Source organism: Modestobacter sp. NPDC049651, from assembly GCF_040659695.1.
Classification (GTDB): domain Bacteria; phylum Actinomycetota; class Actinomycetes; order Mycobacteriales; family Geodermatophilaceae; genus Modestobacter.
Genome location: NZ_JBFAOG010000004.1, coordinates 114073 through 225608, shown reverse-complemented (window position 1 = coordinate 225608; position 111536 = coordinate 114073). Strand labels below are relative to the sequence as shown.

Below are 111536 nucleotides of genomic sequence, written 5' to 3'. Positions count from 1 at the left end.
GGGTGAGCCGCCCGGCCGCGACGAGGCCGGCGAGCGTGCCGTGGCAGAACAGCAGCGCGGTGAAGACGGCGGCGTCGCTGCTGTGCGCCGGGTCGGCGGCGCGGCCGAGGTCGGCGCGGACCAGGCCGCGCACGGCCTCCTGCAGGGCGTCGGCGGTGGCGAACCGCGCGCCGGCGAGCGGCCGGTCGCGGGTGGCGAGGTCGAAGCGGTCGGCCGGGTCGGGGACGGCGGCCTCGACCAGCGCGGTCAGGTCGCCGCCGGCCGCGTAGGCGTCGGCGAACTCCGCCCACGGCAGCGCCGTCCGCTCGGGATGGGCGCGGAACAGCTCGGTGTAGTGCGCCCAGCCGAGCTCCCGGGCGATCACCGGGGCGAGGTCCGCGCGCAGGTCGAGCGGGCGGTGCCCGAACTGCTCGGTCAGCGCCTCGGGGGTGAAGAAGCGCAGCGGCACCGGCGGCCCCGGCCACACGTAGCCGAGCTTGGCCCGGTAGGGCACGCCGCGGCGGGAACCGACGTGCAGCACCGGCTCCTGCCCCGAGGGCAGGTACCGCAGCCCGCCGCCGGCCGGCTCGAAGCGGCCGCCCCGGCCGCTGGTGAGCAGCACCATGAGGTCGACGAAGGCCAGGCCTGCGCCGCGCACCAGCACCGGCTCCCCGGGCGCGAGCTGCGACAGGTCGAGGTCGGCGGTGTACCCGGTCGGCACGTAGTGCGCCCCGGCGGCCGCGGCCCGGACCTGCACGGCCCGCTCCGCGGGGGTGGCGTGCGCGTCGAGGTGCCCCTGGGCCAGCACGGCGGCATCCGCGGTGAGCAGCCGGCCGTCGGCCAGCTCGACGGCGACGCCGTCCGGGCGCACCCGGACGTCGACCGCCCGCTGGGCGTGCAGGTGGACGTCGGCCCACGGGCGGGCGGTGTCGACCAGCCGGCCGAGCACCCACCCGAGGTAGGCGCTGACCAGCGGCCGGGAGGGGAAGCTCGTGGGCGTCGCCCGCCGGGCCTCCTCCCCCACCGGGTCGCCGGCCGGCAGCTCGCGGCCGACGGCCTCGATCCACTGCCAGAGGGTGGTGCTCATCCCGACCGGCCCGTCGACGGTGACCGAGGCGTCGGGCAGCACGGTGACGTCGGCGGCGAGCGAGTTGGCCCACAGCAGCGACGGCTGCGCGGCGCGCCAGACGCGGCCGCCGCCCGGCGGGTGCGGGTCGACCAGGTGCACCTGGAGGCGATGGCCGTCGCTGAGCTCGGCGGCGTTGGCGACCAGCCGCTCCAGCAGGCCGATCGCGGTGGGGCCGGCACCGACGAGGACGACGGCGGGGCCGGGGTGGGCGGGGTGCGGCGCAGGGACGTGCGGGGCAGGGACGTGCTGGGACACGGGAGCTCCGGGAGGACGGGTCAGCGGGAGGTCGGGGGCTCCTCCGGCCGACACTGCGCGCTCGCCGTGCGGAGCAGGTCGACGTGCCGCCGGGAGACCAGCGCGGTGCCGGGCACGGGCGGTCCTCCTCCTGGTCGTCGGTCTGCGGTCCTGAACGGGCAACCGGCCGTCCGGGCGGGGTTGTTCCCGCCGGCGGCGCGTCCGGTGCCGGATATGTCTACCAAGACGATCGGGATTGACGGAAGCCGGGTCGTGCCCCTAGTGTCCCGGCCCAGGTCCTGAGTGCCAGCGCGAAGCCCCGGTTTGCTGGCCGGCAACCCTCCCTGCGACGGGGTGCCCCGGGTGACGACCCGGCGGCACGCGACCCGCGTGCCGCAAGCGCAGCCGCCCCCGTGGGGGCACGAACGAGGAGCCAGTCCCGTGGGAGATCGAAGCACGCGCCGCCTGCGCGCCGTGTCGCTCCTGCTGGTCGACCGTCCCGTGGTCGACCTGCACCGCACCTGCAGCGCTCTCTGTCGCTGACGCGCGCGCTCCCCTCCCCCTCCTCCCCAGCACGCCACCGGACGCCGCAGCGGCGTCCGGTGGCGTGCGCCCGCACCCTGGAGTCGTCTCCGCATGTCCGCACCCCCGCCTGCCCTCGATCTGCGGGCAGTCACCGTCGCCCCCGACGACCCGCTCGCCGCGCCGCTGTTCGCGGAGCTCGCCGCCGAGTACGACGCCCGCTACGGCGACCTCTTCGGCGGCGCCGGCGAGGAGCTCACCCGCTACCCGGCCGCGGAGTTCCTGCCGCCGGACGGCGAGCTGGTGCTGCTCCTCGAGGACGGCGCCCCGGTGGCCGGCGGCGCCTACCGCCGGCACCCGGACCCCGGCACCGCGGAGGTGAAGCGGATGTGGACCGCGGCCGCCCACCGCCGCCGCGGCCTGGCCCGCCGGGTCCTCACCGAGCTGGAGGACCGCGCCGCCGCCCGCGGCTACGCCCGGATGTACCTCACCACCGGCCCCCGGCAGCCCGAGGCGGTGGCGCTGTACCTGGCCGCCGGGTGGACGCCGCTGTTCGACCCCGCCGTGCCCCGCCCCACCGACAGCGAGCAGCTGCGCGCCCTGCCCGTCGCGCAGCGGCTGTACGCCTTCGAGAAGCCCCTCCGAGGAGACGCATCGTGACCACGCTCGAGACCCGGCCCGCGGCCGGCACCGCGGCACCGCCGCCCGGCACGCCGTACGACCGGCTGAGGGTCGTGCCGGCCCGCCACCCCGGCCGCTGGGTCGCCACCGCCGTCGTCGCCGTGCTGCTGGCGATGGTCGCGCACTCCCTGGTGACCAACCCGCGGTGGGAGTGGGACGTCGTCACCGCCTACCTCACCGAGACGTCGATCGTGAAGGGCGTCGTCACCACCATCGAGCTGACCCTGGTCACCGCGGTCATCGGGTTCGCGCTCGGCACGGTGCTGGCGCTGATGCGGCTGTCGCGCTCGCCGCTGCTGCAGGCGGTCAGCTGGGGCTACACCTGGGTGTTCCGCTCGGTGCCGCTGATCCTGCAGCTGCTGCTCTGGTACAACCTCGCCTACCTCTACAAGACCCTGGACTTCGGCATCCCGTTCGGGCCGTCGTTCGGGTCGGTGCAGACGCTGGACCTGATCGGCAAGTTCGGCGCCGCCGTGCTGGGGCTGGGGCTGCACCAGGCCGCCTACTCCGCGGAGATCGTGCGGGCCGGCATCCTCTCGGTCGACCAGGGGCAGCTCGAGGCGGCCGCCTCGCTGGGCATCCCGAAGCGCCGGCAGACCACCCGGATCGTGCTGCCGCAGGCGATGCGCACCATCGTGCCGACCGCGGTCAACGAGGTGATCGGCCTGTTCAAGGGCACCTCGATCGTCTACGTGCTGGCGCTGGGCGAGCTGTTCTACACCGTCAGCGTCATCTACGGCCGCACCCAGCGGGTGCTGCCGATGCTGCTGGTCGCCGCGATCTGGTACGTCGTCCTGACCACGGTCGTCACGGTCGTCCAGTACTACGTGGAGCGGCACTACTCCCGGGGTGCGGTGCGGGTGCTGCCCCCGACACCGCTGCAGCGGCTGCGGGGCAACCTCACCGCGGGCCTCACCCGGGTGCGCTCCCTGCGGGAGGTGTCCCGGTGACCGCGGCCCTGGGGTCGGCCCCCGGCCGGGTCGAGGTGCACGGCGTGCACAAGAGCTACGGCGGCGTCGTGGTGCTGCACGGGGTCGACCTGGTCGTCGAGCCGGGCACCGTCACCGTCGTCCTCGGCCCGTCGGGCTCGGGGAAGTCGACGCTGCTGCGCAGCATCAACCACCTGGAGAAGGTCGACCGCGGGTTCGTCGCGCTGGACGGCGAGCTGGTCGGGTACCGCCGCAAGGGCGACGCCCTGCACGAGCTCAAGGAGCGGGACCTGCTGCGGCAGCGCACCGCCTTCGGGTTCGTCTTCCAGGCGTTCAACCTGTTCCCGCACCTCACCGCGCTGGAGAACGTCGTCGAGGCGCCGGTCTCGGCGCAGGGCCGGTCGCGCGCCGAGGTGCAGGTCGAGGCCCGGGAGCTGCTGGCCCGGGTGGGGCTGGCCGACAAGGCCGACGCCCACCCGCGGCAGCTGTCCGGCGGGCAGCAGCAGCGGGTGGCGATCGCCCGCGCGATGGCCATGCGGCCCAAGGTGCTGCTGTTCGACGAGCCCACCTCGGCGCTGGACCCCGAGCTCGTCGGCGAGGTGCTGCGGGTGATCGAGGACCTCGCCTCCACCGGCACCACGATGGTCGTGGTCACCCACGAGATCGGGTTCGCCCGCCGCGTCGCCGACCAGGTCGTCTTCATGGACGGCGGCCGGGTCGTCGAGCAGGGGCCGCCCGAGCAGGTGCTCGACGACCCGCAGCACGACCGCACCCGCGCCTTCCTCGCCCGCGTCCTGTAACCGCCCCGCACCCCTTCCGGACGTGCGCCGCTGCGCCGTCCGTCGATGACACCTGCCCTGACGAGGAGAACGATGTCCGTCCGCACCCGCAGAGCCCCGCTCGTCGCCGTCCTGACCGCCGTCTCCGCCCTGGCGCTGAGCGCCTGCAGCAGCTCGAACGAGATCGAGGAGAAGGCCGCCATCGAGGCCGGCGGCCAGCCGCTCACGGTGGACACCGGCCCCGAGCAGCAGCGCATCCACACCGACGCCGACCCGGACGCCGAGGCGCTGGTGCCCGACGCGGTCAAGGCCGACGGCGTGCTGACCGTGGCGACCACCCCGTTCAGCGCCCCGCTGGACTTCTACGCCGACGACAACGCGACGCCCATCGGCAACGAGACCGACATCGCCCAGCTCGTCGCCGACGCCCTCGGACTCGAGCTGCAGCTGGTGCCCACGGCCTGGGAGAACTGGCCGCTGGCCACCCGGTCCGGCCAGGTCGAGGTGACCGTCTCCAACGTCACCGTCACCGAGGCGCGCAAGGAGCTGTTCGACTTCAGCTCCTACCGGGTCGACGACCTCGGCTTCCTCGCCCAGGCCGGCTCGAAGCTGCACATCACGAAGCCGGAGGACGTCGCCGGGCTGACCGTCGCCGTCGCCTCCGGCACCAACCAGGAGAAGATCCTGCTCGCCTGGGACCAGGCGAACCAGGCCAAGGGGCTCGAGCCGGTCGACGTCCAGTACTTCCAGAACGACGGCGACACCACCCTCGCCCTGCAGTCCGGCCGGATCGACGTCTCCTTCGGCCCGAACGCCACCGCCGCCTACAAGGCAGCGACCTCGCCGGACGACTTCGAGGTGGTCGGCACGGTGAACGGCGGCTGGCCGCGCACCGCGCAGATCGCCGTCGCCACCGCCAAGGGCAACGGCCTGGCGCCCGCCGTCACCGCGGCCCTGAACGCGGCCATCGCCGACGGCAGCTACGCGGAGGTGCTCGACCGCTGGGGTCTGTCCAGCGAGGCCGTCGAGAAGTCCGAGACCAACCCCGCCGGCCTCCCGGCGTCCTGACCCTCCGTCCGAGAAGGAAGACCCCACCCCGTGTCCCGCACCCGCACCGCCCTCGCCGTCCTCCCGCTCGCCGGCGCGCTGCTGCTCTCCGCGTGCAGCAGCTCCGCCGAGATCGAGGCCGACCAGCAGACGAAGTCCAGCAATGCCGGCGCCACCAAGGCGCTCGTCGTCGACACCAGCCCGGAGCAGAAGGGACGGGTGCACACCAAGGAGGACGCCGCCGCAGCGGAGCTCGTCCCGCCGTCGATCGCCGCCGACGGCAAGCTGACCATCGCCGTCGCGGGACTCGGTGCGCCGCCGCTGGGCTTCCTGGCCAGCGACAACTCCACCGTCGTCGGCAGCGAGGTCGACATCGCCTCGCTGGTCGCCGATTCGCTCGGGCTCCAGCTCGAGGTGCAGAACATGTCCTGGGAGCAGTGGCCGCTGGCCCTGCAGAGCGGCGGCGTCGAGGCCGTGTTCTCCAACGTCGGTGTCAACAAGGCCCGGTTGGAGCTGTTCGACTTCGCCACCTACCGGCAGGGCGTCATGGCCTTCACCACGGCCCCGGACAGCACGCTCACCTTCAAGGAGGCCAAGGACATCGCCGGGCACACCATCGCGGTCGCCTCGGGGACCAACCAGGAGCGCATCCTGCTCGACTGGAACGAGCAGAACGAGGCGGCGGGGCTGGAGCCGGCGCAGCTGCAGTACTTCGCCAACGACGCCGACGTGCAGCTGGCCCTGCAGTCCGGCCGGATCGAGGGGTACCTCGCACCGAACCCGAGCGCCGTGTACCAGGAGTCGCTCGGCAAGGTGCGGATCGCCGGCACGGTCAACGCCGGCTGGCCGAACACCACCTACGTCGCGGCCACCTCGCTCAAGGGCAACGGCCTGGTCGACGCGTTCGAGGCGGCGCTGCAGCACACCTTCGACGACGGGTCGTACCGGAAGACGCTCGAGCGGTGGGGGCTGTCCGGCGAGGCGGTCGACAAGCCGGAGATCAACCCGCAGGTGGCGTCCTGACCGGGTAGCGCGTGGGCAGGTGCCGCTACCGCCGTTGCGGGTGGCCGACCTCGCGCTCGGCGTGCCGGCCGACGCGGCGCCGTTCGCGCTGGGCGCGCACGCGGTCGGGAGCGGCTCGGCCACCGGCTGACGCCGGCCCGCTGGTGCACGACGGCCCGCTTAGATGTCCTGACGTCCCGGTCGGCCGGGCCGTCCCGAGTTGTCCACAGGCCGCATCTCCGATGGTCAGCTGCCCGACAGGCCAATAGAATCGAACATATGTTCGATCCTCTGGCCACCGACCTCGCACCCGGTCCTGCGTACGCGGACGCGGCTGCCCGGCTGCTCACCGCCACGGGGGCCGCGTGGTTCGTCGCGGCCGGCGGACGGGTCGAGACGGCGGACGGGGAGCCGAGCTGGTTCCTCGACTGGGATGACGGCGGCGAGGGCACTGCCGCGGCGGACGAGGAACTCGTGGCCGTCTCCACCGGCCTCCGGAGCTCGCTGGAGACCGGCGCGGGCCTGCTCGACGAGGTGCGGCACGAGGAGCGGGTGGTCGCCGCCGCACAGGCACGGCAGGCGCGGGCCGTCGCGCGGTTCTGCCGGTCCCGCCCCGCCACGGCCGACCGGCCCGACGAGGAGGTCGGCGCTGCTGCGGCGGCCACCCGGGCCGCCCGGCACCCAGCACTGCTGCCGGTGAGCGAGTGGGCCGTCGACGAGCTCTCCACCGCGCTGTCGGTCACCTCCGCGCGGGCAGAGCGGCTGATGGTGCAGTCGCTGCTGCTGACCGACCGGCTGCCCGCGACGCTCACCGCGCTTGAAGCCGGGGCGCTGACCTGGGACCACGTCGCGGTGCTCTGCGAGGTGCTCGGCCCGCTGTCCGACGACGTCCGCGGCGACGCCGAGACCCGGGTGCTGCGCCGGCTCGGCACCAAGACGCCCACCCAGCTGCGGGCCGCGGCCCACCGGGTGGTGCAGCGGCTGGACGGCCAGGCGATCACCCGCCGGGTGGAGGCTGCGCTGCGCGAGCGAGGGGTGCAGGTGCACCCGACCGGCGACGGACTCGGCACGCTGTCGCTGACCAACTTGCCGCTGCCGGTGCTGCGCGCCGTGCAGGACGCGCTGCGGCAGTACGCCGACGCGGCGAAGGTCCCCGGCGACGAACGCACCCGGCAGCAGCGGATGGTCGACTGCATGGTCGGCTTGGTGCTTCGGCCGGGCGAGCACGGCCTGTCGCCGGTGCAGGCGCAGCTGACGATCATCGCGACGGTGCGCACCCTGCTGGGTGGCGACGACCCGGGCGAGGTCGGCGGCGACGTCGTCCCCGCGGCGGTGGTGCGTGCGCTGGCCCGCACCTTCGGCCTGCTGCCGGTCGAGGACGACGAGCTCACCGCGACCCCGCCCGCCGCGCCGGAACCCGCTCCCCCCACCGAGCCGGACGCACCCACCGAGCCACCCGCCCAGCCCAAGGCCGAGCGCGTCGATGCCGAGCGCGTGGACGCCGAGCGCGTGGACGCCGAGCGCGTGGATGCCGAGCGCGTGGATGCCGACGCCGGCCGTGCGGTCCCGGGCGACACCTCGGCGACCGCACTGCGCGACCTGCTGTGGATGCGCACGCTGTCGGGCACCGCGCTCGCGGAGCGGCCGCACGTCGCCCTGGTCGACGAGCTGACCGGGCAGCTGCTGGCGCTCACCGACGCGACCGCGCTGCGCGCCGGGCGGGCGCTCGGCCCACCACCGCCCACCGACGCCTACGAACCCACCGCGGAGCTCACCCGGCACCTCCGGCAGCGCGACCGGCGCTGCCGCTTCCCGGGCTGCCGCCGGCCCGGGCGGCGGTGCGACCAGCACCACCTGGTGCGCTGGCCGGAGGGCAGCACGTCGGCGGAGAACATGTGCTGCCTGTGCCGGCACCACCACCGGCTCGTGCACCAGGCGCCCGGCTGGCAGCTGCACGCCCTGACCGGCGGTGCGCTCCGGTTCACCACTCCGACCGGCGAGGTGCTGATCAGCTCCCCGCCGGGACCGGACGACGACGACCCGACGGTCCACCGGCTCGGGTCTCCGCCGACCGGTCCACCGGCCGATGACCCGCCGCCGTTCTGACCGGCAGCGTTCTGACCACCCGCGCAGCTGCCGGCCGCGCCGCGCCCGGCCCGGGTCGCGGAACCCGGGCCGGACCGACGGCGCCCACGGCGGAGGGTCAGCCGACCGGCTTCTTCTCCCCGGCCCCGATGGCGATCGGCAGCCGGTTCTCCGCCGGCGGCAGCGGGCAGGTGGCGAACTCCGTGTAGGCGCACGGCAGGTTGGTGGCCCGGTTGAAGTCCACCGTGACGGTGCCGTCGGCGGCCGGCGGGGCGACGACCAGCGCGCGGTTCGCCGCGTACGTGGTCACCCCCGACGTCGCGTCGGTGAACAGGATGAACAGGCTGCCCGCCGCGGTCGGTCCGTTGAACGCGGTCAGCGAGAACGGCTGCCCGTCGAGCTCGAACTCCACCCGCCCGAGGGCGTCGTACACGTGCTGCAGCCCCTCGACGACCGCGCCCACCGTCGTCGGCCGCGGCTCGTCGAAGGGCACGTACCGCCCGGTGACCGCCCACCGCGGGTCGGCCGGGTAGGCCGGGGTGCCCGGGTACTCGACGCGCACCGGGTACGAGGGGTGCCGCGGCCGGACGACGTCCGACCCACCGCGCTTCGCCACCTCGATCACCGCGTCGCCGAACCCGGCGTTCACGCCGCCGCGCTCCGGGATGACCCCGAACGAGTGCTCACCGGTCACGGTGCGGCCCTCGACGACGAGCGACTCCCCCTCGGCCAGCCGCACCACGGGCCCGCCGGGGCCGGTCCACCACTCCCCCGGCGCACCGTCGATCCGCTGCGGCTGGTCGGTCAGCCAGTGCAGCCCGGTGATCGCCAGGAAGCCGTGCCCGTCGGCGCGCACCCGCTCGTGCTGCTCGTGCCACTCCGCCCACTCGGCGGCGAAGGTGTCGGTGTCCAGGACGGTCATGCGCTGTCTCCTCGGTCGCTGTCTGTGGGGGTGTCCGCGACGGTCAGGCCGGGAGGGCCGACCGGTTCCAGGTGCTCGTGTACTCCAGGCCGCTGCGGCGGAACAGCTGCGTCACCGGGCAGCGCCGCTCGGTCTCGGCCGCGAGACGCTCGAACGTCGCCTCGTCGGCGTCGGTCTCCACCGACACGGTCACGGTCACCGCGTCGAAGTTCGCATCGCCGTCGGCCCCGCGCACCATGACGGCGGTGTCCAGGTCGCCGCGCACGTCGAACGACCACGCCCCCAGCGCGACGCCCAGCTCCTTCGCCACCACGCTGCCGGTGACCTGGTTGCACGAGCTCAGCGCGGCCAGCACGTAGGACAGCGGGCTCGGCGACGCGTCGCGGCCGCCGAACGCCGGGTAGGTGTCGACCTCGAACGTGTGCCCGGCGTCGCCGCCGACGACGACGCGCTGCAGCACGCCGGTGCCCGACGCGGTGTGGGTGAACGGGACGACGCTGGCCTTGGGCCGGACGGTGGTCACGCGGGTGCCCCTCTGCTCGGAAGACGGATGTGCTCGGAAGACGGGTGGGTCACGCGTGCTGGGCCGGGCCGCAGCCGGCACCGCGCTGGGCGCCGGCCACCAGCGGCCGCGGGTCGTCCACCGGCTGCCAACGCCCGGCCACCTGCGCGTACTCCGCCCGCGGACCCCGGGTGAGGTAGGTCGCAACAGCCTCCAGCAGCCGGTCGACGTCCGCGCTCGTGGTGCCCACACCGACGCTCGCCCGCAGCGCCCCCTCCGGGACGCCGAGCCGCGCCAGCAGCGGGTGCGCGCAGAACCGGCCGTCGCGGACCCCGATCCCGTGCTCGGCCGACAGGTACGCGGCCACCAGCCCCGGGTCCGCGCCCTCGACGGTGAAGCTGACGACGCCGGTCGGTTCCCCGGAGTCCGCCCAGATGCGCAGCACCCGCACCTCCGGAAGCTCGCGCAGCCCGTCGACCAGCCGCTCGCGCAGCACCCGCTCGTGCTCGACCAGCGCGCCGTCGGGCAGCGCGGCCAGCGCGTCGCACGCCGCGGCGAGCGCCACCGCACCCAGCACGTTCGGCGAGCCGCCCTCGTGCCGGTGCGGCGCCGCCACCCAGCGGGTCTCCTCCACCGTCACCTCGGCGACCGCCCCGCCACCGGCCAGGTACGCGGGGGCGGCGTCCAGCCAGTCCCGCCGGCCGACCAGGGCGCCGGTGCCGAACGGCGCGTACAGCTTGTGCCCGGACAGCGCGACGTAGTCGGCGCCGGTCGCGGCCAGCGAGAACCGCCGGTGCGGCAGCAGCTGCGCGCCGTCGACGACCACCCGGGCGCCCGCCGCGTGGGCCAGCTCCACGACGTCCTCGACCGGCAGCGCCTCGCCGGTGACGTTCGAGGCCCCGGTGACCGCGACCAGCGCGTACGGCGCGGCGGCGAGCTCGGCGCCCAGCAGCCGCAGCGTGTCCGCGACCGTCGGCGCCGCGGGCAGCACGGTCACCGGCCCCCGCCGCCGCTGCCACGGCAGCAGGTCCGCGTGGTGCTCGACGTCCAGCACGAGCACCGCCGCCCCGTCGGGCACGCAGCCGGCCAGCAGGTTGAGCGCGTCGGTCGTGTGCCGGGTGAGGACGGCGACGTCGTCCGCGCGGGCGCCGACGAAGCCGGCCACCGTCGCGCGGGCGTCCTCGTACGCGGCCGTCGACAGCTGGGACAGCCACCCGGCGCCGCGGTGCACGCTGGCGTACCGCGGCAGCGCCTCGGTGACGGCAGCAGCGACCACCTCGAGCGCCCGCGAGCTCGCGGCGCCGTCCAGGTCGGCGTAGGTGGTCTCGCCCCCGGTCACCAGCGGCACGCGGGTGGCGGCCCCCACCAGGGGCAGCAGCGGCGCGGCGACGGCGACCGGGGCGGGACAGAGGAGTGCAGCGGACACAGCGGTGCTCCAGACGGGTCGGGGACCCGGGGCACGGGTCCGCGCTTGCGGCTGCGGGGTCGCAGCCGCCCGGTCGTCACCCGGGGCACCCCATCGCGGAGGAGGGTTGCCGGCCAGCAAGCCGGGGCTTCGCGCTGGCACTCGTGACCTGCCGACAGACTGGCACGGGGAGGCGACAGCCGTCAATTCCCATCATCTTGGTGCGGATATCGTGTCGCCGATCCCGCGCCGTCCCCAGGAGGTACCTGCATGAGCACCGTCGTCGTGGTGGGCAACCCCAAGCCCGCCTCGCGCACGAGAGCCGCGGCCGAGGCGGTCGCCGAACGGCTCACCGGCGCGCCCGCCGACCGGGTGGTCGACGTCGTCGACCTCGGTGCCGGGCTGCTCGGCTGGGGCGACCCGGCCGTCGCCGACGCGGTGACCGCCGTCCGGGAGGCGTCGGTCGCGGTCGTCGCGAGCCCGACCTACAAGGCCACCTACACCGGCCTGCTCAAGCTCTTCCTCGACCAGATCGGCACCGGCGACCTGGCCGGCGTGGTCGCCGTCCCGGTGATGCTCGGCGGCGGTCCGACCCACGCCCTCGCGCCGGAGCTGCTGCTCAAGCCGGTGCTGGTCGAGCTCGGCGCCACCACGCCCACCCGCGGGCTCTACCTGCAGGACAAGGCGTGGGACGCGCCCGGCCCGCTCGACGACTGGGTCGCGGTCGCCGCTCCGCAGGTCGCGGCCGCCCGCACCGCCTTCGGCCGGGGCTGACCCCGCCGGCCCGGGAACTCGGTGTCCCGGGCCGGCCGGCGGTCAGCGCGCGGCGTCCCGGGTCGCGGCCTGCGGCGCGACGCTGTTCGGCCGGATGTCGACGGTGTCGGCGACGACGTTCGGACGGCGCGGCTCCGGGGTCCCGGCCGGCGCGAGCTGCTGCAGCGCGGCGTCGAGCTGCTCGGTCAGCGCCCGCAGCAGCGACTGCACCCGGTCCCGCTGCGCCAGCAGCTCACCGACCTCCGCGCGCACCTCGGCCAGCCGCTGCTCGGCGACCGCCTGGGCGGCGTCGCGCTCCTCCTGCGCCCGGCGCCGGGCGTCGGCGAGCTCCTGGTCGCGCCGCTGGGCGGCCTCGGCGTCGCGCCGGGCCCGATCGGCGGCGGCGTCCCGCTCCCGCTGCACCGCGTCGACGCCGGCCTGCTCGAGCAGCGCGGCCGCCTCGGCGCGCAGCCGCTCGGCCTCGCCCAGCAGCCGCTCGCACTCGGCGTTCGTGCGGGCCTCCTGGTCGCGGGCGGCCCGCAGCACCCGCTCGCCCTCGGCGTGCGCCTCGGCGACCACCCGGTCGGCGTCCTCGGCCGCCCGCTGGGCGATCTCCGCTGCCTCGTCGGCGGCCAGCTGCAGGATCTGGCCGATCCGCTCGCTGACCCGGCCGAGGTGCTGCGCGTCGGTCGAGTGCGCCAGCTTGCGGCGGGCGGCCGACAGCTCGGCGCTCGCGCTGCCCAGCCGGGCCGCCAGGTCGTCGTTCTCCCGCCGCACGGCCTGCAGCTCGGTCTCCGCCCAGGAGACGTAGTTGTCGACCTGCAGCCGGTCGTAGCCGCGCAGCTGGTCGCGGAACAGCGGGCCCGGTTCGAGCATCGTCTCCAGGTCGCCGGACAGGTTCGGGCGCCGCAGGCCCCGCCCCCGCCGGGCCGCCGAGCGCGCGGCCTCCGCCGCCGGCGCACTGTCCTCCGCTGGCTTGCCGGCCACCGGCACCACCTCCTGTTCCCGACGCTTGCAGCCGGGCTCCGGACACGCCCGCCGCGACGCGCACCCGGCGGCGCGACACGGCCGCGACACGACGACAGCGCCGCGGCGTCGTCACGCGCCGTGGCTCGCCGCTCACGCGGCGCTCCCGGTGCTCCGACCCCGACCGCGACCATGATCGAACACCGCTCCCCACGGGCACCCGGCCGGGGTTCAGCCGCCGTCCGGACCGGGGTGCGCCAGGTCCGGCGGCAGCGGCACGCCGGGGTCGTGCACCAGCGGCGCCTCCCCGTCGGCGACCGCGGCCCGGGCGTCGGTGAGCCCGAAGCGGCTGCGCACCCGGCCGAGGAAGTCCGGCGGCGCCAGCCGCACGAGCCGGGAGCGCTGCCGGGCGCCGTAGACGGTCACCCAGTCGCCCGGTTCGAGCACGCCGCGCAGCTGCCCGTCGACGCTCACCGCCACCTGCCCGGAGCGGCCCAGCACCAGCACGCTGATCCGGTGCCGCACCGACAGCACCAGGCTGCGGTCGAACACCATGTGCGGCGCGACCGGGGTGAACACCAGCGCGTCCAGGTCCGGGGAGAGCACCGGCCCGCCCGCGGCGAAGCTGTAGGCGGTCGAGCCGGTCGCCGAGGAGACCACCAGCGCGTCCGCGGAGTAGGAGGCGAACAGCCGGCCGTCGACGTAGAGGGCGAGGCTCGCCTGCCGGTCGCGGGCCAGCTTCTCGAAGACGACGTCGTTGAGCGCCAGCACGTCCAGCGGCACCCCCCAGCCGACCTCCTCGGCCACCTCGGTGCGCGGCCGCGGCGGGGGCAGCGCCGGCCCCCGGCCGTAGCGGAACAGCGCCTCCAGCCCCGGCGGGATGGCCAGCGGCCGGTCGGCCCGCATGGTCAGCGTCATCCGCTCGTCGACGACGACGGCGCCGTCGAGCACCGCCTGCAGCGCCTCCTCGACCCGGTCGGCCCGCACCTCGGTGAGGAAGCCGACCCTCCCGACGTCCACCCCGAGCACCAGCGCCCCGGCCGCCGCGGCCACCCGCGCACCGCGCAGGAACGTGCCGTCGCCGCCGACGGTGACCACCAGGTCGGGGTTGCCCGCCCGCTCGGCCTCCTCGTGGGCCGACCGCCGCTCCGCCCCCTCGCCCCACACGTCGATGTCGGCGCAGCCCAGCCCCTGCGCGGCGGCCCACTCCCGCACCCGGGCGGCGGCGTCCCGGGCCGCGGGCTTGCCGCCGTGCACGACCAGGCCGATGCGTTGGATGCCCACCCGGCCAGTCTGGCCGGGTCCGCCGTCCAGCGCGCGCGGATGATCGTCGCGACCTAGCGTGACCCGGTGGACCTGTTCCGGACGAAGTCCGTCGAGACCATCCGCGCGGACAGCGAGGGCGAGAGCAGCGAGAGCGGCGCCGTCGGCGCACTGCGCAAACGGCTGAGCGCCCGGCACCTCATCGGCTTCGGCATCGGCGTGGTGATCGGCACCGGCATCTTCACCCTCACCGGGGTCCAGGCGAAGAACACCGCCGGCCCGGCCGTCGTGATCTCCTTCGCCATCGCCGGCGTCGTCGCCCTGCTCGCCGCGCTGTGCTACGCGGAGCTGGCCTCGGCCGTGCCGACGGCGGGCAGCGCGTACTCCTACGCCTACGCGACCACGGGCGAGCTGCTGGCCTGGATCATCGGCTGGGACCTGTTCCTGGAGTTCGCGCTGGGCGCCGCCGTGGTCGCCCGCGGCTGGTCGGCGTACCTGGGCAACCTGCTGGACCTCCCCACCTCGCTGTTCGGCGAGGACGCCGGGTTCAACCTCGGCGCGGTGTCCATCGTGGTCGTGCTGACCGTCATCGCCGTGCTGGGGATCCGCGAGTCGGCCCGGGTGGCCGGCGTGCTGGTCATCGTCAAGGTCGCGATCTGCGTGTTCGTCATCGTCGCCGGCGCCTGGTACGTCCGCGGCGCCAACCTCACGCCGTTCATCCCGGCCAGCCAGGGCGCGCAGGACGCCTCGGGCCTCAAGCAGACCCTCATCCAGGCGGTGGCCGGCATCGACCCGACCACCTTCGGCATCGGCGGGGTGCTCACCGCGGCCGCGGTCGTCTTCTTCTCCTACACCGGCTTCGAGGCGGTGGCGAACCTGTCGGAGGAGACCCGCAAGCCCTCCCGCGACCTGCCGCTGGGCCTGCTCGGCACCCTCGGGCTGGCCACCGCGCTGTACATCGGCGTCTCGCTCGTGGTCGTCGGGATGGTCCACTACGACAAGATCGACGAGGGCGCGCCGATCGCCGACGCCTTCGACCAGGTGGGCCTCGGCTGGGGCTCCACGCTGGTGTCGATCGCCGCCGTCGCCGGGCTGACCTCGGTGATCCTGGTCGACCTGGTCACCGTCAGCCGGATCGGCTTCGCCATGGGCCGCGACGGGCTGCTGCCCCAGTCGATCGCGAAGGTGCACCCGCGCACCGGCACCCCGGTCCGGATGACGCTGCTGTACGCCGCGGTGGTGCTGGTGATGGCCGCGTTGGTGAAGCTCGACGTGCTCGCCGACCTGGTCAGCATCGGCACCCTGTTCGCCTTCGTGCTGGTGTCGATCGCCGTCCCGGTGCTGCGGCACACCCGCCCGGACATGCCGCGGTCCTTCCGCGTCCCGCTGTCCCCGGTCGTGCCGGTCCTGTCCGCGGTGGCCTGCCTGTACCTGATGGCCAACCTCGAGCTGGAGACCTGGTGGCGGTTCCTCGCCTGGCTGGTGCTCGGGCTGGTCATCTACGCCGGCTACGGCTACCGGCACTCCCGGGCCCGGCTCGCGGCGCGCGAGGGCGGCGCCCGCCCGGCTGAGGCGACCAGCGGGAGCTGAGGCACGATCCTGCGCATGGCCTTCGACGCGGCGAGCGACCGCTACGACTCCATGACCTACCGGCGGACCGGGCGCAGCGGGCTGGACCTGCCGGCGGTCAGCCTGGGGCTCTGGCACAACTTCGGGGACGACGTCCCGTTCGACCGGCAGCGGGAGATCCTGCGCCGGGCCTTCGACCTGGGCATCACCCACTTCGACCTGGCGAACAACTACGGCCCGCCCTACGGCTCCGCGGAGACCAACTTCGGCCGGCACCTGCGCGACGACTTCCGCCCGTACCGCGACGAGCTGGTCATCTCCAGCAAGGCCGGCTACGACATGTGGCCGGGCCCGTACGGCTCCGGCGGTGGCTCCCGGAAGTACCTGCTGGCCAGCCTCGACCAGTCGCTGCAGCGGATGGGGCTGGAGTACGTCGACGTCTTCTACAGCCACCGGTACGACGCGACGACGCCGCTGGAGGAGACGATGGGCGCGCTGGACGCCGCCGTCCGCTCCGGCAAGGCGCTCTACGCCGGCATCTCCAGCTACTCGCCGGAGGCCACCCGGGAGGCCGCGCGCATCCTCGCCGACCTCGGGACGCCGCTGTTCATCCACCAGCCCTCGTACTCGATGCTCAACCGCTGGATCGAGACCGAGGGCCTGCTCGACACCCTCGCCGAGGTGGGCGCCGGCTGCATCGCGTTCTCGCCGCTGGCGCAGGGGATGCTCACCGAGAAGTACCTCGGCGGCGTGCCGGAGGGCTCCCGGGCCAGCCAGGACAAGTCGCTGGACCCCGGCATGATCACCGACCAGTACCTCACCCACGTGCGGGCGCTCAAGGAGATCGCCGACGGCCGCGGGCAGACCCTCGCCCAGCTCGCGCTGGCCTGGGCGCTCCGCGACCAGCGGGTGACGTCGGTGCTGGTCGGCGCCAGCAGCGTCGGCCAGCTCGAGCAGAACGTGGCCGCGCTGGACCGGCTGGACTTCTCCGCCGAGGAGCTGGCCGCGATCGACCAGCACGCCGTCGACGCCGGCATCGACATCTGGCAGTCGTTCCGCACCGCGTGACGTGCTCCCCGGGGCGGGCCGCCGCCCGCCCCGGGGTCACCGTCACTCGTTCGCGGAGCCGGCGCTGTCGCCCTGGCGCTGCTCGCTGCTGGGCCTCCCGACCCAGACGGTCTTGGCGTTCATGAACGCCCGCATGCCGAGCTCGGTGAGCTCCCGCCCGTACCCGCTCTGCTTCACCCCGCCGAACGGCAGGTCCGGGTAGCTGGTGGTCATCCCGTTGATGAACGCCATGCCCGACTGGACGTCGCGGACGAACTGCGCCCGCTCGTCCTCGTCCTCGCTCCACAGGTTCGAGCCGAGCCCGTACGGGTGGCTGTTCGCGATCTCGAGGGCCTCGTCCAGGCTGTCGACGACCCACAGCGCGGCGACCGGCCCGAAGACCTCCTCGGCGTACAGCTTCATCTCCGGCGTGATGCCGGTCAGCAGGGTCGGCTCGTAGAACCACCCCGGCCGGTCGACCCGCTTCCCGCCGACGACGACGGTCGCGCCCTTGCCGACGGCGTCGGCCACGTACTCCTCGACGTCCTGCACACCCGACTCCGTGGCCAGCGGCCCGATCTCGGTGCCGGCGTCCATCGGGTCGCCGACGGTGAGCGCGCCGATCTTCTCCGCGAACAGCCGGGTGAACTCCTCGGCGACGTCGCGGTGCACGAAGAACCGCTTGGCCGAGATGCAGCTCTGCCCGTTGTTCTGGTTGCGCGAGGTGACGGCCACCGAGGCGGCTGCCTCCAGGTCCGCCGAGGGCATCACGATGAACGGGTCCGAGCCGCCGAGCTCGAGCACGGTGGGCTTGAGGGCGTCGCCGGCGATCGAGGCCACCGACTGGCCGGCCGGGGCGCTGCCGGTGAGCGTCGCGGCGACGACCCGGTCGTCGCGCAGCACCCGCTCGATGGTGGCCGAGCCGATGAGCAGCGCCTGGAACACGTCGGCGGGGAACCCGGCCCTGCGGAACAGCTCCTCCATGTACAGCGCGGTCTGCGGCACGTTGCTGGCGTGCTTGAGCAACCCGACGTTGCCGGCCATCAGCGCCGGGGCGGCGAAGCGCATCGCCTGCCACAGCGGGAAGTTCCACGGCATGATCGCCAGGACGACGCCCAGCGGCTGGTAGGTGACGTAGGCGTCGACGGCGCCCACGGCCCCGGCGTCCTTGCGCTCCGGCTCGAGGAACGCCGGGCCGTGCTCGGCGTACCAGCGCAGCGCCGCCACGCACTTGGTCGCCTCGGCCTTCGCCGAGGCCAGCGTCTTGCCCATCTCGGTGGTCATCAGCGCGGCGACGTCGTCGACGTCGGCCTCCAGCGCGTCGGCGGCCGCGCGCAGCCAGCCCACCCGCTGCTCCACCGTGGTCCGCCGGTAGCTCTCGAACGCCGTGGCGGCGCGGGCGATCCTCTCCTCCAGCGCCGCGTCGGACAGCGCCTCGAACGTCTGCACCGTCTCACCGGTGGCCGGGTTGGTCGTGGCGATCGCCATGGGGGTCCCCTCCTCGTCGGCGGCCGGCATCCGGGGTCCCCGGGCGGCCGCGTCCCCTCCCCTGCCCGGCCGGTCGGGGCGGCGAAACCGTGATCAGGCAGTCACGACCGGACGGCGGCCCCCAGCACCTGCGGCGCCGCCGGGTTCGGCGGCCGGGTGTCGGGGAAGCGGAACCGCTCCAGCCGGGTCACCGCGAACCCGGCGTCCTCGATCGCCCGCAGCGTCCGCCGCGACACGTGGCAACCGCCGGCCAGCAGCGGCCAGACGGTGCGGTCCAGCAGCCGCTGCGTGCGGGACAGCCCGCCGCCGTCGGCCCGGACGTGCTCCCAGAAGCGCAGCTCCCCGCCCGGCCGCAGCACCCGGCGCACCTCGCGCAGGGCCGCAGCCTGGTCGGCGACGCTGCAGAGCACCAGCGAGGTGACCACGGCGTCGACGGACCCGTCGGCGACCGGCAGGTCCTCGGCGACGCCGTCGACGACGGCCACCGGCACCGGCGCCGTCGCTGCCGCCCGCGCGGCGTGCGCGCGCAGGTGCGTCTCCGGCTCGACCGCGACCACCCGGCCGACGGTCGGCGGGTAGTGCGCGAAGTTCGTGCCGGTGCCCGCGCCCACCTCCAGCACGGTGCCCGACAGCCCGGCCAGCAGCCGGCCGCGGATCTCCGCGGCCCCGCGGTGCTCGAGGCCCGCGGCCATCCGGCTGTACACCCGGGCGAACACCGGGTGCTGGTGGAACGTCGTCGTCGGCGCGGCCACGGCGGGCTCCTCAGCCGCGCGTCGCGTCGAGGCGGTCGAGCAGGTCCCTGGTCCCGGCCCTGCGCCCGGCCGTCGACGGGCCGGCGTCCGCCCGTCCCCTGGTCTCGTCGTCGCGGTGGCTCGGCATGGCCCAGCGGTACCCCGCCAGGGGCGCCGTCAGTCGAGGACGGTCCACCGCCAGGTGCAGGTCAGCGTCGTGCTCTCCCCCGCGGCCAGCTCGGTGGCCGCGCCCAGCCGGGGGGCGTCCGGCGGCCCGGTCTGCGGCTCCAGGCACAGCTCGCCGGGCCGCTCGTCGAACAGCACCCAGTGGTCGGCGGAGGAGTCGACGCGCAGCTCCAGCGCGCCGTCCCAGCGCAGCCCCGGCGCCGTGGCGAAGCCGCGGAAGCAGTCGTCCCAGGGCCCCGGACGGCGGTCGACGAGCTCGCCGGTGGGCAGGCCGTCGGCGCCGCGCACGTACTGCTGCCCGCCCGCCAGCAGCCACTGCGCCGGCGCGCCCCGGGACAGCTGCCGGGCGAACCACGGGTGCCAGCCCACGGTGACCGGCATCGGCTCCTCGGCGGCGACCACCAGCTCGCTGGACAGCCGGTCACCGGCCAGCTGCAGCGTCTGCTCGACCCGGCCGCGGGCCGGCCAGCCGGGGCCGAGGTCGACGCCGACCCGCACCCGGTCGGCCGCCTGCTCCAGCACCTGCCAGGGGCGCTCGCTCACCGTGCCGTGGATGGCGTGCGGCGGCGCGAGCACCGCCAGCTGGTGCACCTGCCCGCCGAGCTCCAGCCGCCCGCCGCCGAGCCGGCCGGCGAACGGCGCCATCACGAAGCTGCCGCCGCTCATGCCGGCCGGCAGGGGCACCTCGGCGGTGGTGAGCAGCTCCAGGCCGGCCACCCGCCAGGAGGTCCAGCGCGCACCCGCGGCGGGGTCGATCTCGAGCTCGGCGCTCCCGGAGCGCAGCAGGACGGTCACCCCGGGATCCTCCCGGAGCCCTCCGTCCCGCCTTCCGCCGGGTGACCAGCCCCTCCCGCGGCGGCCCGCCGGGGCACACACTGTCCGGCACACGGTCGCGCGAGCAAGGGAGCAGCGATGGCCCACCAGGTCGACGGCGGGGTCGGGGGCGGGACCGGCGGGCGCCCGGTGCGGCGTGCGCTGCGCCGGCTGCTGCTCGGCGGCGGGCCGTTGAAGCGCCGGTCCGACCGGGTGGAGATGGTGTCCCGGCTGGCCCTCCTCGCCGTGGTGCTGGTGGCCGTGCCGGTGTCGCTGGCGGTCGGGACGGTCGCGCGCAGCGCGGTCGCCGACGCCGCCCGCGCCCAGGCGGCCGAGCGGCACCAGGTGACCGCCGTGCTGGTCGAGGACACCACCCACGTGACGCTGGGCAGCGCCGGCGACCGGCAGTTCACCCTCGCCCGGTGGACGACGCCCGACGGGCGGACCGTCGAGGACCGGGTGCCCGCGCCGGTCGGCGCGACCGCCGGCCAGGAGGTGACCATCTGGATCGACGCCGACGGCGCCCGCACCCGGGCGCCGCTGAACGGTTCGGAGGTCACCGACCGGGCGCTGGTCCGCGGCGCGCTGGTGTTCCTCTCGGTCACCGCCGTGGCGCTGACCGCGCACGGCGCGGTGTGCCTGGTGCTGGCCCGCCGGCGGGCGCGCCAGTGGGACGCCGGGTGGGCCGCGGTCGAGCCGCAGTGGGCCGACCGGCGCCGGCCGGGCGCCGACTCGCTGGAGCCCTGACGCCGCGCAATCCCTGACCCGCGGGAGCCCTCACCCGCCGGCCCTGCACGTCGGGACCAACGACCCCGGTGTCCCCGGCCACCGGCCGGGGACAGTGGGAGCTGCGGAGAACGGTCGCACACGACCGGTCCCGAGGAGCCCAGGGAGACGTCCGTGCCCCGCACCCCACCCGAGCGCCGGATCGAGGTCCTCGACGAGGCCGAGTGCCGCCGGCTGCTGCGCACCGCCCCCATCGGCCGGATCGCCTACACCGAGGCCGCGCTGCCGGCGATCCAGCCGGTGCACTTCGTGGTGCACGGCGACGAGGTGCTCATCCCGACCCGGCTGACCAGCTCGGTCGCCCTCGCCGTCGCCGGCCGGGGCGCCGTCGTGGCGTTCTCGGCCGACGACGTCGACCCGGTGACCCGGACCGGCTGGGACGTCACCGCCGTCGGCGCCGCCCGGCTGATCACCGACCCGGCCGAGCTGCGGGCGCTGGACCGGCTCGGCGCCCGGCGCTGCGCCCCCGGGGACCCGTGCTACGTCGCCGTCGGGCTGACCGTGCTGCGGGGCCGCCGGGTGCTGCCCGCCCTCAGCGCAGCGGCGGGATGACCCGGTCGGCGGCCAGCCGCTCGAGGAGCTCGACGAACCGGTCCTCGGTGTCCAGGCAGCCGGCGAACCCGGCCTGGCGGATCTTGATCGTCGAGCTGACGTTGTCGAACCCGGACGTGAAGATGAACTGGCCGAAGTCCCAGCCGACCAGGTCCTCGAACGGTGTGGGCACCAGGTCGTGCTCGGCGACCAGCCGCTCCCAGACGTCGCGGCGGCCGGCCATCGCCTCGGCCAGCGGCACCGGCTGGGGCTCGGCGGACTCCATGCCGAACGCCCGCGCGAACGCCGGGAACAGGTGCCGCCACCGCAGCTGGTCGCCGTTGGTCACGTTGAAGACCTCGCCGTCGGCCTGCGGGGCGCTGCCGGCCCACACCGTCGCGTCGGCCAGCAGCTCCGCGTCGGTGACCTGGTACAGCGCGTCGTAGGCGGCCAGGCTGCCGGGGAAGCGCAGCGGCTGGCCCAGCGCCCTGGTGATCGAGGCGTGGACGGCGATCACCATCAGCAGGTTCATCGGGTTGCCGACCGCGTAGCCGATGACGCCCTCCGGGCGCAGCACGGTGAGCCGGGAGCCGCGCTCGGCGGCCACCGCGCGCAGCAGGTCCTCCTGGTCGTAGTAGAAGTTCGGCTGCACGATCCGCGGGTCGCGCTCCTTGGCCGGGGTGTTGAAGAACCCCATGTGCGCGCCGTAGGCCTTGCCGCCCTGGTAGAGGGTGACGTGCTCCAGCGGCGCGCCGGCCGCGGCCAGCCCGTCGAGCGTGTTCCGGAGCAGCGCGACGTTGACCTCCGACAGCTCCGCGGCGGTGGGCCGCTCGGCGTACGCGCCGAACACCAGGTGGGTGACGTCGCCGGCGCCCGCCAGCCCGTCCCGCGCGGCGGCGGCGTCGGACAGGTCGACGGCCAGGTGCTCCCAGCCGGCGTCCCGCGGGGTCCGCCGGCTCACCCCGCGCACCCGCCAGCCGGGCCGGCGGGCGTAGGCGGCGGCCGCGTGGCTGCCGATGACGCCGCCGGCGCCGGTGACCAGCACGCTGCCGTGGCCGGGGGTCGCAGTCGTCTCGCTCACGCCGTCCCTGTGCCCGGCACCGGGACGGCGAACCGTGCGCGGAGCGCCGGCTCAGCGGACCGGACGCAGCCACCACGGGTCGTGCGGCGGCGGCGACGGGGGCCGGGCCGGCCGCCGGGGCGGCTCCGCGCGCGGCGGCTCGGCGGCCCGCTCGCACGCCTCCCGCGAGTGCGCCTCGGAGAGGTAGTGCTGCACCGGGCCGGCGAGGGCGGAGCGGCCGCGGCGGGCCACGTCGTGCCGCGCCTCCCACTCGCACATCGCCTTCTCGGCGGCGGTCATGGCCAGCGGGTCGGGTGCCGGCCGGGCCGGTGTCGCACGGGTCATCTCGGGACCTCCCTGGCGGAGCAGGTGCCTCCATGGTCACCCCGTCGGGCGCGCCGCGGAAGCCCCCTCGGTCAGCTCCCCGCCGGGCCGCCGAGGACGGCGACGGTGGCCCGCACCTCGGCCGCGGTGGCCGGCTCCACCGGCAGCGACGCGAGCAGCGTGGGCACCTCCTCGGGCAGCACGCCCGCCTCCAGCAGCAGCTCCAGCAGCCGGTCCGCCTGCGCGGGCGGCACCGGCAGCGGGAGGCCCGAGCCGCGCAGCGCCGCCTCGGCGAGGAACAGCGCGCCGGCCAGGTCGTCGTGCGCCGGGTCGGCCGCCCGCGGGGCCGGGGCGGCCGCGCGGGTGACCGCCTCGGCGGCGCGCACCAGCGACAGGGGCAGCCCCTCGGCCTCCAGCTCGATCAGCGGCACGGCGCCCAGCGCGGCGAGCACCGCGTGCTCGGCGTCGATGCGCAGCGGCGCCTCCCACTCACCGGCCCGCACCACCGCGACCAGGTCGCGCCCGTCCTCCCCCACCTCGTCGAGCAGCTCCGCCCAGTCGGCGGGCCGGGTGTCCCGGGCCCGCTCCGCGGCCTGCACGCAGGTGTCGAGCACGAACGGTTCCACCACCTCGACGTCGAACCGCTCGGCGTAGACGGTGCCGTCGGGGGTGACGGAGTTGAGCAGGTCCTGGAAGCTGCCCGGGCGGGCGTCGCCGAGCTCCAGCCGGCCCTCCTCCTCGCCGCTGAGCAGCTGCCCGGACGCGGCGCGCACGCCGATCGTCGTCCCGGTCGAGACCACCCGGCCGCGCCGGCGGGTGTGGTGCGGCTGGTCGGACAGGCCCACCGTCCAGGCGCACGTCTCGGCGATCAGGGCCGGACGCCGCTCGCGGAGCACCTCGCGCGCCAGCAACGACATGAAGTCGACGTCGAACACCCCTCCACTGTGCCCCGGCCGGCGGCCGGGGTGCGCGACTGAGCGCCGGCTGTGAGCATTCGGTGCACCGCTCGTCCCCTCACCTGCCCCAGGGAGAGACATGACCAGCACCGCACGCACCCGGCGGCCCGGACGCCGCCGCGCCGTGGTCGTCACCGCGGTCACCGCCGTCCTGCTCGTCCCCGCCGGCGCGGTCTCCGCGCAGCCGGGCGGCTCGTACGGCGGGGACGCCGCCGGTTCCGGCACGCTCCCGCTGCGCGACCTGGACCTCGAGGAGCTGACCATCCCCGAGCTGCAGGAGCGGATGGACGCCGGCACGCTGACCGCCGTCGCGCTGACCCGCGCCTACCTCGACCGCATCGCCGCGGTGGACGACGAGCTGGGCGCCGTGCTCAGCGTCAACCCGGCGGCGGTCGACGACGCCGCGGCGAGCGACCGTGAGCGCCAGCGGCACCGGGCCCGCAGCGCGCTCGAAGGGATCCCGGTGCTGCTGAAGGACAACATCGACACCGCCGACCTGCCCACCACCGCCGGCTCGCGCGCCCTGCTGGGCAGCACGCCGGACGACGCCACGCTCACCCGGCGGCTGCGGGAGGCCGGCGCGATCGTGCTGGGCAAGGCCAACCTCTCGGAGTGGGCCAACTTCCGCGGGAACGACGCCACCAGCGGCTGGAGCGGGGTGGGCGGGCAGACCGCCAACCCCTACGTGCTCGACCGCAACCCGTGCGGCTCCTCCAGCGGCTCCGCGGCCGGGGTCGCGGCCTCGCTGGCCCAGGTGGCCATCGGCACCGAGACCGACGGGTCGATCGTCTGCCCGGCCGGCGCCAACGGCGTGGTGGGCCTCAAGCCCACCCTGGGCGCGGTCAGCCGCACCGGCATCGTGCCGATCTCGGCCGAGCAGGACACCGCCGGACCCATGGCCCGGCACACCGTCGACGCGGCGCTCACCATGCAGGTGATCACCGGTCGCGACCCGGCCGACGCCGCCACGGGCGAGCTGCCCGACGGGCTGGCGCGGGACGTCGCCGAGCTGGACACCCGGGCGCTGCGCGGCGCGCGGGTCGGGGTGTGGCAGCTCAGCGACGCGGAGAGGGCCGCCGTCGACGACCCCACCGAGGCGGTGTTCGCGGCCGCGGTCAAGCAGCTGGAGGCGGCCGGGGCGACCGTCGTCCCGGTGACGCTGCAGTACCAGGAGCAGATCAGCGCGGGCGAGACACCGGCGCTGCTGGCGGAGTTCAAGCGCGACGTGAACGCCTACCTCGCGGCCACCCCCGGCGAGCACCCGCGCGACCTGGCCGGGCTGATCGAGTTCAACCGGCAGGACCCGGTGGAGCTGGCCTACTTCGGGCAGGAGCTGTTCGAGCAGGCCCAGGCGGCGCGCACCCCGGAGGAGGACCCGGCGATCGCGCAGACCCGGACCACCATCCGCGACCTCGCCCGCCGGTCCATCGACGAGGTGCTGGCGCAGGGCCCGGGCGCGGAGGACGACCTGGCCGCCGTCGTCGGGCTGACCAACACCCCGGCCTGGACGACGGCCTACGAGTCGGTCGACGGCCGGGCCGACGTCTTCACCTACAGCACCTCCGGGCCGGCCGCGGTGGCCGGCTACCCCGACGTCACGGTGCCTGCCGGCTTCGCCGGCCCGCGGGGCGCGCTGCCGATCGGCATCTCGTTCTTCGGCACCCGCTGGGCCGACGCCGACGTGCTGGACCTGGCGGCGTCGTTCGAGGCGCAGGCACCGGAGCGGGCGGAGCCGGGCTACCTGCCGACGGTCGGGCCGGACCCGGCGCCGGCCGGCTGACGGGGACCGGGCCGGCGAGGGCGGGTCGGCGGCCGGTCAGAGCCGGCCGCCGACCACCGCCTCCAACGTCGCGCGAGCGCCCAGCGCGTGCAGCGACCCCAGGGCCGCCCGGTAGGCGGTGGTGAACCGCTCGTCGTCGGCCAGGTCGCCGAACAGGTCGCGGTCGGCGAGGAAGGCCAGCGGCTCGTCGCGCTGGCGGCGGGCCGCGGCCATCAGCGCGTCCCGCCGCGGGTCGACGACCTCGAACGGCTGCCCGTGCTCGTCGACCCCCTCGGCGTAGCGCGCCCAGCCGGCCACCACGGCCGCGGACCGGTGCACGTCGCCCCCGGCAGCCAGCTGCGCCCGGACCACCGGCAGCAGGAACCTGGGGATCCGGTCCGAGCTCTCGGCGGCCAGCCGGGCGAGGGTGTCGCGGATGTGCGGGTTGGCGAACCGGCTGATCAGGTCGGCCTTGTACCGGTCGAGGTCGACCCCGGGCACCGGCGCGAGGGTGGGCGTGGCCTCGACGTCCATGTAGCCGCCCAGGAACCCGCGGAACAGCGGGTCCTGGCACACGTCGTGGATGAACTCGTAGCCGGCCAGCAGGCCGAGGTAGGCCATCGCCTGGTGGCTGCCGTTGAGCAGCCGCAGCTTCATCAGCTCGTACGGCTCGACGTCGGCGACCACCTGGACACCGGCGTCCTCCAGCGGCGGGCGGCCGCAGCGGAACGAGTCCTCCAGCACCCACTGGGTGAACGGCTCGGCGACCACCGGCCAGCCGTCCTGCACGCCGAACCGGCGGGACAGCTCCGCGCGGTGCGCGTCGGTGGTGCCCGGGGTGATCCGGTCGACCATCGAGTTCGGGAAGGGCACCTCCCGGCGCACCCACTCCCCCAGCTCCGGGTCGCGCAGCCCGGCGAACGCCGCGAAGCTCCGCCGGGCGACGTCGCCGTTGCCCGGGACGTTGTCGCAGGACATCACCGTGAACGGCGGGACGCCGTCCGCCCGGCGGCGGGCCAGCGCCTCGACGACCAGCCCGAACGACGTCCGCGGTGCCGCGCCCGGCTGCAGGTCCGCGACGATCGCCGGGGCGTCGGCCTGGAACTCCCCGGTCACGGAGTTGACGTTGTAGCCGCCCTCGGTGACCGTCAGCGAGACGATCCGGGTGGCCGGGTCGGCCATCTTCGCGACCACGGCCTCCGGGTCGTCGGGGGCGAGGAGGAACTCGACCACCGAGCCGATGACCCGGGCCTCCTGGTACCCGTCGGCGTGCGCGAGCACCAGCGTGTAGAGGCAGTCCTGCCGGTCCATCACCTCGGCCATCCGCCGGTCGCCGGGCAGCACCCCGACCCCGCAGATGCCCCAGTCCAGCGCCTCGCCGCGGTTCATCAGCCGGTCGAGGTACATCGCCTGGTGGGAGCGGTGGAAGCCGCCGACGCCCAGGTGCACGATGCCGGTGCGCACCCGGCTCCGGTCGTAGGCCGGGACCTGCACGGAGGCGCTGAGCGAGTCGAGGGTCGCCGCGCTGAGCCGGGTCATGCGGCGGTCCCTGCCCCGCGGAGCGCCCGCTCAGTCCTCCAGCAGTGCTCGGCGCAGCTCCACGGCGTCCACCCGGACCTGCTCCAGGATCGGCAGCACCTCGCGGTCGGTCATCCGGCCGAGCGTCAGCTCGGCCATCGGCACGTCCTCGTGGCCGTCGACGGTCATCCGGTGGACGATCTCGAACGACGCCCGCAGCAGCGCGCCCTCGGTCGACTGCAGGTCGTCGAACGCGGTGAGCGGCGCGACCATGGCCGCCGGGAAGCCCCACTGCTCCAGCGCGACGGCGGTCAGCCGCAGCGCGGAGATGCCGTACCGGTGCACCTCGGCCAGCCGGCGACCGGCCGCCGTCGGCGCCTCGGCCTCCAGTTGCGCGTAGCCCTCGGGGTCGTTGTGGAACAGCAGCGCCACGCCCAGCTGGGCGAGCAGGCCGAGGCACAGCGCGTCCTGCGACCGCTGCCCGAACCGCGGGGCCAGGGTCGAGGCGGCCAGCGCCAGCGAGGTGCTGACGTCCCAGAACGACCCGGGCAGCCGCGACTCGTCGTCCAGGTCGGTCAGCGCGACGGTCGCCATCGTGCGCACCGTGGTGAACCCGACGACGGTGACCGCGAACTGCAGCGAGGAGACCCGGCCGCGCATGCCGTAGAACGCCGAGTTGGACAGCTTCATGACCCGGCCGGCCAGGGCGAGGTCCGCGGAGAGGATCCGGGACAGCTCCTTGGCGCTGGCCTCGTCGGAGTTGGCCACCGACACGATCTGCGCGGCCACCGGGCGCTGCGCCGCCATCCGGTCGATGCTGGCGAGCACCCGCTCCAGGTCGAAGGTCGGGGCGGCGGCGAGCGAGGCGGTCACGTGGGCTCCGGGGTCGGGGTTGCCGGGGTGGCAGGGCGGGCCGGGGTCGCGGCGGTGGCGGGGCGGCTGGGCAGCGCGGGCCCGGCCGGGTCGAGCGAGTCGTGCTGGGCGGCGAACCAGTCACCGGTGCTCGCGCCGTCCAGCGGGGCGGCCAGGCCGAACCCCTGCAGGAAGGTGGCCCCGAGCTCGGCGAGCTGCTGGGCCTGCTCGAGGGTCTCGACGCCCTCGGCGACGGTGCACAGGCCCAGGTTGCGGGCCAGCGCGATGACCGCCGAGGTGATCTCGGAGTGGCCGTCGGCGAGCTCGGCGACGAACGAGCGGTCGACCTTGAGGCAGTCGACCGGCAGGTGGCGCAGGTAGGCCAGCGACGAGTAGCCGGTGCCGAAGTCGTCGATCGACACCTGGACGCCGAGGTCGCGCAGCTGGAGCAGCACCTCGCGGGCGGCCGCCGGGTCCGTCATCAGCGCCGACTCGGTGAGCTCGATGGACAGCCGCGCGGGCAGCAGGTCGTGCCGGTGCAGCGCCGAGGCGACCTGGCCGGGGAGGTTGGGGTCCAGCTGCAGCGCGGACACGTTGACGTTGGCGCGCTCCGGGGCGGCCGGGCCGAGCTGCGCGTCCCAGGCGGCCAGCTGCCGGCAGGTCTCGTCGAGCACCAGCAGCCCGAGCCCGCCGACCAGCCCGCTCTCCTCGGCCAGCGGCACGAAGGTGGCCGGGCTGATCGGCCCGCGCTCGGGGTGCACCCAGCGGGCCAGCGACTCCACCGAGACCGCGGTGCCCTCGACGGTGTCGAAGATCGGCTGGTACATCAGCGTGACGTCGCGCCGCTCGATCGCGTCGCGCAGGTCGGCCACCAGCCGCAGCTTGTCCCGGGCCTGCGCGCGGGCGTCCTGGTCCAGCACGGTGATCCGGTTCTTGCCGCCGGCCTTGGCCTGGTACATCGCGATGTCGCAGTCGCGGACGAGCTCCTCGGCGGCGGCGTGCTCGGGGGTCTGCACGGTCACCCCGACGCTGGCCGCCGGCCGGAAGTCGACCCCGCCCAGCCGCACCGGCTGCCGCAGCGCCTCGCCGACCCGCTCGGCCAGCGCGACCGCGTCGGCCTCGTCGACGTGCTCGCAGACGACGACGAACTCGTCACCGCCGAACCGCGCGACCAGGTCACCGGGGCGCACCGTCTCCCGCAGCCGGGCGGCGAGCTCGACGAGCAGCTCGTCGCCGGCGGCGTGGCCGAGGGAGTCGTTGACGACCTTGAAGTTGTCCAGGTCCAGGAAGATGCAGGCCAGGTCGCTGTGCCCGGGCAGGAACCGCGCGGCGACGTACTCGGCCAGCAGCGTGCGGTTGGGCAGGCCGGTGAGCGGGTCGTGGTTGGCCTGGTGGGCCAGCCGCGCCTCGAAGGCCAGCCGCTCGGTGATGTCCTCGATCGTGCCGACGAAGCCGGCGCCGACCCCGGGGGTGAACAGGTGCGAGAAGCGGATGACGGTGGTGCGCACCGCGCCGTCCTCGCGGACCAGCCGGGCCTGCGCCTCCCCCTCGCCCCCGTCGAGCACGACCGCGGCCTGCTCGATGACGGTGTCGAGGTCGTCGGGGTGCACGGTGGTCATCCAGCCGGTGCCCAGCAGCTGCTCGGCCTGCCGCCCGACGAGCGCGCAGAACGCGTCGTTGACGTGGGCGAGCCGCATGCCCTGCTCGGACAGCAGGGTCGGCACCGGCGAGCGCTCGGTCAGCGTGGAGAACCGGCGCTCGTGGGCGTCGGCGGTGGCGCGCAGCGCGCGCTCCTGCTCGTTCGCGGTGCTGATCAGCCGGACCGTCCAGCGCCGCCCGACGGGGGCGGGGACGGCGGAGACGATGCACTCCAGGGTGGCGCCGCTGGCCAGCCGCACCGGCAGGGTCATCCGGACGGCGCGCTCCCGGCGCAGCAGCAGCTTCAGCTCGCTGCGGCCGAGGCTGGGCAGCAGCTGCTCGAACGGCGCCGACCGGAGGTCCTCGAGGCCGTAGCCGAGGAAGTCGACGGCGCGCCCGTTGCTCCAGGTGACCCGCGCAGTGCCCCCGACCCGCTCCACGACCAGGATCGCCGCGGCGTCGCTGACGCTCACCCCGTGGAAGACGGCGTTCACGACCTCCGGCGGCACCGGCTCGTCGCCCTGCACCCGCGACCTCGCTGACACGCTGCTCCGTCCGTGGGTTCCGCTGTCCGCCGTCCGTCCGGGGGATCACCCCGCACGCTCCCGGCTTCGGCGATCCTGACGCCGCGCTGGAGCCGGGGCGACCCTGTCTCCCCCCATCGGGCGGGGCGGTCGTCGCCCGCCCGGACGAGCGGGCACGGTGGGTCACCGGCGGCCGGGGACCCCCGGTTACTGATCGGTAGCCGGTGTGGGATGTTCGGTGTCCCACAGCCGGGACGGCACCGCAGCCGTCCGAGGAAACGAGGTCCGATGCGCTTGCACCTCTCCCCCGAGGACCAGGCGTTCCGCGAGGAGATGCGCACCTTCTTCACCACCCAGGTGCCGCAGTCGATCCGGGACACGGTCGCCGCCCGTCGGGAGCTCACCAAGGAGCAGTTCGTCGAGGCCCAGCGGGTGCTCGACGACGCCGGCCTGGCCGTGCCGCACTGGCCGGTCGAGTGGGGCGGCCGCGACTGGACGCCGCTGCAGCGCCACATCTGGCGCGAGGAGCTGCAGCTGGCCAACGTGCCCGAGCCGCTGGCGTTCAACGCCAGCATGATCGGCCCGGTGCTGGCCGCCTTCGGCACGCAGGAGCAGAAGGAGCGCTTCCTGCCCGCCACGGCGAGGCTGGACATCTGGTGGTGCCAGGGCTTCAGCGAGCCCGACGCGGGCTCGGACCTCGCGTCGCTGCGCACCACCGCGGTCCGTGACGGCGACGACTGGGTGGTCAACGGCCAGAAGACCTGGACGACGCTGGGCCAGTACGCCGACTGGATCTTCTGCCTGGTGCGCACCGATCCCACCGCGGAGAAGAAGCAGCGCGGCATCTCGATGCTGCTGTTCCCGATGGACTCCCCCGGCGTCACGCTGCGGCCCATCGAGCTGCTCGACGGCGGGTTCGAGGTCAACGAGGTGTTCTTCGAGGACGTCCGGGTGCCCGCCGAGAACCTGGTCGGCGAGGAGAACGCCGGCTGGAGCATCGCCAAGTTCCTGCTCGGCAACGAGCGGGTGGGCATCGCCCGGATCGGCTCCACCAAGCGGCTGATCGCCGACGCCAAGGAGCACGCCGCCGCCGTCACCGACGCCGACGGCACCCCGCTGGCCGCCGACCCGTACCTGCGGGCGCGGATCGCGGAGCTGGAGAACGAGGTGCTGGCGCTGGAGCTCACCGCCCTGCGGGTGGTGGCCAACTCCGCCGGTGGCCGGCCGCACCCGGCGTCCTCGGTGCTGAAGCTGCGCGGCTCGGAGCTGCAGCAGGCGGCCACCGAGCTGCTGGTCGACATCGCCGGCCCGCTGTCGCTGGCATCGTTCGCCGACGGCGGTTCCGACGTGCCCGAGTGGGCGCAGGTGAGCGCGGTCGACTACCTGAACCACCGCAAGGTCTCCATCTACGGAGGCTCCAACGAGGTGCAGCGCACCATCATCGCCGGCTCGATCCTGGGGTTGTGATCTCACCGTGGACTTCAGCTACGACGACGAGCAGGCCGCCCTCCGCGACGCGGTGCGCGGGCTGCTGACCCGGGCGTACGGCGACAGCGAGCGCCGCCGGACGACGGTGGCCGCCGACCCGGGCTTCGACGAGAAGACCTGGTCCCAGCTGGCCGAGATGGGCGTGCTGGGGCTGCCCTTCCCCGAGGAGTCCGGCGGCATGGGCGCCGGGCCGGTCGAGGTGGCGATCGTCGCCGAGGAGATCGGCCGGGTGCTCGCGCCCGAGCCGTTCGTCGAGGCGGTCGTGCTGGCCGGCGGGCTGGTGCAGGCGGCCGGCAGCGTGCAGCAGCGCGAGGAGGTGGTCGGCGGCCTCGCCGAGGGCAGCCTGGTACCGGCCTTCGCGCACGCGGAGCCGGGCACCCGCTGGTCGCCGGCGGCCCGCGCGGTCACCGCGACCGAGGACGCCGGCACGTGGCGGCTCTCCGGCGTCAAGGAGCCGGTGCCGAACGGGGCCCGCGCCGACGTCCTGGTGGTGAGCGCCGTGAGCGGGGGCGCGACCCGGCTGTTCGTCGTCCGGGGCGACGCCGAGGGCCTGACCCGCACCGGCTACCGCACCCACGACGGCGGGCGCGCGGCCAAGGTGGAGTTCGCCGGCACCCCGGCCGAGCCGCTCGGGAACGCCGCGGACCACACCGCGGTCGTCGAGCGGGCCCTGGCCGAGGCGCGGATCGCCTACGCGCACGAGGCGGTGGGCGCGATGGAGACGGCGCTGACCACCACCGCGGAGTACCTCAGGACCCGCAAGCAGTTCGGGGTCACGCTGAACAAGTTCCAGGCGCTCACCTTCCGGGCGGCGGACATGTACGTCTCCCTGGAGCTGGCCCGCAGCACGGCGCTGTGGGCGTCGCTGGTGGTCGACGCCGGGGGTGACGTCGTCACCGCCGCCGACCGGGCGCGGCTGCAGACCAGCCGGGCCGGCCGGCACATCGGCAAGGACGCGATCCAGCTGCACGGCGGGATCGGCGTCACCGCCGAGTACAAGGTGGGCCACTACACCAGCCGGCTCACCGCGATCGACCACCTGCTCGGCGACGGCGACTGGGCGCTGGCCCGGCTGGCGGCGTCGGTCGACGCGCACGAGACGGTCGACCCGCTCGCCTGAGCGGGGCCGTGCGGTCCCCTCCGTCGCACGGCGGAGGGGGCCGCACCGCGGACCGGACCGGAGACCGGCCGGACGGTGCACTCTCACAGGACACCCACCGTGTCCCGGGGAGGAGCCCCATGCCGCTGTACGAACACCGGGGTCGACGTCCGCAGGTCGACCCGACCGCCCACGTGGCCCCCACCGCGGTCCTCTGCGGGGACGTGCGGGTCGGTCCGGACGCCCGCGTGCTGTTCGGCGCCGTGCTCACCGCCGAGGACGGCACGGTGGTCGTCGGCCGGCGGACGGTCGTGATGGAGAACGCGCTGGTCCGCGGCCGCGCGCGGCACGGCGTCGTGCTCGGCGACGACGTCCTGGTCGGGCCGCACGCGCACGTCAACGGCGCGCAGGTCGGCGCGGGTTCGTTCCTGGCGACCGGCTGCGCCCTGTTCCCGGGGGCGGTGCTCGAGTCCGCCGTCGAGGTCCGCGTCCACGGCGTGGTGCAGGTCAACACCCGGCTGGCGGCGGGGGCCGTGGTGCCGATCGGCTGGGTGGCCGTGGGCGACCCCGCGCAGCTGCACCCGCCGGCCCAGCACGACGCGATCTGGGCGGTCCAGGAGGGCCTGGACTTCCCCGGGACCGTCTACGGCGTCTCCCGCGACGCCTCGCCCACGGAGCGGATGGCCGGTCAGGCGGCCTGGCTGGCCGCGCACCGCGACGACGTCGAGGTCGACCCGCGGCAGGGGTGAGCGACCGGGGTCGGACGGCGGGGAATGGACCCCGGTCGGGTACGGTTCCAGGTGCCAGTAGTTGCGCTTTCAATCAACGCGACTCGGAAGCCCTGGAGGACGAGATGCAGTTCGGGATCTTCACGGTCAGCGACATCACGACCGACCCGACGACCGGCCGCACGCCGACCGAGGCCGAGCGGATCAAGGCGGTCCTGACCATCGCGAAGCACGCGGAGGAGGTCGGTCTCGACGTCTTCGCCCTCGGTGAGCACCACAACCCGCCGTTCTGGTCGTCGTCGCCGACCACCACGCTGGCCTACGTCGCCGCGCAGACCAGCACGCTGCAGCTGTCGACGTCCACGACGCTGATCACCACCAACGACCCGGTGAAGATCGCCGAGGACTACGCGATGCTGCAGCACCTGGCCGACGGCCGCGTCGACCTGATGATGGGCCGCGGCAACACCGGCCCGGTCTACCCGTGGTTCGGCAAGGACATCCGCGACGGCATCCCGCTGGCGGTGGAGAACTACCAGCTGCTGCGCCGGCTGTGGACCGAGGACGTCGTCGACTGGTCCGGCCAGTTCCGCACCCCGCTGCAGGGCTTCACCTCCACCCCGCGCCCGCTGGACGGCGTCCCGCCGTTCGTGTGGCACGGCTCGATCCGCAGCCCGCAGATCGCCGAGCAGGCCGCCTACTACGGCGACGGCTTCTTCCACAACCACATCTTCTGGCCCAAGGAGCACACCCAGCGGATGGTGGAGTTCTACCGCCGCCGGTTCGAGCACTACGGCCACGGCTCCGCCGACCAGGCCATCGTGGGCCTGGGCGGGCAGGTGTTCATGCGCAGGAACAGCCAGGACGCCGTCAACGAGTTCCGGCCGTACTTCGACTCCGCCCCGGTCTACGGCGGCGGCCCCTCGCTGGAGGACTTCAGCCGGGAGACCCCGCTGACCGTCGGCAGCCCGCAGCAGGTGATCGAGCGGACCCTCGGCTTCCGCGACTACGTCGGTGACTACCAGCGGCAGCTGTTCCTCATCGACCACGCCGGCCTGCCGCTGAAGACCGTCCTCGAGCAGTTGGACATCCTGGGCGAGGAGGTCGTGCCGGTGCTCCGCCGCGAGTTCGCCGCCCTCAAGCCCGCGCACGTGCCCGACGCCCCGACCCACGCCTCCCTCGTCGCCGCCCGCGGCGCGAAGGACGCCACCGTCTACGCCGAGGGCGACGCCGTCACCGGCAGCACCGTCGAGCAGGACCGGGCGGGGGCGCAGGCATGACCACGCGGACCGGCACCACCCGCACGATCGCCGTCGTCAGCGCCGGGCTGAGCAACCCCAGCTCGACCCGGCTGCTGGCCGACCGGTTGACCGCGGCCACGGTCGAGGCGCTGCGGGCCCGCGGCGACGACGCCACCGTCGAGGTGGTCGAGCTGCGCGGGCACGCCCGCGACCTGGCCGACGACCTGACCACCGGCTTCGCCAACGAGCCGCTGCAGGCGGCGATCGACACCGTCGTCGGCGCGGACGCCGTCATCGCGGTGACCCCGGTGTTCAGCGCCTCCTACAGCGGCCTGTTCAAGACGTTCTTCGACGTCGTCGACAAGGACGCGCTGGTCGGGAAGCCCGTGCTGCTGGCCGCCACCGCCGGCACCCAGCGGCACTCGCTGGTCGTGGAGTTCGCGCTCCGGCCGCTGTTCGCCTACCTGCGCGCGGTGCCGGTGCCCACCGGGGTGTTCGCCGCGAGCGAGGACTGGGCCGGCGCGGGCGAGACCGCGCTGGCCGGCCGGGTCACCCGGGCGGCCGGCGAGCTCGCCGACCTGCTGGTCGGCCGCCCGGCGGCCGCCGCGAAGCCGGCCGACCCGTTCGCCGACCCCGAGGTGTCGTTCGAGGAGCTGCTCAGGAACACCTGAGCCTCAGGAGGCGGTCGCCCCGTCGGCGGCCGCCTCCAGCTCGGCGACGACGAGCCGGCGCATGCGCATCATCGCCTGCATCGCCCGCTCGGCCCGGCCGGGGTCGGGGTCGCCGAGCAGCTCGAGCATGCGCACCGGCACGACCTGCCAGGAGACACCGAAGCGGTCGGTGAGCCAGCCGCACGGCCCCTCCTCCCCGCCGTCGGAGAGCGCGGTCCAGTAGTGGTCGACCTCCGCCTGGTCGGCGCAGGAGATCGAGAAGCTGACCGCCTGGGTGAACGGCTGGCCGGGCCCGTGGCGGCCGTTGAGCCCCTGCCACGGCTGCCCGTCCAGCGTCCACTCGACCATCAGCACGGCGCCGTCGCCCTGGCGGTGCACGGCGGTGACCGCCGAGCGGGGGAAGACCGAGGTGTAGAAGGCGGCGGCCTCCTCGGCGCGGGAGTCGAACCACAGGCAGGGCGTCTGGGTGGGCACGGCAGGTCCTCCTGGTCGGGATCGGTGCAGCAGCGACTCCCCCGCGGCCGGGGACTCATCGGCGACCGGGCAGGATCCGGGGCGAGCCGATCCGCAGGAGGACGCCGCATGACCACACCGTCGTGGTTCGCCCCAGCCTGGTTCGACAGGGCCCTGGCCACCGCCCCGGAGCACCGGGACGTCGACGTGGCCGGCACCCGCGTCCACTACCGCGCGTGGGGCGACCCGGAGCTGCCCGGTCTGGTGCTGGTGCACGGCGGCGCCGCGCACTCGGGCTGGTGGGACCACGTCGCGCCGCTGCTGACGGCGCACCGGGTGGTGGCGCTGGACCTCTCCGGGCACGGCGACAGCGACCGCCGGCCCGGGTACGACGTCCGGACGTGGGCCGACGAGGTGGTCGCGGTGGCCGCCGCCGAGGGGCTGGACCGGCCGGTGGTCGTCGGGCACAGCATGGGCGGCTGGGTGGCCGTCTCCACCGGGACGACCCACCCGGACGCCGTCGCTGCGGTGGCCTGGATCGACTCCCCGCTCGCCGCCCGGCCGCCGGAGGAGCAGCCCCCGCGCGAGCGGCGTCCCGCGCGGGTGCACCCGACGCTGGAGGCGGCGATGGCCCGGTTCCGCACCCTGCCGCCGCAGGACGTGCTGCTCCCCTACGTGCGGGAGCACGTGGCCCGGGAGTCGCTGCGCCCGGTCGAGGGCGGCTGGACGTGGAAGTTCGACCCGGAGTTCTTCGGCAACCGCCCGCGGCTGCGCGACCTGCTGCCGCAGCTGCGCTGCCCGGCCGCGCTGTTCAGGTGCGAGCACGGGCTGGTCGACGCCGCGATGGCCGCGGAGATGGCCCGGCTGGTGCCCGGCGGTCTGCCGGTGGTCGACCTGCCCGACGCCGGCCACCACCCGATGCTCGACCAGCCGCTGGCGCTGGTCACCGGGCTGCGCACGCTGCTCGCCGTCTGGCCCGCGCATGGGTGAGGACCGCACCGCTGGACACCACACCGCCGGCCACCACGGCATGGCCGACGCCGGCCGGGACCGGATCGGCGAGCTGGTGCTGGGCGCCTGGGACGCGTTCCTGGACCAGGCCGCGGCCGTCGACCTGGCCGCCCCGACCCGGCTGCCGGGCTGGCGGGCGCAGGAGGTGTGCGTGCACCTGGGCAGCTGGCCCGACCGCACCGCGCTGGTCGACCTCGTCGCGAACGCCCGCGCGGGCGGCACCGGCACCCCCGCCGACCCGGACGCCGCCAACGCCCGGGTCACCGCCGCGCACCGCACCGCCTCCCGCGACGAGGTGCTGGCCGCGCTGACCCGCGCCCGGGCGGCCACCGTCGCCTACCTGCACGACGAGCCGGCCGAACTGGACACCGCGCCGACCCTGTCGACCGTGGGCCGGCTGCCACTGCTCAGCGTCGTCCTCGGCCAGGCGTACGAGCTGGCCGTGCACGGGCTGGACCTGGTGTCCGCCGGCGCCGCCCCTCCCCCGGCACCGGTGCTGCAGGCCGGGCTCGCCGCGCTCGCCGACGTCACCGGCGCGCTCGCCGCCGGGCAGGGCCTCACCGCCGGCGCGACCCTGGCCACCCCGGACGGCGGCTGGGCGTTCGCCGCCGACCGCGACGGGTGGACGGTGCGGCCCGTGCCGGCCGGGCCGGTGCGGGGCACCGCCGTCGAGGCGCCCGCCGACCTGCTGCTGGACGCCGCGTCCGGCCGGACGAACCCGGTGACCGCGCTGGCCCGCCGCCGGCTGAGGGTGCACGAGCTCGGCGGGCTGCTGCAGCTCGCGCCGATCGTCACCGCCGCGCCCGGCATCCCCGGCGGGCCGATCCTGGCGCTGGCGGCCCGCACCCTCGGCGGCGCCGGCGGCCTGCTCGGCAGGGTGCTGCGGGGCTGACCGTCACAGGCAGCGGTCGAGCGCCTGCCAGAACCGGTCGAGGAAGTCGTCGCCGGGCCCCCAGCCCCGGTTGGTGAGCAGCACCCCCACCAGGTCCTGGTCGGGGTCGGCCCAGGCGGTCGTGCCGGTGCCGCCGTCCCAGCCCCACCGGCCGGGCCGCGCCCACGGTTCGCCGGGCTCGACCTGCACGCCGACCTGCAGCCCCCACGACCGGCCGGGGCCGAGGAACCACGCCGCGTCCGCCCGCTGCGGCCCGGTCAGCGCGCCGGTGGTGAGCGCGGCGACCGACCCGGGGCCCAGCAGCGGGCCGCCGCCGTCGGCGAGGGCGCACCAGAACGCGAGCACGTCGGGCGCGCTGGCCACCAGCCCGGCGGCCAGCCCCTCGAACAGCGGCGGGCGCGCCGCCCGCCCGTCGGCCGGGTCGAGCAGCTCGAACCCGGTGCCGGTGGGCAGGTAGGCGGTGGTCAGCCGGGCCGGGTCGGTCGCGGCGAAGCCGGTGGAGCGCAGGCCCAGCGGCCCGGTGACCCGCTCGGCGAGCAGCTCGGCCAGCGGGCGTCCGGCGGCCCGGGCGAGCAGCACCGAGAGGACGTCGGCGCTCAGGTGGTACAGCCACCGCTCGCCGGGCTGGGCGGCCAGCGGCAGCGCGGCCAGCCGGGTGAGGTACTCGTCCGGCGTCAGCTGCGGCGGCATGCCGCCCGGGCCGATCCCGGCGGCCTCGATCGCCCCGGCCAGCGGCGAGCCGTCCCACAGCCCGCCGAAGCCGGGTGTGCTGGTGAGCAGGTGGCGCACGGTGATCGGCCGCGCCGCGGGCACCGTGTCCGTGAGCGGACCGGCCGGGTCGGCGAGCACCCGCGGCTCGGCGAGCTCGGGCAGCCACCGCGCGACGGGGTCGTCGAGGTCCAGCACGCCGTCCTCGGCGAGCGCGAGGGTGAGCACCCCGGCGTAGGGCTTGGAGACCGAGGCCAGCCGGAACAGCGAGTCCGGGCGGACCGGGTCCGGGTCGCCGAACGCGCGGCAGCCCCCGGCGTGCACCTCCGTCCTCCCGCGGTGTCGGACGGCGGCGACGTAGCCGGGGAGCCGCCCGGCCGCGACGTCGGCCAGCAGGCCGGCCCAGACGGTGACGAAGCGGGACGGGTGGTGGACGGACGCGGTCACGGCGCACTCCTCGCTCGGGCGGTCGCGGGAAGGACTCCCGCGACCGCCCGGACTCATCGGCGCGGCCGGGTCACCCCCGGGACGAGGCGGTGCTGCGCTCGACGGTCACGGCCTCGACCGGGGCCTGGGGGCCGTCGGTGCCCAGCCGCCGCTCGAAGCCCGGCGGGATGACGAGGTCGTCACGGGAGAGCTGGTCGATCGAGGGCCGGCCCAGCCCGGTCAGCGCCGAGCCCAGGCCGTCGCGCATCAGGTCCAGCACGTTCTCCACGCCGGCCTGCCCGTTGGCGGCCAGGCCCCACAGGTAGGCGCGGCCGATCATCACCGCCCTGGCGCCGAGCGCGAGGGCCTTCGCCACGTCGGAGCCGCGCCGGATGCCGCCGTCCAGCAGCACCTCGAGCTGGTCGCCGACGGCCTCGGCGATCGCCGGCAGCGCGCGGATCGAGGCCGGGGTGCCGTCGAGGTTGTTGCCGCCGTGGTTGGAGACCGAGATGGCGGTGCAGCCGACGTCCACCGCGCGGCGGGCGTCGTCGACCCGCATGACGCCCTTGAGCATGAACGGCGCGTCCGGCCACTGCTGGCGCAGCCAGGCGACGTCCTCCCAGGTCGGCATGGGCGACTGCATCCACTGCCCGTACGCGCCGAAGAAGGTCGGCGCCGGGTCGCCCGGGGTCGGCACCATGTTCGGCACGGTGAGGTCGGGCAGCTTCTTGGTCTTCGCGAACTCCCACAGCCAGCCGGGCTTGAGCGCGACCTGCGGGGCGTACCGGCGCACCGCCTCGAAGTTGACCTTCTCCGGGATGAACGGGCTGCCCCAGTCGCGGCCGTAGGAGAACGACCAGTCGAGGGTGGCGATGATGCCGGCGGCGCCGGCGCGCCGGGCCCGCTCGACCTTGGCCGCCATCACGTCGCGGTCGCCGACCCAGTAGAGCTGGAAGAAGGTCTTCGGGTTGGCCTCGATGACCTCCTCCATCGGCTTGCTGGCCATCGAGGACAGGCCCATCGCCACCCCGCGGGCGGCGGCCGCGCGGGCGACCGCGACCTCGCCGTCCGGGTGCACCGCCTGCACGCCGGTCGGGCTGATCAGCACCGGGAGGGACACCTCCTGGCCCATGACGGTCGTGGCCATCTGCCGCTCGTTCGCCAGGCCCGCGGTGTGCGGGGCGAAGCCGAGCTCGGCGAAGGCGGCGGTGTTGTCGTCGACGGTCACCCCGCGCTCGGAACCGGCCACCAGGGCGCCGTACACGCCCTTCGGCAGCCGTCGCTTCGCCCGGCGCTGCGCCTCGGCGACCGTCTCGAACCACGCGTTGCCCACCTGGGACCTCCTGCTGCGACCGCCTCCGCGCCTGCCCGCGGTGGCACTGAGTGCCACCGTAGGGTGACGCGCGTCACCGGGCCAGCCTCCCTGCCGGGAGGCGGAAGACCGCAGGTCGGGCGGTGCGGTTCTCAGGCGGTGCGGATCGCCGAGACGTCGAACTCCACCTGGATGCGGTCGCTGACCAGGACACCGCCGGTGTCCAGCTTGGTGTTCCAGGTCAGCGCCCAGTCGCTGCGCTTGAGCGCCAGCGCGCCCTCGAACCCGACCCGCACGTTGCCGAACGGGTCCCTGGCCGAGCCGGTGAGCGTGAAGTCGACCGCCACCGGCTGGGTGGCGTCCTTGATCGTGAGGTCGCCGGTGACCCGGTAGACCTCGTCGTCGACCTGCGCGACGGAGGTGGACCGGAAGGTGATCTCCGGGTAGGTCTCCACGTCGAAGAAGTCCGGCGAGCGGAGGTGCGCGTCCCGGTCGGCGACCCCGGTGTCGATGCTGGCGGCCTTGATCCGCAGCGACACGCTGCTGTTGCCCGGCACGGCGGCGTCCAGGTGCGCCTCACCGGCGAAGTCGGTGAACGCGCCGCGGACGGTGGTGACCATGGCGTGCCGGGCGCGGATGCCGATGCGGGTGTGCGTGACGTCGACGGTGTAGTCACCGCTCACGTCGGGCAGGGCGCTGGTGGCAGCGTCGAAGTCGGTGGCGGCGCCCTCCGGCGCCCGGTGCTTGGCCACGGTCAACGCTCCTCTTCCGAAAGGTCCAACCCGGCAATCCTGCCCGATGCGGCCGCTGCGGTCACCTGGGTGGTCCCCCGGCCCCGCTCCGTGCACGGCTGCGGCCCGGACGGCAACCGCCGTCCGGGCCGCAGCCTGGGTCCGCTCAGTACCAGCCGGTGGACTTCGAGTGGCTCCACGCGCCGCACGGCGAGCCGTACCGGCTGTCGATGTAGATCAGCCCGGCGTCGATCTGCCGGTAGCCGTCGGAGGTCTTGGCGATGCCGGTGCTGGCCCAGGTCGAGTTGAGGAACTGCGGGATGCCGTAGGCGGTGCTGCTGGGGTTCTGCGCGTTGGGGTTCCAGCCGCTCTCCTTGCCCCAGAGGTTCTCGAGGCAGGAGAACTGGGTCTTGTCACCGCCGAGCTTGCCCAGCGCGTAGTCCTGGAACGAGCCACGGGCGGCGGGCGCGGCGGCCGGCGCGGCCTTCGCCGAGGCGGCGGCCTTCGCGTCCGCGGCGGCCTTGGCCTGGGCGGCGGCCTCGGCGTCCGCGGCGGCCTTCGCGTCCGCGGCGGCCTTCGCCTCGGCGGCTGCCTTCGCCTCGGCCTCGGCCTTGGCGCGGGCCTCCTCCTCGGCGCGGGCCTGGGCGTCGCGGGCGGCCTGGTCGGCGGCGGCCTGGGCCTGCACCGCGGCGGACTGGGCGGCCTCGCGCTCGCTGCGGTTGGCGACCTCGTGGCCGAGCCGCTCGCTCAGCCGGCCGTCCTCCAGCGGGGAGCCGACGGCGGACAGCTGGCTGGCGACGCTGACCTGCGGGCTGTCGGTGCCGGCGGTCGCGGTCTGCTCGCCGCCGGCGACGATCGCGACGACGAGCGCGCCCGCCGACGCGGCGGTCAGGTACAGGCCCGGGCGGCGGACCGGGGGGCGGTGCCGGCCGCGGCCGGACCGGGTGCTGCCGGTGGCGACGGGGAGGACGTCGGTGGCGGGCTCGTCGACGGAGAGCGCCGCGTCGTCCGCGGTGCGGTCGGTCAGGGTGGTGCTGGGCATGGGTGGTCTGCTCCGGGGTGCGGGGCCGGTGCGGACGGCGGTGCCTCGCGGGCAGCGTCCAGCGACCGGGGCGTGTCGGTGGGGGTGCGGCGACCGGCGGAGCGGCCCCGGCTCGGCGTCCTGGTCAGGACGGGCGGGGTGCGCGGCCGGTGGCCCGGGTCAGGCGGTGCGTCGCTCCGGGCCGGGCGAGAACGCGGCGGGCGACAGGGCGGACCCGGTCGAGCGGACAGCGGTGTCCTGCGGGGTGCTGCGGGGTGCTGCGATGCGTGCGCGTGGGCGCGCCATGCGGCGGCTCTCCGTTCCTTCCGTGGCCGCCTACCGAGTTAGCTGACGGGTTCGGGCGGGAAGAAGCCCTACCCCTCCGGGCGGGCACGTGGCCCGCGGAGGCGATTCACCCCAGTGCTGCGGTGGGTCCCCGGCTCGCTGCACGCAGCGACTCGGCGGCATCCGGGCGGGCTCCCCCGGGTGGGGGACCAACGTCCGACCGGATGCCCCCAACCTATGCGCCGTTACCCGCGCGTGACAATGCTGAACCTTCAATTTCGTGGTGACGTGCCGAACGTGGTCCCACCCGTCACTCCTGTGCTACCCGGGCGGCGGTCCGGTGGCGCCGGTCACGGCAGCCGGAGGACCGCCGTCCGGCGGACCAGCCCGGCGCCCGCGCCACCCTCGGTGTCCGGGACGTCGTAGGCGGCGACCTCCACCAGGCCCTCCGGCGCGTACGCCCGGCCCGGGTCACCCAGCAGCACGGTCGAGCCGCGGGTCCAGGCCGCGAACAGCCAGGGCAGCACCCGGGCGGTCATGTCCCGGTCGTAGCAGACGTCCCCGGCGAGGACGACCGTGCCCGCCGGCGGCTCGTCGTCCAGCACGTCCCCGGCCACGGTGATGCCGGTGACCCCGTTCACCTCGGCGTTGAGCGGGACGGCGGTGTGCGAGTACGGGTCGACGTCGCTGGCGACCACCGGACCGGAGCCGGCCAGCCGGGCGGCGACGGCGACCAGGCCGCTGCCGGCGCCGAGGTCCAGCACCGGCCGGCCGGCCACCAGGTCGGGGTGGTCGAGCACGTGGCGGGCCAGCGCGACCCCGCCGGGCCACGGCGCGGCCCAGAACGGCGGCGCCTCACCGGCGCCCCCCGCCTCGGTCTCCATCGCCTCCCACAGCGCGACGACGTCGTCGGCCACGTGCAGCTGCACCTCGGGCACGACCGGGGAGCGGTCGAGCCGGGTGTGGGCGCGGATGAAGTCCGGCGGGACGACGCGGGGAGCGGGCACGGGGTCAGTCTCCCGCGCCCGCTCCCGCCGGGGTCAGCGGGCCGCGACCGGCCGGCCGTGGCCGGGGCGGATGACCGTGACCGGGCAGTCGGCGTGGTGCACCAGCTGGTCGCTGACCGAGCCGAGCACCAGCCCGGCGAACCCGCCGCGGCCCCGGGCGCCGACGACGAGCAGGTCGGCACCCACCGAGGCGGACAGCAGGGCGCGGGTGGGCGGCGCGTGCACCGCCCAGGTGTGCACCTCGCAGCCGGGGTCGGCGCCCAGCGCCTCGGTGACGTGCGCGGCGAGCTCCTGCCGCACGGCCTCCTCGTAGTCCGGCAGCGGCGGCACGTAGCCCGGCGCCCAGCTCGCCGGGCGGGGGGCGGTGGTCATCCGCCAGGCGCGGACGACGTGCAGCGCCCACCCGCCGCGGGCGGCCAGACCGGCGGCCCACCGCAGCGCCTCGCGGGCGCAGGCGGAGCCGTCGTGCCCGACCACCACGCCGCCGTCGACCCGCAGCTCGGTGCGGACGCCGGCGGCGGACGGGTCGGGGTCGCCGGCGAGCTCGTCGCGCTCGTCGTCGTCAGGGAGGTCGAACTCGGTCATGCGGGGCTCCTCGGTCGGTGGGGTCGGTCGCACTGGCTCCTGCCCGGGGGACGCGCCGGGCGCCGGGAGCGTTCCCGCCTCAGTCGCGGACGACGTGCACCGCGGCCTCCTCGGCGGAGGCGGCACCGCCGTCGATGCCGTCGTCCTCGGCGTACAGCTCGTCCTCGCGGTCGACCACGCCGTCGTCGCCGGCCTCGGCCAGCCGCCCGGCCCGGTCGCCGCCGACCTCGTCGTCCAGCAGCTCGCCGTCGGTGTCGGAGGCGTCGCCGAGGCCGTCGCCCTCGTCGAGGGCGCCCTCGGGCAGCTCCCGGGCGAGCCGGCCGTCGAGCGGCTCCCCCGCCTCCTCCTCCCGGTCGGTCGTGCCCCAGTCGTTCGAGACCCAGGGCCGGTCGGCCGGCGAGTACCCGGCGGCGTCGTCGTCGGGGTCGCCCTCGAGGGTGTCGGACACCTCGGTCAGGGCCTCGGGGTCGTAGCCGTCGGTGCTGTGGTCCACGGGTCGTCTCCTCGCGTGTCGGGCAGCTGATCTTGGTAGGAGTGTGCTCCCGCGGCCGGGGAGCCGGGAAGGCCGCCCGCGCTGCGCCGTCCGCCGGACTGCACTTCACTGATCACGAACGGCGGCACCGCCGGCGACGACCGTCGACGGGGCACGGCCGCCGAGGGAACGGAGAAGGGACCGATGGAGCACTTCACGATCGCCACCGTCGCCGAGCAGAGCGCCGACTTCCGCCGCGTGCTGTGGACCGGCGAGCACACCCAGCTCGTGATCATGACCATCCCGCCGGGCGGGGAGATCGGCGAGGAGGTGCACGAGGTCGACCAGATCCTGACCTTCGTCAGCGGCACCGCGAAGGCGAAGGTCGGCGGGCAGGAGAAGAAGGTGGCCCAGGGCGACCTCGTCGTCGTGCCCGCCGGCAAGAAGCACAACTTCGTCAACGACGGGGTCAACCCGTTGGTGCTGTACACCGTCTACGGCCCGCCGGAGCACGCCGACAAGGCGGTGCACAAGACCAAGGAGGAGGCCGACGCCCTCGAGGAGGCCGGCAAGGACGAGCCGCCGACCGAGGGCTGACCGGCCCCGGGGAGGCCGTCGGCGAGGATGACCCGGTGATCACGCAGCCCGGCATCTTCGCCCTCGGCACCCCGGAGCACTGCTACCTGGAGCTCGACCTCGAGCCGGAGCGGTCCGGTGAGGACCTCGTGCGCGCCGTCGCGAGCCTCACCGGGCCGCTGTCCTCGACCGGCGGGGTCAACGTCGTCGTCGGCTTCCGGCCCGAGCTCTGGGCGCAGGTGGCCCCGGCCGACTCCCCCGCCGACGCGGCCGGCTTCGACGAGCCGATCGTGGGCGCCGGGCGCTACCGGATGCCGGCCACCCAGCACGACGCCTGGGTGTGGATCGCCGGCGGCGACCGCACCGCCGTGTTCGACAACGCCCGCGAGGTGCTCGCCTCGCTGGCCGGGGTGGCCCGGGTCGGCCGTGAGGTCACCGGCTGGCTGTACCGCCACGACCGCGACCTCACCGGGTTCATCGACGGCACCGAGAACCCGTCGCTGCTGACCGCGCACGAGTCGGCGTCCGTGCCCGACGGGGAGCCGGGGGCCGGCGCCAGCATCGTGCTGTTCCAGGTGTGGCAGCACGACACCGCCGCCTGGGAGAGCCTCGGCCAGCACGGCCAGGAGATGATGATGGGCCGCACCAAGCCCGACAGCGTCGAGCTGCCCGACGACGTCAAGCTGCCCAGCGCGCACGTCGCGCGCACCACGATCGAGGTGGACGGCGAGGAGCGGCAGATCTTCCGCCGCAACGTCGCCTACGGCGGGGTCACCGACCACGGGACGGCGTTCGTCGGCTTCGCCCGCGACCGCTGGCGGATGCACGAGATGCTGCGCCGGATGGCGGGCGCGACCGACGGGATCCGCGACGGGCTGACCGGGTACCTGACGCCGATGAGCGGGGCCTACTACACCTGCCCGGCGGTCGAGGCGCTGGCCCGCTACGCGCCGCCGGACGAGGACTGAACCGTCGCGGCCCTCGGGTAGGAAGGCGTCATGCCGAACCCGACGGTCGCCACGCAGCTGGTCACGATGCTCCGGGACGCCGGGGTGCAACGGATCTACGGAGTCGTCGGCGACAGCCTGAACCCGGTCGTGGACGCCGTCCGGCACACCGAGGGCATCGAGTGGGTGCACGTCAGCAACGAGGAGGGCGGCGCGTTCGCGGCGGCCGCCGAGGCCCAGGTGACCGGCCGGCTGGCCGTGTGCGCCGGGTCGTGCGGACCGGGCAACACCCACCTGCTGCAGGGGCTCTACGACGCGCACCGCAGCGGTGCGCCGGTGCTGGCGATCGCCTCGCACATCCAGTCGCAGGAGATCGGGATGGGCTTCTTCCAGGAGACCCACCCGGAGCGGACGTTCCAGGACTGCTCGTACTGGTGCGAGGTGGTCACGCCGAAGCAGATGCCGCACAACCTGCGGGTGGCGATCCAGACCGCGGTGGGCAAGCGGGGCGTGTCGGTGGTGGTGCTGCCCGGTGACCTGGCGGCCGAGGAGTCCGGCGGGCCGACGGTGGGGACGGCGCTGGTGACCGAGCCGTCGCCGGTGCGGCCGGCGCCGGCACAGGTGCAGGAGCTGGCCGACGCGATCAACGCCGCGCGCACCGTGACGCTGTTCTGCGGCGCGGGCTGCGCGGGGGCGCACGACGAGGTGATGGAGCTGGCCGGGAAGGTGCTGTCGCCGGTCGGGCACGCGCTCGGGGGCAAGGAGGTCATCCAGTACGACAACCCGTACGACGTCGGGATGAACGGGCTGCTGGGCTACGGCGCGGCGCACAAGGCCACGCACGAGGCGGACCTGCTGGTGCTGCTGGGCACCGACTTCCCGTACACGAACTTCCTGCCGCAGCAGCGGACCGCGCAGGTGGACGCCGACGCGGGGCACCTGGGCCGCCGGACACCGCTGGAGGTGGCGGTGCACGGGGACGTCGGCGAGACGATCCGGGCGCTGCTGCCGCTGGTGGCGCAGAAGACCGACCGGCGGTTCCTCGACTCGATGCTGCAGCAGCACGCCGAGGCGCTGGAGAAGGTAGTCGGCGCCTACGCGTCACGGGTGGAGAAGATGCGGCCGATCCACCCGGAGTTCGTCGCGGCCCAGCTCGACGAGCTCGCCGCCGACGACGCGGTGTTCACCGTCGACACGGGGATGTGCAACGTGTGGGCGGCCCGGTACCTGAGCCCCAACGGGCGGCGGCGGGTGATCGGCTCGTTCCGGCACGGGTCGATGGCGAACGCGCTGCCGCACGCGGTGGGCGCGCAGTTCGCCGACCGGGACCGGCAGGTGGTGTCGATGAGCGGCGACGGCGGGCTCGCGATGCTGCTCGGCGAGCTGATCACGGTGCGGCTGCACAAGCTGCCGGTGAAGGTGGTCGTGTTCAACAACCACTCGCTCGGCATGGTGAAACTGGAGATGATGGTCGACGGCATCCCGGACTACGAGACCGACCACGAGCCGACCGACTTCGCCGCGATCGCCGAGGGCGTGGGGATCCCGTCCTACCGGGTCGAGGACCCGGCGCAGGTGCGCAGCACGCTGGAGAAGGGCCTCAGCGCACCGGGGCCGGTGCTGATGGAGTTCGTCACGGACCCCAACGCCCTGTCGATCCCGCCGGCGATCACCGGGGAGCAGATCCGCGGGTTCGCCACCACCGCCACGAAGATGGTGCTCGGCGGTGGGGTCGGCGCGATGATCGACCTGGCCCGGGCGAACCTGCGCAACATCCCCCGGCCCTGAGCGCGCGGCCCACGGTCTCCGCGCTCTGCGAGGCCGGTGAGCACGACCGGTGCCCGCACTGGGCCGGCCTGCGGGGCCGGGGCGCCTGGCGGCTCCGGCCCCGGACGGTAGCTGTCGTCTGTGCTGATCCCTGGCACGGCGGCCACGGCTGCCCGTCGGCCGGTCGGCGGGAGGTGCCGGCGGACGAGCTGCGGAGCCGGTGCACCTGCCCGGGCGTGGAGGCCTTCCGGCGGTCGTCGGAGCGGGTCGCCGCGCGCCGTGACCTCCTGCGCGCGGTGGTCGCCGGGACCGACCTCGCCGACCGATCCGACCCGGTGACCGTGGAGCGGCGACTGGTGGAGGGGTACCGGGCCGTCGGGGAGCAGCCGCCGCCCGGGCTGGCCGCACTGTCGGCCGTGCTGGCCACTCGCTCGCGTGCCCCCGGGACCCGGACCGCACGGCTGTCCTGGCTGGGACTGCGGACGGCCGTGCGCGGGGTCCGGCAGACGTGGGCCCCCGGCGGGGACCACGCCGCGCGGGGCATGCAGCAGGCGACGGCTGCGGTGTGGGTTCTGGCGGTCCTGTTGACGGCCGGTGCCGTCCGGACGACCGGCTGGCCGCGGGTGGTGGTGGCACTGGCCGCGCTGCCGGTCTGGCTGCTCGGCCTGCGGTCCGCGATCGTCACCGCGTGGGTGACCGCCGCCCTGCGGGGTCAGGCCGACCGCAGGGCGCAGTAGCCCCGCTGCTGGGTGGTGCGCCGGTCAGGCGGCGGAGCGGCGCTGGACGGGGTGGCCGTACCAGCTGGTCAGGAGGTGGCTCCTGACCGTGCCCGGGAGGGCGCCCCAGCGGAGCAGGGCGGCGCGGGCGGGCATGGTGCTGGCGGCGGCCAGCTGACCGAGCTCGCGGACCCGCTCCGGGCGGGGCCCGAACGGCCCGCGGTCGGGCATGCCCGCCGCCAGGTGGCTGTCGAAGGCCGCGAGGATGTCGGCCTGGTGCGTGGGGTCGAACCACTGCGGGCTCCGCGGCGAGCCCTGCGCGATCTGCTGCCGGTTCACACCCTGCTCATCGGCAGCGCGGGCCGCCCCCAGCACTCGACCGGCGGCACACCCTCGGCGAACGGCACGCCGGCCACATCTGTCACACGAGTCCCACGGAACCATGGCAGCAACCGCCCCACGGTCCGGGTGCGAGGCAGGCTCGCGCCCGGACCGGCGGTCGGCAGTGTGTCCGGAGGCAGCGGGTCAGAAGGGCGGTGGGTCGTCGTTCGGGTCGGGGACTACCGGTGGCGGTCCGAACTCCGGCTCGGGCGGCGGTGGTGGGTCGGGTGCCCGGACCCGCATGCCCGGTGGCCGGGTGGTGCGGGTGACCCCGCTGGGGGTGGTGACCGTCAGCGTCCCGTCATCGGTCATGGTGAACCGCCAGCCGGGGGCGAAGGTCTTGAGCCGGTGGTGGCTGCGGCACAGGCAGCAGAGGTTGGTGCAGTCGGTGCGTCCGCCGCAGGAGTGGGCGATCACGTGGTCCAGGTCCGCCCAGCCCACGCGTTGACCGCAGGTGAGGAACCGGCAGCGCCGATCGCGGGTGGTGACGAACGCCCGCTGCTTCGCCGTCGGCTGGTAGGCCTCGGTCTCCGGCGGCGGCCCGAGCACCGCGCACCCGCACTCAGTGTTTGGGTGGTCGGGGCAGCCGCGGCGGACCAGCCGCTCCAGCTCGGCGGCGGTCACCGTGGCCAGCAGTTCCCCGTCCGGGCCGGTGATCGCGAAGCTCAGCGACCCGCCCTCCGGTGCGGTCAGCACCAGCGCACCCACGCGGGCCAGCAGCTCCCGCAGGTGGCCGGCGGTGATCAGCAGCCCGTTGATCTCCCCGGGCCGGTCACCCCGGTCTGCCAGGGAGGAGAGGTCGGCGGTGACGGTGATGTGCGGGCACACCTCCGGCGTGCCCTCGGCGCGCAGCCGCCGGAACCACGCCGTGTAGACCTCGGTGCGGATCACCCCGATCGGCCGGGGGTCCCCGTCGCGTTTCGCGGCCTGGGCGAGGTCGTTGATGAACGCGTACTCGATCACCGCCTCATCCGCGGGCAGGTCCACTGCCAGCGTCGCCCGGCCCTCCACCGGTGAGGGGTGGACCCGCACGTCCGCGGCCAGGGCGGCCTTGGCCCGCCGCTCCTCGGCCGCGACCGGGTCCAGTTCGGCCATCAGCTCGGCGGCGCGCTTCTCCAGCCCGGTGGCCGACAGGTCACCGGCCTGCGGCAGCAGCGCGGCCTCCACCCGCCCCGCAACGTCCGGGTGGCGTGCTCGAGCACCTTCGCCAGCACGATCGCCCGCCGCTCATCGAGCTCCCCGCGCTGGAGCAGGGCGTAGGTCGCGGGCAGCCTGTCCCGCCACGTGAGCGCATGCGCGAGCCGGTGCGCCGCGGTGCCGCGGCCCACGTTGAGGACCATCGACAACTCCGCGGTGGCGAACTCGCTGATCCCCTCCGCCACCTCCGGCAGCCACCCGGGCCGGCGGGCACCGGGATGGTCCGGTGGCGGATCCGCTGAGGCGGGCCGCAGCCCGGCCAACTGGAGGACGAGTTCGGCCTCGTAGGCGGTGTCCCGGGCGCGGCGGGCCTGCAACCGCTGCAACTCGGTGGCCACGTCCGCATCCGACAGCCACGACACCGGCAACCGCGACGGCTCGACCGGGTGATCGACCACCCAGTCCACGAGCACACCCTCCAGAGTGCTCGACCCCGCCGCTCGCCTCATGACCGCAACCTACGGACAGGGTCTGACACTTTCGGCTGGTCGAACGGCTGAGACCGGCGACGGGCGACCGCCGAGGGCAGACCGGCAGCGGGCCGGTCAGCGCGGGTCCGGCCCGGCGCGCGAGACCTGTCGGTGCCGCTGGGCAGACTGCAGGCGTGGACCACTCCCCCGAGGCCGCCGTCCTCCGGCTCCGGACCCTGCTCACCGCCGTCCGCGACGCGCTCGCGGCCGGCGTGGCGGTGAGCCGCGCGATCCACGCCGAGCACGGCTGGAACCCGGTCGCCGACCGGCACCTCGACCACCAGCTGGTCCGCCGGGAGGCCATGGAGCGGCTCAAGCCCTGGGACGCCGACCTCGAGGACCCGCACACCGAGCTCGTCCTCGGCCGCCAGCTCGACCTGTTCGAGCCCCCGGTCGACAACCTCGGCCTGCCGATGAGCGGGCTGATCGTCCGCACCGCCGCCGACGTGCTGCGCATCTGGCACTCCGACGACGGCGAGCTCCCGGCGGCCACCACGCACGGCCTGCGCACCTTCTACCGGCAGCCGCCCAGCCGGCAGACCCAGCTCGCCCTCGGCCTGGACGGCGACCTGCCGGTCCGCGACCACCTGGCGCTGCTGTGGGCGGACGGCCGCACCCCGGAGACGCGCGGGCAGCTCGTGCGCCTGGACCTGGTGCGCCCGCGCGGCTTCATCGGCCGGCGCGTGGAGGTCGACTGGCACGTCGACCTGCTGGGCAGGCTGCGCGCCGCCGCCTGAGCCCGTCCCGCGACCCGCCCGGTGCCGAGGCCGCGAGCACCGACCCGCAGAATGGCCGCGTGGCGAAACGCAGGAACGTGGGACCCGAGGACGCACGCTCGTGGCTGCTGGTGAACGGCGCCCGGACCGAGCTGTTCGACACCGCGCACGAGTCGCGGGCCGACCAGATCGTGCTGGACATCGAGGACGCGGTCGACCCCGCGCGCAAGCCCGACGCGCGCGCCGGTGTCGTCGACTGGCTCAGCGGCGGCGAGAAGAAGGCCTGGGTCCGGATCAACGACCACTCGACCCCGTTCTGGGCCGACGACGTGGCCGCGCTGGCGGGCCTTCCCGGCCTGCTCGGCGTGATGCTCGCCAAGACCGAGGCGGCCGAGCACGTCACCGAGACCTTCGACCGGCTCGGCGGCTCCACCCCGGTGCTCGCGCTGGTCGAGTCCGCCCTGGGCATCGAGGAGGCCGTCTCCATCGCCCGCGCCCGCGGCGCGTTCCGGCTGGCCTTCGGCAGTGGTGACTACCGCCGCGACACCGGCACCAGCGCCGACGACCTGGCGATGGCCTACCCCCGCTCGCGCCTGGTCGTGGCCAGCCGCATCGGTGGCCTGCCCGGCCCGATCGACGGCCCGACGGTCAGCAGCAGCCACCCGGTGCTCCGCGAGCAGTCCGCGGTCACCGTGTCGCTGGGCCTCACCGGCAAGCTCTGCCTCGACATGGAGCAGCTCCCGGTGATCAACGAGGTCATCAGCCCGACCCCCTCGGACGTCGCCTGGGCGCGCGACTTCCTCGCCGACTTCGAGGCCCGCGGCCAGGTCATCCGCGACGGCAGCGACCTCCCCCGCCTGGGCCGGGCCCGCAAGATCGAGCGGCTCGCGCTCGCCTTCGGCGTCGAGCCGAGCTAGCTGCCGGGACGGCGGCCCCGGTCCCGGGGCCGCCGTCCCCCCGCCGGGGTCAGCCGGGCGTGCCGACGACGACCGTCGCGTCCCGCTCGTCGTCCCGGTGCACCACCGGTCGCAGCCCCGCCCCGGTCAGCGCCGCCGCGGTGAGCTCCGCCTGGTCCTCGCTCGTCTCCACCAGCACCACCCCGTCCGGCGCCAGCCACCCCGGCGCCGCGGCGGCCACCCGCCGGTGCACGGCCACGCCGTCCGGCCCGCCGTCCAGCGCGACGCGCGCCTCGTGGTCCCGCGCCTCCGGCGGCATCAGCCCGATCGCCGCGGTCGGCACGTAGGGGGCGTTGACCGCCAGCACGCCGACCCGCCCGCGCAGCGCGACCGGCAGCGGCGCGAACAGGTCGCCGCACACCGCCGTCCCCCCTAGCGGATCGACGTTGCGCTGCGCGCAGGCCACCGCCGCCGGGTCGACGTCCGCCGCCCACAGCTCCACCCCGGGCACCGCGGTCGCGACCGCGGCGCCCACCGCGCCGGTCCCGCAGCACAGGTCGACCACCACCGTCCCGGCCCGGGCGTGCGCCGCAGCCAGGGTGGCCAGGAACCCGGTGCGCCGGCGGGGCACGAACACCCCGGGCGCGACCACGATGCGCAGGCCGGCGAACTCCGCCCAGCCCAGCACCTGCTCCAGCGGCTCCCCCGCCACCCGCCGGGCCACCAGCGCGTCCAGCGCGGCACCCGACGCGGCCTCGACGAGGAGCGCGGCCTCCTCCTCGGCGAACACGCAGCCCGCCGCGCGGAGCCGGGAGACCAGGTCAGCGGTGTCGGTCGTCATCGGAGGGCCAGTGTGCCGGAGGCCCGTGCGTTCCGGCCGCGGAAGCGCTTCAATGCCCGCACCCGGGGAGAGGGGGTTCCGTGGACCGCTCGGACGGCTCGTTCCCCGCCTTCGTCACCGAGGCGGCCCCGCAGCTGCGCGCGACCGCGTTCCTGGTCACCGGCCACCGCGGCGACGCCGGCGCCCTGACCACCGCCGCGCTCGCCGCGACGCACCGCCGGTGGCGCCGGCTCACCCCGGCCACGACGGTGCCGGCGGCGCGCGCCGCACTGGTGCACGCCGTCCTCGTGCACTCGGCCACCGACCCCGGCTGGCCGCACCGGAGCGCCGACCTCACCGGTGCCGAGACCGTCGCCTCCGGCGCGGACGACGGGTCCACGGCCTCCGGCTCCGTGGACGGGCTGACCGCCGCGGACGTCGACCACAACGACCTGGACGACGACGACCGCGCCTGGCTGACCGCCCTCACCGGCCTCCCGCTCCGTGCCCGGCTCGCCCTGGTGCTGCGGCTGCACGACGGCCTGGCCGACGACGAGGTCGCCGCGCTGCTGAGCACCGACGAGGACACCGTCGCCGGGCTGGTGCTGGCCGCGGTGCGCGACCTCGGCCCGCTGCTCGCGGACGACCGGCTCCCCGTGCCGTCGCCTGCCGCCGCCGGTGCCGTCGTCGTCCCTGCCGTCGTCGTCCCTGCCGTCGTCGTCCCTGCCGCCGCCGTCGCGGAGGAGGACGGCGACAGCGACCCGTACGCGGTCTACCGGCGGCCGCGATGACCGGCACCGAGCAGCAGGTGGCCGAGCGGCTGCAGGCGCTGGCCGCCCGCGCCGGCGACGGCGACCCGGCTGCGGTCCTCGCCCACGTCGCCGCGGCCGAACGGGACCGCCGGCGCCGGGCCGCCGGCTGGACGGCGGGCGCGGTGGTCGCCGTCCTCGCGGTGCTGGCCGGCGTCGTGGTGGACGGCGTCACCGGCGACCAGCCGCCCGCGGCGGTCGACGACCGGGGCCGGCCGGCCCTCTACGTCCTGCCCCCGCGGGGCGAGGTGGCCGCCGACCAGGAGTTCCGCGTCCGGCTGGCCGCGCGCAGCTGGACCGGGCACGACGCGGCCCGCGACCCGCGGTTCACCGAGCCCGCGGACCGGCGGGTCGTCTACGCCGCCGACGTGCCGGGGAGGCACCGGTGGGCGGTCGTGGTGGGCCGGGTCGGTGGCACCTGGGCCTACGCCTGGTTCGCCGGGCCGGCCGGCGCCGCGCCGGGCGAGCTGGAGCTGGCCGCTCCGGTGGCGTCGCTGGAGCCCAGCGCACCGTTGGCCCTGATGGACGTGACCGCCTCACCCGCCCCGCTGGTGCTGCTCGGCCTGCCGGGTGACCGCGCGGACTGGTCCCCCGGGCTGGACCGCGCCCCCGACGGCCGGCTGGTCCGCAGCCGCACCGGGCTGCCGGTGGTCGACGGCGTGCCCACCGGGGCGGTGCCCGCACCGATCGCGTGGAACTCCGGCGAGGTCCGGCTGCTGCGCGGCGGGAGCGCGACGGTGGTGCAGCTGGTGACCACCGGCGCCCCGCCGGGCCCCGAGGTCGTCTGGGGCGACCACTCCCCCGACCCCGCCGTGCTGGCCGCCTGCCTGGCCTCGCTGGGCATCCGGATGGACCTCGCGCCCGACGGGTCGGTCATCCGGATCGTGACCGGCGGCGACCAGCTCAGCAGCGCCGAGCAGGCCGTCCGGGACGCCGCCGAGGCGCACTGCCAGGCGCTGGCCACCGGCGGTGGCTGACCGCCGGGTACAGCCGGGACGCCCGGTGCGGCAGGCTGGCCGGGTGGACCTCAACTCCGACCTCGGTGAGGGCTTCGGCCAGTGGGCCCTGGGCGACGACGACGCGCTGCTGGGCGTGGTCACCAGCGCGAACGTGGCGTGCGGCTTCCACGCCGGCGACCCGTCGATCCTGCGCCGGGTCTGCGAGCGGGCGGTCGCCGGCGGCGTCGCGATCGGCGCCCAGGTCGGCTACCGCGACCTCGCCGGCTTCGGCCGCCGGTTCATCGACATGGAGCCCGCGGCGCTGACCGACGACGTGCTCTACCAGCTGGGCGCCCTCGACGCGTTCGCCCGGGTGGCCGGCTCCCGGGTGCGCTACGTCAAGCCACACGGCGCGCTCTACAACGCGATCGTGGCGCACGAGGAGCAGGCGGCCGCCGTCGTCCGCGCGGTCGCCGAGTACGACCGCACCCTGCCGGTGCTCGGCCTGCCGGGCTCGGCGTGGCTGCGGCTCGCCGCCGCGGCGGGGCTCACCACGGTCGCCGAGGCGTTCGCCGACCGGGCCTACACCCCGGCCGGCGCACTGGTCTCCCGCCGGCTGCCCGGCGCCGTGCTGCACGACCCCGACGAGATCGCCCGCCGCTGCGTCGCGATGGCGGCCGGCGAGCCGATCCGGGACGTCGACGGCGGCGCGCTGGTGGTCCGGCCGGCGTCGATCTGCGTGCACGGCGACACCCCGGGCGCCGTCGCCATCGCCCGCGCCGTGCGCGACGCGCTCACCGCCGCCGGCCACACCCTCACCTCCTTCGCGGCGTGATGCGGCTGCTGCCCAGCGGGAGCACCGCGCTGCTCGCCGAGGTGGACGACCTCGACCAGGTGCTCGCCCTGCACGCCGCGCTGGAGGCGGACCGGCCGGCCGGGGTCGTCGACGTCGTCCCGGCCGCGCGCACCGTGCTGGTCGTCGTCGACCCCGCGCGCACCACCCTGGCCGCCGTCGCGGCCGCGGTCCGCGCCGTCCGGCCGCGCGCCGGCGACCGCCCGGCCGGTGACCTCGTGGAGGTGCCGGTGCACTACGACGGCCCGGACCTGGCCGAGCTCGCCACCGCGCTGCACCTCGACCCCGCCGAGCTGGTGCGCCGGCACACCGGCGCCGAGTGGACCGTCGCCTTCTGCGGGTTCGCGCCCGGCTTCGGCTACCTAACCCAGGCCGGCGGCGGCTGGGACGTGGCCCGCCGCGCCACCCCCCGCACCCGGGTGCCCGCCGGGTCGGTCGCGCTGGCCGGGGAGTTCAGCGGCGTCTACCCCCGCGAGTCCCCCGGCGGCTGGCAGCTGGTCGGCCGCACCGACCTCGCGGTGTTCGACGTCGACCGCGACCCGGCGGCGCTGCTCCGCCCGGGCACCCGGGTCAGGTTCGTGGCCGCATGAGCCTCACCGTGCTCGCCCCCGGCCCGCTGACCACCGTGCAGGACGACGGCCGCCCCGGGCTCGCCGCGCTCGGCGTCGGCCGCTCCGGCGCCGCCGACCGGGCCGCGCACCGGCTGGCCAACCGGCTGGTCGGCAACCCGCCCGGGGCGGCGACCCTGGAGGTGACGTTCGGCGGCCTCGCCGTCCGGGCCGGCCGCGACCTGCTGGTCGCCACCACCGGCGCCCGCTGCGCCGGGCCGTTCCCGCACGCCGCGCCGACCCTGCTGCGCCGCGGCACCGAGCTGCGGCTGGGCGCCCCGGCGGCCGGGCTGCGCACCCACCTCGCCGTCCGCGGCGGCATCGCCGTCCCGCCCGTGCTCGGCTCCCGCGCCACCGACCTGCTCTCCGGCCTGGGTCCGGCGCCGGTGGCGGCCGGCGACGTGCTGCCGGTCGGGCCGGCGGACGGCGAGCCGCCCGGGGTGGACGTGGCACCGGTGGCCGATCCCCCGGCCGGCGAGGTCACCGTGCCGGTGCTGCCCGGGCCGCGCGCCGACTGGTTCGGCGACGCGGGCCGGGACCTGCTGACCGGCACCGCCTGGACGGTCACCAGCGAGAGCAACCGGGTCGGGCTGCGGCTGGCCGGGCCGGCGCTGCCGCGGCTGCGCACCGGCGAGCTGCCCAGCGAGGGCATGGTGCGCGGCGCGCTGCAGGTGCCCCCGGCGGGCACCCCGGTGCTCTTCCTCGCCGACGGACCGGTCACCGGCGGCTACCCGGTGATCGGCTACGTCACCGACGACGCGGTCGACCGGTGCGCCCAGCTGCGGCCGGGGCAGCCGCTGCGGTTCCGGCGCGCCCCGGACCCGGGTCCGTGATCGAGGAGCTGGGCCGGGCCACCGGCGCGCACGGCGAGGTGGTGCTGCGCCGGCGCACCGACGACGGCGCGTCGCACCTGGAGCTCGTCGTCGACGGGGTCTTCGCGATGGACGACGTCGACACCTCCACCGAGCGCGCGCTGGCCGCCGAGGGGCTGGCCCGCTGCCCCGGCGAGCGGCTGCGGGTGCTGGTCGGCGGGCTCGGGCTGGGCTGGACGGCGGCCACCGCGCTGGCCGACCCGCGGGTGGCCGCGGTCGAGGTGGTGGAGCTGCAGCCGGCGCTGGTCGGCTGGGCCCGCGCCGGCCTGCTGCCCGCGCTGCCGCCCGGCGACGACCGGCTCACCCTCACCACCGCGGACGTCGCGGCGCACCTGGCCGGGCACCCGGGCGGCTACGACGCGGTGCTGCTCGACGTCGACAACGGCCCGGCCTTCCTGGTGCACACCTCGAACGCCGGGCTGTACGAGCCGGCCGGGCTGGCGGCCGCGGTCGGCGCGCTGCGGCCCGGCGGGGTGCTGGCCGTGTGGTCCAGCGACCCGGTGCCCGCGCTCACCGCACGGCTGCGCGAGCTGCCGGGCACGGCCGGGGCCGAGCACCTGGTGCTCCCGGTCGAGCGCGACGGCCGCCGCTACGAGTACGCCATCGCGCTCGCCCGCCGGGCGGGGGTCACCGACGGGGCGGACGCAGCTTCGCCCGGGCGGCGACGACCAGCGGGGCGATGACGATGCCGTCGCGGGCCAGCCGGGCGCGCAGCTGCCGGCGGTGGGTGAGCACGCCGACGAAGCCGATCGCCCAGAACACGTACTGCACCGCGAACGCGGCCCGGAAGGCGCCCAGCGAGTAGTCGGTGGAGCCGCCCGGGGTGAGCGCGTCGAGCACGAAGCCGATGGCCAGCACGGTGCACAGCGAGGCGACGAAACCGCCGATGTTGACCACGCCGCTGGCGCTGCCGGACCGCTCGACCGGGTTCTCGGTGCGGGCGAAGTCGAAGCCGATCATCGAGCCGGGGCCGTTGGTGCCGAGCACCAGCACGAGCACCACCAGCAGCCAGACCGGCGCGCGGCCGGGCCACAGCAGCACGATCGTCCAGGTCGTGGCGGTGAGGCCGAGGATGCCGAACACCAGCGTCGACCGGCGCAGCGGCCACCGGCCGACGAGCCGGCCGAGGAACGGCCCGAAGCCCATGCCGATGACCACCAGCAGGGTGAGCAGCGTGGCCGCCGCGCCGTCCGACAGCCCCTCACCGGTGGTCAGGAACGGGTACCCCCACAGCAGGGCGAACACCGTGCCGGAGAACTGGGTGACCAGGTGGGTGAACAGGCCGATCCGGGTGCCGGGCTCGCGCCAGGTGGCCACCAGGTTGCTCCGCACCTCGGCCAGCGACGCCGGCGCAGCGAGCACCGTGCCCGGCGGGGTGTCGGTCAGCGCGACCAGCACCAGGACGGCGACCAGCACGCCGACCGCGGCGGCGCCGAGGAAGGTCGGCGTCCAGCCCGCGCCGGCGAGCAGCGCGACCAGCGGGTAGGCGGCGACGATCTGCCCCAGCTGGCCGAGGATGCCGGTCAGCTGGGTGATCACCGGCACGGTGCGGCCGGAGAACCACAGCGGCACCAGCCGCAGCACGCTGATGAACGTCATCGCGTCGCCGGCGCCGACCAGCACCCGGGCGACCACCGCGACCGGCACGTCGGTGGCCAGCGCCAGCACCGTCTGCCCGACGGCCATGGTCAGGGCCCCGGCCACGATCATCGCCCGCGAGCCGAACCGGTCCAGCGCCACGCCCACCGGCACCTGCAGCCCGGCGTAGACGGCCAGCTGCAGGACCAGGAACAGCGAGATCGCCGAGGCCCCGGCGGAGAACCGCTCCTGCGCCTCCGTGCCGGCCACACCCAGCGAGGCCCGGTGGAAGATCGCGACCGCGTAGGCGGCCAGGCCGACCGCCCACACCGCGTAGGCCCGGCGCGAGTCGACGGCGGACGGCGCAGCGGCAGAGGTCACGTCTTGCAACGACACCACAGCGGCCGCGCAGCTGCCACACCGGGTCGGTGAGGTCGCTCACCGGCCGGCGAGCACCGCCCAGCCGTGCGGTTCGAGGCGGACGGCGTCCCCGCGCACGGCCGCCGTGCCGGCCAGCACCGCGCCGGCGCCCGGCGCGGGCTGCTCCACGGCGCCGTCGGTCAGGTTGAGCGCGACCAGCAGCCGCTGCCCGTCCGCCTCGCTGGCGTAGGTGAGCTGCCGGTTGTCCCGGTGCAGCACCGTGGTGCGGGCGCGGTGCAGCCAGCGGTGCCGGCGGCGGACCCCGATCAGCTCCTGGTGCAGCCGGAACGTCGGCTCCCCGAACGGCGCCAGCCCCGCGGGCGTGGCCGGGAAGGGCGGGCGGACGGCGTCGTCCCCGCCGGCCCGGTCCTCCTTCACCCCGGTGAACGCCTGCTCGTCGCCGGCGTAGACCGCGGGCGTGCCGCCGACGGTGAACAGCACGGCCAGCGCGTGCGGCAGGTGCCGGACGTCGGTGAGCCGGCTGGCGATCCGGGTGACGTCGTGGTTGCCGACGAACGTGTAGGGCGCGAACCCGTCGCCGCTGTCCCCGCCCCCGAGGAACTCGTCGTGCCGGCCGAGGGCGTGCGCCAGCTCGTGCAGGTTGCCGTCGTTCAGCGAGCTCCAGACCGCCTTCCAGAGCTCGTACTGGGTGACCGCGTCCATCCCCGACTCGGCGACGAGCCGCCGGTAGTCGCCGTGGATGACCTCGCCGACGACGTAGGCGTCCGGGTGCGCGGCGCGCACCCGCGGCAGCACCTGCGCCCAGAACGACGGCGGGACGGCGTAGGCCGCGTCCAGCCGCCAGCCGTCGGCGCCGCGGTCCAGCCAGCGGGTCATCACGTCGGTGACCAGGTCGGCGACCGCCGGGGACGAGTGGTCCAGGGCCACCAGCCGGCCGTGCCCCTCGAAGGTGTCGTACTCCGGCGCACCCTGCGGGCCCGACGGCCAGCGCAGCCGGAACCAGCCGGCGGTCGGCGCACCGGGCCCCTGCTCCAGCACCGCGCGGAACGCCGGGTGGTCGCGGCCCACGTGGTTGAACACGCCGTCCAGCAGCACCCGCAGCCCCCGGTCGTGCGCGGCGGCGACCAGCGCGTCGAAGTCCGCGTCGTCGCCCAGCCGCGGGTCGATGCGGGTGTGGTCGACGGTGTCGTAGCCGTGGGTGCTGCTGGCGAACACCGGCCCGAGCGCCAGCCCGTTGGCGCCGAGCTCGAGCACGTAGTCCAGCCAGTCCAGCAGCTGCGGCAGCCGGTGCCGCACTCCCCCGCCGTCCGGCTGCTCCTCCTCCGCGCCCACGAAGCCCAGCGGGTAGACGTGCCACCAGATCGCGTCCTGCACCCAGCCCGGCTCGGTGTGCTGCGGCATCGGTCTCCCTCGTCGGCGGCTCCGCGCCCGGATGCCCCCGGACCCGCCCACGCTAGGCACCGGCCGGCCACTCCGCTCGCCGGAAGCCGACCGGGTGGTCGTGAGGCTGAGCAACTACCGTGGACGGACGTGACCACGCCGACCCGCACCGCACCGCCCGCGGCCCCTCCCGGCCTGGTCCCCGTGCTGCTCTACCTCGGCTCGCTGGTCGCCGTGATCAGCAGCCTCGGCGCCCCGCTGGTGCCCGCGATCGCCGAGACCAACGACGTCTCGATCACCAGCGCCCAGTGGTCGCTCACCGTGACCCTGGTGGTGGGCGCGGTCGCGACGCCCGTCATCGGCCGGCTCGGTGACGGCCGGCACCGGCGCGCGGTCGTGCTGACGGTGCTGGTCGTCGTGCTGCTGGGCAGCGTGCTTGCCGCCCTCCCGTTCGGGCTGGGCTGGCTGGTGCTCGGCCGCGGCCTGCAGGGGCTCGGGCTGGGGCTGGCACCGCTGGGCATCGCGACCGCGCGCACCGTGCTGCACGGCGAGCAGGCGCGGTCGACCGCCGCGGCGCTGTCGGTGGTCGTGGCCGCGGGGGTCGGCCTGGGCTACCCGCTGACCGGGCTGATCGCCGAGCTCGGCGGGGTGCACGCGGCGTTCTGGTTCGGTGCCGCCGCCACCGCCGTCGCGCTGGTCGCGGCCGTCCTGGTCTACCCGGCGGCGGGCGAGGTCGCGGCCCGGCCGCTGGACGTCCCCGGCGCCGTGCTGCTGGGCGCGGGGCTGGCCACCGGGCTGCTCGCGCTGGGCGAGGGCGAGACCTGGGGCTGGGGATCGGGCCGGGTGCTCGGCCTGGTCGCCGTCGCCGTCGTGGCGCTCGCCGCCTGGGTCTGGTGGCAGCTGCGCACCCCGGCGCCGCTGGTCGACCTGCGGCTGGCCCGCGGCCGGGCGGCGGTCACCGCGCACGTAGGCGCCCTGCTCGTCGGGCTGGCGAACTACCTGATGCTCGCCTCGGTGCCGCAACTGGCGCAGACGCCGGAGTCGACCGGCTACGGGTTCGGCAGCTCGATCGTCGTCGCAGGCCTGGCGCTGCTGCCGTTCTCGCTGGCCAGCTTCCTGTCCAGCCGGCTGGTCCGGCCGCTGGACCGGGCCCGCGGCCCGCAGGCGGTGCTGCTGGCCGGCGCGCTCGTGCTCGCCGCCGGCGACGCGCTGATGGCGCTGTGGCGCGACCAGCTGTGGATGCTGTTCCTCGACACCGCCGTCGCCGGGCTGGGCGTCGGCGCGGTGTTCGCGGCCCTGCCGGGCGTGATCACGGGTGCGGTGCCGGCGTCGGAGACCGGCAGCGCGATGAGCCTGAACCAGGTGTTCCGCTACATCGGGTTCGCGCTGGGCAGCGCGCTGACCGGCACGCTGCTGGAGGCGGCCACCCCGGCCGGCGAGCAGTACGCCACCAACGGTGGCTACCAGGCGATCGGCTTCGTGGCGTGCGGGGCGGCGCTGGTGTTCGCGGTCGTCGCGGCGCTGCTGCCGCCGCGGCGCCGGCCGGCACCGGCGGCGCCCGGTGCGGTCGTCGCGCCGGACGCCGCCCGCCGCTGACCGGTCAGCCGCGCTGCTCCAGCAGGGCCAGCATCTCCGGCAGGTCGAAGAACCGGGCGGTCTCCCGGGCGCTGGGCTGCCCGCCGTCCGGGTCGGCGCCGGCGGCCAGCAGCCGGCGCACCGTCTCCGCCGACTGCTTGAACACCGCGGCCGCCAGCGGCGTCTGCCCCCGGTCGTTGGCCCGGGCGGTGTCCGCCCCGTGCGCCAGCAGGGCGGCCACCGTGTCCGGGTGCCCGTGGTAGGCGGCCAGGACGAGCAGCGTGTCGCCCTTGTCGTTGGTCAGGTTCGGCGGGGCGCCGGCCTCGAGGTAGGCGGTCAGCTCCTCGGTGTGGCCGCCGCGGGCCAGGTCGAAGAGCCGGGCGGCCAGTTCCAGGACGCCGGGCTCGAACCGCTGCTGCTCGCTCACCCGGACCAGCCTAGGAGGACGCTGCCGCGACCCGGTCGGTGAGCGCCAGCACGTGCCGCCAGGCGTCGTCGCAGGCCGCGGCCCACTCGCCGGACGACCGGTCGAAGAACGAGTGCGGCGCCCGGTCGTAGACGACCGCGTCGACGTCGGCGCCCGCGGCGCGCATCCGGTCGGCGAGCGCACGCTGCTCCTCGACCGGGGTGACCACGTCGCCGCCGGCGATGAGCATGACCACCGGCTTCCGGGCCCCGTCGGCGGCGTCGCCGACCAGCACCGGGCGCCCGTAGAAGCCGGCCGACCCGGCGAGGTCCAGGTCGGCCGCCGACTGCCGCCAGGCGTGGCTGCCACCGAAGCAGAAGCCCACGGTCACCACCGGGAGGTCGGCCCGGGTGCGGTCGCGCAGGTACCCGACCGCGGCCGTCGTGTCGGCGTCCACGCCCTCGGCGGTGACCTGCGGGACGTGCGGCTCCCAGTCGAAGTCCTCGGCGCGGGTGCCGGTCTCCGCGAGCCCCGCCGTCCGGCCGAACCAGTCCAGCGCGACCGCCGGCAGCCCCGCCTCGGCGAACCGCTCGGCCAGGGCCACGTAGTAGGGGTGCAGGCCGCGGATGTCGGGCAGCAGCACCACCCCGGCCGAGGCCCGGGCCGCGGGCGCGGCGTAGGCGGCGGAGAACCGGTTGCCGTCGGCCGCGGTCAGCGTCAGGGTCCCGCGTTCGGCCACGTCACCCGGCGGGCGCGGCGGGGCCGGCGGGCGGCTGTCGTGGTCGTGGCACACGGCTCAGGCCTCGTCGGTGTCCGGCAGCGCGCCGGGGTCGCCGCCGAAGACCGCGGCCGCGACCTCGCGGCGGGCGTCGGTGAGCCAGTGGTACTGCCGGTTGGCCTGGTCGATCAGCCGGTCGAACAGGTCCTTGTCGATCCGGGTGTCGACCTCGGCGGCGATCCGGAGGGTCTCGAAGCCGCTGCGCTTGCCGCGGACGGCGGAGGCGAGGAACTCGAACTCGACCAGGTCGCTCAGCGGCGACCGGCTGAGCAGGTGCCCGTTGAGCTTCAGCCGGCTGGCCTTCTCCGCGGCCCAGACCGCCACCTGCTTGTACTGCCGCACCGGCAGGCCGAGGGCCCGGGTCGTGTCGGTGAGCGCGGTCTTCTCCTGGCGCAGCTCGTCGAGCAGCTGGCGCAGCGGCGTCTCGTACCGCGAGCCGCGGTGCGCCCCGATCATCCGGGACACCAGCTCGATGCCCCCCGCAGCCGAGGCGATGTGGTCGTTGCAGTAGACGGCCAGCAGGTCGGGCTTCAGGACACCGGAGCCGGGTCCAGGTACGTCGCTCACGGGGTCTCCTCGCTGTGGGGCGGTCGGGGTCATCATCCCCGGCCGGCGCGCGGGTGACACGTCGAAGATCGACAACCGGCGGTCACCCGATCCGGTGCGACTCGCCCACGTGTCGCGCTGGGTGCACGGATGCATCTCATCTGTGAGATAGCGTCGGGCCACCATGACGCTCACCGAGGAAGCCACCGGTCAGTCCCTCCGCCAGATCGGCGCACTCGTCCGCGACGCCCGCCGCCACCACGGCCTCACCCAGCAGCAGCTCGCCGAGCGCCTGGGCACCAGCCAGAGCGCGATCGCCCGGATCGAGCAGGGCAACCAGAACCTGACGCTCGAGCTGCTGGGCCGGCTGTCGGCCGCGCTGGAGAGCGAGCTGATCACCGTCGGCCGCGGCGGCCCCACCCACCTGCGGGTGCGCGGTGGCACCCCGCTGTCGGGCAGCGTGACGGTCAAGTCGTCGAAGAACGCCGCCGTCGCCCTGCTCTGCGCCTCGCTGCTCAACCGGGGGCGCACCACGCTGCGCAACGTCAGCCGGATCGTCGAGGTCGACCGGATCCTCGACGTGCTGGTCTCGATCGGCGTCTCGGCGACCTGGGACGGGACCGGCCGCGACCTGACGATCGTCGTCCCCGAGCAGCTCGACCTCGCCGCCATCGACGCGGACGCCGCCCGCCGCACCCGCAGCATCATCATGTTCCTGGGCCCGCTGCTGCACCGCGAGGACACCTTCGAGCTGCCCTACGCCGGCGGCTGCAACCTGGGCACCCGCACGGTCGAGCCGCACATGATCGCGCTGCGCCCGTTCGGGCTGGACGTCGAGGCACGGGCCGGCGAGTACCACGCCCGGGTCACCCGCACCGACGGGCGGGACCGCACCATCGTGCTGACCGAGCGCGGCGACACCGTCACCGAGAACGCGCTGCTGGCCGCCGCGCGGCACGACGGCACCACGACGATCCGCAACGCCAGCCCGAACTACATGGTCCAGGACCTCTGCCTGTACCTGGAGAAGCTCGGCGTGGGCATCGAGGGATTCGGGACGACGACGCTGGTGGTCACCGGTCGGCCGGTGCTGGACGCCGACGTCGACTACACGATCTCCGAGGACCCGGTCGAGGCGATGAGCCTGCTGACCGCCGGCATCGTGACGAGCTCGGAGCTGACGGTGCGCCGCGCGCCGATCGAGTTCCTGGAGATCGAGCTGGCGATCCTCGCCGAGATGGGGCTGCGCTACGACCTGTCGCCGGAGTACCCGGCCGACAACGGGCGCACCCGGCTGGTCGACATCACCATCCGCCCCTCGCAGCTGCGAGGGCCGATCGACAAGATCCACCCGATGCCGTTCCCGGGGCTCAACATCGACAACCTGCCGTTCTTCGCGGTCATCGCCGCGACGGCCACCGGCGAGACGGTCATCCACGACTGGGTCTACGACAACCGGGCGATCCACCTGTCCGACCTGACCCGGCTCGGCGCCGACGTCCGGCTGCTGGACCCGCACCGGGTGCTGGTGTCCGGGCCCACCCGCTGGTCGGGCGCGGAGATCGTCTGCCCGCCGGCGCTGCGCCCCGCGGTCTGCATCCTGCTGGCGATGCTGGCGGCCAAGGGGCAGTCGGTGCTGCGCAACGTCGACATCATCGCCCGCGGCTACGAGCAGCTCTACGAGCGGCTGGTGGAGATGGGCGCGCAGATCGAGGTCTTCTCCGACTGACGGGGGCCTAGCTCCGGAGCAGGACGGCGACACCGACGCAGCCGACCGCCCACAGCGCGCTGGCCAGGGTGCCGATGATGAAGCGCTCGGCGGCGACCGGGGCCTTGAGCTCGTTGAACCGCCCCAGGCCCTTGACCGCGATGAGCACCGCCAGGCCCTCCGGCCAGCCGGCGAGCAGCGTCGCGGCGAGCGCCGTGCGCTCCAGCACGCCGATCCAGGCGCCGCCGCGCAGCACCTCCGGGTCCGACGCGCGCCGCCGGGAGGGGCCGCGGTCGGGGTCGGCGGCGCGCAGCACGGCGGTGGTCACCGGCCCCCCGGCGAGCGCGGCGACCGCGACGGCGAGCAGCCGGCCGGCGTCGGCCAGCCCGTCGGCGGGGCGGCCGGCCCGCCAGGCGGCCGCCGCGGCGAGGGCGAGCAGCACCACCAGCAGCACCGCGGGCAGCGGCGAGCGCAGCCGCTCCCCGGCCAGGGTCGCGGACAGGCCGGTGACCACGAGGACCGCGAGCAGCACGACGGCGGCGACGGTCATCCCGCCACCACCCGGGCCAGCAGCCGGGCGGCCACCGGCCGCAGGTCGCGCTCGACCTCCCACATGCCGGCGGCCAGCCGCTGGCCGACCGCCTGCCGGGTGACCCCCAGCTCGGCCGCGGCCTCGGCCTGCGTGCGCCCGGACCCGACCAGCTCGACCGCCTCCCAGGCCTGCGCGCTGCGGCGCTGCACGAACACCCCGAGCGCGGTGAGCACGGCCTGCGCGTCAGCGGCCGTGTCGGGGTCGGCGCCGCGCACCGCCACGCGCACCGACCGGCGCTTGGCCGCCTCGACCGCCTCCCGGGCCCGGACGAACGCCGGCCCCGCTCCCGCACGGGTGCTCGCGGGCAGCGGGGTGGCCACCGGGCCGGCACCCACGCCGACGCTCCAGGCGCCGCCGCGCAGCAGCTGCAGCGCGACGTCGACCACCAGCCGCGGGTCGTCGAGCACGCCCTGGAACTCGTCGCCCGCCGTCCGCTCGAAGCGGCGCAGCACCGGGACGTCCGACAGCTGGTCCAGCACCTCGGCCACCCGGTCGGGGCCGCGGCGGCTGGCCCGCTGGTCGACGGTCAGCACGAAGGGCACCAGGCAAGTCAAGCAGCTTGCAGGAGGAGAAGCAAGGATCAGGCCTTGTCGGGCGTGCCGGCCGGGTCCCGTTCCGGCGGAAAGCCGCCCGTGGCCACCGGCCCCCAGCGCTCCGGGGTGATCCGCAGCAGCGACTTGCCCTGCTTCTGCATGGCCGCCCGGTACTCGTCCCAGTCCGGGTGCTCGCCGCTGATCGAGCGGAAGTAGTCGACCAGCGGCTCGAGCGCCTCGGGCAGGTCGAGCACCTCCGCCACGCCGTCCAGCTGCACCCAGGGACCGTCCCAGTCGTCGGAGAGGAAGCACAGCGACACCCGCGGCTCGCGCCGGGCGTTGGCCACCTTCGCCCGCTGCGGGTAGGTCGAGACGACGACCCGGCCCTCCTGGTCGACCCCGCAGGTCACCGGGGACAGCTGCGGTGCGCCGTCGGACCGGCGGGTCATCAGCACGGCCTTGTGGCGCGGGCGCAGGAAGGCGAGCAGCTCGTCGCGGTCGACGCGGTCGGCGGTGGCGGTCCTCGGCATGCCGGGAACGCTACGGCGGGGCACCGACAGCGGCCGTGCCGGGCGGCCGTTGCGCGGCGAGCAGGTCGACCGGGCCGGGATGTGCTGGGATCGACGCATGCCCGAACAGCCGCCGCCGCGCGAGAACGGCACCACGCCGAGCGACCGGATCGAGAACCGGGCCGACGACGCCACCGACGAGCCCACCGACGGGGACCGCCCCGACGAGCAGGTGGACGACGACCGGATCAGCGCCCCGGGCACGTTGAGCACCAAGGCCCCCGCCCCCGGGCCGGAGCGGTCCGACCGGCTCGCCGGGGCGGTCCGCCGGCTCGCCGTCCTGTCGGTGGAGCTGCTGCTCATCACCGCCGGGGTCTTCGCGATCGGCTTCGTGGCCGGCCGGTTCTGGTCGGTCGTGCTGCCGGTGGTGCTCGGGCTGCTGTTCACCACCGTGCTCTGGCCGCCCACGCGCTTCCTGCGCCGGCACGGCTGGCCGCCGGCGGCGGCCGCCGCGAGCGTCCTGCTGCTGTTCTTCATCGTCATCGGCGGGATCATCGCGGCGATCGCGCCGCAGGTCGTCGGCCAGGCCGAGGAGCTCGGCTCGCAGTTCGCCGGCGGCGTCGGCGAGGTGCAGGACTGGCTCGCCGGTCCGCCGCTGAACATCGAGCAGGACCAGATCAGCAACGCCGTCGACACGCTCGTCGACCGGGTGCAGAACAACGCGACCAACATCGCCACCTACGCCTACTCGACGGCCACGTCGATCGGCAACATCCTGCTCAACCTGGTGCTCGCCCTGGTGCTGGCGTTCTTCTTCCTCAAGGACGGCCCGCGCTGGACGCCGTGGCTGGCGGCGCAGACCGGCCCCAAGGCCGCCCCGCACATCGCCGCGCTGTCGGTGAAGGCCTGGGAGACGCTGTCGGAGTTCATCCGCCAGCAGGCGCTCGTGGGGTTCGTCGACGCCTTCTTCATCGGCATCGGGCTGTGGATCCTCGGCGTCCCGCTGGTGCTTCCGCTGGCGGTGCTGACCTTCTTCGGCGCCTTCATCCCGATCATCGGCGCGGTGGTGGCCGGCATCTTCGCCGTGCTGGTCGCGCTGGTCACCGTCGGGTTCACCAAGGCGCTGATCGTGCTGGGCATCGTGCTGTTCGTGCAGCAGGTCGAGGGCAACGTGCTGCAGCCGATCCTGCAGGGCCGCGGGCTCAACCTGCACGCCGCGGTCGTCATCCTCGCCGTCACCGCCGGCAGCAGCCTGGCCGGCATCATCGGCGCGTTCCTCGCCGTGCCGGTCACCGCGCTGGTCGCGGTGGGCTACCGGTACGCCCGCGACGTCCTGGACGGTCAGCACCCGGAGGTCGCCGCCGATGGCACCAGCCGGGAGCTGGTCGGCGACACCCGCGGCGCGCACCTGGTCGCCGCCCAGGCCACCCCCGAGGACGGCGGCAGCACCGTCCGGGGCCGTTTCCCCCGCCGGAGGGGGAAGCGGGAATGACCGGCGCCCCCGCGGAGCTGTGCTCCCCGTAGACCCGCACCACCAGCAGGAGGGACGTCCACGTGGCGCAGCGACCGGAGGACCTCGTCGAGGTGCTCCCCGAGGCGGAGCCGTTCCTGGTCCGCGAGGCCGGGGTCACCGACCCCGCGGAGCGGCGCGGCCTGGTGCTGGTGCACGACCTCGCCGGTGAGTTCGACGCCGCGCACGCCGGCGCCCTGGCCGGCGCGCACCTGCTGAGCTCGCTGCCGGCGACGCTGATCGCCCGGTTCGACGCCGACAGCCTGGTCGACTACCGGGGACACCGCCCGCGGATGACCTTCTCCGGCGACCGGTACGAGTCGATCACCTCCCCGGAGATCAACCTCTACGCGCTCGAGGACGATGGCGGCGAGCCGTTCCTCCTGCTGCACGGCACCGAGCCGGACTTCGCCTGGGAGCGGTTCACCGCGGCCGTGCGCGAGCTCGCCGACCGGCTGGGCGTGACCTCGGCGGTGCACCTGCACGCCATCCCCATGCCGGTGCCGCACACCCGGCCGGTCACCGTGACCGCGCACGCCACGCGCCGGCAGCTGATCGAGTCCTACCCGGTCTACTGGGCCGAGATGCAGATCCCGGGCAGCGTCGGCGCCCTGCTGGAGCTGCGGCTGGGCGAGGTCGGCATCGACGCGATGGGCGTGGCCGCGCACGTGCCGCACTACCTGGCGCAGGGCACCTACCCAGCCGCGTCGCTCACCCTGCTGGAGCACCTCGAGCGGCTCACCGGCCTGCACGTGCCCACCGAGGTGCTGCGCGAGGCCGCCGAGGCCAACCGCACCGACATCGACGAGCAGATCGGCCGCTCCTCGGAGAACACTGCCGTGGTGGCGCAGCTGGAGGAGCAGTACGACTCCTTCACCAGCGCCCGGGAGAGCACCGGGCTGCTCGGCAGCGCCGGCGAGGTGCCCACCGGCGACGAGCTGGGCGCGGAGCTGGAGCGGTTCCTCGCCGAGCAGGACCGCCGCCGCAACGACTGACCCCGCCTAGACCTGCGGGTCGCCGACGTCCATCCGCTCGACCCGCCCGTCCGGGTCGAGGGTGTAGGTGTGCAGGACGACGGCCTCGCTGAGCAGGTCGCCGTCGTGGTCGCGCACCACCTGGTCGACCAGCACCGCGACCCGCCCGTCCGGCAGCTCGCGCATCAACCGCGGGTGCAGGTCGAGGTCGAGCACCTCCCACTGCTGCCGCCAGTGGGCGCCCACGGCGTCCCGGCCGACCACGCGGCCGCCGGCCATCGCGTCCGGCCAGTCGACCCCGGGCGCGCACTGAGCGCGGAGCGCGTCGACGTCCCGCCGGCGGAACGCCTCGTACAGCGCGGTCAACCGGTCCATGCCGGCAAGCCAAGCAGAACAGCGGGCATGCCGTCGGCGCGTCGTGGCTAGGGGGAGGCCAGCACCGTCCCCGACCCCGAGGAGCACCGATGCTCTCCGACCGCTCACGCCCCGTCATCGAGGCGACGTTGCCGCCCGTGGCCGCGAACATCCGCGAGATCGCGAGCCGCTTCTACAGCCACCTGTTCGGCGAGCACCCCGAGCTCTTCGACGGCGTCTTCAACCGGGGCAACCAGGCGGAGGGCAGCCAGCAGGTCGCGCTCGCCGGCTCGGTGGCCGCGTTCGCCAGCGCGCTGGTGAAGACGCCCGAGCAGCTCCCCGAGCACCTGCTCAGCCGGATCGCGCACAAGCACGCCTCGCTGGGCATCACGCCCGCCCAGTACCAGGTGGTGCACGACCACCTGTTCTGGGCGATCGCCGACGTGCTCGGCGACGCGGTCACCCCGGAGGTGGCCGCCGCCTGGGACGAGGTCTACTGGCTGATGGCGTACGCGCTGATCAACCAGGAGCGCGGGCTGTACAGCGCCCGCGGGGTCCGGCCGGAGACGGTGTGGCGGCGGTGGCGGGTGACCGAGAAGGTGCCCGAGACGCGCGACGTCGTCACCTTCCGGGTCGCCCGGGTCGACGACCGGCTGGTGCGCTCGTCGCTGCCCGGCCAGTACGTGACCGTGCAGGTGCCCACCCCCGACGGGCTGCGCCAGCCGCGCCAGTACAGCCTGACCCGGGCCGACGACGGCGAGCACCGGCAGTTCTCGGTGAAGCGGGTGCGCGGCAACGGCAAGCCGGACGGCGAGGTGTCCCAGCTGCTGCTGGACTCCGTGGCGGTGGGCGACGAGCTCACCCTGTCGCTGCCGTTCGGCGACGTGGTGCTCGACGACTCCGGCCGCCCGGTGGTCTTCGCCAGCGCCGGCATCGGGATCACCCCGATGGCCGGCATGCTGTCGCACCTGGTCGCGGCCGGCTCGCACCTGCCGATCACCCTGCTGCACGCGGACGCCGACGAGGACTCGTTCGCGCTGCGCCGGCAGGTGGTCGACGACGTCCGGCTGCTGGCCAACGGCAGCGTGCACGTCTGGTTCGAGCGCACTGAGCAGTGCAGCCTGCCGGTGGACGGCGTGCACTCCGGGACGATGGACGTCGCGGAGGTCGCCGTCCCCGACGACGCCCTCTGGTACCTCTGCGGCCCGCTGCCGTTCATGAAGGCGGTGCGCGAGCAGCTGCTGGAACGGGGCGTGCACCCCAAGGACGTGCAGTACGAGGTGTTCGGCCCGGACCTCTGGCAGGCCGACCTCATCAGCGAACCGGCGCCCGGCGCCGCCGTTGCGGCCCCGGCCTGACCCCCGGCGTCATTGCCCCGCCCGCAGGGCGCTCCTCCGCTCCTTCCCCGGCGACCGCCGACCGGTGCGTCGAGTTGGGGATAACGGTCGTATCGGTCACCGACCGGTGCACAGCACAGCGGGCCGCGACCGGTCTCCCGGTCGCGGCCCGCTGCTGGTGGTGCTGGAGTCAGCCGACCGTCAAGCGACGGTGACGTGCTCGTTGGGCACGCAGTGGGTCATGTCGAGACCCGCCACGTCCCGCGGCCCGTTCTTGCCGAGGTTGGCCGCGCGCTGCAGCTCCTCCTCGGACAGCGTCTGGGTCTGCAGCGGCTCCAGGCCGCGGACGTCGTCCGCGGTGATGCCCAGGCCCTCGCCGACCCGCTGGCCCCACTCGTCGTCGCACATGAGGAAGTGCCAGACCATCCGCTCCTGGATCTCGCGGTTGCACTGCTCCAGGGCGCCGACCAGGTTGGCCACCAGGTCGTCCTTCTCCCACTGCTCGGACAGCTGGTACCGCTCGCCGGCCTGCTTGTAGTCGTTGGTGCGCGGGATCCGCTTGCGGGTGACCCGGCCGGTGATGACCGGACCCTGCTCGTCGTGGGTCGGGTACTGCGCCTCCCGCAGGCCGCCGAGGATCGACGGCTCGTAGTTCACGTGCGGGTTGCTGCCCTCGGCCCGGTCGACGCCGTAGGCCATCTGGCCGTCGCGCTGGTTGGTGGCGACCCGCGCCTTCGGCGCGTTGACCGGCAGCTGCAGGTAGTTCGGGCCCACCCGGTAGCGCTGGGTGTCCGAGTACGAGAAGGTGCGGCCGACCAGCATCTTGTCGTCGGAGAAGTCCAGGCCGTCGACCAGGACGCCGGTGCCGAAGGCGATCTGCTCGTTCTCGGTGAAGTTGTCCACCGGCATCCGGTTGAGGGTCATCGTGCCGACCTTGCGGACCGGGAAGACGTCCTGCGGCCAGACCTTGGTGTCGTCCAGCGGGTCGAAGTCGAGCTCGGGGTGCTCGTCGTCGCTCATGATCTGGACGTAGAGGTCCCACTGCGGGAAGTCGCCGGCGGCGATCGCGTCGTGCAGGTCCTTGGTGTGCGTGCCGAGGCTCTTCGCCTGCGCGGCGGCGGCGTCGGCGGCGGTCCAGGACTTGACGCCCTGCTTCGGGTACCAGTGGTACTTGACCAGGACGGTCTCGCCCTGCGCGTTGACCCACTTGTAGGTGTTCACGCCGAAGCCCTGCATGTGCCGGTAGTCGGCCGGCGTGCCGCGGGGGCTGAAGACCAGCGAGATCATGTGCATGGCCTCGGGGGTCTGGCTGAAGAAGTCGAACGCCCGCTGCGCGACGCTGGCCTCGAAGGTGACCGGGTCGGGCTTCTGCGAGTGGATGAAGTCGGGGAACTTGATGGCGTCCCGGATGAAGAAGACACCCAGGTTGTTGCCGACGAGGTCCCAGTTGCCGTCCTCGGTGTAGAACTTCACCGCGAAGCCGCGGGGGTCGCGCGCGGACTCGGAGGAGTCGCGCCCACCGGCGACGGTCGAGAAGCGCAGCGCGACGTCGGTGCGCGTGCCCTTCTCCTGGAACAGCTTGGCGCGGGTGTACGTCGCGATCGGCTCGTCACCCACGGTGCCGTCGGCCTCGAAGTACCCGAACGCGGTGATGCCGCGGGCGTGCACGACGCGCTCCGGGATGCGCTCCCGGTCGAAGTGGCTGATCTTCTCGAGGAACTGGTAGTTCTCCAGCGTGGCCGGGCCACGAGCGCCCACCGTGCGCTGGTTCTGGTTGTCGTAGACCGGGTGGCCCTGACGGTTGGTCAGGACCGGGCGGTCGGCCTCGCTGGCCGCGGGGCCCTGCGATGCGACGTCGGTCATGCTCCCACTCCCCTTCCGATTGCTGCTGCTGGTGTTGCGCTGCGGTCCCTGCGCACGACCACCCGGGACTGCCGGCAGTCGGCGCAGATGCCCCAGAAGACGACCTCGGCCTCGTCGACCAGGAAGCCCGCCGTCTCCGACGGGCTCAGGCACGGCGCGGCCCCCACGACGCAGTCGACGTCGGCGACGGCCCCGCACTCCCGGCAGACCAGGTGGTGGTGGTTGTCACCGACCCGCAGCTCGTAGAGCGCCGGCGCACCGGCGGGCTCGATGCGGCGGGCCAGGCCGCCCTCGACCAGCGCGCGGAGCACCCCGTAGACCGCCTGCGGCGAGATCGACGGGTGCACCGCGCGGGCCGCGGTGGCGATGGTGTCGGCGTCCACGTGGGGGTGCTCGGTGAGCACGCCCAGCACGGCGAGCCGGGGCCGCGTCACGCGCAGCCCCGCCGTCCGCAGCCGGTCGTCCCAGGTCGTCCCCATCGGCTACAGCCAACCCTGTTGTCTTGACTCGGTCAAATCAACAGCACTCGTCGTGGGCGTGTCGGCCCGGTGGCCGGGCGGCGTCAGACGGCCGGCAGCGCGGCCCGGCGCCGGGCGCCGACGTCGAACAGGTCGCCGTGCTCGTCGACCCGGCCGAGCACCGCCGCGGTGTCGAACACCAGCGTCGACGGGTCGGCCCCGTCGCGGACGGCGTCCACCTCGGCCCAGGTCAGCGGCGTGGAGACGGTCGCGCCGGCCCGGGCCCGCAGCGAGTAGGGCGCGACGGTGGTCTTCGCCGGGTTGTTCTGGCTCCAGTCGACCAGCACCTTGCCCGGGCGCAGCGCCTTCTCCATCCGCCACACCACCTGGTCGGGGGTCTCGCCGGTGAGCTGCTGGGCGAGGGCCTTGGCGTAGCGGCTGGGGTGCTCGCGGTCGCGGCAGCGGATCGGCGCGTACACCTGCAGGCCCTTGGAGCCCGACGTCTTCACCACCGGGTCCAGCCCGTCGTCGACCAGCCGCTCGCGCAGCCGGTGCGCGACCCGCGCGCACTCGGTCACGCCGGTGCCGGGGCCCGGGTCGAGGTCGAGCACCAGCAGGTCGGGCAGCTCCTGCCGGCCCGACGCGCCGACCCGCCACTGCGGCACGTGCACCTCCAGCGCCGCCATGTTCGCCGACCACACCAGGTCCGGGACGGCCGTGAGCAGCACCATGTCCAGCGTCTCCCGGCCGCGCGACGACCCGGGCGAGGGCACGACGACGTGCTCCACCCACGCCGGCGCGTGCCGGGCGCTGTTCTTCTCGAAGAACGCCTGCCCCTCGACGCCCTCGGGCCAGCGGGTGAACGTGACCGGCCGGCCGGCGACGTGCGGCAGCAGCACCGGCGCGATCCGCACGTAGTACTCGATCACCTGCGCCTTGGTGAACCCGACCTGCGGGAACAGCACCTTGTCCAGGTTCGACACCTCGAGCTGGCGGCCCTCGATGTGCACCCGCTGCCTCACGGCTCCACCACCACGTCCGCCGGCGCGACGTCCTCGCGCAGCCCGCGCCAGGCGGGGTGGCGCAGCCGGCCCTCGCGGGTCCACTCGCCGTACCGCACCTCGCCGACCAGCAGCGGCTCCACCCAGTGCGCGTCCCGGGTGACCTCGCGGGGCAGCGCCGGGGCGCCGGGCGGGGTGACGAACGGGGAGGTGCGCCGCGGGGTGAGCAGCGGCTCGAGGTCGGCCAGCGCCTTCGCGGTGAAGCCGGTGCCCACGTGCCCGGCGAAGACCAGCCGGCCGGCGTCGTCGTGCACGCCGACCAGCAGCGAGCCGATGCCGCCGGCGCGCCGCCCCTCCCCCGGCCGCCAGCCGCCGACCACCACGGCCTGGGTGCGCAGGTTCTTCACCTTGCGCCAGTCCGGACCCCGCCCGCCCGGCCGGTAGGGCGAGTCCAGCCGCTTGGCGACCACGCCCTCCAGGCCGTTCTCCCGGCTCGCGGCCTGCACCTGCGCGCCCACGCCCGGGGTGTCGCCGGGGAACCACGGGGTGGGCACCCAGCGGCCACCCGCGAGGCCGAGCGCGTCCAGCCGGGCCCGCCGCTGCGCGTACGGCAGCCCGAGCAGGCTCTCGCCGTCCCAGGCCAGCAGGTCGAACAGCAGGTAGGTGACCGGCGCGGCCGCGGCCAGCCGGGCCACCTCCGGGCCGGTGCGGTGCATCCGGCCCTGCAGCAGCCCGAAGTCCGGCCGGCCCTGCGCGTCCATCGCCACGACCTCGCCGTCGACGACCGCGTCGTGGGCGGCCAGCACGGCCGGCAGCGCCCCGAGCTCGGGGTAGGTCGCGGTGACGTCGTTGCCGCTGCGCGCCCGCAGCCGCAGCCGCCCGCCGCGCACGTGGGCCAGCGCGCGCACGCCGTCCCACTTGAACTCGTAGCCCCAGCGCAGGTCGTCCGCGCGCGGCAGCTCGCCGATGGCGGCCAGCATCGGCCGGACGTCCTCGGGCACCCCCGGGGCGACCGGGGCACCGCTGACCGGGTCGGGGTCGAGCTTGCGGACGTTCCAGGTGCCGTCGGGCAGCCGGAACAGCACGTAGCGGCCGGTCAGCCGCTGCCCGTCGAAGGCGACGGTCACGTGGTCGTCGGCCCACTTCTCGGTGGCGTAGCGGCCGGCGTCCCAGATGGCCACCTCGCCGCCGCCGTACTCCCCCGCGGTGATCGTGCCGCTGAACCCGGCGTAGTCCAGCGGCTGGTCCTCGGTCGGGACGGCGAGCCGGTTGACGCCCGGCTCCAGCGGCGGCGCCTTGGGCACCGCCCAGCTCTTCAGCACGCCGCCGCGCTCCAGGCGCAGGTCCCAGTGCACCCGCTCGCCGGTGCGGCCGCGGGGCGTGCGGTGCTCCTGGACGACGAACGCGTCGTCGTCCCCGGCCGGCAGCGGCTGCCCGGCCGGCGGCACCGGTTCGGCGGTGCGCGCCGGATCCCGCTTGGCCCGGTAGGTCGCGAGCGGGTCAGCCGGGGCGGGGTGGGCGGGACGGGAGGCGACCACCCCGGGTCAGGCGGTCTTCCGGGCGCGCGAGGTGCGCTTCGCGGGCTTCGCGTCGTCGTCCTCGGCGGCGGCCTTCTCCGCCGGCGCCTTCTTCGCCGCGGCCTTCTTCGCCGGGGCCTTCTTCGCCGGGGCCTTCTTCGCCGGGGCGGCCTTCTTCGCGGCCGCCTTCTTGGCCGGGGCCTTCTTCGCGGTCTCGGCCGGCGCGTCGTCCGTGCCGCCGTCGTCCGCGGCCGCGTCGTCCGTGCTGGTGGCGGGCTCGGCGCTGCCGCCGGCCCGCTCGACGCTGCGGCGCAGCGCGCTCATCAGGTCGACCACGGCACCGCCGCCGGTGTCGGCGACGTCCGGCGCGGCCTGCACCTCGCCGCCGGTCTGCTTGGCCTCCAGCAGCGCCTGCATCGCGTCGCGGTAGTCGTCGGTGAACTGCGCAGGGTCGAAGTCGCCGGCCATCGTGGAGATCAGCGACTCGGCCATCGCCAGCTCCTGCGGGCGCACCGGAACGTCCTCGTCGAGGAAGCCGAAGTCGGGGCGGCGGATCTCGTCGGGCCAGCGCATGGTGTGCAGCACCAGCACCCCGTCGCGCACCCGCAGCGCGGCCAGCGACTCCCGCTGCCGGATGGCGATCTTGGTGATCGCCACCTGGCCGGCGTTCTCCAGCGCGGTGCGCAGCAGCACGTAGGGGCGGGTGGCCACCCCGTCGGGCTCCAGGTAGTAGGTCTTCTCGAAGTGGATCGGGTCGATCTGCTCCTGGTCGACGAACTGGAGCACCTCGATCTCCCGCGTGGTGGTCAGCGGGAGCTCGTCGAAGTCCTCGTCGGTGAGCACCACCAGCTGACCGTCGGGCAGCTCGTAGCCCTTGGCGATGTCGTTGTACTCGACCACCTCGCCGTCCACCGAGCAGGTGCGCTGGTACTTGATCCGACCGCCGTCGGTCCTGTGCACCTGGTGGAACTTGATGTCGTGGTCCTCGGTGGCCGAGTACAGCTTCACGCCGATGCTGACCAGGCCGAAGGAGACCGCGCCCCGCCAGATCGACCGCACGCCTGCCTCCGTCCCGCGGGTGCCCGCGCACCCGACCCCTGTCGTCAAGATCGAGGATAGGGGCGCGGGCCGCCTCCCGGCACGGCGAACGGGCTGCTCAGCGCCCCGGTCCACCCGGAAGGGTCACCGGCGGCAGTGCCCCCTGGCGGGCCGTGGTCGCCCGGTCACGACTCGTCGTCGGACTCCGCCTGCAGCACCCCGTGCTGGATCGCGTCGTAGGCGAACTGCAGCACGTCGGAGCCGGCCACCATCGTCATGGTCAGCGCGGCGAGGCGGGTGGCCCGGGGCGCGGCGACGTAGCCGAACACGAAGCCGGTGCCCACCCACTGGGCCATGCAGAACGGGCAGGTCACCAGCTCGCCGACGGCGTGCTTCCAACCGCCGTGCTCGCGCACCTCCTCGGCGATCTCCGCCTCGCCGGAGGTGCCCTGGTAGGTGGTGAACGGGGCCCGCAGCGGGCTGGTCACCGGGTCCTTGGCGATCCGGCGGGCGGTGCGGAAGGTGGCGACGGTCATCAGCACCGCGTCGCCGAGCGGGATGCGGTCGGGCAGCTGCTTCCCCGACGCGCGGACGGCGGCCGCGGCGGCGCCCACCAGGCCGGTGTAGACGCTCATCGCCCCGAGGTGGCCGGCCACCGGCCGGTCCTCGCCGTGGGCGTACGCCTGCTTCTGGGTGGTCGCCCACCGCCGCACGGGCTCGCCGATGCGCTGGACCTCGTCGGGGATCGCCATGCCCGCCCGCTACCCGCCTCCTCCGCGGGTCATGCCGCGCCGCCGTGCGGGCCGGGTCACGCATGCCTGCCGGGTCCGCGGGTAGGGCCGTGATCACGACACCGGCCACCCGGCCGGCTCTCCCGCCCGAGGGCGGACGTGCGCGAGCACGACAGGACGGAGGCACCACGACATGACCGACCCGGACCAGTCCGCACTGGACAGCACCACCCTCGACCGGGCCGCCCGCGACTCGGCGCTCAACGACGCCGAGTTCCCCGACGACGAGCGCGGCCTCACCGGCACCGAGGAGGACGTCGCCCGCGACACCGTGTCCGAGCCGGAGGGCCAGACCGCCCGGGACGTCGTCCCCGAGGACGACGGCGTGCCCGAGGTGGCGGAGGACGACAGCCCGACCATGCAGCGGGCCGAGGACCCGGAGTTCGCGCCGCTGCCCGGCGACCGCGAGCACTCCACCGTCGACTTCGGCACCACGGCGCGCGAGCAGTCCGAGGGCGAGTCGCTGTCGCAGCGGCTGGCCGAGGAGGTGCCCGACCCGGCGCTCAGCGAGGACGGCGGGACCGGTGAGGGCGTCGTCCGTGCCGCGGAGTCGCACGACCGCACGGTGCCGCAGCTGGACCAGGACGGCGTGTCCGACCGCGCGGACTCCTTCACCGACAGCGTGTCCGACGACGTGGTCGCCACCGGCGAGGCCAACGTGGGCGGGGAGGGGCCGGAGGAGACGGCCATGCACGTCACCGACGGCTGACCCGCCGTTCCGCTCCCCCGCAGGGCGGCACCGGGACCGCCACCCGTCCGGGCGGCGGTCCCGGTGCCGCCCTGCGCTCTGAGTGGTGAGCTGATCATCGCGCGGCTAGGTTGGGCACCACGGTTGAGCAGCCAGCCGTCACCCCTGCCCGCGCCCGGGCAGAGGTGCAGATGACCTCGATCCCTCCGGGGAGCGCGGGGGCCGGACGGGGCACCGCAGTACTCTGTCCAGGCGTTCGCGTTGCCCCCCGGGCATCGCCGCTGAGAGAAGGAGCTGCAGTCCGTGACCTCTTCCGAGTCGCCCGCCGAAGGGACCAACGAGGTGTCGGCCCCGGCCGACCAGAACGAGGCGCCCTTCGACGACGTGATCACGCTGTCGACGTCGATCGACGACGACGGCACGGTCACCGTGACGGTCGTCGGCGAGGTCGACACCTTCACCGCCCCGGTCCTGCGGGCCTCGCTCGACACCCAGCTCGAGCAGTCCCCCTCCGCCCTGGTCATCGACCTGTGCGGCGTGCAGTTCCTGGGGTCGGCGGGTCTGGCCGTGCTGGTCGAGACCCAGAAGTCGGCCCGCGCCCGCGAGGTGGGTCTGCGGCTGATCGCCAACACCCGCGCCGTGACCCGCCCGCTCGAGGTGACCGGTCTCATCGACCTGTTCACCATCGCCGAGACGCGCTGACCCGGGGCCACCCGGCCCCGACCCAGCACCGCCGCTGACGGCGTCCCGCACCCGCGGGGCGCCGTCGGCGGCGTTTCCGCCCCCGGTCGCCGCGCCTACCCGAGGCTGAGCAGCTGGCAGACGCCGCCCTCGACGATCCGCTGCTGCGTGCGGTCGTCCGGCGCCTGCGCCGCCTCGGAGAGGGCCTCGGCGATGTCCTCGCCGTGCTCCCACTTGTCGACCACCCGCGGGTCGACGTAGCTGGCCTTGGCCACCGTCGGGGTGTTGCCCAGCTGCTCCGACACCCGCACGTAGGCCTCCTTGACCACCCGCTTGCGGGCGGTCCTGCTGGCCGGCTTGGGCGACTCGGCCAGCGTCGCGGCCATGAGCACGGTGGCGCTCCAGGTGCGGAAGTCCTTGGCGGTGATCTCGGCGCCGCTGATCTCCTTGAGGTAGGCGTTCACCTCGTCGCTGGAGACGTCGTGCCACTGCCGGTCGGCGCCCTCGCCCACCCAGTAGCCCAGCAGCTCCTCACCGGTGCCGTCGGGCCGCTTCAGCAGCTCCCGGACGACGCTGGCCGTCGGCTTGTCGGTGATCTCCAGCTCGCGCTCGATCGAGCCCTTCGCGGTGTAGGAGAAGAACACCCGCTCGCCGCGCACCCGGACGTGCTCCTTGCGCAGCGTGGCCAGGCCGTAGGTGCCGTTCTCCTCCGCGTACTGCTCGCTGCCGACCCGGAAGGCACCGAGGTCGAGCAGCCGGACGGCGGCGGCGAGCACCCGGTCGCGCCCCAGCCCGCCGCCGTGCAGCGCGTGCACCACCGCGTCGCGGACGTCGGGCAGCTGCTGGGCGATCTCCAGCACCCGCTCGTGCTTGGCGGCGTCCCGCTTCACCCGCCACTGGTCGTGGTAGCGGTACTGGCGGCGGCCCGCGGCGTCGACCCCGGTCGCCTGGATGTGGCCGTTGGGCCAGGGGCAGATCCAGACGTCCTTCCAGGCCGGCGGGATGGCCAGCGCGCGCAGCCGGTCCAGCCGCTCGTCCTTGATCAGCACGCCGTCAGCGTCGTAGTAGGCGAAGGCCCGGCCGGCCCGCCTCCGGGTCCAGCCCGGCGCGTGCACGTCGCTGCGGCGGAGTCTCACGCCTTGCAGGTGGTCACCACCGGCCTCCGTCAAACCCCGCGGTCGCGGGTGTCACCCGGATGCGCGCCCCGGGCGGCCGGGCCCGGCCCGCGGGCGCCGTCCGCAGCCCACCGGCCCCGGCCGCGCGGCGGTCGGGCTACCGTCGTGGTGACCGGCCGGGCCGCTCGCTCCCCCGTGTCCCTCCCGGGGAGGGTGGCGGGTGCGCGAGGATCGACCAGCAGCCTCCCCCCGCGGGAGGCGGAGACGAAGGAGCAGACACCGGATGGCAGACACCACGGGCGCCGCCAACGGCGAGCGGCGCGCCGAGCGGCTGGAGCTGCGGGTGCCGACGTCGCGCACCCAACTGCCGGCCGTCCGCGCGATGGCCGCCGACCTGGCGCTGCGCATGGACTTCGACCTCGACGCGGTGGAGGACCTCCGCCTGGCCGTCGACGAGGCCTGCGCCACCCTGGCGGACGTCGCGCTCGCCGACCACCCGCTCACGGTCGTGTTCGAGGTGGCCCGCGACGGGCTGCGGATCGACGCGTGGGTGGCCACCCCGGCCGGCACCGACGTCCCCCGGGACGGCTTCGGCTGGGCGGTCCTGCACACGCTCGTCGACACCGTCGAGGCCGGCCCCAGCACCCAGGCCACGGTGCCCGCCGGCAACGGCGAGAACACCCCGGTGGCGTGCATCGCCCTGGTGAAGAAGCTGCCCCGCTTCGGCGAGACCGCCGGGGTGGGGGCCGCGGAGGCACCCGACGACGTGTCGGTGGCCCGGTGACCCGGTCGGCCGCGACCGACCAGACGGCCCCCGAGGGCGCCGACGCCCTCGGCCCGGGCACAGCCGCCCGACCCCGCACGCCCGCCGACGACGCGCCCGTCGTGCCGGAGCCGCCGGCGCCGGCCGCCGACGAGGACACGGCGGACCCGGAGACCCGGCCCGCCGACGACGACGCGGAGCCCCCCGCGGACGCCGGGGACCCCGAGGCCGAGGGCGGTGCGGTGGAGACGACCGCGACGGAGCCGGGCACCGCGACGGCCGCGACCCCGCCGGTGTCGGAGAACCGCAGCCGTGCCGAGCGCACGGCGCCGCTGTTCGCCGAGCTGGCCACCCTGGAGAAGGGCGACCCGCGCCGGGAGCGGCTGCGGGAGATCCTGGTCGAGGAGCACCTGCCGCTGGTCCGGCACTTCGCCCGCCGGTTCAGCAACCGCGGCGAGCCGTTCGACGACCTGCTGCAGGTGGGCACGCTCGGCCTGATCGCGGCGATCGACCGGTTCGACCCCTCCCGCGGGGTGGAGTTCCTGTCGTTCGCCGTCCCCACGATCACCGGGGAGATCAAGCGGCACTTCCGCGACCAGGGCTGGTCGGTGCGGGTGCCGCGCCGGCTGCAGGAGCTGCACCTGTCGCTGAACGCGGCGGTCAGCGAGCTGTCGCAGAAGAACGGGCACGCCCCGACGCCGTCGGAGCTGGCCGAGCACCTGGGCATCCCGCGCGCCGAGGTGCTCGAGGGCCTGGCCGTGGCCAACGCCTACCGCAGCAGCTCGCTGGACGAGCGGCTGTCCGGCGAGGAGGACTCCCCCACCCTGGCGGCGACGCTGGGCGAGGAGGACGCCGCGCTGGAGGGCGTGGAGTACCGGGAGTCGCTGCAGCCGCTGCTGGCCACCATCCCGGCCCGCGAGCGGCGGATCCTCATCCTGCGGTTCTTCGGGAACATGACCCAGTCGCAGATCGCCGCGGACATCGGCATCTCGCAGATGCACGTGTCCCGGCTGCTGTCCCAGACGCTGGCCAAGCTCCGCGAGGGCCTGCTCAAGGACTGAGCGCGGTGCGCCTCGGTGGCCCGGGACTCGGCGAGTCCCGGGCCACCGGCGTTCACTCCTCGGTGCGGTTGCGCGGGTCGGCGGCGGGGCCGCTCTCCTGCACGTCCTGCTTCACCTGGCTCAGCGGCGGCGGGGTCGGCACCTGCGGTGCGGTGCCCAGCGCGCCCGCGGGGGCATCGGCGATGCTCGACAGCGCGATCTTCGCCTCCGGCTGCTCGGCGGCCGGCGGCAGCGCCGACTCGAACCACTCGCTGGTGTCGAGGCCGCCGTTGCCGCTGGGCTCGGTCGGCGCCGGCCCGGTGGTCGGGTGCTTGTCGACGTCGAGCCAGGAGCTGCCCTCGCCGTCCGCACCGCCGAGCCGGCTCAGCCCCTCCAGCGCCTTGCTGAACTCGCTGGGGACGATCCACATCTTGTTCGCGTCGCCCTGCGCGATCTTGGGCAGCGTCTGCAGGTACTGGTAGGCCAGCAGGCTCGAGTCGGGCTTGCCGTCGTGGATGGCCTTGAACACCGTCTCGATCGACTTCGCCTGCCCCTGCGCCTGCAGGTACAGCGCCGCCCGCTCACCCTCGGCGCGCAGGATGCGGCTCTGCCGCTCCGCCTCCGCCGACAGGATCGCGGCCTGCTTCTGGCCCTCGGCGGAGAGGATCTGCGCGGCCTTCTGACCCTCGGCCGTGGTGATCGCCGACTGCCGCTGCCCCTCGGCGGTGAGGATGACCGCGCGCTTGTCGCGGTCGGCGCGCATCTGCTTCTCCATGGAGTCCTGGATGGACGGCGGCGGGTCGATCGCCTTGATCTCCACCCGGGCCACCCGCAGCCCCCACGGGCCGGTGGTGCCGTCGAGCACCTCGCGGAGCTGGGCGTTGATGCCGTCGCGGCCGGTGAGCGCGCCCTCGAGGTTCAGCCCGCCGACCACGTTGCGCAGCGTCGTGGTGGTCAGCTGCTCCATGCCGGTGATGTAGTTCGCGATGCCGTAGACGGCCAGCCGCGGGTCGGTGACCTGGAAGTAGACGACGGTGTCGATGCCCACCTGCAGGTTGTCGGCGGTGATCACCGGCTGCGGCGGGAAGGAGATGACCTGCTCGCGGAGGTCGATGGTCGCCCGGACCCGGTCGACGAAGGGCACCAGCAGGGCCAGGCCGGGGCTGAGCGTCCGGCTGTACCGGCCCAGGCGTTCGACCACCTTCGCCTGCGCCTGCGGCACGATGGTGATGCTCTTCGCCAGCACGATGACCACCAGCAGGGCGATCACGATGAGGGCGATCACGGCGGGTTCCACGAGGGCTGCGCTCCGATCGTCGGTGGTGCGGGGAACTGATCCTGCCCGTCCGACGTCCCGGCGTCACCCTTCGTTCCGGTGTTCCCCCTCAGGTGTGGCTGACGTAGGCGATCGGCCCCTGGATCTCCACGATCCGCACCTCGGCGCCCACCTCGTACGCCTCGCCGTCCAGCTGCGTGCGGGCCGACCACTGGTCGTGCCCCATCCGCACCTGCCCGGACGCGTTGTCGACCCGCTCGCAGACGACCGCCGTGCGCCCGACCAGCACGGCGACGCCGTCGATCTGCTCGGGCGTGCGGCGCTCCAGGTGCCGCTTGGCCACCGGCCGGACGAGCAGCAGCAGCGCCGCGGAGACGACGACGAAGGCCAGCAGCTGCAGCGCCACGTTGTCGGTCACGAAGGCGACACCCATGCCGCCCAGCGCCCCGCCGGCGAACATCAGCAGCACGAGGTCGAGGCTGGCGACCTCGCCGGCGGCGAACAGCCCCGCGGCGATCAACCAGAGCAACCAGGCAGCCACGGGGTCGAGTCTGGCACGACGACCGGCGCGGGGCAGGCAGCCGCGAGGGGCGCGTGCCCGCCGTACCCTGGTTCCTCGTGCACGATCTCGCCGCCGGCCGCCTCGCCGTGTGGGCCACCGCGTGGCTCACCGGTCGCTCCTCCTACGACGACGCCCTCGACGCGCTGGCCGACGACAACGCCCACCGGGTCGTCGGGCTGCCGGGCACGACCGAGGCGGTGCCCCTGGGCTGGGCGCTGAGCGCGCTGCGCGGGCTGGGCGAGCGCCGGCTGCGGCTGGTGCTGCCGGTGCCCGGCGACCTGCGCGGGCTGCCCCCGGTGACCGGGCTCGGCGCGCTGGCCCTGGAGTCGGGCCAGGCCGCCGTCGGCGAGCGGGTCGCGCTGGTGCCCGAGCAGCTGGGCCCGGAGGCGGTGTCCTGGACGGCGTTCGACCTCACCGGCCTGCCGCCCGCTCCCCCGCCGGCCGAGGACACCCTGCGCCGGGTCTCCGGCGAGCTCGACCTCGCCGTCGGGGACGCGGCCCGCACGCTGGCGAAGCTCGACCTCGCCCGGTGGAACCCCGAGGTGCCCGCGCTGCTGGCCGGCCTGGCGCGGAAGGTGCCGGCCGTCGGGCTGCCCGACGACCACGACCAGCTGGCGCTGTCGGTGCTCGGCCGGGCGGAGCGGCTGCGGCAGGTGCTGGACCTGGCGATGGCCGACGCCCCGGGCGCCGCGGTCACCAACGCCCAGGCGCTGGCCCGGGACGACGCGCTGCGCCCGCTGGCCACCGCCGTCCGCGAGGCCACCGTCGCCGCCTACAACTGGGTCCCGCGCTGACCGGCTGAGGCCCATCCCCCGTTGACCATGGGCGAGTTGCCGCTGACGCACCGCGCACCGGCGTGTCAGCGGGCAACTCGCCCATGATCAACTCGCGGCGGGGCCGCCGGGCGGGCCGGGCGCTGCACGAAGCAGCAGGACGCCGGGCAGTTGGTGCCCAGCCGGGGCTCACCGCCGGCACGCCGCTCCTCGAGCAGCTCGCGCAGCGCCGTCACGAACGCCGGGTGCGTGCCGGCCGTCGCCGCGCGGGCGAACGCCAGGCCGAGCTCCTCGGCGGTCTCCTCCGCCTCGTTGTCCAGGTCCCAGATGACCTCGAGGTGGTCGCTGACGAACCCGATCGGGAAGACGACGACCGCGCGGGTGCCGTTCTCCGCCAGCGCCCGCAGGTGGTCGTTGACGTCGGGCTCCAGCCACGGCACGGACGGCGGCCCGCTGCGGCTCTGCCACACCAGGTCGAACCCCCGCCCCGGCGCCGCCGCGTCGACGACCAGCTGCGCGGCCGCCGTCAGCTCCGCCTCGTAGGCGTGCCCCTGCGGGCCGGCGACGTCGGCCATCGCGTTCGGGATGCTGTGCGCGGTGGCCACCAGCCGGGCCCCGTCGCGCAGGTCCTCGGGCAACGAGGCCAGCGCGGCGGCAACCGCCTCGGCGTTGGCCTGCACGAACCCGGGCCGGTCGAAGTAGTGCGGCAGCTTCTCCGCGGTCGGGCCGGCCGGGGCCGTGGGGTCGAGCTCCAGCGCGACCCGGGCCCGGGCGACGTCCTCGTGGTACTGCCGGCAGCCGGAGAACGACGCGTAGGCCGAGGTGGCCAGGACGTAGGCGTGCTGCACGCCGTCCTCGGCCATCTGCCGCCAGGCGTCCTCGACGTAGGGCGCCCAGTTGCGGTTGCCCCAGTACACCGGCAGGTCGATGCCCACCGCGGCGAACTCCGCCTCGAGCGCGGCGATCAGCGCCTTGTTCTGGTCGTTGATCGGGCTGACGCCGTCGAAGTGGTGGTAGTGCTCGGCGACGGCCTCCAGCCGCTCCCGCGGGATGCCGCGACCGCGCGTGACGTTCTCCAGGAACGGCATCACGTCGTCGTGGCCCTCGGGGCCGCCGAAGCCGAGCACCAGCAGCGCCTCGCGGCGGCCGGCCGGCGCCGGCGCGGCCGCCGGGGCGACACCGCCGTTGTTGCGGACGGCGAGCGACGGCTCCTGGTCGGGCCGCTGCCCCTCGGGGGTGATCGACGCGCCCTCCGGCAGCGGGTGCCGGGGCCGGGAGAGGTCAGACGCCGACTGCATGGAACCCTCCGTCGACGTGCACGATCTCGCCGGTGGTGGCCGGGAACCACTCGCTGAGCAGCGCCGCGACGGCCTTGCCCGCGGGCTCGGTGTCGGTGACCGACCAGCCCAGCGGCGCGCGGCCCTCCCAGGCCTCCTCGAACTGGGCGCTGCCCGGGATCGACTTCATCGCCATGGTGCGCAGCGGGCCGGCGGCGACCAGGTTCACCCGGACGCCCTCCGGCCCGAGCTCGCGGGCCAGGTAGCGGGAGGTCGACTCCAGCGCGGCCTTCGCGGCACCCATCCAGCCGTAGACCGGCCAGGCGACGCTCGCGTCGAAGGTCAGCCCCACCACCGAGGCGGTGTCGCCGAACAGCGGCCGGCAGGCCTGGGTCAGCGAGGCCAGCGACCAGGTGGACACCTGGAAGGCGGTGGCGGCGTGCTCCCAGGCGACCTCGGTGAACCCGTCACCCATGGCCTCCTGCGGCGCGAAGCCGATGGAGTGCACGACGCCGTCCAGCCGCGCGTCGTCGCCGCCCAGGTGCTCGCGCAGCCGGTCGGCCAGCGTCGAGAGGTGCTCGGTGTTGGTGACGTCGAGCTCGACGACCGGCGCCTCCTGCGGCAGCCGCTTGGCGATCCGCTGGCACAGCGAGAAGGCCCGCCCGAAGTTCGACAGCACGACGGTCGCGCCCTGCTCCTGCGCGATCCGGGCGGCGGAGAAGGCGATCGACGCCTCGGTCAGCACGCCGGCGACGAGGATCTTCTTGCCCTCGAGGATTCCCATGTCTTCAGTACCCCATCCCAAGTCCACCGTCGACCGGGACGACCGCCCCGGTGATGTAGGCCGCGTCGTCGCTGGCCAGGAACCGCACGACCCGGGCGACCTCCTCCGGCTGGGCGTACCGGCCCAGCGGGACCTGCCCGAGGATCTCCTGCTGCCGCGCCTCGGGCAGCTCGGCGGTCATGTCGGTGGCGACGAAGCCCGGCGCCACCACGTTCGCGGTGATGTTGCGGCTGCCGAGCTCCCGGGCGATCGACCGCGAGAGGCCGATCAGCCCGCTCTTGCTGGCCGCGTAGTTGACCTGCCCGGCCGAGCCGGACATGCCGACCACGGAGCTGATGAACACCATCCGGCCGCGCCGCGCGCGCAGCATCTTCGACGCGGCCCGCTTCGCCACCCGGTAGGCGGCGGTGAGGTTGGCGTCGACGACGTCGGTGAACTGCTCCTCGCCCATCCGCAGCAGCAGCCCGTCGCGGGTGATCCCGGCGTTGCTCACCAGCACCTCGACCGGGCCCTGGTGCTCCTCGACCTGGGTGAACGCCCGGTCGACGGCCGCGGCGTCGGTGACGTCGCACTCCACCCCGAACAGCCCGTCGGGCGCGCCGCTGCCGCGGTGCGTGACCGCGACCGAGTCGCCCTGCTCGGCGAACGCCCGGGCGATCGCCAAGCCGATCCCCCGGTTGCCCCCGGTGACCAGCACCGACCTGCCCATGCACGCTCCCTGAGTCGCTGCGTCCCTCGGGGGATGAACCTAGTCGGTGGGCCCGGCTCCCACTTCCCGGGCACCGGGGGCGGCGCTGCCCGCCGGAGGCCGCCGGGCCAGCCGGCGCCAGATCCAGCTGGACGGCGTGCGCCGGCCGGTGACCAGGTACTCCGGCGCCGCGTCGTCGAGCAGGGTCGACCCGAGCGCCCGCTGCACCGGTGCCCGGCCGGCCAGCAGCAGCTGGTCACCCGGCTGCAGCCGGAACCCGTCCGCCGGGGTGAGCGTGCAGTCGCTGCCGCGCAGCACCAGCAGCGGGACGGCGGCCAGCTGCTGGTCCCGGTCGACCGGGCTGCGCAGCAGGTCGCCCAGGCGCAGCTCCCCCCGGGCGAGCCAGCCGGCCAGCGCCGGCGCCTCGCGCTCGTCGAGCACCACCTTCCACAGCGGCTCCAGGCGGGTGCCGCAGGCCGCGGACAGGCGGCGCACCACCTCGGCGGCCCAGGCGTCGTCCTGGTGCAGCATCTCGCGCAGGAACCGCCACAGCAGCGGGGTGCTGAGCTGGGCGTAGACGTCGTGGGCGACCACCTCGGTGGGCACCAGCACCGCGTCGACGTCCATCGCCGTGAACAGCGCGGCGCTGGTGGGCTGGTTCTGCCGGGCCGCCACGAAGAGGCCGGGGTTCACCCGGCGGGCCTCGGCCACCAGCGAGAGGTTGGTCGTGTCGTCGTCGGTGCCGGCGACGAAGCCCACGGCGGCGCCCAGGTCCGCGCGCGCCAGGACGGCGGGGTCGGACGCGTCGCCCACGATCACGCCCGGCTCCCCGTCGTCCCCGTCGCGGTCGATCGACGTCACCTCGAGCCCCTCGGCCCGCAGGTCGGCGGAGAAGTGCCGGCCGAACCGGCCGTGCCCGCAGACCACCCACCGCCCCCGCGCCGGGGCGTCCTGCCGGGGCGGCAGCGCCGCGCCGGGGCCGCTCTCCAGCCAGGACATCAGCTGGTAGGAGGCGGGGGCGCGCAGCGCCAGGCGCAGGTGGTCCCCGAACCGGTCGAACGGGTTGATCACCGTCGGCGAGCCGAAGGCGCTCATCCGGGCGGCCACCGCGCCCGACGTCGTGCGGCTGACCACCGGGAGCTCGGGGCGCAGCAGCGCGGCGGCCATCGTGACCGCCAGGTTGGCCTCGTCGTCGTTGGTCAGCGCCAGCACGCCGGCGCACCACGGGTGGTCCAGCCCCGCCACCACCAGGTTGTGCGGATCGCGGGCGTCGGCGACCAGGCCCGGGACGTCGGCCTGGTGGGTGTTGAGCTCCAGGGCGTCGATCCGGTCCTCGGCGATGTCGACGACGGTGAACCGGCGCCCGAGGGTGTCGAAGGAGTACCCGAGCAGCTCGCCCGTCTGCCCGTACCCGGCGATCAGCAGGAACGGCTCCCGCAGCCGGGCCACCTTGCGGGTGAACGACCGCAACGCCATCGCCCGGCGGAAGGCCCGGTCCTGCAGCAGCGTGAGCAGCGAGCCGATCGCGTACGCCCAGGCGATCACCGTGAGGTAGATCGAGGCGATGACCCAGATCCGCTGCGCCTCGGTGAAGGGGTCCGGGAGCTCGCCGAACCCGATCGTCGTCGCCGTGTAGCTCATCACGTAGAAGGCGTGGAAGAAGCCCATCGGCACCGCCCGGCCGTCGGCGTCCTGCGCCGGCACCAGGGTCAGGCCGAGCACGCTCACCGCGAAGACCAGGACCAGCGTGATCAGCGGCGTGCGCATCCGGCGCAGGACGACGAAGACGGTGCCCGACGCCTGCGGCCGGTCGATCCCCTCCGCCCGCCGTCCGGCCCGCCGGGGCGGCGGCGGGCCGGAGCCCGCGACGACCTGCCGGAAGGCCCGGGTCAGGTTGCCCACGGGCGCGGCTCTCAGCGCCGCTGGAAGGACACGGTCTCGACCACCAGGAGCACCAGGGAGACGAGGTTGGCCAGCAGCGCCCCGCCCGACAGCGACACGACGCTGGCCGTCGCCCCGGCGGTGAGGCCCTCGGTGGAGACGTAGCTGGCGATCACCCAGACGACCGTCGCCCCGATCAGCTGCAGGTCGGCGACCAGGCTGGTCGCCAGGTGGACGGCGCCGATCTGGGTCCGGTCCCCGAACTTCAGCACGGTGGCGATCAGGTTGACCACGACCGCCGCGAACAGCTCGTACTTGTTGTGCAGCACGGGATCGGAGATGTCGCCGATGAAGAAGCCGAAGTTCAGCGTCGCGGCGAGCAGCACGAAGAAGCCGAAGACGACCTTCTCGAGGTTCATGCGGCGAGGACCTCCCCCCGTGCCGGTCGCCAGGTCGCGGACGGTGCCGTCCGTCCGTCGCGGAGCCTAGTGGCGCGCGCCGGCGCGGGGGGCACACTGGGGCAGTGAGCCCTGCCCCGAGCGCCCGCGGCGTCGTCCGGCTGCTGAACACCGCCGGCGGCCGGACGCTCTGCCTGGCCGGCGCGGTCGACGCCGGCGTGGTCGACGCGTTCGTGCAGCGCTACGGCCGCGAGCCGGCCCGGGTGGAGACGATCGACGCCCGCTCGGTCACCTCGCTGTCCGGTGCGGCGCTGGAGCTGGTGCGCGACCACCTCGACGTCGCCGGGCTGCAGGGCCGCGCGGTCACCGTGCGCCGCTCCCCCGCCGTCGACCGGCTGTTCGCCGGCGCGTGACCGCGGGAGCGGGGCGCGGACCGGACGCTGGTCGGGACGACCGGCCGGACGACGAGCGGGACGGCGAGGGCGGCGACCCGGCCTGCTGGCTGTCCCGGGTGTGCCCCGGGTGCGGCCGCATCGCCGACGAGGACCCGCCCACCCGCTGCCGGGCCTGCGGCGCCCCGGTCGGCGCGGACTGACCGCGGCGGTCAGGCACCCACGTAGTCGGCCAGGTGCTGCCCGGTGAGGGTCGACCGGGCGGCGACCAGGTCGGCCGGCGTCCCCTCGAACACGACCCGGCCGCCGTCGTGGCCGGCACCGGGCCCGAGGTCGACGACCCAGTCGGCGTGCGCCATCACCGCCTGGTGGTGCTCGATGACCACCACCGACTTGCCGCCGTCGACCAGCCGGTCGAGCAGGCCGAGCAGGTTCTGCACGTCGGCCAGGTGCAGGCCGGTGGTCGGCTCGTCGAGGACGTAGACGCCACCCTTCTCCGCCATCCGGGTGGCCAGCTTCAGCCGCTGCCGCTCCCCGCCGGAGAGCGTGGTGAGCGGCTGCCCGATGGTCAGGTAGCCCAGGCCCACGTCCGCCAGCCGGGAGAGGACGGCGTGCGCCGCGGGGGTCGCCGCGTCGCCGGCACCGAAGAACGCCTCGGCCTCGGTCACCGGCATGGCGAGCACCTCGCTGATGTCCTTGCCGCCGAGGGTGTGCTCGAGCACCGCGGCCTGGAACCGCCGGCCCTCGCACTCCTCGCAGGTGGCGGCGACGCCGGCCATCATCCCGAGGTCGGTGTAGACGACGCCCGCGCCGTTGCAGACCGGGCAGGCGCCCTCGGAGTTCGGGCTGAACAGCGCCGGCTTCACCCCGTTGGCCTTGGCGAACGCCTTGCGGATCGGCTCGAGCAGGCCGGTGTAGGTGGCCGGGTTGCTGCGCCGGGAGCCCTTGATCCCGGACTGGTCGACGACCACCACGCCGTCCCGGCCGGCGATCGAGCCGCTGACCAGCGAGCTCTTGCCGGAGCCCGCGACCCCGGTGAGCACGACCAGCACCCCGAGCGGGACGTCGACGTCCACGTCCTGCAGGTTGTGCGTGCTCGCGCCGCGCACCTCCAGCACCCCCGACGGCGTGCGCACCGCCGGCTTCAGCCGCGCGCGGTCGTCGAGGTGCCGGCCGGTGAGCGTGCCGCTCGCGCGCAGCCCCGCCACGGTGCCCTCGTAGACGACCTCGCCGCCCCCGGCGCCCGCGCCGGGGCCGAGGTCGACCACGTGGTCGGCGATCGCGATCGTCTCCGGCTTGTGCTCGACGACCAGCACGGTGTTGCCCTTGTCGCGCAGCTGGCGCAGCAGGTCGTTCATCCGGGCGATGTCGTGCGGGTGCAGGCCGATGGTCGGCTCGTCGAAGACGTAGGTGACGTCGGTCAGCGACGAGCCGAGGTGGCGGATCATCTTGGTCCGCTGCGCCTCGCCGCCGGACAGCGTGCCGGCGGGCCGGTCGAGGCTGAGGTAGCCCAGGCCGATGTCCACGAAGGAGTCGAGGGTGTGCCCGAGCGCGGTCAGCAGCGGGGCGACCGACGGCTCCTCGAGCTCCCGCACCCAGGCGGCCAGGTCGCTGATCTGCATGGCGCACGCGTCGGCGATGTTGATGCCGCGGATGCGCGAGGACCGCGCCTCCGGGGCCAGCCGGGTGCCCTCGCAGTCGGGGCAGGTGCGGAAGGTGACCACCCGCTCGACGAAGCGGCGCACGTGCGGCTGCAGCGCGTCGACGTCCTTGCTCAGCATCGACTTCTGGACCTTGGGGATCACGCCCTCGTAGGTCAGGTTGATGCCCTCGACCTTGATCTTGGTCGGCTCGGCGTACAGGAGCTTCTGCAGCTCCGCGGGCGTGAAGTCGCGGATCGGCTTGTCCATCGGCAGGCCTGCGCCGCTGAAGATCCGGCCGTACCAGCCGTCCATGCTGTAGCCGGGCACGGTGAGCGCGCCCTCGCGCAGCGACCTGCTGTCGTCGTAGAGCGCGGTGAGGTCGAAGTCGTTGAGCGCGCCCATGCCCTCGCAGCGCGGGCACATGCCGCCGAGCCGGTTGAAGGTGGCCTTCTCCGCCTTCGTGCGGCCGCCCTTCTCGACGGTGATCGCCCCGCTGGCGCGCACCGACGGCACGTTGAACGAGAAGGCGTTGGGCGGGCCGACGTGCGGCCGGCCGAGCCGGCTGAACAGGATGCGCAGCATGGCGTTGGCGTCGGTCGCGGTGCCGACCGTGGAGCGCGGGTTCGCGCCCATCCGCTCCTGGTCGACGATGATCGCCGTGGTCAGCCCGTCGAGGACGTCGACCTCCGGCCGGGCCAGCGTCGGCATGAAGCCCTGCACGAACGCGCTGTAGGTCTCGTTGATCAGCCGCTGCGACTCGGCGGCGACGGTGTCGAACACCAGCGAGCTCTTCCCCGAGCCGGAGACCCCGGTGAACACCGTGAGCCGCCGCTTGGGCAGCTCGATGCTGACGTCCTTGAGGTTGTTCTCGCGGGCGCCGACCACCCGGATCCGGTCGTGGCCGTCGGCGGGGTGGCTCATCGGACCTCGTTCACGCGGATCAGGGTGCCGGCGGGGTCGCGGAAGGCGCAGTCGCGGACGCCGTAGGGCTGGTCGGCCGGCTCCTGGACCACCTCGGCGCCGGCGGCCTGGACCTGGTCGAAGGTGCCGTCGAGGTCCCCGGTGGCCAGCACCAGCATCGTGTAGGTGCCCTTGGCCATCATCTCGGTGACCAGCCGGCGCTCCTCGTCGGTGACGCCGGGGTCGACCGCCGGCGGGTGCAGCACGATCGACGTCCCGGGCTGCCCGGGCGGGCCGACGGTGATCCAGCGCATCGTGCCCTGCCCGACGTCGAGGCGGACCTCGAAGCCGAGCACGTCCCGGTAGAAGGCCAGCGACTCCTCCGGGTCCAGGTGCGGGAGGAATGTCGAGTGGATGGTGAGGTCGGTGGTCATGGCGATCATGCTCCCGGGGCCGCGGCGAGCCGCGCTTCTCGATTCCTGACCGGTCGGGTCGCCTGCCGGACCAGGCAGGACGGCGGCTCGCCCACCTGCCCGGCCACCTGCCGCCGGTAGACGCTGGGCGGGACCCCGACCAGCTCGGTGAACCGGGTGCTGAAGGTGCCCAGCGACGAGCAGCCGACGGCGAAGCAGACCTCGGTGACGCTGAGGTCGCCGCGGCGCAGCAGCGCCATCGCGCGCTCGATGCGCCGGGTCATCAGGTAGGCGTACGGCGACTCGCCGAACGCGGCCCGGAACTCCCGGCTGAGGTGGCCGGCGGACATGTGCACGCCGCGGGCCAGCGCCTCGACGTCCAGCGGCCGGTCGTGCTCCCGGTCGATCCGGTCCCGCACGCGGCGCAGCCGCGCGAGGTCCGCCAGCCGCTGCTCGGTCGGGGATCTGCCGGTCACGCGTCTGACCGTGCCACAGACCCGCCCGGCGCTGAACCCCTCAGCCGGCGGCGCGGCGGGCGCGGGACGCCTCGGCCAGCACCGCCAGCATCTCCTCGGTGGTGGCCGGGTCGACGCAGGCGTCGGTGACGCTCTTGCCGTACTCCAGCGCCTCCGGGTGCCGGCGGTCGAGGTCCTGCCGCCCGGCGACCAGGAAGCTCTCCACCATCACGCCGCGGACAGCCCGCTCGCCGCCGGCGACCTGACCGGCCAGGTCCCGGACGACGTCGAACTGCCGGCGGTGGTCCTTGCGGCTGTTGCCGTGCGAGGCGTCGACGACGACGACCTCCGGCAGCCCCCGGTCGGCGAGCTTCCGCTTCGTCCCGGCGATGTGCGCGGCCGAGTAGTTGGGACCGTCCGCGGCGCCGCGGAGGATGACGTGGCCGGTGTCGTTGCCCGTCGTCGACAGCTGCGCGGTCACCCCGTGCGCGTCGATGCCGAGGAACTCGTGCGGCGCCCGCGCGGCGACGACGGCCTGGACGGCGACGTCGATGCTGCCCTCCGGCGAGTTCTTGAAGCCGACGACGGAGGAGAACCCGGAGACCCGCTCCCGGGCGGTCTGGTCGGTGACGTTGCGGGCGCCGACGCCGTTGTAGGTGACCAGCCCGTTGACGTACTGCGGGGTCAGCGCGTTCAGCGGCTCGGCGGCGACCGGCACCCCGAGCTCGGTGATGCGGCACATCAGCATCCGGGTGGCGACCAGGCCGACGCTGATCCGGCTGGAGCCGTCGAGGAACGGGTCGTAGGCGAACCCCTTCCAGTCGACCTCGGTGCGCGGCTTCTCGGTGTAGGTGCGCATGAGGATCTCGAGGTCCGCGCCGAACTGCTCGCGCATCCGGGCGAGGAACGCCGCGTACTCCAGCGCCGCCGCCGGGTCGTGCACCGAGCACGGGCCGGTGATCACGGCGAGCCGGTCGTCGGCGCCGGTGACGATGCCGGTCATCGCCCGCCGCCCGGCCGCGGTCGTCGCCACCGAGGCGGCGGTGAGCGGCACCGCGGCCGCGACCGCCGCCGGGGTGACCACCACGCTCAGCCCGGTGATGCGGGCGTTGACCAACCCGGAGAGGTCGACGTCGGGGGCCGGCAGCAGGCCGAGCTGCTCCTGGACGCCGGGCAGCAGCTCGGTGAGCGTGTCGTCGATCTGCGCGTTGACCCGGGTCTGCACCTCGAGCAGCAGGTCGGCCACCCGGGTCGCCTCGGCGAGGAGCTGGTCGGTCGTCATGGGCTCCAGCATGGCGGCGGGCGCGGGCGGTTCCGCGGGCAGGTCCGGTCAGCCCTCGCCGGGCGGGACGATCGGCACACCGAGCCGGACCAGGCGCTCGACGACCTCGTCGCCGCGCGGGGCGTCGGTGACGATCCCCGCCACGGCCGTCAGCGGCAGGACGGCGAACGGCGAGGCGGTGCCGATCTTCTCGGAGCTGGCCAGCACGTAGGTGTCCGCGGCCCGCCGGGACAGCGCCCGCTTCATCGCGGCCTCGTCGGCGTCGCCGGTGGTCAGCCCGCTGTCGGGGTGCACGCCGGTGACACCGAGCAGGAACAGGTCGGCGTTGACCGCCGCGGCGGCCTCGACCGCCGCCGCGCCGCTGGTCACGGCCGAGTGCTTGAACAGCCGGCCGCCCAGCACGTAGACCTCGACGGTGGGGTGCCCGACCAGCGCGGCGGCGACCGTGGGGCTGTGCGTGACGACGGTCGCGGCGAGGTCGCCCGGCAGGGCCTGCGCGACGGCGAGCGCGGTGGTGCCGCCGTCGAGGATCACGGTGGTGCCGGGTTCGACCAGCCGGGCCGCGGCGGCGGCCACCCGGGCCTTGCTGTCGACCGCGACGGTCCGCCGGGTCGCGTAGTCCGCCACCGCCGGGGACGCCGGCACCGCGCCGCCGTAGACGCGCTGGCACAGCCCCGCCGCCGCCATCTCCCGCAGGTCGCGGCGGACGCTGTCCTCGCTCAGGCCCAGCTCGCCGGCGACGTCCTTGGCGATGACCCGGCCGTCGCGGCGCAACCGGTCGAGCAGCAGCTCGCGGCGTTCGGTGACCAGCACGTCGACTCCAATTGCACGTTTCTTCCCGATGTTTCCGAGTTCAGCGTACTGTGCGCCGCATGACCTCGACCACCGACGTCCCGCTGATGGTGCTCATCGCCGGCCCCTACCGCTCCGGCACGGGCGGCGACCCGGCCCGCGCGGCCGCGAACCTGGCCCGCCTCGAGGAGGCCGCCTGGCCGCTGTTCCGGGCCGGGCACGTGCCGGTCATCGGCGAGTGGATCGCCCTGCCGGTGCTGCGCAGCGCCGGCGCCGACCTCGACGACCCGCTGGCCGAGCAGGTGCTCTACCCGACGGCCGAGCGGCTGCTCGCCCGCTGCGACGCGGTGCTGCGGCTGCCCGGGGAGTCGACCGGCGCCGACCAGGACGTCGCGATCGCCCGCGAGCGCGGCCTGCCGGTGTGGTTCCGGCTCGCGGACGTGCCCGGCGTCGTCGCGGACGCGGCGTGACCGCGACCGGCGTCCCGGGGGTCGACGTGCCTGACGCCCGCGGGCGCACCGGGCTGGACCGGGTCGGCCGCGACCTGACCGGCAACCCCGGGGTCCGGGTCCGCGAGGTCGAGGTGCTGGCCGCCGCCTGGCACGTGCTCCGCCGCACGACGATCGAGGTCCGCCGCCGGGACGGCAGCTGGCAGACCCAGCAGCGGGAGACCTACGACCGGGGCAACGGCGCCACCGTGCTGCTGTACGACACCGGCCGGCGGACGGTGCTGCTGGCCCGGCAGTTCCGGTACCCCGTCTACGTCAACGGCCACCCCGACGGGATGCTGCTGGAGACCGCGGCCGGGCTCCTGGACGACGACGACCCGGCGACCGCCATCCGGCGCGAGGCCGCCGAGGAGCTCGGGGTCGTCATCGGTGAGCTGCAGCCGGTGTTCGAGGTCTGGATGAGCCCCGGGTCGGTCACCGAGCGGCTGCACTTCTACGCCGCGCCCTACTCCCCCGCCACGCGGGCGACCGGCGGCGGCGGGCTGGCCGACGAGGGCGAGGACATCGAGGTGTGCGAGCTGCCGTTCGACGACGCGCTGGCCGGGGTGGCCGACGGCCGGATCGCCGACGCCAAGACGGTGCTGCTGCTGCAGTGGGCCGCCCTGCGCGGGCCGTTCTCCGGTCGCTGACGGCTCCCGCCCGCACCCCCTTGCGGCGCGGGGCACGGGCCGCCAGGGTCCGGCGGGACGCTCCCGGCAGATCGGACCGCACATGCGCACGGCGGCGGAGGACTGGCTGAGGTCCCGCGACCCCGGCCTGCGGGCGACCCGGCGCGCCGTCCGCACCGCGATCGTCATGCCCGCGCTGTTCGCGCTCGGCACCGAGGTGGTCGGCGACGCCACCGTGGCGACCTTCGCGGCGTTCGGCTCCTTCGCCCTCCTGCTGTTCGCGGACTTCGGCGGCTCGCTGGCCGACCGGCTGGCCGCCCAGCTGACCCTCACCGCGCTCGGCGGCGTCTTCGTCTGCACCGCCACCGTGGCGTCCCGGTCGGCCTGGTCCGCCGCGACCGCGATGCTCGTCGTCGGCTTCGGGGTGCTGTTCGCCGGCGTCGTCAGCTCGGCGCTGGCCGGGGCGAGCACCTCGGCGCTGCTCGCCTTCGTCCTCCCGGTGACCACCCCCGGCGGGCTGGACACGCTGCCCGACCGGCTGGCCGGCTGGCTGCTGGCCGGCGCGGTGTCCCTCCCCGCGGTCACCCTGCTGTGGCCCGCGCCGGCCACGGACCCGCTCCGCGACGCGGCGGCCGAGGCGTGCCGGCGGCTGTCGGCCCGGCTGACGGCGGAGCCCGCGACCGGGCGGGAGGCGGGGAGCACGGCTGCCGCCGCCGCCCGGGACGCGGACGAGGCGGTCGCCGCCCTGCGCCGGGTGTTCCTGGCGACCCCGTACCGGCCCTCCGGGCTGGGGACCGCCGCGCGCGCCGTCGTCCGGCTGGTCGACGAGGTGCAGTGGCTGGCCGGGGTGCTCGACGACGCCGCCGCGCCGGTCCCGGCCGGGCCGGCGCACCCGGCGGTGGCCCGGGTGGGCAGCGCGGCGGCGGTGCTGCTCGACCACGCCGGCACGGTGCTCGGCGCGCGGGACCAGCCGCAGGACAGCCTGCAGGACCACCTCGACGACCTCGCCCGGGCCCGGCGCGACATGGAGTCGGCGGCGATCCACGAGGTGGCCCGGCGGGCCGGGGGCGCCGCCGGGCTGCCCGCCGCGCTCGAGCCGGCGTTCCGGGCCCAGGAGCTGGCCCGCGCGGTGACGGCGATCGGCGCCGGCGTGGCGGTGGCCGCCGCCGCCGACCAGCGCTCCTGGTGGCGGCGGCTGCTCGGCGGACGGCCGGCGGGGCTGCCCGGTCCGCTGCTGTCGGCGCGGCAGCGGGCGCTCGCGCACCTGGAACCGCACTCGGTGTGGCTGCACAACAGCGTCCGCGGCGCGATCGGCCTCGCGCTCGCGGTGCTGGTCGCCGACCTCAGCGGCGCGCAGCACTCCTTCTGGCTCGTGCTGGGCGCCCTGTCGGTGCTGCGGTCCAACGCGCTGAGCACCGGGCAGAGCGCGCTGCGCGGGCTGCTCGGCACGGTCGCGGGGTTCGTGCTCGGCGGCCTGCTGGTGGTGGCCGTCGGCGCGAGCCTCCCGGTGCTGTGGGCGCTGCTGCCCCTGGCCGTCCTGGTCGCCGGCATCGCGCCGGCGGTGTCGTTCGCCGCCGGGCAGGCCGGCTTCACCGTGACGCTCCTGGTGCTGTTCAACGTCATCGGGCCGGCCGGGTGGCAGGTGGGGCTGGTCCGCGTCGAGGACGTCGCGCTGGGCTGCGCCTGCAGCCTGCTGGTCGGGGGGCTGTTCTGGCCGCGCGGCGCGGGGGCGGCGCTGGCCCGGGCCCTGGCGGAGGCCTACGCCGACGCGGCCGCCGCCCTGCGGTCGGCGACGGAGCAGGACCACGACGGCCGGCCCAGCGGCGGGCCGGCGCTGCGCTCCGCCGCCTCCGCTCGACGGCTGGACGACGCGTTCCGCGAGTTCCTCGCCGAGCGCGGGCCGAAGCGGCTGAGCCTGGCGGAGGTCGCCGCGCTGCTCAACGGGGTCGCCGGGCTCCGGCTCACCGCCGACGCCGTCCGCAGCCTCTGGCGGGACGCCGGAGCGGCCCGGCACCCGCGGGCGGCGCCGCGCGCAGCCGCCGAGGTGGTCGCGGCCACCGAGCGGGTGACGAACTGGTACGCCTCGCTGGCGCAGGCCTTCGCCGGCCCGGGGGTGGTGCCGCGCGCGCTCCCGCCGGACCCGGGGGCCGACGGCCGGCTGGTCGAGGCGCTGACCGCCGACCTGGCGGCCCACGGTGCGCTCGCCGGCGCGCACCCGGTCGCCGACGACCGGGTGCGCGCCGAGGCGGTGCGGCTGGTGTGGACCGGCGACCACGTGGACGCCGCCCGCCGGTTGCAGATCACAGTCGAGCAGCCGGCCCGCACCGCGGCCACCCGCTGACCCGCGCGTCACGCGTGTCACCTGCGCCGACACCCCCGGCCTCCCCGGGGCACGGTCAACATGTGCCGAACCGGACCAGTTCGTCTCGTTCCCCGCTGGCCTCGCCGCGACCCCGCCCTCTCGCTTACGGTCAGTTCCAGCACGGACGCACACGGTCGCCACGGTGGCCCGGACGGCGCCCCGTGGACCACCTTCGAGAGGAACGTCGTGACCCTTCCCCAGCGCTCCCCCGCTGCGACCCTCCCCCGCCAGGCCGGTTACGGCCAGCCGCTCCGCCCCCGGGTCCCCGCCGCCCGCCAGCCCTACCCCGGCACGATGGCCGCGCGCCCACAGGCCCCCCGCCCGGTCCCGGCCCAGGCGCCGCGGCCCGCCGCCGAGCGCCCCGCCCAGGTCACCTTCCTCACCGTGGCCGAGGTCGCCGCGATGATGCGCGTGTCGAAGATGACGGTCTACCGCCTGGTCCACGGCGGCGAGATGGCCGCCGTGCGCGTCGGCCGCTCCTTCCGGGTGCCCGCGCCCGCCGTCCGCGCCTACCTCGCCGACGCCCGCACCGACATCGCCTGACCCGCCCCGCGGGGCGGGCCGACCGGTTCCGACCGGCGGGCAGGTGGCCGCGCGCGGCACGGCGGTCACCCGACGGGCGTTGCCCCGTCACGGAGGGAGGTCCTAGGGTCGCCGGATCCCGTCCGGGAGGAGGCCCCCATGGCCCTGCCCCGAGAGCCTGACCTGCCCCGTGGACCTGCCCTGCCGCGAGAGCCCGCCGTGGCCCGAGGGCCCGCCGCCCCCGAGGTGCGCAAGGGGCTGGCCCTGGTCGTGCTGGCGCTGAGCCAGCTCATGGTCGTGCTGGACCTGAGCATCGTGAACGTGGCGCTGCCCGACATCCAGGTCGAGCTCGACGTCCGCAGCCAGGGCGACCTGTCCTGGATCGTCACCGGCTACACGCTCACCTTCGGCGGGTTCCTGCTGCTCGGCGGCAAGCTCGCCGACCGCATCGGCCGCCGCCGCGTCTTCCTCGGCGGCGCGCTGCTGTTCGCGCTCGCCTCGCTGGTCGGCGGCCTGGCCGGCAGCCTCGGCATGCTGGTCGGCGCCCGGCTGGTGCAGGGCCTCGGCGCGGCGTTCATGGCGCCCGCCGCACTCTCCCTGCTCACCGTCGTCTTCCCCGAGGGCCGGGAGCGCAACCGGGCGCTGGGCCTGTGGGCGGCCATCACCGCCGGCGGTGCGGCCATCGGGCTCATCCTCGGCGGCGTGCTCACCGAGTACGCCAGCTGGCGGTGGGTGCTGTTCGTCAACATCCCGATCGCCGCGGTCGCCATGGCCGGTGCGCTGCGCTTCGTCCCGGAGAGCCGCGACGACCGCGCCCGGGGCTTCGACGTGCCCGGCGCGCTGCTCGCCACCGGCGGCCTCGTCGCGCTGGTGTTCGCCCTGGTCAAGGCCAACGACTACGGCTGGGACTCCACCCGCACGATCGGCGCGCTGGTGCTGGCCGTCGTCCTGCTCGCGGCCTTCTGGGTGCTGCAGCGGCGCCTGACCCACCCGCTGCTGGACCTCCGGCTGTTCCGCTCCCGGTCGCTGCTGGGCGCCGACCTGGGCGCGCTGTTCGTCGGGGCGGGCCTGTTCGCGGTGTTCTTCTTCCTCATCCTCTGGATGCAGCAGGTGCACGGCTGGTCGCCGCTGCGGTCCGGCTTCGCCTACCTGCCGATGACGATCGTCATCGCGATCGGCGCGGGCGTCGCCTCGCAGCTGCTGGGCCGCACCGGGCCGCGGCCGCTGCTGGTCGTCGGCCCCGCCCTGGCGGCCGCCGGCATGCTGCTGCTGGCGCTGCGGCTGGAGCCGGACTCCTCGTACGCCACCGTCGTGCTGCCCTCGCTGCTCGTGCTCGCCTTCGGCATGGGGCTGACGTTCGTCGCGCTGACCAGCTCGGCCGTGGCCGGCGTGCCGCCCGAGCAGGCCGGGGTCGCGAGCGCCCTGCTCAACGCCGGTCAGCAGGTCGGCGGTGCGCTGGGCCTGGCCATCCTGACCGCGGTGAGCACCGCGCGCACCGACGCCGTCGCCCCGCCCGGCCCGCCGGTGACCCCCGCCCACGTCGCGGCGCTGGTCGACGGCTGGGCCTGGGGCTTCGTCGTCGCCGCCGGGTTCCTGGCCGCGGCGGGCGCCGTCGCCGGCAGCCTGGTGCGGGTGTCGGCGGAGGCGGCCGCCGCCGCGGTCGCCGCGGAGACCGGCGCCGCTCCCCCGCCGTCCCCGCCCGACCCGGCCGGGCACGGGCGGCACCGGTCGCGGACCACCACCGCCGGCGGCGCGAACCACCCGCTGGTGCCCGAGCAGCGGACCCGCCACGGGGAGCACGCGGAGGGGCGCCACCGGCGCTGACGGTCCCGCGGGCCGGGCCCGCGGGACCGCCCGGCCGGTCAGCCGGCGGACGACGTCCGGGCCAGGTGCAGCCAGGTGTCGACGACGGTGTCCGGGTTCAGCGACATCGACTCGATGCCCTGCGCGACCAGCCACTCCGCCAGGTCCGGGTGGTCGCTGGGGCCCTGCCCGCAGATGCCCACGTACTTGCCGCGCTCCAGGCACGCCCGGATCGCCATCTCCAGCGCCGCGAGCACCGCGGGGTCGCGCTCGTCGAACCCGCCGGCGACCAGCCCCGAGTCCCGGTCGAGGCCGAGCACCAGCTGGGTCATGTCGTTGGAGCCGATGGAGAAGCCGTCGACGTGCTCGAGGAACTGGCCGGCCAGCAGCGCGTTGGAGGGCAGCTCGCACATCATCACCACCGACAGGTCGTTCTCCCCGCGGCGCAGGCCGTGCTCGGCCAGCAGCGCGACGACGCCCTCGATCTCGGTGACCGTCCGCACGAACGGGATCATGATCTTGACGTTGGTCAGGCCCATCTCGTCGCGCACGTACCGCAGCGCCTCGCACTCCATGGCGAAGCAGTCGGCGAAGTCCGCCGACAGGTACCGGGAGGCGCCCCGGTACCCGATCATGGGGTTCTCCTCGTGCGGCTCGTAGCGCTCCCCGCCGAGCAGGTTGGCGTACTCGTTGCTCTTGAAGTCGCTCATCCGCACGATCACCGGCTCCGGCGCGAACGCGGCGGCGATCGTGGCGACCCCCTCGGCGACCCGCTGCACGAAGAAGTCCCGGGCCGAGGGGTAGGCGGCGATCCGCTCCTCGATCTGCGCGCGCAGCGCCGGCTCCTGGTCGGCGAGCTCCAGCAGCGCGCGGGGGTGGATGCCGATCTGCCGGTTGATGATGAACTCCAGCCGGGCCAGCCCCACGCCGGCGTTCGGCAGCCGGGAGAAGGCGAACGCCTGCTCCGGCGTCCCGACGTTCATCATGATCTTGGTGGGGATCTCCGGCATGGCGTCCAGCTCGGTGTGCGCCACCTCGAACGGCACCTCGCCGGCGTAGACGAGCCCGGTGTCGCCCTCCGCGCAGGACACGGTGACCGGGTCGCCCTCGGCCAGCACCCGGGTGGCGGTGCCGGTGCCCACGACGGCCGGGATGCCGAGCTCCCGGGCGATGATCGCCGCGTGGCAGGTGCGCCCGCCGCGGTTGGTCACGATCGCCGACGCCCGCTTCATGATCGGTTCCCAGTCGGGGTCGGTCATGTCCGCGACCAGCACGTCGCCGGCCCGGAACTGGTCCATCTGGTCGACGTCGGTGAGCACCCGGACGGCGCCCGCGCCGATCTTCTGCCCGATCGCCCGGCCCTCGACCAGCACGTCACCGCTGCCGGTGAGCCGGTACCGCTCGGAGGTGGTGCCGGCGCGGGACTGCACGGTCTCCGGGCGGGCCTGCAGGACCATCAGCCGGCCGGTGCGGCCGTCCTTGCCCCACTCGATGTCCATCGGCCGGCCGTAGTGCTCCTCGATCTTGAGGGCCTGCCGGGCCAGCTCGGTCACCTCGTCGTCGGTGAGCGACAGCAGCCGCCGCTGCGCCGGGTCGACGTCGACGAACTCCGTCGTCCGGCCGACCTCGGTGTGCGACGTGTAGACCATCTTCGTGGCCTTCTCGCCCACGCCCCGCTTGAGGACCGCCGGCCGCCCGGCGCGCAGGGCGGGCTTGTAGACGTAGAACTCGTCCGGGTTGACCGCGCCCTGCACCACGCCCTCGCCCAGCCCGTAGGCGGAGGTGATGAACACGGCGTCCCGGAACCCGGACTCGGTGTCCATGGTGAACATGACGCCGGACGCCCCGACGTCCGAGCGGACCATCCGCTGCACGCCCGCCGACAGCGACACCGACTCGTGGTCGAAGCCGTGGTGCACCCGGTAGGCGATCGCCCGGTCGTTGTAGAGCGACGCGTACACCTCGCGGACCGCCTGCAGCACCGCGTCGATGCCGCGCACGTTGAGGAACGTCTCCTGCTGCCCGGCGAACGAGGCGTCGGGGAGGTCCTCGGCGGTGGCCGAGGAGCGCACCGCGAACGACGCCTCCTCGTCGTCGCCGGCCAGCTGCTCGTAGGCGGCGCGGATGTCGGCCTCCAGCCCCGGCGGGAACGGCTGCTCGACCACCGCGCGGCGGATCTCCCGCCCCGCCGCGGCGAGCGCGCGGACGTCGTCGGTGTCCAGCGCGCGCAGCTGGTCGGCGATCCGGGCGGCCAGGCCGGTGTCGCCGAGGAAGCGCTGGTAGGCGGCGGCGGTGGTGGCGAAGCCGTCCGGGACGGCCACCCCGGCGTCGGCGAGGTGGGAGATCATCTCGCCCAGCGAGGCGTTCTTGCCCCCGACCACCTCGAGGTCGGCCAGCCCCAGGTCGGCGAACCACCGGACGTTGTCCCCGTCGTCGCTGCGGCCGGCCGGTACCTCGGGTGCGGTGTGGGTGCTCATCAGCGGGAGTTCCTTCCTCGGCGGGGATCGGTGTCGGGGCGGCTGCCGCGTCGGCGCCGGGCCAGGGTCTGGATCACCACGGCCGCGATCTCCTCGACGGAGGCCGCCGAGGTGTCGACCGTGGGCAGGTGGTGGGTCTCGTAGATCGCCGTCGCCCGGCGCAGCTCGAACCGGCACTGCTCCTCGGAGGCGTACCGGGAGTCGGGCCGCCGCTCCTGCCGCACCCGGCTGAGCCGGGCCACAGTGGTGGTCAGGCCGAAGCAGCGGTCGGCCAGGTCGCGGACCGGGCCGGGCAGGTCGGTGCTCTGCAGGTCCTCGTCGACCAGCGGGTAGTTGGCGACGAACAGGCCGTGCTGCAGCGCCAGGTACATCGCGGTCGGGGTCTTGCCGCAGCGGGAGGGCGCCAGCAGGACGACGTCGGCGCGGTCCAGCCCGCGGGGGCTCAGCCCGTCGTCGTGCTCGATGGCGAACTCGATCGCCGCCATCCGGTCGTTGTAGCGCCGGACGTCGCCGACCCCGTGCAGCCGGCGGGCCTCGCGCAGCCCGCGGGCGCCCAGCTGCTCCTCGATCCGCTGCATGTGCAGGCCGAAGAAGTCGATGATCGGCGCCTTGGTCCGGAGCAGCTCCTCGCGCACCTCGTCGACGGCGGCGGTGGTGAAGACCAGGGGCGCGACCGGCCCCTCCATCGCGGCGTCGAGCTGGGCCACGACCTCCCGGGCCATCTCGACGGTGGAGATGAACGGGATGAGGGTGCGCTCGAACCGCACGTCGGGGAACTGGATGAGCAGCGCGTTGCCCATCGTCTCCGCGCTGATCCCGGTGCTGTCGGACAGGAAGAACACCGGGACGACGTCGTCCGGCTGCTCCTCGGTCAACGGGCGGCCACGCGGCGGCGGTGCGTCATCGGGGCGACTCCCTGTCCAGGGCGCACGGCGCCGGGTGGATCGAGAGAGTAGCCCACCGAGCCGGACGTATAGAACGTCTACCGCCGATCAGGTGACGCGGAACACGCGCGCGGCGCCCGCTGGAACGGCGGCGCCCGACCGGCGCCACGGAGGCCGGTCCGGTGGCATCGTCGGTCCATGAGCTGGCCTTCCCGCGCCGCCGCTGCCGGGCTCTCCGCGCTCGCCGCCGTGGCCGCCCGCGACCTCCTGCAGCGCGAGCACACGCTGCTGCGGAACTTCCCGCTGATCGGCCACGCCCGGTACCTGCTGGAGTCCGTCGGGCCGGAGCTGCGGCAGTACCTGGTGGCCGGCAACAACGAGGAGCGGCCGTTCACCCGCGACCAGCGCCGGTGGGTCTACGCCTCGGCGAAGTCGGAGAACAACTACTTCGGCTTCGGCACGGACAACGACATCGAGTACACGGCCGGCTACCCGGTCATCAACCACCGCACCTTCGGCCGGACGGTGCCGGCCACCCGCGTCGAGGCCGGGCAGGAGACCCCGCTGCCCAGCGCGAAGGTGCTCGGCGCCGCGCGCGGGCGCCGGTCGGCGTTCCGGCCCGGGTCGGTGGTCAACGTGTCGGCGATGAGCTTCGGCTCGCTGTCCGGCCGCGCGGTCGAGGCGCTCAACCGCGGGGCGGCGCTGGCCGGCTGCCTGCACAACACCGGCGAGGGCGGCGTCTCGGAGCACCACCGGCACGGCGGGGACCTGGTGTTCCAGATCGGGACGGCGTACTTCGGCTGCCGCGACGACCGGGGCCGGTTCGACCTTGCCCGGCTGCGCGACCTGGTGGCCGGGGCGCCCGTGCGGGCGATCGAGGTCAAGCTGAGCCAGGGCGCCAAACCCGGCCTGGGCGGGGTGCTGCCCGCGGCCAAGGTGTCCGCCGAGATCGCGGCGGCCCGCGGCGTGCCCGAGGGGGTGGACTGCATCAGCCCGTCCCGGCACGCGGAGTTCTCCGACACCGACAGCCTGCTCGACTGGGTGGAGCTGCTCGCCGACGAGACCGGGCTGCCGGTGGGCATCAAGTCCGCGGTCGGCGACCTGGGCTTCTGGTCCGAGCTCACCGACCTGATGTCCCGCACCGGCCGGGGCGTGGACTTCGTGACGGTCGACGGCGGCGAGGGCGGCACCGGCGCGGCGCCGCTGATCTTCACCGACTCGGTGTCGCTGCCCTTCCAGCTGGGCTTCGCCCGGGTCTACTCGACGTTCGCCCGGGCCGGCCTGCACGAGGACGTCACGTTCATCGGCGGCGGCAAGCTCGGGCTGCCCGACAACGCCGTCGTCGCGTTCGCGCTGGGCTGCGACATGGTCAACGTGGCCCGGGAGGCGATGCTGGCCATCGGGTGCATCCAGGCGCAGAAGTGCCACACCGACACCTGCCCCACCGGTGTGGCCACGCAGGACCGGTGGCTGGCGCACGGGCTGGACCCGGCGCTGAAGTCGGTGCGCGCGGCGACCTACATCGCGACGCTGCGCCGGGACCTGCGCAAGGTCGCCGAGGCGTGCGGCGTGGAGCACCCCGGGCTGATCGACACCTCGGCGGTGGAGGTGCTGACCGGGCGGACGGCGTCCCGCCCGCTCGCCGAGGTGTACGGCTACGCGCCGGACTGGGGGCTGCCGTCGGCCGCGGACCGGGCCGCGATCGTCGAGCTGATGACCGGCGAGGCACCGCGGGGCGGCAGCGCTCCCCCGTCGCCCACCGCGGTCGGCTGAGCCGGCGCCGGCCAGGTGGCCGCGGCCGCCAGCCGGCGCAGCGGCGGCAGCAGCAGGGCGGCGCGGAGGACGGCGTAGCCGAGCGGCGCGCCCACGGTGTTGGCCAGCAGGTCGTTGACGTCGGCGATGTGCCCGCCGTGCCCGACGAGGGCGTTGACGAGCTGGACCAGCTCCATCGCCAGGCTGAGCAGGAGACCGACCAGCAGCACCCGCCACCAGGAGCGGAGCCGGGCGACGAGCGGCAGCAGCACCCCCAGCGGCAGGAAGACGAGCACGTTCTCCGCCATGTCGCGCGGCTCGGTGCCCGCCAGCGGCGTGAGGTTGAGGAACAGCGACCACGGCGGGCGGGGGCCGGCGGCGGCGAGGGTGATCGGGAAGAGCGTGTTCGCGAGCACGCCGGCGCCGTAGCCGACCAGCACGACGGCCACGAGCGCCCGCAGCACGGTGAGCGACCCCCGCCGGTGCAGCCGCCGGAGCAGGACGGCGAGCGCCACCGCCGCCAGCGGGACGACCACGGGCAGCGCGGTGAGCTCGGTGTGCGACGTCGGCATCCTGGTCCTCGGGTCGGGGGCCCGGCGGGCCGGCGCGCCGGCGGGCCGGCGGGCCGGCGGGCCATCGTGGCACCCCGGACCGGCCGCGGCGGCCAGGCGGCCGTGGACACGCGGCCGCGTCGCTCGGCCCGGGGTCCGCTGCGGCCCGGTCCGACCTGGCCCACCGCCTGCTCACCGGGCCCCCCGGACGCGGTTCCCCGGTCTCCGCGCGTGGCCGGTGGGGCGCACGGGGCAGGTGGGGCCGGGCGGCGCCACCACCGCCGCCGACGTGCGCACGATGGGGACGTGCCCGCCCGACCGGATGCCGTCGCCGCGCTGCCGGTCGCCCCGGGCGTCTACCGCTTCCGGGACGACGCCGGCCGGGTGCTGTACGTCGGCCGGGCCGGGGAGCTGCGCCGCCGGGTGAGCTCCTACTGGGGCGATCTGCGCGACCGCCGGCACCTGCGGCGGATGGTGCTGCGGATCGCCCGGATCGAGGCGCTCGTCTGCGACTCCGCGCACGAGGCCGCGTGGGCGGAGCGGAACCTGCTCGAGCGGTCGATGCCCCCGTGGAACCGGATCGTGGGCGGGCTGGAGGTGCCCGTCGGCATCCGGCTGGACCCGACGCCGGCGGCGCCGCGGCTGGGCCTCGCCTCCGTGCAGCGCCCCGCGCCGGGCGCCCGCCTCTTCGGGCCCTACCTCGGCAGCCGCAAGGTGCGGCTGGCCGTGTCCGGGCTGGAGCGGGTGTACCCGCTGGGGCACGCCGGCCCCGGCCGCACCGCCGGCGAGCGCGAGCTGGCCCGGGCCCGCGGCGGGCAGGACACCCCCGTCGCCCAGCTGGCCGCGGCGGTCGCCGCCGTGCTCGACCGGGAGCCGGATGCGGTCGCCGGTGTGCTCGCGGCGCTGAGCGCCCGGCGGGACGCCGCGGCCGGAGCGCAGGCCTACGAGGCCGCGGCCCGCCTGCAGGAGGAGATCGAGGCGGTCCGGTGGGTGGTCGCACCGCAGCGGATCGCCGCCCTCGACGCACGGGGGGACCAGGACGTCACCGGCTGGACCGGCGGCGTGCTGCTCCGGCTGCGCCTCCGGGACGGCCGGCTGCGGTCGTGGGACCAGGAGGCGTGCACCGAGGACGCGCCCGGCACCCGGGCCCCGGACGGCTGGGGGCCGTTCCTGCGCCGCAACGTGGAGCTCGCGGGCCGGCTCGCCGCCCTGCCCGTCGGCTGATCCCCGGCGCGACCGGACCGGGAACCGGTCAGGAATCGAGAAGCCCGGCCCCGCGGCCGGTCCCTACGCTCGCTGGCGTCCCCGGCCGGGGGCGACACCGCGAGGACGAGGAGTGCCGAGGATGACCACGGGAACCGCAGGGACCGCGTCCGGCTTCAGCGCCGAGGAGCGTGCCGCGATGCGCGAGCGCGCCGCCGAGCTGCGCGCCGAGGGCCGGGGCGGGGCGAAGAAGGCCGACGGCCTGCAGGCGCTGCTCGACGCGGTCGAGAAGATGCCGCCGGAGGACCGCGCGATCGCCGAGCGCCTGCACGTGACGGTGACCGCCGCCGCGCCGGAACTGCTCCCCCGCACCTGGTACGGCATGCCGGCCTACGCGACGGCCGAGGGCAAGGTCGTGCTGTCGCTGAAGCACTCGGCGAAGTTCGGCCAGCGCTACTCGTCGCTGGAGTTCCAGGACACCGCGCACCTGGACGACGGGGTCATGTGGCCCATCGGCTTCGCGCTGACCACCTGGACCCCCGAGGTCGAGGAGCGGGTCACCCGGCTCGTCACCGCCGCGGTCTCCTGACCTCCCGCCCCGCCGTACCCTCGCTGCGCAGCAGGGCGTCAGGAGGGGTGGACCACCGATGACCGAGGCGAGCGGGACGGTCCGGCGGCCGGAGTGGGCGACCGGGGAGCTCGACCTGGCCGGCTACCTGGACCGGATCGGGCACGCGGGCCCGGTCGCGCCGACCGGTGCGGTGCTGGCCGCGCTGCACCGCGCGCACGTGGCCGCCGTCCCGTTCGAGAACGTCGACGTCGTGCTCGGCCGACCGGTCGCGGTCGACCTCGACGGCGTGCAGGCGAAGCTGGTGCACGCCCGCCGGGGCGGCTACTGCTACGAGCACGCCACGCTGTTCGCCGCCGTCCTGGAGGAGGCCGGCTTCGGCGTGCAGCGGCTGCTGGCGCGCGTCGGCGGCGACCGGGTCCGCCCGCGGCCCCGCACCCACATGGCGCTGCACGTGCACGGCGACGACGGCGAGTGGCTGGCCGACGTGGGCTTCGGCAACGCCCTGCTGGCCCCGCTGCCCTGGGGCGACGCGGGCTGGCACCGGCAGGGCGGGTGGTCGTACCGGATGACCGCCGGACCGGAGGACACCTGGCAGGTCGAGCAGCGGACCGGCGACGCGGCCGCGGTGCTGTACCACCTGGTCGACGAGCCGGTGCACGCCTCGGACGTCGTGCTGTCCAACCACTTCACCTCGACCCACCCGGGATCGCCCTTCGTCGGGCAGCTGGTCGCCATCCGCAAGGACGACGACTCGTTCGTCCGGCTGCACGGGACCGCCCGCCACGTCGAGCGGCCCGACGGCCGCGTCGAGGAGCAGCGGCTGTCGCCGGCGGAGGCCGTGCGGGTGCTGCGGGAGGAGATCGGCGTGCTGCTGCCGGACGCGGACGCCGGCCGGCTCGAGGCGGCGCTGGCCCGCCCCGGACAGCAGCCCGGCGCGCCCCGGTAGCGGGGTCCGCCTCAGTAGCGGGGTCCGCCGAGGAACCCGCCGCGGTCGCCGAGCCACTCGGCCGGCCGGTAGCGGGGCAGGATCTCCGACCCGCCCAGGCCCAGCTGCTCGGCCGCCGCGTCCAGCCGGCGCGGGTCCGCGACGGACCCCCAGCGGCCGGTGGCGACCCGCTCGTCGAGCGCCTGGACCGAGGCGACCAGCTCGGCCGGGGTGAACGCGCAGTGGCCCAGCCGGTGCACGAAGGCCTGGCGCAGCAGCCGCCCCGCACCGGCCTGGCGCACGGTCTCCGCGTACTCCTCCTCCACCTGGACCGGCGCCAGCACGTCGTGCGTGGTGTGCAGGCTCAGCACCGGGACCTGCAGCCGCCCGGTGAGCTCGGAGGTGGCGTACGCGCGGTGCAGCGCGGCCGGTTCGGGGGTCACCGACGCCGTCCGGGTGAGCTGGTCCAGGTCGGCGTCCAGGTCGAGCCCGGCCGCCCGGTAGAGCGCCCGCACCTCGTCCCGCTCGTCGGCGTGCCGGAGCAGCGTCCCGTAGTCGACGCCGGCGTTCCACGACGGGTTGCCGCCGACCGTGTCCTCCACGTCGACCCGGGCGGGGTAGGTGAAGGCGAGCCCGGCGGTGAACTGGGCGACCTGCGCGTCGACCTGCGCCGCGTAGTCGCCCGGCGCGGGCTCGGGCTGCCCCTCCGCCCAGCGGGGCAGGTGGTAGAGCGCCGCGGCCAGCGCGATCCGGGCCCGCCCCTGCGGGTCGTCCGCCCCGGCGACGACGGCGTCGGCGAGGGTGCGCGCCGTCGCCTGGACGGCGGCGAGGTCACCCCCGTAGCCGGCCAGCCGCACGTCCGTGCCCGGGGGCAGCAGCAGCTGGGCGATCGCGTGCGCCCCGTCGAGCTGGTAGTTCAGCAGGTCGACCCCGCCGTGCACGAGCCCGCAGGTCGCCAGCGCCCCGTCGACGGGGGCGCCGGGCAGCTCGGCCAGCTGACCGGTCACCAGGCCGCCCATCGACGTGCCGACCGCGAGCACCCGCGACGGCTCCCCGACGGTGGCGCGGAAGGCGTCGAGGGTCTGCAGCTGGTCCCCGGCCGCGGTGTCCACCGTCCAGCCGCTGCGCTCGAACGACGACCCGACGAGGGCGTACCCGCGGTCCAGCAGCGCCTGCCGGGTGGCGTCGTCCGGCGCGTCCTGGGCGGTCTGCGGGATGCCGGCGAAGCTGGGCCGGTAGCCGTGGCTGTAGAGCAGCACGGTGCCGTTCCAGCCGGCCGGGACGTCGGCCACCCAGGCGGTGGCACCGTCGTCGACGGTCCCCTCGACGTGCCGGGGGCCCGCGGGCCCGCCGGCCGCGGCGGGCGGCACGACGGCGAACGACACGACCAGCGCGCAGGCCAGTCCGGAGACGACGGATCGAGCGGACATCGGGCAGCCTCCCGGACCGGTGGACGGTGCCGCGAACGCTAGGCCCGCGCTGAGCGGGGCGTCAACGCGAACTGTGAGCCAGGCCACCCCGGCTCAGACGCGGGAGAGCTCCCGCTCCGGCTCCGGCGCCGCCGGGCCCTGCGCCAGCCTGCTCGGCCACCACACCCGGTCACCGATCAGGTCGACGGCGGCCGGCACGAGCAGCGAGCGGACGACGAAGGTGTCGACCAGCACGCCGACGCCCACCAGGAAGCCGAGCTGGACGAGGATGACCAGCGGCAGCACGGTGAGCGCGCCGAAGGTGGCGGCCAGCACGAGCCCGGCGCTGGTGATCACCCCGCCGGTGACGGTCAGCGCCCGGGTCATGCCCGACCGCGTCCCGTGCGCCGTCGACTCCTCGCGGGCCCGGGTCATCAGGAAGATGTTGTAGTCGATCCCCAGCGCGACGAGGAACACGAACCCGATGAGCAGCACCTGCGGATCGCTGCCCGGGAAGTCGAAGAGGTGGTCGAAGGCCAGCGCGCCGATGCCCACGCTCGCGGCGGTGCTCAGCGCGATCGACGCGACCAGCAGCAGCGGCGCCACGACGGCCCGCAGCAGCAGGGCGAGGACGACGGTGACCACCAGCAGC

General features: G+C 75.3%; 113 protein-coding genes and 3 riboswitches (2 of these 116 only partly in view). Of the genes, 52 read left to right on the top strand and 61 right to left on the bottom strand.

The features are described 5' to 3' along the window. On the bottom strand, window positions 1-1363 hold the 5' portion of the coding sequence (locus AB0J00_RS08440; protein ID WP_357742953.1) for an FAD/NAD(P)-binding protein. The gene continues 545 nt to the left of window position 1, outside the view; only the first 1363 of its 1908 coding nucleotides appear in the window; the start codon lies at window positions 1361-1363; its stop codon lies off the left edge, out of view. Between the two features lie 20 nt (window positions 1364-1383). Then, window positions 1384-1479, bottom strand: coding sequence for a putative leader peptide (locus AB0J00_RS08435; protein ID WP_357742950.1), 96 nt, complete (start codon window positions 1477-1479; stop codon window positions 1384-1386). A gap of 158 nt (window positions 1480-1637) precedes the next feature. Further along, window positions 1638-1750, top strand: a riboswitch (SAM riboswitch). A 228-nt stretch (window positions 1751-1978) separates the two neighbouring features. On the opposite strand from AB0J00_RS08435, the gene AB0J00_RS08430 reads away from it, so the two are divergent. The 6 genes from AB0J00_RS08430 (at window position 1979) to AB0J00_RS08405 (ending at window position 8408) form a co-directional block, all read left to right on the top strand. Further along, window positions 1979-2524, top strand: coding sequence for a GNAT family N-acetyltransferase (locus AB0J00_RS08430; protein WP_357742947.1), 546 nt, complete (start codon window positions 1979-1981; stop codon window positions 2522-2524). Next, window positions 2521-3495 carry an amino acid ABC transporter permease gene (locus AB0J00_RS08425; protein ID WP_357742945.1) on the top strand — a complete coding sequence of 325 codons (975 nt, stop codon included), beginning with the start codon at window positions 2521-2523 and terminating at the stop codon, window positions 3493-3495. Before AB0J00_RS08430 ends, AB0J00_RS08425 begins: the two co-directional genes overlap by 4 nt. Then, on the top strand, window positions 3492-4274 hold the full coding sequence (locus AB0J00_RS08420) for an amino acid ABC transporter ATP-binding protein (RefSeq protein ID WP_357742942.1): 783 nt from the start codon (window positions 3492-3494) through the stop codon (window positions 4272-4274). Before AB0J00_RS08425 ends, AB0J00_RS08420 begins: the two co-directional genes overlap by 4 nt. Before the next feature lie 72 nt (window positions 4275-4346). Next, a complete protein-coding gene (locus AB0J00_RS08415) occupies window positions 4347-5321 on the top strand; it encodes an ABC transporter substrate-binding protein (RefSeq protein WP_357742939.1) in 975 nt (324 codons plus the stop codon). 30 nt (window positions 5322-5351) lie between these two features. After that, window positions 5352-6323, top strand: coding sequence for an ABC transporter substrate-binding protein (locus AB0J00_RS08410; RefSeq protein ID WP_357742937.1), 972 nt, complete (start codon window positions 5352-5354; stop codon window positions 6321-6323). Window positions 6324-6581: 258 nt separating this feature from the next. Next, window positions 6582-8408 (top strand): DUF222 domain-containing protein, encoded by a 1827-nt coding sequence (locus tag AB0J00_RS08405; RefSeq protein ID WP_357742934.1) that lies wholly within the window; start codon window positions 6582-6584, stop codon window positions 8406-8408. Between the two features lie 97 nt (window positions 8409-8505). Here AB0J00_RS08405 and AB0J00_RS08400 read toward each other — a convergent pair whose 3' ends face one another. The 3 genes from AB0J00_RS08400 to AB0J00_RS08390 are packed head-to-tail and all read right to left on the bottom strand — an operon-like array spanning window position 8506 to window position 11237. Beyond that, the gene (locus AB0J00_RS08400) at window positions 8506-9309 is read right to left on the bottom strand and encodes a DUF1684 domain-containing protein (protein ID WP_357742931.1); all 804 of its coding nucleotides are present in this window, start codon (window positions 9307-9309) and stop codon (window positions 8506-8508) included. A 43-nt stretch (window positions 9310-9352) separates the two neighbouring features. Beyond that, window positions 9353-9832 carry an OsmC family protein gene (locus AB0J00_RS08395; RefSeq protein WP_357742929.1) on the bottom strand — a complete coding sequence of 160 codons (480 nt, stop codon included), beginning with the start codon at window positions 9830-9832 and terminating at the stop codon, window positions 9353-9355. Between the two features lie 49 nt (window positions 9833-9881). Continuing rightward, window positions 9882-11237, bottom strand: a complete 1356-nt coding sequence (locus AB0J00_RS08390; RefSeq protein WP_357742926.1) for an aminotransferase class V-fold PLP-dependent enzyme — start codon at window positions 11235-11237, stop codon at window positions 9882-9884. 36 nt (window positions 11238-11273) lie between these two features. Then, window positions 11274-11386, bottom strand: a riboswitch (SAM riboswitch). A 100-nt stretch (window positions 11387-11486) separates the two neighbouring features. Here AB0J00_RS08390 and AB0J00_RS08385 point away from each other — a divergent pair. Further along, the gene (locus tag AB0J00_RS08385) at window positions 11487-11990 is read left to right on the top strand and encodes an NAD(P)H-dependent oxidoreductase (protein WP_357742923.1); all 504 of its coding nucleotides are present in this window, start codon (window positions 11487-11489) and stop codon (window positions 11988-11990) included. A 42-nt stretch (window positions 11991-12032) separates the two neighbouring features. Here AB0J00_RS08385 and AB0J00_RS08380 read toward each other — a convergent pair whose 3' ends face one another. Next, a complete protein-coding gene (locus AB0J00_RS08380) occupies window positions 12033-12956 on the bottom strand; it encodes a DivIVA domain-containing protein (protein ID WP_357742920.1) in 924 nt (307 codons plus the stop codon). Window positions 12957-13166: 210 nt separating this feature from the next. Beyond that, window positions 13167-14219, bottom strand: a complete 1053-nt coding sequence (locus tag AB0J00_RS08375) for an NAD(+)/NADH kinase (protein WP_357742918.1) — start codon at window positions 14217-14219, stop codon at window positions 13167-13169. Window positions 14220-14285: 66 nt separating this feature from the next. Between AB0J00_RS08375 and AB0J00_RS08370 the strand changes: the two genes are divergently transcribed. Together AB0J00_RS08370 and mgrA are read left to right on the top strand one after the other, a co-directional pair. After that, window positions 14286-15788 carry an amino acid permease gene (locus AB0J00_RS08370; RefSeq protein WP_357742915.1) on the top strand — a complete coding sequence of 501 codons (1503 nt, stop codon included), beginning with the start codon at window positions 14286-14288 and terminating at the stop codon, window positions 15786-15788. Window positions 15789-15803: 15 nt separating this feature from the next. Continuing rightward, complete coding sequence (gene mgrA, locus AB0J00_RS08365; protein ID WP_357742912.1) at window positions 15804-16835, top strand: L-glyceraldehyde 3-phosphate reductase; 1032 nt, start codon at window positions 15804-15806, stop codon at window positions 16833-16835. Window positions 16836-16877: 42 nt separating this feature from the next. Here mgrA and AB0J00_RS08360 read toward each other — a convergent pair whose 3' ends face one another. The 3 genes from AB0J00_RS08360 to AB0J00_RS08350 all read right to left on the bottom strand — a co-directional run bounded on the left by AB0J00_RS08360 (window position 16878) and on the right by AB0J00_RS08350 (window position 20014). Beyond that, a complete protein-coding gene (locus AB0J00_RS08360) occupies window positions 16878-18302 on the bottom strand; it encodes an NADP-dependent succinic semialdehyde dehydrogenase (RefSeq protein ID WP_357742909.1) in 1425 nt (474 codons plus the stop codon). 101 nt (window positions 18303-18403) lie between these two features. Then, window positions 18404-19054: a class I SAM-dependent methyltransferase gene (locus AB0J00_RS08355; protein WP_357742907.1), complete on the bottom strand. Its 651-nt coding sequence runs from the start codon at window positions 19052-19054 to the stop codon at window positions 18404-18406. 156 nt (window positions 19055-19210) lie between these two features. Next, window positions 19211-20014, bottom strand: coding sequence for a hypothetical protein (locus AB0J00_RS08350; protein ID WP_357742904.1), 804 nt, complete (start codon window positions 20012-20014; stop codon window positions 19211-19213). 117 nt (window positions 20015-20131) lie between these two features. Between AB0J00_RS08350 and AB0J00_RS08345 the strand changes: the two genes are divergently transcribed. Continuing rightward, the gene (locus AB0J00_RS08345) at window positions 20132-20779 is read left to right on the top strand and encodes a hypothetical protein (RefSeq protein ID WP_357742901.1); all 648 of its coding nucleotides are present in this window, start codon (window positions 20132-20134) and stop codon (window positions 20777-20779) included. 153 nt (window positions 20780-20932) lie between these two features. After that, complete coding sequence (locus AB0J00_RS08340) at window positions 20933-21370, top strand: pyridoxamine 5'-phosphate oxidase family protein (protein WP_357742898.1); 438 nt, start codon at window positions 20933-20935, stop codon at window positions 21368-21370. Here AB0J00_RS08340 and AB0J00_RS08335 read toward each other — a convergent pair. The 3 genes from AB0J00_RS08335 to AB0J00_RS08325 form a co-directional block, all read right to left on the bottom strand. Then, entirely contained in the window at window positions 21351-22430 is a 1080-nt protein-coding gene (locus tag AB0J00_RS08335; protein WP_357742895.1) for an SDR family oxidoreductase, read from the bottom strand. The two genes, AB0J00_RS08340 and AB0J00_RS08335, sit on opposite strands and share 20 nt — an antisense overlap. A gap of 51 nt (window positions 22431-22481) precedes the next feature. Then, the gene (locus AB0J00_RS08330) at window positions 22482-22754 is read right to left on the bottom strand and encodes a hypothetical protein (protein WP_357742892.1); all 273 of its coding nucleotides are present in this window, start codon (window positions 22752-22754) and stop codon (window positions 22482-22484) included. A gap of 71 nt (window positions 22755-22825) precedes the next feature. Beyond that, the gene (locus AB0J00_RS08325; protein WP_357742889.1) at window positions 22826-23668 is read right to left on the bottom strand and encodes a hypothetical protein; all 843 of its coding nucleotides are present in this window, start codon (window positions 23666-23668) and stop codon (window positions 22826-22828) included. A gap of 100 nt (window positions 23669-23768) precedes the next feature. Here AB0J00_RS08325 and AB0J00_RS08320 point away from each other — a divergent pair, with 100 nt between their 5' ends. Next, window positions 23769-25469: an amidase gene (locus AB0J00_RS08320; RefSeq protein WP_357742887.1), complete on the top strand. Its 1701-nt coding sequence runs from the start codon at window positions 23769-23771 to the stop codon at window positions 25467-25469. A 36-nt stretch (window positions 25470-25505) separates the two neighbouring features. Here the strand turns inward: AB0J00_RS08320 and AB0J00_RS08315 are convergent, their stop codons facing one another. Genes AB0J00_RS08315 through AB0J00_RS08305 form a run of 3 tightly spaced genes read right to left on the bottom strand, consistent with a single transcriptional unit; the run spans window position 25506 to window position 30001 of the window. Further along, entirely contained in the window at window positions 25506-26987 is a 1482-nt protein-coding gene (locus tag AB0J00_RS08315; protein WP_357742885.1) for a mannitol dehydrogenase family protein, read from the bottom strand. Between the two features lie 30 nt (window positions 26988-27017). Continuing rightward, on the bottom strand, window positions 27018-27839 hold the full coding sequence (locus tag AB0J00_RS08310; protein WP_357742882.1) for an HDOD domain-containing protein: 822 nt from the start codon (window positions 27837-27839) through the stop codon (window positions 27018-27020). Beyond that, the gene (locus AB0J00_RS08305; RefSeq protein WP_357742879.1) at window positions 27836-30001 is read right to left on the bottom strand and encodes an EAL domain-containing protein; all 2166 of its coding nucleotides are present in this window, start codon (window positions 29999-30001) and stop codon (window positions 27836-27838) included. The genes AB0J00_RS08310 and AB0J00_RS08305 overlap by 4 nt, the downstream gene beginning before the upstream one ends. A gap of 267 nt (window positions 30002-30268) precedes the next feature. Between AB0J00_RS08305 and AB0J00_RS08300 the strand changes: the two genes are divergently transcribed. From AB0J00_RS08300 to AB0J00_RS08280, 5 genes are all read left to right on the top strand, one after another. After that, on the top strand, window positions 30269-31447 hold the full coding sequence (locus AB0J00_RS08300; protein WP_357742876.1) for an acyl-CoA dehydrogenase family protein: 1179 nt from the start codon (window positions 30269-30271) through the stop codon (window positions 31445-31447). A gap of 7 nt (window positions 31448-31454) precedes the next feature. Next, window positions 31455-32588, top strand: coding sequence for an acyl-CoA dehydrogenase family protein (locus tag AB0J00_RS08295; protein WP_357742873.1), 1134 nt, complete (start codon window positions 31455-31457; stop codon window positions 32586-32588). A gap of 119 nt (window positions 32589-32707) precedes the next feature. Further along, window positions 32708-33316 carry a gamma carbonic anhydrase family protein gene (locus AB0J00_RS08290; RefSeq protein WP_357742870.1) on the top strand — a complete coding sequence of 203 codons (609 nt, stop codon included), beginning with the start codon at window positions 32708-32710 and terminating at the stop codon, window positions 33314-33316. 104 nt (window positions 33317-33420) lie between these two features. Continuing rightward, window positions 33421-34575: an LLM class flavin-dependent oxidoreductase gene (locus tag AB0J00_RS08285; protein ID WP_357742867.1), complete on the top strand. Its 1155-nt coding sequence runs from the start codon at window positions 33421-33423 to the stop codon at window positions 34573-34575. Then, window positions 34572-35207, top strand: a complete 636-nt coding sequence (locus AB0J00_RS08280; protein WP_357742864.1) for an FMN reductase — start codon at window positions 34572-34574, stop codon at window positions 35205-35207. The genes AB0J00_RS08285 and AB0J00_RS08280 overlap by 4 nt, the downstream gene beginning before the upstream one ends. 3 nt (window positions 35208-35210) lie before the next feature. Here AB0J00_RS08280 and AB0J00_RS08275 read toward each other — a convergent pair whose 3' ends face one another. After that, the gene (locus AB0J00_RS08275; RefSeq protein WP_357742861.1) at window positions 35211-35681 is read right to left on the bottom strand and encodes a VOC family protein; all 471 of its coding nucleotides are present in this window, start codon (window positions 35679-35681) and stop codon (window positions 35211-35213) included. A gap of 108 nt (window positions 35682-35789) precedes the next feature. On the opposite strand from AB0J00_RS08275, the gene AB0J00_RS08270 reads away from it, so the two are divergent. Beyond that, complete coding sequence (locus AB0J00_RS08270) at window positions 35790-36650, top strand: alpha/beta hydrolase (protein ID WP_357742859.1); 861 nt, start codon at window positions 35790-35792, stop codon at window positions 36648-36650. Next, on the top strand, window positions 36643-37563 hold the full coding sequence (locus AB0J00_RS08265) for a maleylpyruvate isomerase family mycothiol-dependent enzyme (RefSeq protein WP_357742857.1): 921 nt from the start codon (window positions 36643-36645) through the stop codon (window positions 37561-37563). Before AB0J00_RS08270 ends, AB0J00_RS08265 begins: the two co-directional genes overlap by 8 nt. Window positions 37564-37566: 3 nt before the next feature. On the opposite strand, the gene AB0J00_RS08260 is transcribed toward AB0J00_RS08265, so the two are convergent. The 7 genes from AB0J00_RS08260 to AB0J00_RS08230 all read right to left on the bottom strand — a co-directional run bounded on the left by AB0J00_RS08260 (window position 37567) and on the right by AB0J00_RS08230 (window position 44131). Next, complete coding sequence (locus AB0J00_RS08260; protein ID WP_357742854.1) at window positions 37567-38718, bottom strand: serine hydrolase domain-containing protein; 1152 nt, start codon at window positions 38716-38718, stop codon at window positions 37567-37569. A gap of 70 nt (window positions 38719-38788) precedes the next feature. Beyond that, on the bottom strand, window positions 38789-40030 hold the full coding sequence (gene mftD, locus AB0J00_RS08255) for a pre-mycofactocin synthase MftD (protein ID WP_357742851.1): 1242 nt from the start codon (window positions 40028-40030) through the stop codon (window positions 38789-38791). A gap of 131 nt (window positions 40031-40161) precedes the next feature. Further along, window positions 40162-40761: a YceI family protein gene (locus AB0J00_RS08250; protein WP_357742848.1), complete on the bottom strand. Its 600-nt coding sequence runs from the start codon at window positions 40759-40761 to the stop codon at window positions 40162-40164. 145 nt (window positions 40762-40906) lie between these two features. Further along, window positions 40907-41782 carry a transglycosylase SLT domain-containing protein gene (locus AB0J00_RS08245; RefSeq protein ID WP_357742845.1) on the bottom strand — a complete coding sequence of 292 codons (876 nt, stop codon included), beginning with the start codon at window positions 41780-41782 and terminating at the stop codon, window positions 40907-40909. A 297-nt stretch (window positions 41783-42079) separates the two neighbouring features. Next, window positions 42080-42235, bottom strand: a riboswitch (cyclic di-AMP (ydaO/yuaA leader). A 161-nt stretch (window positions 42236-42396) separates the two neighbouring features. Continuing rightward, window positions 42397-43053, bottom strand: a complete 657-nt coding sequence (locus tag AB0J00_RS08240) for a 50S ribosomal protein L11 methyltransferase (protein ID WP_357742842.1) — start codon at window positions 43051-43053, stop codon at window positions 42397-42399. A 33-nt stretch (window positions 43054-43086) separates the two neighbouring features. Further along, on the bottom strand, window positions 43087-43638 hold the full coding sequence (locus tag AB0J00_RS08235; protein WP_357742839.1) for a universal stress protein: 552 nt from the start codon (window positions 43636-43638) through the stop codon (window positions 43087-43089). Between the two features lie 79 nt (window positions 43639-43717). Further along, the gene (locus AB0J00_RS08230) at window positions 43718-44131 is read right to left on the bottom strand and encodes a DUF5709 domain-containing protein (protein WP_357742836.1); all 414 of its coding nucleotides are present in this window, start codon (window positions 44129-44131) and stop codon (window positions 43718-43720) included. Window positions 44132-44314: 183 nt separating this feature from the next. On the opposite strand from AB0J00_RS08230, the gene AB0J00_RS08225 reads away from it, so the two are divergent. The 4 genes from AB0J00_RS08225 (at window position 44315) to AB0J00_RS08210 (ending at window position 48137) form a co-directional block, all read left to right on the top strand. After that, window positions 44315-44707 carry a cupin domain-containing protein gene (locus AB0J00_RS08225; RefSeq protein ID WP_357742833.1) on the top strand — a complete coding sequence of 131 codons (393 nt, stop codon included), beginning with the start codon at window positions 44315-44317 and terminating at the stop codon, window positions 44705-44707. Between the two features lie 35 nt (window positions 44708-44742). After that, window positions 44743-45654 carry a Dyp-type peroxidase gene (locus AB0J00_RS08220; protein WP_357742831.1) on the top strand — a complete coding sequence of 304 codons (912 nt, stop codon included), beginning with the start codon at window positions 44743-44745 and terminating at the stop codon, window positions 45652-45654. Between the two features lie 30 nt (window positions 45655-45684). Then, the gene (locus AB0J00_RS08215; protein WP_357742828.1) at window positions 45685-47421 is read left to right on the top strand and encodes a pyruvate dehydrogenase; all 1737 of its coding nucleotides are present in this window, start codon (window positions 45685-45687) and stop codon (window positions 47419-47421) included. A gap of 215 nt (window positions 47422-47636) precedes the next feature. Then, a complete protein-coding gene (locus tag AB0J00_RS08210) occupies window positions 47637-48137 on the top strand; it encodes a hypothetical protein (protein WP_357742825.1) in 501 nt (166 codons plus the stop codon). 24 nt (window positions 48138-48161) lie between these two features. Here AB0J00_RS08210 and AB0J00_RS08205 read toward each other — a convergent pair whose 3' ends face one another. The 3 genes from AB0J00_RS08205 to AB0J00_RS08195 form a co-directional block, all read right to left on the bottom strand. Then, window positions 48162-48455 (bottom strand): hypothetical protein, encoded by a 294-nt coding sequence (locus AB0J00_RS08205; RefSeq protein ID WP_357742823.1) that lies wholly within the window; start codon window positions 48453-48455, stop codon window positions 48162-48164. 186 nt (window positions 48456-48641) lie between these two features. Beyond that, window positions 48642-49664 (bottom strand): HNH endonuclease signature motif containing protein, encoded by a 1023-nt coding sequence (locus tag AB0J00_RS08200; RefSeq protein ID WP_357742820.1) that lies wholly within the window; start codon window positions 49662-49664, stop codon window positions 48642-48644. Further along, a complete protein-coding gene (locus AB0J00_RS08195; RefSeq protein ID WP_357742817.1) occupies window positions 49592-50101 on the bottom strand; it encodes a DUF222 domain-containing protein in 510 nt (169 codons plus the stop codon). The genes AB0J00_RS08200 and AB0J00_RS08195 overlap by 73 nt, the downstream gene beginning before the upstream one ends. Before the next feature lie 197 nt (window positions 50102-50298). Here AB0J00_RS08195 and AB0J00_RS08190 point away from each other — a divergent pair, with 197 nt between their 5' ends. Beyond that, window positions 50299-50901, top strand: a complete 603-nt coding sequence (locus AB0J00_RS08190; protein ID WP_357742815.1) for a hypothetical protein — start codon at window positions 50299-50301, stop codon at window positions 50899-50901. Between the two features lie 59 nt (window positions 50902-50960). Further along, complete coding sequence (locus AB0J00_RS08185; RefSeq protein ID WP_357742813.1) at window positions 50961-51797, top strand: CoA ester lyase; 837 nt, start codon at window positions 50961-50963, stop codon at window positions 51795-51797. 49 nt (window positions 51798-51846) lie between these two features. Here AB0J00_RS08185 and AB0J00_RS08180 read toward each other — a convergent pair whose 3' ends face one another. Beyond that, entirely contained in the window at window positions 51847-52617 is a 771-nt protein-coding gene (locus tag AB0J00_RS08180) for a putative protein N(5)-glutamine methyltransferase (protein ID WP_357742811.1), read from the bottom strand. Between the two features lie 80 nt (window positions 52618-52697). Between AB0J00_RS08180 and AB0J00_RS08175 the strand changes: the two genes are divergently transcribed. The 6 genes from AB0J00_RS08175 to AB0J00_RS08150 are packed head-to-tail and all read left to right on the top strand — an operon-like array spanning window position 52698 to window position 57359. Continuing rightward, window positions 52698-53387: a hypothetical protein gene (locus AB0J00_RS08175; RefSeq protein WP_357742809.1), complete on the top strand. Its 690-nt coding sequence runs from the start codon at window positions 52698-52700 to the stop codon at window positions 53385-53387. Further along, entirely contained in the window at window positions 53384-54382 is a 999-nt protein-coding gene (locus AB0J00_RS08170) for a hypothetical protein (RefSeq protein WP_357742806.1), read from the top strand. Before AB0J00_RS08175 ends, AB0J00_RS08170 begins: the two co-directional genes overlap by 4 nt. A gap of 43 nt (window positions 54383-54425) precedes the next feature. After that, entirely contained in the window at window positions 54426-55178 is a 753-nt protein-coding gene (locus AB0J00_RS08165) for a 5-oxoprolinase subunit PxpA (RefSeq protein ID WP_357742803.1), read from the top strand. Next, on the top strand, window positions 55178-55786 hold the full coding sequence (locus AB0J00_RS08160) for an allophanate hydrolase subunit 1 (protein WP_357743243.1): 609 nt from the start codon (window positions 55178-55180) through the stop codon (window positions 55784-55786). Before AB0J00_RS08165 ends, AB0J00_RS08160 begins: the two co-directional genes overlap by 1 nt. Next, on the top strand, window positions 55783-56637 hold the full coding sequence (locus AB0J00_RS08155; protein WP_357742800.1) for a biotin-dependent carboxyltransferase family protein: 855 nt from the start codon (window positions 55783-55785) through the stop codon (window positions 56635-56637). The genes AB0J00_RS08160 and AB0J00_RS08155 overlap by 4 nt, the downstream gene beginning before the upstream one ends. Continuing rightward, the gene (locus AB0J00_RS08150) at window positions 56634-57359 is read left to right on the top strand and encodes a hypothetical protein (RefSeq protein ID WP_357742797.1); all 726 of its coding nucleotides are present in this window, start codon (window positions 56634-56636) and stop codon (window positions 57357-57359) included. Before AB0J00_RS08155 ends, AB0J00_RS08150 begins: the two co-directional genes overlap by 4 nt. Here the strand turns inward: AB0J00_RS08150 and AB0J00_RS08145 are convergent. Together AB0J00_RS08145 and AB0J00_RS08140 are read right to left on the bottom strand one after the other, a co-directional pair. Beyond that, window positions 57304-58635, bottom strand: a complete 1332-nt coding sequence (locus AB0J00_RS08145; RefSeq protein ID WP_357742795.1) for an MFS transporter — start codon at window positions 58633-58635, stop codon at window positions 57304-57306. The two genes, AB0J00_RS08150 and AB0J00_RS08145, sit on opposite strands and share 56 nt — an antisense overlap. A gap of 57 nt (window positions 58636-58692) precedes the next feature. Then, a complete protein-coding gene (locus AB0J00_RS08140) occupies window positions 58693-60036 on the bottom strand; it encodes an alpha-amylase family glycosyl hydrolase (RefSeq protein ID WP_357742792.1) in 1344 nt (447 codons plus the stop codon). Window positions 60037-60165: 129 nt separating this feature from the next. Here AB0J00_RS08140 and AB0J00_RS08135 point away from each other — a divergent pair, with 129 nt between their 5' ends. Further along, complete coding sequence (locus tag AB0J00_RS08135; protein ID WP_357742789.1) at window positions 60166-61611, top strand: MFS transporter; 1446 nt, start codon at window positions 60166-60168, stop codon at window positions 61609-61611. Window positions 61612-61615: 4 nt separating this feature from the next. Here the strand turns inward: AB0J00_RS08135 and AB0J00_RS08130 are convergent, their stop codons facing one another. The 3 genes from AB0J00_RS08130 to AB0J00_RS08120 are packed head-to-tail and all read right to left on the bottom strand — an operon-like array spanning window position 61616 to window position 63341. Next, the gene (locus AB0J00_RS08130) at window positions 61616-62017 is read right to left on the bottom strand and encodes an ankyrin repeat domain-containing protein (RefSeq protein WP_357742787.1); all 402 of its coding nucleotides are present in this window, start codon (window positions 62015-62017) and stop codon (window positions 61616-61618) included. Window positions 62018-62027: 10 nt separating this feature from the next. Next, window positions 62028-62735: a dienelactone hydrolase family protein gene (locus AB0J00_RS08125; RefSeq protein ID WP_357742784.1), complete on the bottom strand. Its 708-nt coding sequence runs from the start codon at window positions 62733-62735 to the stop codon at window positions 62028-62030. 57 nt (window positions 62736-62792) lie between these two features. Beyond that, complete coding sequence (locus AB0J00_RS08120) at window positions 62793-63341, bottom strand: hypothetical protein (protein WP_357742781.1); 549 nt, start codon at window positions 63339-63341, stop codon at window positions 62793-62795. Between the two features lie 163 nt (window positions 63342-63504). On the opposite strand from AB0J00_RS08120, the gene AB0J00_RS08115 reads away from it, so the two are divergent. Then, window positions 63505-65049, top strand: coding sequence for a UDP-N-acetylglucosamine 1-carboxyvinyltransferase (locus tag AB0J00_RS08115; protein WP_357742778.1), 1545 nt, complete (start codon window positions 63505-63507; stop codon window positions 65047-65049). Window positions 65050-65056: 7 nt separating this feature from the next. Here AB0J00_RS08115 and AB0J00_RS08110 read toward each other — a convergent pair whose 3' ends face one another. From AB0J00_RS08110 to AB0J00_RS08100, 3 genes are read right to left on the bottom strand one after another with little or no spacing between them, the layout of a single operon-like run. After that, window positions 65057-65578, bottom strand: a complete 522-nt coding sequence (locus AB0J00_RS08110) for a hypothetical protein (protein ID WP_357742776.1) — start codon at window positions 65576-65578, stop codon at window positions 65057-65059. Further along, entirely contained in the window at window positions 65575-66162 is a 588-nt protein-coding gene (locus AB0J00_RS08105) for a hypothetical protein (RefSeq protein WP_357742775.1), read from the bottom strand. Before AB0J00_RS08105 ends, AB0J00_RS08110 begins: the two co-directional genes overlap by 4 nt. A gap of 38 nt (window positions 66163-66200) precedes the next feature. After that, entirely contained in the window at window positions 66201-66683 is a 483-nt protein-coding gene (locus tag AB0J00_RS08100) for a PPOX class F420-dependent oxidoreductase (RefSeq protein ID WP_357742773.1), read from the bottom strand. Between the two features lie 97 nt (window positions 66684-66780). Between AB0J00_RS08100 and AB0J00_RS08095 the strand changes: the two genes are divergently transcribed. Continuing rightward, window positions 66781-68154 carry an AI-2E family transporter gene (locus tag AB0J00_RS08095; RefSeq protein ID WP_357742770.1) on the top strand — a complete coding sequence of 458 codons (1374 nt, stop codon included), beginning with the start codon at window positions 66781-66783 and terminating at the stop codon, window positions 68152-68154. A 62-nt stretch (window positions 68155-68216) separates the two neighbouring features. Continuing rightward, window positions 68217-69167: a PAC2 family protein gene (locus AB0J00_RS08090; protein WP_357742767.1), complete on the top strand. Its 951-nt coding sequence runs from the start codon at window positions 68217-68219 to the stop codon at window positions 69165-69167. 6 nt (window positions 69168-69173) lie between these two features. Here the strand turns inward: AB0J00_RS08090 and AB0J00_RS08085 are convergent, their stop codons facing one another. Beyond that, on the bottom strand, window positions 69174-69521 hold the full coding sequence (locus tag AB0J00_RS08085; protein ID WP_357742764.1) for a nuclear transport factor 2 family protein: 348 nt from the start codon (window positions 69519-69521) through the stop codon (window positions 69174-69176). Between the two features lie 89 nt (window positions 69522-69610). On the opposite strand from AB0J00_RS08085, the gene AB0J00_RS08080 reads away from it, so the two are divergent. Then, window positions 69611-70858 carry a globin domain-containing protein gene (locus tag AB0J00_RS08080; protein WP_357742761.1) on the top strand — a complete coding sequence of 416 codons (1248 nt, stop codon included), beginning with the start codon at window positions 69611-69613 and terminating at the stop codon, window positions 70856-70858. Window positions 70859-71038: 180 nt separating this feature from the next. Here AB0J00_RS08080 and AB0J00_RS08075 read toward each other — a convergent pair whose 3' ends face one another. The 6 genes from AB0J00_RS08075 to AB0J00_RS08050 form a co-directional block, all read right to left on the bottom strand. Continuing rightward, on the bottom strand, window positions 71039-72700 hold the full coding sequence (locus tag AB0J00_RS08075; RefSeq protein ID WP_357742758.1) for a catalase: 1662 nt from the start codon (window positions 72698-72700) through the stop codon (window positions 71039-71041). Next, window positions 72697-73179: a Fur family transcriptional regulator gene (locus tag AB0J00_RS08070; protein ID WP_357742756.1), complete on the bottom strand. Its 483-nt coding sequence runs from the start codon at window positions 73177-73179 to the stop codon at window positions 72697-72699. Before AB0J00_RS08070 ends, AB0J00_RS08075 begins: the two co-directional genes overlap by 4 nt. A gap of 83 nt (window positions 73180-73262) precedes the next feature. Beyond that, window positions 73263-74180, bottom strand: coding sequence for a non-homologous end-joining DNA ligase (ligD, locus tag AB0J00_RS08065; protein ID WP_357742753.1), 918 nt, complete (start codon window positions 74178-74180; stop codon window positions 73263-73265). Further along, window positions 74177-75697, bottom strand: coding sequence for a non-homologous end-joining DNA ligase (gene ligD, locus AB0J00_RS08060; protein WP_357742751.1), 1521 nt, complete (start codon window positions 75695-75697; stop codon window positions 74177-74179). Before ligD (AB0J00_RS08060) ends, ligD (AB0J00_RS08065) begins: the two co-directional genes overlap by 4 nt. 6 nt (window positions 75698-75703) lie before the next feature. Next, window positions 75704-76735: a Ku protein gene (locus tag AB0J00_RS08055; RefSeq protein ID WP_357742748.1), complete on the bottom strand. Its 1032-nt coding sequence runs from the start codon at window positions 76733-76735 to the stop codon at window positions 75704-75706. Between the two features lie 164 nt (window positions 76736-76899). Further along, window positions 76900-77466 carry a DUF1360 domain-containing protein gene (locus AB0J00_RS08050; protein ID WP_357742745.1) on the bottom strand — a complete coding sequence of 189 codons (567 nt, stop codon included), beginning with the start codon at window positions 77464-77466 and terminating at the stop codon, window positions 76900-76902. Between the two features lie 172 nt (window positions 77467-77638). Between AB0J00_RS08050 and AB0J00_RS08045 the strand changes: the two genes are divergently transcribed. Then, on the top strand, window positions 77639-78214 hold the full coding sequence (locus AB0J00_RS08045) for a hypothetical protein (protein WP_357742742.1): 576 nt from the start codon (window positions 77639-77641) through the stop codon (window positions 78212-78214). 282 nt (window positions 78215-78496) lie between these two features. Next, window positions 78497-78895 carry an STAS domain-containing protein gene (locus AB0J00_RS08040; protein WP_357742739.1) on the top strand — a complete coding sequence of 133 codons (399 nt, stop codon included), beginning with the start codon at window positions 78497-78499 and terminating at the stop codon, window positions 78893-78895. 95 nt (window positions 78896-78990) lie between these two features. Here the strand turns inward: AB0J00_RS08040 and AB0J00_RS08035 are convergent, their stop codons facing one another. Then, on the bottom strand, window positions 78991-80010 hold the full coding sequence (locus AB0J00_RS08035; protein ID WP_357742737.1) for a DNA topoisomerase IB: 1020 nt from the start codon (window positions 80008-80010) through the stop codon (window positions 78991-78993). Between the two features lie 262 nt (window positions 80011-80272). Here AB0J00_RS08035 and AB0J00_RS08030 point away from each other — a divergent pair, with 262 nt between their 5' ends. Both AB0J00_RS08030 and AB0J00_RS08025 read left to right on the top strand, forming a co-directional pair. Next, a complete protein-coding gene (locus AB0J00_RS08030; protein ID WP_357742734.1) occupies window positions 80273-80773 on the top strand; it encodes an ATP-binding protein in 501 nt (166 codons plus the stop codon). Then, window positions 80770-81813: an RNA polymerase sigma factor SigF gene (locus AB0J00_RS08025; RefSeq protein WP_357742732.1), complete on the top strand. Its 1044-nt coding sequence runs from the start codon at window positions 80770-80772 to the stop codon at window positions 81811-81813. The genes AB0J00_RS08030 and AB0J00_RS08025 overlap by 4 nt, the downstream gene beginning before the upstream one ends. A gap of 52 nt (window positions 81814-81865) precedes the next feature. Here the strand turns inward: AB0J00_RS08025 and AB0J00_RS08020 are convergent, their stop codons facing one another. Together AB0J00_RS08020 and AB0J00_RS08015 are read right to left on the bottom strand one after the other, a co-directional pair. Next, on the bottom strand, window positions 81866-83089 hold the full coding sequence (locus AB0J00_RS08020) for an SPFH domain-containing protein (RefSeq protein ID WP_357742729.1): 1224 nt from the start codon (window positions 83087-83089) through the stop codon (window positions 81866-81868). Window positions 83090-83177: 88 nt separating this feature from the next. Next, window positions 83178-83609 (bottom strand): NfeD family protein, encoded by a 432-nt coding sequence (locus AB0J00_RS08015; RefSeq protein ID WP_357742726.1) that lies wholly within the window; start codon window positions 83607-83609, stop codon window positions 83178-83180. A gap of 77 nt (window positions 83610-83686) precedes the next feature. Between AB0J00_RS08015 and AB0J00_RS08010 the strand changes: the two genes are divergently transcribed. After that, the gene (locus AB0J00_RS08010; protein ID WP_357742723.1) at window positions 83687-84424 is read left to right on the top strand and encodes a hypothetical protein; all 738 of its coding nucleotides are present in this window, start codon (window positions 83687-83689) and stop codon (window positions 84422-84424) included. Between the two features lie 65 nt (window positions 84425-84489). Here the strand turns inward: AB0J00_RS08010 and AB0J00_RS08005 are convergent, their stop codons facing one another. Genes AB0J00_RS08005 through AB0J00_RS07985 form a run of 5 tightly spaced genes read right to left on the bottom strand, consistent with a single transcriptional unit; the run spans window position 84490 to window position 89452 of the window. Beyond that, on the bottom strand, window positions 84490-85701 hold the full coding sequence (locus AB0J00_RS08005) for a ferrochelatase (RefSeq protein WP_357742720.1): 1212 nt from the start codon (window positions 85699-85701) through the stop codon (window positions 84490-84492). Then, on the bottom strand, window positions 85685-86464 hold the full coding sequence (gene fabI, locus AB0J00_RS08000; protein WP_357742717.1) for an enoyl-ACP reductase FabI: 780 nt from the start codon (window positions 86462-86464) through the stop codon (window positions 85685-85687). Before fabI ends, AB0J00_RS08005 begins: the two co-directional genes overlap by 17 nt. 4 nt (window positions 86465-86468) lie before the next feature. Beyond that, on the bottom strand, window positions 86469-87173 hold the full coding sequence (gene fabG, locus AB0J00_RS07995) for a 3-oxoacyl-[acyl-carrier-protein] reductase (protein WP_357742715.1): 705 nt from the start codon (window positions 87171-87173) through the stop codon (window positions 86469-86471). A gap of 39 nt (window positions 87174-87212) precedes the next feature. Further along, complete coding sequence (locus AB0J00_RS07990; RefSeq protein ID WP_357742712.1) at window positions 87213-89054, bottom strand: NAD(P)-binding protein; 1842 nt, start codon at window positions 89052-89054, stop codon at window positions 87213-87215. 11 nt (window positions 89055-89065) lie between these two features. Continuing rightward, complete coding sequence (locus AB0J00_RS07985) at window positions 89066-89452, bottom strand: DUF6394 family protein (protein WP_357742709.1); 387 nt, start codon at window positions 89450-89452, stop codon at window positions 89066-89068. A 104-nt stretch (window positions 89453-89556) separates the two neighbouring features. Between AB0J00_RS07985 and AB0J00_RS07980 the strand changes: the two genes are divergently transcribed. Further along, window positions 89557-89844 (top strand): hypothetical protein, encoded by a 288-nt coding sequence (locus tag AB0J00_RS07980; RefSeq protein ID WP_357742706.1) that lies wholly within the window; start codon window positions 89557-89559, stop codon window positions 89842-89844. Continuing rightward, window positions 89841-90026: a hypothetical protein gene (locus AB0J00_RS07975; RefSeq protein WP_357742703.1), complete on the top strand. Its 186-nt coding sequence runs from the start codon at window positions 89841-89843 to the stop codon at window positions 90024-90026. Before AB0J00_RS07980 ends, AB0J00_RS07975 begins: the two co-directional genes overlap by 4 nt. A 9-nt stretch (window positions 90027-90035) precedes the next feature. On the opposite strand, the gene AB0J00_RS07970 is transcribed toward AB0J00_RS07975, so the two are convergent. From AB0J00_RS07970 to AB0J00_RS07950, 5 genes are read right to left on the bottom strand one after another with little or no spacing between them, the layout of a single operon-like run. Further along, window positions 90036-92387, bottom strand: coding sequence for an excinuclease ABC subunit UvrA (locus AB0J00_RS07970; protein WP_357742700.1), 2352 nt, complete (start codon window positions 92385-92387; stop codon window positions 90036-90038). Further along, window positions 92384-92800, bottom strand: coding sequence for a VOC family protein (locus AB0J00_RS07965; protein WP_357742698.1), 417 nt, complete (start codon window positions 92798-92800; stop codon window positions 92384-92386). Before AB0J00_RS07965 ends, AB0J00_RS07970 begins: the two co-directional genes overlap by 4 nt. A 5-nt stretch (window positions 92801-92805) precedes the next feature. Then, window positions 92806-93255 carry a helix-turn-helix transcriptional regulator gene (locus AB0J00_RS07960; RefSeq protein WP_357742695.1) on the bottom strand — a complete coding sequence of 150 codons (450 nt, stop codon included), beginning with the start codon at window positions 93253-93255 and terminating at the stop codon, window positions 92806-92808. A gap of 40 nt (window positions 93256-93295) precedes the next feature. Next, window positions 93296-94516, bottom strand: coding sequence for a 3-deoxy-7-phosphoheptulonate synthase (locus AB0J00_RS07955; protein ID WP_357742692.1), 1221 nt, complete (start codon window positions 94514-94516; stop codon window positions 93296-93298). Between the two features lie 48 nt (window positions 94517-94564). Then, the gene (locus AB0J00_RS07950; RefSeq protein WP_357742689.1) at window positions 94565-95329 is read right to left on the bottom strand and encodes a DeoR/GlpR family DNA-binding transcription regulator; all 765 of its coding nucleotides are present in this window, start codon (window positions 95327-95329) and stop codon (window positions 94565-94567) included. Window positions 95330-95388: 59 nt separating this feature from the next. Between AB0J00_RS07950 and AB0J00_RS07945 the strand changes: the two genes are divergently transcribed. From AB0J00_RS07945 to AB0J00_RS07925, 5 genes are all read left to right on the top strand, one after another. Further along, window positions 95389-95778: a DUF4406 domain-containing protein gene (locus tag AB0J00_RS07945; RefSeq protein ID WP_357742686.1), complete on the top strand. Its 390-nt coding sequence runs from the start codon at window positions 95389-95391 to the stop codon at window positions 95776-95778. Next, on the top strand, window positions 95775-96446 hold the full coding sequence (locus tag AB0J00_RS07940; protein ID WP_357742683.1) for an NUDIX domain-containing protein: 672 nt from the start codon (window positions 95775-95777) through the stop codon (window positions 96444-96446). Before AB0J00_RS07945 ends, AB0J00_RS07940 begins: the two co-directional genes overlap by 4 nt. An 82-nt stretch (window positions 96447-96528) precedes the next feature. After that, window positions 96529-98766 (top strand): FUSC family protein, encoded by a 2238-nt coding sequence (locus AB0J00_RS07935; RefSeq protein WP_357742680.1) that lies wholly within the window; start codon window positions 96529-96531, stop codon window positions 98764-98766. A 315-nt stretch (window positions 98767-99081) separates the two neighbouring features. Beyond that, entirely contained in the window at window positions 99082-99330 is a 249-nt protein-coding gene (locus tag AB0J00_RS07930) for a helix-turn-helix domain-containing protein (RefSeq protein ID WP_357743241.1), read from the top strand. 198 nt (window positions 99331-99528) lie between these two features. Further along, window positions 99529-101133, top strand: a complete 1605-nt coding sequence (locus tag AB0J00_RS07925) for a DHA2 family efflux MFS transporter permease subunit (RefSeq protein WP_357742677.1) — start codon at window positions 99529-99531, stop codon at window positions 101131-101133. A 38-nt stretch (window positions 101134-101171) separates the two neighbouring features. Here the strand turns inward: AB0J00_RS07925 and ppsA are convergent, their stop codons facing one another. Together ppsA and ppsR are read right to left on the bottom strand one after the other, a co-directional pair. Further along, on the bottom strand, window positions 101172-103589 hold the full coding sequence (gene ppsA, locus AB0J00_RS07920) for a phosphoenolpyruvate synthase (protein ID WP_357742674.1): 2418 nt from the start codon (window positions 103587-103589) through the stop codon (window positions 101172-101174). Beyond that, window positions 103589-104464 (bottom strand): pyruvate, phosphate dikinase/phosphoenolpyruvate synthase regulator, encoded by an 876-nt coding sequence (gene ppsR, locus AB0J00_RS07915; RefSeq protein ID WP_357742672.1) that lies wholly within the window; start codon window positions 104462-104464, stop codon window positions 103589-103591. Before ppsR ends, ppsA begins: the two co-directional genes overlap by 1 nt. Before the next feature lie 207 nt (window positions 104465-104671). Between ppsR and AB0J00_RS07910 the strand changes: the two genes are divergently transcribed. Further along, window positions 104672-106246 carry an FMN-binding glutamate synthase family protein gene (locus AB0J00_RS07910; RefSeq protein WP_357742669.1) on the top strand — a complete coding sequence of 525 codons (1575 nt, stop codon included), beginning with the start codon at window positions 104672-104674 and terminating at the stop codon, window positions 106244-106246. On the opposite strand, the gene AB0J00_RS07905 is transcribed toward AB0J00_RS07910, so the two are convergent. Continuing rightward, window positions 106129-106797 carry a VanZ family protein gene (locus AB0J00_RS07905; protein ID WP_357742666.1) on the bottom strand — a complete coding sequence of 223 codons (669 nt, stop codon included), beginning with the start codon at window positions 106795-106797 and terminating at the stop codon, window positions 106129-106131. The two genes, AB0J00_RS07910 and AB0J00_RS07905, sit on opposite strands and share 118 nt — an antisense overlap. 285 nt (window positions 106798-107082) lie before the next feature. On the opposite strand from AB0J00_RS07905, the gene AB0J00_RS07900 reads away from it, so the two are divergent. From AB0J00_RS07900 to AB0J00_RS07890, 3 genes are all read left to right on the top strand, one after another. Then, window positions 107083-108000, top strand: coding sequence for a hypothetical protein (locus tag AB0J00_RS07900; protein ID WP_357742663.1), 918 nt, complete (start codon window positions 107083-107085; stop codon window positions 107998-108000). A 121-nt stretch (window positions 108001-108121) separates the two neighbouring features. Continuing rightward, the gene (locus AB0J00_RS07895) at window positions 108122-108568 is read left to right on the top strand and encodes a hypothetical protein (RefSeq protein WP_357742660.1); all 447 of its coding nucleotides are present in this window, start codon (window positions 108122-108124) and stop codon (window positions 108566-108568) included. Window positions 108569-108626: 58 nt separating this feature from the next. Beyond that, window positions 108627-109496, top strand: a complete 870-nt coding sequence (locus AB0J00_RS07890; RefSeq protein ID WP_357742657.1) for an arylamine N-acetyltransferase — start codon at window positions 108627-108629, stop codon at window positions 109494-109496. A gap of 11 nt (window positions 109497-109507) precedes the next feature. On the opposite strand, the gene AB0J00_RS07885 is transcribed toward AB0J00_RS07890, so the two are convergent. After that, on the bottom strand, window positions 109508-110905 hold the full coding sequence (locus tag AB0J00_RS07885) for a hypothetical protein (protein ID WP_357742654.1): 1398 nt from the start codon (window positions 110903-110905) through the stop codon (window positions 109508-109510). Window positions 110906-110998: 93 nt separating this feature from the next. Beyond that, window positions 110999-111536: the 3' end of an MMPL family transporter gene (locus tag AB0J00_RS07880; protein ID WP_357742651.1), read on the bottom strand. Its footprint extends 1583 nt past the window's final position; only the last 538 of its 2121 coding nucleotides appear in the window; its start codon lies off the right edge, out of view; the stop codon is at window positions 110999-111001.

Coding starts and splice junctions, on each gene's coding strand:
- AB0J00_RS08345 (WP_357742901.1), top strand. CDS start 20,132: ATGGCCCACCAGGTCGACGGCGGGGTCGGGGGCGGGACCGGCGGGCGC.
- AB0J00_RS08315 (WP_357742885.1), bottom strand. CDS start 26,987: ATGACCCGGCTCAGCGCGGCGACCCTCGACTCGCTCAGCGCCTCCGTG.
- AB0J00_RS08360 (WP_357742909.1), bottom strand. CDS start 18,302: ATGGCGATCGCCACGACCAACCCGGCCACCGGTGAGACGGTGCAGACG.
- AB0J00_RS08270 (WP_357742859.1), top strand. CDS start 35,790: ATGACCACACCGTCGTGGTTCGCCCCAGCCTGGTTCGACAGGGCCCTG.
- AB0J00_RS08110 (WP_357742776.1), bottom strand. CDS start 65,578: ATGACCGTCGCCGCCGTCGTGCTGCTCGCGGTCCTCGTGGTCACCGGC.
- AB0J00_RS08050 (WP_357742745.1), bottom strand. CDS start 77,466: ATGGCGATCCCCGACGAGGTCCAGCGCATCGGCGAGCCCGTGCGGCGG.
- AB0J00_RS08405 (WP_357742934.1), top strand. CDS start 6,582: ATGTTCGATCCTCTGGCCACCGACCTCGCACCCGGTCCTGCGTACGCG.
- AB0J00_RS08160 (WP_357743243.1), top strand. CDS start 55,178: ATGCGGCTGCTGCCCAGCGGGAGCACCGCGCTGCTCGCCGAGGTGGAC.
- AB0J00_RS08430 (WP_357742947.1), top strand. CDS start 1,979: ATGTCCGCACCCCCGCCTGCCCTCGATCTGCGGGCAGTCACCGTCGCC.
- AB0J00_RS08170 (WP_357742806.1), top strand. CDS start 53,384: ATGACCGGCACCGAGCAGCAGGTGGCCGAGCGGCTGCAGGCGCTGGCC.
- AB0J00_RS08100 (WP_357742773.1), bottom strand. CDS start 66,683: ATGCCGAGGACCGCCACCGCCGACCGCGTCGACCGCGACGAGCTGCTC.
- AB0J00_RS07955 (WP_357742692.1), bottom strand. CDS start 94,516: ATGACGACCGACCAGCTCCTCGCCGAGGCGACCCGGGTGGCCGACCTG.
- AB0J00_RS08115 (WP_357742778.1), top strand. CDS start 63,505: ATGACGCTCACCGAGGAAGCCACCGGTCAGTCCCTCCGCCAGATCGGC.
- AB0J00_RS07910 (WP_357742669.1), top strand. CDS start 104,672: ATGAGCTGGCCTTCCCGCGCCGCCGCTGCCGGGCTCTCCGCGCTCGCC.
- AB0J00_RS08005 (WP_357742720.1), bottom strand. CDS start 85,701: ATGCAGTCGGCGTCTGACCTCTCCCGGCCCCGGCACCCGCTGCCGGAG.
- AB0J00_RS08085 (WP_357742764.1), bottom strand. CDS start 69,521: ATGGACCGGTTGACCGCGCTGTACGAGGCGTTCCGCCGGCGGGACGTC.
- AB0J00_RS08225 (WP_357742833.1), top strand. CDS start 44,315: ATGGAGCACTTCACGATCGCCACCGTCGCCGAGCAGAGCGCCGACTTC.
- AB0J00_RS08265 (WP_357742857.1), top strand. CDS start 36,643: ATGGGTGAGGACCGCACCGCTGGACACCACACCGCCGGCCACCACGGC.
- AB0J00_RS07985 (WP_357742709.1), bottom strand. CDS start 89,452: ATGAACCTCGAGAAGGTCGTCTTCGGCTTCTTCGTGCTGCTCGCCGCG.
- AB0J00_RS08415 (WP_357742939.1), top strand. CDS start 4,347: ATGTCCGTCCGCACCCGCAGAGCCCCGCTCGTCGCCGTCCTGACCGCC.
- AB0J00_RS08290 (WP_357742870.1), top strand. CDS start 32,708: ATGCCGCTGTACGAACACCGGGGTCGACGTCCGCAGGTCGACCCGACC.
- AB0J00_RS08070 (WP_357742756.1), bottom strand. CDS start 73,179: ATGGGGACGACCTGGGACGACCGGCTGCGGACGGCGGGGCTGCGCGTG.
- AB0J00_RS08235 (WP_357742839.1), bottom strand. CDS start 43,638: ATGACCGAGTTCGACCTCCCTGACGACGACGAGCGCGACGAGCTCGCC.
- AB0J00_RS07965 (WP_357742698.1), bottom strand. CDS start 92,800: ATGACCACCGACCTCACCATCCACTCGACATTCCTCCCGCACCTGGAC.
- ppsA (WP_357742674.1), bottom strand. CDS start 103,589: ATGAGCACCCACACCGCACCCGAGGTACCGGCCGGCCGCAGCGACGAC.
- AB0J00_RS07885 (WP_357742654.1), bottom strand. CDS start 110,905: ATGTCCGCTCGATCCGTCGTCTCCGGACTGGCCTGCGCGCTGGTCGTG.
- AB0J00_RS08245 (WP_357742845.1), bottom strand. CDS start 41,782: ATGCCCAGCACCACCCTGACCGACCGCACCGCGGACGACGCGGCGCTC.
- AB0J00_RS07895 (WP_357742660.1), top strand. CDS start 108,122: ATGACCACGGGAACCGCAGGGACCGCGTCCGGCTTCAGCGCCGAGGAG.
- AB0J00_RS07905 (WP_357742666.1), bottom strand. CDS start 106,797: ATGCCGACGTCGCACACCGAGCTCACCGCGCTGCCCGTGGTCGTCCCG.
- AB0J00_RS08285 (WP_357742867.1), top strand. CDS start 33,421: ATGCAGTTCGGGATCTTCACGGTCAGCGACATCACGACCGACCCGACG.
- AB0J00_RS08400 (WP_357742931.1), bottom strand. CDS start 9,309: ATGACCGTCCTGGACACCGACACCTTCGCCGCCGAGTGGGCGGAGTGG.
- AB0J00_RS08385 (WP_357742923.1), top strand. CDS start 11,487: ATGAGCACCGTCGTCGTGGTGGGCAACCCCAAGCCCGCCTCGCGCACG.
- fabI (WP_357742717.1), bottom strand. CDS start 86,464: ATGGGAATCCTCGAGGGCAAGAAGATCCTCGTCGCCGGCGTGCTGACC.
- AB0J00_RS08280 (WP_357742864.1), top strand. CDS start 34,572: ATGACCACGCGGACCGGCACCACCCGCACGATCGCCGTCGTCAGCGCC.
- fabG (WP_357742715.1), bottom strand. CDS start 87,173: ATGGGCAGGTCGGTGCTGGTCACCGGGGGCAACCGGGGGATCGGCTTG.
- AB0J00_RS08330 (WP_357742892.1), bottom strand. CDS start 22,754: ATGACCCGTGCGACACCGGCCCGGCCGGCACCCGACCCGCTGGCCATG.
- mgrA (WP_357742912.1), top strand. CDS start 15,804: ATGGCCTTCGACGCGGCGAGCGACCGCTACGACTCCATGACCTACCGG.
- AB0J00_RS08140 (WP_357742792.1), bottom strand. CDS start 60,036: ATGCCGCAGCACACCGAGCCGGGCTGGGTGCAGGACGCGATCTGGTGG.
- AB0J00_RS07970 (WP_357742700.1), bottom strand. CDS start 92,387: ATGAGCCACCCCGCCGACGGCCACGACCGGATCCGGGTGGTCGGCGCC.
- AB0J00_RS07930 (WP_357743241.1), top strand. CDS start 99,082: ATGGCCGCGCGCCCACAGGCCCCCCGCCCGGTCCCGGCCCAGGCGCCG.
- AB0J00_RS08320 (WP_357742887.1), top strand. CDS start 23,769: ATGACCAGCACCGCACGCACCCGGCGGCCCGGACGCCGCCGCGCCGTG.
- AB0J00_RS08080 (WP_357742761.1), top strand. CDS start 69,611: ATGCTCTCCGACCGCTCACGCCCCGTCATCGAGGCGACGTTGCCGCCC.
- AB0J00_RS08095 (WP_357742770.1), top strand. CDS start 66,781: ATGCCCGAACAGCCGCCGCCGCGCGAGAACGGCACCACGCCGAGCGAC.
- AB0J00_RS08215 (WP_357742828.1), top strand. CDS start 45,685: ATGCCGAACCCGACGGTCGCCACGCAGCTGGTCACGATGCTCCGGGAC.
- AB0J00_RS07935 (WP_357742680.1), top strand. CDS start 96,529: ATGCGCACGGCGGCGGAGGACTGGCTGAGGTCCCGCGACCCCGGCCTG.
- AB0J00_RS08045 (WP_357742742.1), top strand. CDS start 77,639: ATGACCGACCCGGACCAGTCCGCACTGGACAGCACCACCCTCGACCGG.
- AB0J00_RS08155 (WP_357742800.1), top strand. CDS start 55,783: ATGAGCCTCACCGTGCTCGCCCCCGGCCCGCTGACCACCGTGCAGGAC.
- AB0J00_RS07890 (WP_357742657.1), top strand. CDS start 108,627: ATGACCGAGGCGAGCGGGACGGTCCGGCGGCCGGAGTGGGCGACCGGG.
- AB0J00_RS08030 (WP_357742734.1), top strand. CDS start 80,273: ATGGCAGACACCACGGGCGCCGCCAACGGCGAGCGGCGCGCCGAGCGG.
- AB0J00_RS08180 (WP_357742811.1), bottom strand. CDS start 52,617: ATGACGACCGACACCGCTGACCTGGTCTCCCGGCTCCGCGCGGCGGGC.
- AB0J00_RS08075 (WP_357742758.1), bottom strand. CDS start 72,700: ATGACCGACGTCGCATCGCAGGGCCCCGCGGCCAGCGAGGCCGACCGC.
- AB0J00_RS07945 (WP_357742686.1), top strand. CDS start 95,389: ATGACCTCGACCACCGACGTCCCGCTGATGGTGCTCATCGCCGGCCCC.
- AB0J00_RS08300 (WP_357742876.1), top strand. CDS start 30,269: ATGCGCTTGCACCTCTCCCCCGAGGACCAGGCGTTCCGCGAGGAGATG.